At 61.3% G+C, this 115,343-nt stretch carries 99 protein-coding genes, 3 tRNA genes and 1 pseudogene (2 of these 103 running past the window's edge); 51 read left to right on the plus strand and 52 right to left on the minus strand.

What is annotated here, in order from left to right:
* On the plus strand, window positions 1-272 hold the 3' end of the coding sequence (locus HU749_RS16055; RefSeq protein ID WP_095962627.1) for an NAD(P)H-dependent oxidoreductase. The gene continues 355 nt to the left of window position 1, outside the view; 272 of the gene's 627 nt are visible here — the last part of the coding sequence; the start codon falls outside the window, past its left edge; it ends in the stop codon at window positions 270-272.
* A gap of 2 nt (window positions 273-274) precedes the next feature.
* Here HU749_RS16055 and HU749_RS16060 read toward each other — a convergent pair whose 3' ends face one another.
* A complete protein-coding gene (locus HU749_RS16060) occupies window positions 275-1,837 on the minus strand; it encodes a L,D-transpeptidase family protein (protein ID WP_095974355.1) in 1,563 nt (520 codons plus the stop codon).
* A 162-nt stretch (window positions 1,838-1,999) separates the two neighbouring features.
* On the opposite strand from HU749_RS16060, the gene HU749_RS16065 reads away from it, so the two are divergent.
* Both HU749_RS16065 and HU749_RS16070 read left to right on the plus strand, forming a co-directional pair.
* Complete coding sequence (locus tag HU749_RS16065) at window positions 2,000-2,683, plus strand: murein L,D-transpeptidase catalytic domain family protein (RefSeq protein ID WP_046064343.1); 684 nt, start codon at window positions 2,000-2,002, stop codon at window positions 2,681-2,683.
* Window positions 2,684-2,846: 163 nt separating this feature from the next.
* Window positions 2,847-3,794, plus strand: coding sequence for a class I SAM-dependent methyltransferase (locus HU749_RS16070; RefSeq protein ID WP_046064332.1), 948 nt, complete (start codon window positions 2,847-2,849; stop codon window positions 3,792-3,794).
* A gap of 68 nt (window positions 3,795-3,862) precedes the next feature.
* Here the strand turns inward: HU749_RS16070 and HU749_RS16075 are convergent, their stop codons facing one another.
* The 6 genes and pseudogenes from HU749_RS16075 to HU749_RS16090 all read right to left on the minus strand — a co-directional run bounded on the left by HU749_RS16075 (window position 3,863) and on the right by HU749_RS16090 (window position 11,673).
* Complete coding sequence (locus tag HU749_RS16075; protein ID WP_186650176.1) at window positions 3,863-8,965, minus strand: dermonecrotic toxin domain-containing protein; 5,103 nt, start codon at window positions 8,963-8,965, stop codon at window positions 3,863-3,865.
* A 132-nt stretch (window positions 8,966-9,097) separates the two neighbouring features.
* A pseudogene (locus tag HU749_RS29255) lies at window positions 9,098-9,208 on the minus strand (LysR family transcriptional regulator); the annotation flags it as partial.
* Between the two features lie 113 nt (window positions 9,209-9,321).
* Window positions 9,322-9,459: a four-helix bundle copper-binding protein gene (locus HU749_RS29755; protein WP_496196833.1), complete on the minus strand. Its 138-nt coding sequence runs from the start codon at window positions 9,457-9,459 to the stop codon at window positions 9,322-9,324.
* 40 nt (window positions 9,460-9,499) lie between these two features.
* Window positions 9,500-10,102 (minus strand): LysE family translocator, encoded by a 603-nt coding sequence (locus tag HU749_RS16080; protein ID WP_003202101.1) that lies wholly within the window; start codon window positions 10,100-10,102, stop codon window positions 9,500-9,502.
* Between the two features lie 54 nt (window positions 10,103-10,156).
* Window positions 10,157-10,993, minus strand: coding sequence for an AraC family transcriptional regulator (locus HU749_RS16085; protein WP_095974350.1), 837 nt, complete (start codon window positions 10,991-10,993; stop codon window positions 10,157-10,159).
* 254 nt (window positions 10,994-11,247) lie between these two features.
* Entirely contained in the window at window positions 11,248-11,673 is a 426-nt protein-coding gene (locus tag HU749_RS16090; protein ID WP_095974349.1) for a GlcG/HbpS family heme-binding protein, read from the minus strand.
* Between the two features lie 281 nt (window positions 11,674-11,954).
* Between HU749_RS16090 and HU749_RS16095 the strand changes: the two genes are divergently transcribed.
* A complete protein-coding gene (locus HU749_RS16095; RefSeq protein WP_186650179.1) occupies window positions 11,955-13,040 on the plus strand; it encodes a Rieske 2Fe-2S domain-containing protein in 1,086 nt (361 codons plus the stop codon).
* Window positions 13,037-13,987: a PDR/VanB family oxidoreductase gene (locus HU749_RS16100; RefSeq protein ID WP_079303309.1), complete on the plus strand. Its 951-nt coding sequence runs from the start codon at window positions 13,037-13,039 to the stop codon at window positions 13,985-13,987. The genes HU749_RS16095 and HU749_RS16100 overlap by 4 nt, the downstream gene beginning before the upstream one ends.
* A 285-nt stretch (window positions 13,988-14,272) precedes the next feature.
* Here the strand turns inward: HU749_RS16100 and HU749_RS16105 are convergent, their stop codons facing one another.
* Both HU749_RS16105 and HU749_RS16110 read right to left on the minus strand, forming a co-directional pair.
* Window positions 14,273-14,986, minus strand: coding sequence for a GntR family transcriptional regulator (locus HU749_RS16105; RefSeq protein ID WP_046064319.1), 714 nt, complete (start codon window positions 14,984-14,986; stop codon window positions 14,273-14,275).
* Window positions 14,987-15,086: 100 nt separating this feature from the next.
* The gene (locus HU749_RS16110; RefSeq protein ID WP_079303308.1) at window positions 15,087-16,118 is read right to left on the minus strand and encodes an Ldh family oxidoreductase; all 1,032 of its coding nucleotides are present in this window, start codon (window positions 16,116-16,118) and stop codon (window positions 15,087-15,089) included.
* A 233-nt stretch (window positions 16,119-16,351) separates the two neighbouring features.
* Between HU749_RS16110 and HU749_RS16115 the strand changes: the two genes are divergently transcribed.
* Together HU749_RS16115 and HU749_RS16120 are read left to right on the plus strand one after the other, a co-directional pair.
* Window positions 16,352-21,184 carry a dermonecrotic toxin domain-containing protein gene (locus HU749_RS16115; protein ID WP_095962622.1) on the plus strand — a complete coding sequence of 1,611 codons (4,833 nt, stop codon included), beginning with the start codon at window positions 16,352-16,354 and terminating at the stop codon, window positions 21,182-21,184.
* Between the two features lie 158 nt (window positions 21,185-21,342).
* Entirely contained in the window at window positions 21,343-22,344 is a 1,002-nt protein-coding gene (locus HU749_RS16120) for a FecR family protein (protein WP_079303306.1), read from the plus strand.
* A 136-nt stretch (window positions 22,345-22,480) separates the two neighbouring features.
* On the opposite strand, the gene pvdQ is transcribed toward HU749_RS16120, so the two are convergent.
* Window positions 22,481-24,829, minus strand: a complete 2,349-nt coding sequence (gene pvdQ / locus HU749_RS16125; RefSeq protein WP_186650182.1) for a bifunctional acylase PvdQ — start codon at window positions 24,827-24,829, stop codon at window positions 22,481-22,483.
* 17 nt (window positions 24,830-24,846) lie between these two features.
* On the opposite strand from pvdQ, the gene HU749_RS16130 reads away from it, so the two are divergent.
* Both HU749_RS16130 and HU749_RS16135 read left to right on the plus strand, forming a co-directional pair.
* Window positions 24,847-25,011, plus strand: a complete 165-nt coding sequence (locus HU749_RS16130; RefSeq protein ID WP_186650185.1) for a hypothetical protein — start codon at window positions 24,847-24,849, stop codon at window positions 25,009-25,011.
* 114 nt (window positions 25,012-25,125) lie between these two features.
* Window positions 25,126-25,506 carry a fe2+ zn2+ uptake regulation protein gene (locus HU749_RS16135; RefSeq protein ID WP_046064314.1) on the plus strand — a complete coding sequence of 127 codons (381 nt, stop codon included), beginning with the start codon at window positions 25,126-25,128 and terminating at the stop codon, window positions 25,504-25,506.
* 9 nt (window positions 25,507-25,515) lie between these two features.
* On the opposite strand, the gene HU749_RS16140 is transcribed toward HU749_RS16135, so the two are convergent.
* Both HU749_RS16140 and HU749_RS16145 read right to left on the minus strand, forming a co-directional pair.
* Window positions 25,516-25,704 carry a hypothetical protein gene (locus tag HU749_RS16140; protein ID WP_003202135.1) on the minus strand — a complete coding sequence of 63 codons (189 nt, stop codon included), beginning with the start codon at window positions 25,702-25,704 and terminating at the stop codon, window positions 25,516-25,518.
* Window positions 25,705-25,848: 144 nt separating this feature from the next.
* A complete protein-coding gene (locus HU749_RS16145; RefSeq protein ID WP_186650187.1) occupies window positions 25,849-26,148 on the minus strand; it encodes a hypothetical protein in 300 nt (99 codons plus the stop codon).
* Window positions 26,149-26,524: 376 nt separating this feature from the next.
* Here HU749_RS16145 and HU749_RS16150 point away from each other — a divergent pair, with 376 nt between their 5' ends.
* The 15 genes from HU749_RS16150 to HU749_RS16220 all read left to right on the plus strand — a co-directional run bounded on the left by HU749_RS16150 (window position 26,525) and on the right by HU749_RS16220 (window position 48,871).
* A complete protein-coding gene (locus HU749_RS16150) occupies window positions 26,525-26,971 on the plus strand; it encodes a DUF411 domain-containing protein (protein WP_046064312.1) in 447 nt (148 codons plus the stop codon).
* The gene (locus HU749_RS16155) at window positions 26,971-27,405 is read left to right on the plus strand and encodes a YqaA family protein (protein WP_186650190.1); all 435 of its coding nucleotides are present in this window, start codon (window positions 26,971-26,973) and stop codon (window positions 27,403-27,405) included. Before HU749_RS16150 ends, HU749_RS16155 begins: the two co-directional genes overlap by 1 nt.
* A gap of 85 nt (window positions 27,406-27,490) precedes the next feature.
* On the plus strand, window positions 27,491-28,522 hold the full coding sequence (locus HU749_RS16160; RefSeq protein WP_186650193.1) for an alpha/beta fold hydrolase: 1,032 nt from the start codon (window positions 27,491-27,493) through the stop codon (window positions 28,520-28,522).
* 11 nt (window positions 28,523-28,533) lie between these two features.
* Entirely contained in the window at window positions 28,534-29,496 is a 963-nt protein-coding gene (locus HU749_RS16165) for a D-2-hydroxyacid dehydrogenase family protein (RefSeq protein ID WP_079303303.1), read from the plus strand.
* A 649-nt stretch (window positions 29,497-30,145) separates the two neighbouring features.
* A complete protein-coding gene (glgA, locus tag HU749_RS16170; protein WP_018601354.1) occupies window positions 30,146-31,717 on the plus strand; it encodes a glycogen synthase GlgA in 1,572 nt (523 codons plus the stop codon).
* A gap of 7 nt (window positions 31,718-31,724) precedes the next feature.
* Entirely contained in the window at window positions 31,725-33,527 is a 1,803-nt protein-coding gene (gene treZ, locus HU749_RS16175) for a malto-oligosyltrehalose trehalohydrolase (protein ID WP_079303302.1), read from the plus strand.
* Window positions 33,524-35,602 carry a 4-alpha-glucanotransferase gene (gene malQ, locus HU749_RS16180; protein WP_079303301.1) on the plus strand — a complete coding sequence of 693 codons (2,079 nt, stop codon included), beginning with the start codon at window positions 33,524-33,526 and terminating at the stop codon, window positions 35,600-35,602. The genes treZ and malQ overlap by 4 nt, the downstream gene beginning before the upstream one ends.
* Window positions 35,599-38,385, plus strand: a complete 2,787-nt coding sequence (locus tag HU749_RS16185; protein ID WP_079303300.1) for a malto-oligosyltrehalose synthase — start codon at window positions 35,599-35,601, stop codon at window positions 38,383-38,385. The genes malQ and HU749_RS16185 overlap by 4 nt, the downstream gene beginning before the upstream one ends.
* A 20-nt stretch (window positions 38,386-38,405) precedes the next feature.
* Window positions 38,406-38,729: a DUF2934 domain-containing protein gene (locus tag HU749_RS16190; RefSeq protein WP_046064305.1), complete on the plus strand. Its 324-nt coding sequence runs from the start codon at window positions 38,406-38,408 to the stop codon at window positions 38,727-38,729.
* A 244-nt stretch (window positions 38,730-38,973) separates the two neighbouring features.
* Complete coding sequence (glgX, locus tag HU749_RS16195; protein ID WP_046064304.1) at window positions 38,974-41,133, plus strand: glycogen debranching protein GlgX; 2,160 nt, start codon at window positions 38,974-38,976, stop codon at window positions 41,131-41,133.
* Between the two features lie 251 nt (window positions 41,134-41,384).
* Window positions 41,385-42,149 (plus strand): PIG-L deacetylase family protein, encoded by a 765-nt coding sequence (locus HU749_RS16200; RefSeq protein WP_046064303.1) that lies wholly within the window; start codon window positions 41,385-41,387, stop codon window positions 42,147-42,149.
* 253 nt (window positions 42,150-42,402) lie between these two features.
* Window positions 42,403-43,167, plus strand: a complete 765-nt coding sequence (locus HU749_RS16205; protein ID WP_046064302.1) for an endonuclease/exonuclease/phosphatase family protein — start codon at window positions 42,403-42,405, stop codon at window positions 43,165-43,167.
* 179 nt (window positions 43,168-43,346) lie between these two features.
* A complete protein-coding gene (locus HU749_RS16210; protein ID WP_095962616.1) occupies window positions 43,347-45,770 on the plus strand; it encodes an autotransporter family protein in 2,424 nt (807 codons plus the stop codon).
* Window positions 45,771-46,064: 294 nt separating this feature from the next.
* Complete coding sequence (locus HU749_RS16215) at window positions 46,065-46,982, plus strand: autotransporter domain-containing protein (RefSeq protein ID WP_186650196.1); 918 nt, start codon at window positions 46,065-46,067, stop codon at window positions 46,980-46,982.
* A 263-nt stretch (window positions 46,983-47,245) separates the two neighbouring features.
* Window positions 47,246-48,871: an NADP-dependent glyceraldehyde-3-phosphate dehydrogenase gene (locus HU749_RS16220; RefSeq protein ID WP_046064299.1), complete on the plus strand. Its 1,626-nt coding sequence runs from the start codon at window positions 47,246-47,248 to the stop codon at window positions 48,869-48,871.
* Between the two features lie 18 nt (window positions 48,872-48,889).
* Here HU749_RS16220 and HU749_RS16225 read toward each other — a convergent pair whose 3' ends face one another.
* Window positions 48,890-49,783: a DMT family transporter gene (locus HU749_RS16225; protein WP_079303296.1), complete on the minus strand. Its 894-nt coding sequence runs from the start codon at window positions 49,781-49,783 to the stop codon at window positions 48,890-48,892.
* Window positions 49,784-49,916: 133 nt separating this feature from the next.
* Here HU749_RS16225 and HU749_RS16230 point away from each other — a divergent pair, with 133 nt between their 5' ends.
* Entirely contained in the window at window positions 49,917-50,354 is a 438-nt protein-coding gene (locus HU749_RS16230) for an Lrp/AsnC family transcriptional regulator (RefSeq protein WP_003202176.1), read from the plus strand.
* Between the two features lie 290 nt (window positions 50,355-50,644).
* On the opposite strand, the gene HU749_RS16235 is transcribed toward HU749_RS16230, so the two are convergent.
* A complete protein-coding gene (locus HU749_RS16235; RefSeq protein WP_079303295.1) occupies window positions 50,645-51,316 on the minus strand; it encodes a Bax inhibitor-1/YccA family protein in 672 nt (223 codons plus the stop codon).
* Window positions 51,317-51,440: 124 nt separating this feature from the next.
* Between HU749_RS16235 and HU749_RS16240 the strand changes: the two genes are divergently transcribed.
* The 3 genes from HU749_RS16240 (at window position 51,441) to HU749_RS16250 (ending at window position 54,568) form a co-directional block, all read left to right on the plus strand.
* Window positions 51,441-51,528, plus strand: a tRNA-Ser gene (locus HU749_RS16240).
* 124 nt (window positions 51,529-51,652) lie between these two features.
* Window positions 51,653-52,507, plus strand: coding sequence for an SPFH domain-containing protein (locus tag HU749_RS16245; RefSeq protein WP_018601987.1), 855 nt, complete (start codon window positions 51,653-51,655; stop codon window positions 52,505-52,507).
* A gap of 264 nt (window positions 52,508-52,771) precedes the next feature.
* The gene (locus HU749_RS16250; RefSeq protein WP_095962614.1) at window positions 52,772-54,568 is read left to right on the plus strand and encodes a DAHL domain-containing sensor histidine kinase; all 1,797 of its coding nucleotides are present in this window, start codon (window positions 52,772-52,774) and stop codon (window positions 54,566-54,568) included.
* A gap of 141 nt (window positions 54,569-54,709) precedes the next feature.
* Here the strand turns inward: HU749_RS16250 and HU749_RS16255 are convergent, their stop codons facing one another.
* Window positions 54,710-54,901: a DUF2188 domain-containing protein gene (locus tag HU749_RS16255; protein WP_095962613.1), complete on the minus strand. Its 192-nt coding sequence runs from the start codon at window positions 54,899-54,901 to the stop codon at window positions 54,710-54,712.
* A gap of 103 nt (window positions 54,902-55,004) precedes the next feature.
* Complete coding sequence (locus tag HU749_RS16260) at window positions 55,005-55,904, minus strand: polysaccharide deacetylase family protein (RefSeq protein ID WP_095962612.1); 900 nt, start codon at window positions 55,902-55,904, stop codon at window positions 55,005-55,007.
* Between the two features lie 222 nt (window positions 55,905-56,126).
* Between HU749_RS16260 and HU749_RS16265 the strand changes: the two genes are divergently transcribed.
* The 3 genes from HU749_RS16265 to HU749_RS16275 all read left to right on the plus strand — a co-directional run bounded on the left by HU749_RS16265 (window position 56,127) and on the right by HU749_RS16275 (window position 57,312).
* On the plus strand, window positions 56,127-56,381 hold the full coding sequence (locus HU749_RS16265) for a DUF6555 family protein (RefSeq protein ID WP_014338120.1): 255 nt from the start codon (window positions 56,127-56,129) through the stop codon (window positions 56,379-56,381).
* A 152-nt stretch (window positions 56,382-56,533) separates the two neighbouring features.
* Entirely contained in the window at window positions 56,534-56,764 is a 231-nt protein-coding gene (locus tag HU749_RS16270; protein WP_079303112.1) for a hypothetical protein, read from the plus strand.
* A gap of 122 nt (window positions 56,765-56,886) precedes the next feature.
* Entirely contained in the window at window positions 56,887-57,312 is a 426-nt protein-coding gene (locus HU749_RS16275) for a hypothetical protein (protein ID WP_079303111.1), read from the plus strand.
* Window positions 57,313-57,340: 28 nt separating this feature from the next.
* On the opposite strand, the gene HU749_RS16280 is transcribed toward HU749_RS16275, so the two are convergent.
* Together HU749_RS16280 and HU749_RS16285 are read right to left on the minus strand one after the other, a co-directional pair.
* Window positions 57,341-57,568, minus strand: a complete 228-nt coding sequence (locus HU749_RS16280) for a PLD nuclease N-terminal domain-containing protein (RefSeq protein WP_014338117.1) — start codon at window positions 57,566-57,568, stop codon at window positions 57,341-57,343.
* Between the two features lie 87 nt (window positions 57,569-57,655).
* Window positions 57,656-57,841 carry a hypothetical protein gene (locus HU749_RS16285; RefSeq protein ID WP_079303110.1) on the minus strand — a complete coding sequence of 62 codons (186 nt, stop codon included), beginning with the start codon at window positions 57,839-57,841 and terminating at the stop codon, window positions 57,656-57,658.
* Window positions 57,842-58,126: 285 nt separating this feature from the next.
* Between HU749_RS16285 and HU749_RS16290 the strand changes: the two genes are divergently transcribed.
* Window positions 58,127-58,489 (plus strand): NUDIX hydrolase, encoded by a 363-nt coding sequence (locus tag HU749_RS16290; protein ID WP_095974343.1) that lies wholly within the window; start codon window positions 58,127-58,129, stop codon window positions 58,487-58,489.
* Between the two features lie 99 nt (window positions 58,490-58,588).
* Here HU749_RS16290 and HU749_RS16295 read toward each other — a convergent pair whose 3' ends face one another.
* From HU749_RS16295 to HU749_RS16305, 3 genes are all read right to left on the minus strand, one after another.
* A complete protein-coding gene (locus tag HU749_RS16295; protein WP_225919186.1) occupies window positions 58,589-59,056 on the minus strand; it encodes a hypothetical protein in 468 nt (155 codons plus the stop codon).
* A gap of 230 nt (window positions 59,057-59,286) precedes the next feature.
* Window positions 59,287-59,373, minus strand: a tRNA-Leu gene (locus HU749_RS16300).
* A gap of 193 nt (window positions 59,374-59,566) precedes the next feature.
* Window positions 59,567-59,640, minus strand: a tRNA-Cys gene (locus HU749_RS16305).
* 391 nt (window positions 59,641-60,031) lie between these two features.
* Here HU749_RS16305 and HU749_RS16310 point away from each other — a divergent pair.
* Window positions 60,032-60,811, plus strand: coding sequence for a TSUP family transporter (locus HU749_RS16310; protein ID WP_046065399.1), 780 nt, complete (start codon window positions 60,032-60,034; stop codon window positions 60,809-60,811).
* Here HU749_RS16310 and nudC read toward each other — a convergent pair.
* The 23 genes from nudC to HU749_RS16425 form a co-directional block, all read right to left on the minus strand.
* Window positions 60,779-61,609 carry an NAD(+) diphosphatase gene (nudC, locus tag HU749_RS16315; protein ID WP_079303108.1) on the minus strand — a complete coding sequence of 277 codons (831 nt, stop codon included), beginning with the start codon at window positions 61,607-61,609 and terminating at the stop codon, window positions 60,779-60,781. The two genes, HU749_RS16310 and nudC, sit on opposite strands and share 33 nt — an antisense overlap.
* 6 nt (window positions 61,610-61,615) lie before the next feature.
* Complete coding sequence (locus tag HU749_RS16320) at window positions 61,616-62,428, minus strand: crotonase/enoyl-CoA hydratase family protein (RefSeq protein WP_003201737.1); 813 nt, start codon at window positions 62,426-62,428, stop codon at window positions 61,616-61,618.
* 168 nt (window positions 62,429-62,596) lie between these two features.
* Window positions 62,597-64,078, minus strand: a complete 1,482-nt coding sequence (locus HU749_RS16325; RefSeq protein WP_095962611.1) for an efflux transporter outer membrane subunit — start codon at window positions 64,076-64,078, stop codon at window positions 62,597-62,599.
* Window positions 64,075-67,179, minus strand: a complete 3,105-nt coding sequence (locus tag HU749_RS16330) for an efflux RND transporter permease subunit (protein WP_079303106.1) — start codon at window positions 67,177-67,179, stop codon at window positions 64,075-64,077. Before HU749_RS16330 ends, HU749_RS16325 begins: the two co-directional genes overlap by 4 nt.
* A 151-nt stretch (window positions 67,180-67,330) precedes the next feature.
* Window positions 67,331-70,426, minus strand: a complete 3,096-nt coding sequence (locus tag HU749_RS16335; protein ID WP_046065786.1) for an MdtB/MuxB family multidrug efflux RND transporter permease subunit — start codon at window positions 70,424-70,426, stop codon at window positions 67,331-67,333.
* Window positions 70,423-71,739: an MdtA/MuxA family multidrug efflux RND transporter periplasmic adaptor subunit gene (locus HU749_RS16340; RefSeq protein ID WP_046065785.1), complete on the minus strand. Its 1,317-nt coding sequence runs from the start codon at window positions 71,737-71,739 to the stop codon at window positions 70,423-70,425. Before HU749_RS16340 ends, HU749_RS16335 begins: the two co-directional genes overlap by 4 nt.
* Before the next feature lie 190 nt (window positions 71,740-71,929).
* The gene (tpx, locus tag HU749_RS16345) at window positions 71,930-72,430 is read right to left on the minus strand and encodes a thiol peroxidase (RefSeq protein WP_079301264.1); all 501 of its coding nucleotides are present in this window, start codon (window positions 72,428-72,430) and stop codon (window positions 71,930-71,932) included.
* Window positions 72,431-72,555: 125 nt separating this feature from the next.
* Entirely contained in the window at window positions 72,556-73,227 is a 672-nt protein-coding gene (locus HU749_RS16350; RefSeq protein ID WP_079301266.1) for a DUF3313 domain-containing protein, read from the minus strand.
* A 92-nt stretch (window positions 73,228-73,319) separates the two neighbouring features.
* Complete coding sequence (locus tag HU749_RS16355) at window positions 73,320-73,814, minus strand: hypothetical protein (protein WP_046065782.1); 495 nt, start codon at window positions 73,812-73,814, stop codon at window positions 73,320-73,322.
* A 96-nt stretch (window positions 73,815-73,910) separates the two neighbouring features.
* A complete protein-coding gene (locus HU749_RS16360; protein ID WP_079301268.1) occupies window positions 73,911-74,408 on the minus strand; it encodes a GNAT family N-acetyltransferase in 498 nt (165 codons plus the stop codon).
* A gap of 178 nt (window positions 74,409-74,586) precedes the next feature.
* Window positions 74,587-75,567 (minus strand): LysR substrate-binding domain-containing protein, encoded by a 981-nt coding sequence (locus HU749_RS16365; RefSeq protein WP_095963379.1) that lies wholly within the window; start codon window positions 75,565-75,567, stop codon window positions 74,587-74,589.
* 39 nt (window positions 75,568-75,606) lie between these two features.
* Window positions 75,607-76,551 (minus strand): peptidylprolyl isomerase, encoded by a 945-nt coding sequence (locus HU749_RS16370; protein WP_186650199.1) that lies wholly within the window; start codon window positions 76,549-76,551, stop codon window positions 75,607-75,609.
* Window positions 76,548-77,027: a YbjN domain-containing protein gene (locus tag HU749_RS16375; protein WP_186650202.1), complete on the minus strand. Its 480-nt coding sequence runs from the start codon at window positions 77,025-77,027 to the stop codon at window positions 76,548-76,550. Before HU749_RS16375 ends, HU749_RS16370 begins: the two co-directional genes overlap by 4 nt.
* Window positions 77,028-77,049: 22 nt before the next feature.
* A complete protein-coding gene (locus HU749_RS16380; protein ID WP_046065777.1) occupies window positions 77,050-77,697 on the minus strand; it encodes a hypothetical protein in 648 nt (215 codons plus the stop codon).
* Between the two features lie 15 nt (window positions 77,698-77,712).
* Entirely contained in the window at window positions 77,713-79,404 is a 1,692-nt protein-coding gene (locus HU749_RS16385; RefSeq protein WP_186650204.1) for a putative porin, read from the minus strand.
* A gap of 40 nt (window positions 79,405-79,444) precedes the next feature.
* Window positions 79,445-80,152 carry an energy transducer TonB gene (locus HU749_RS16390; protein WP_095974337.1) on the minus strand — a complete coding sequence of 236 codons (708 nt, stop codon included), beginning with the start codon at window positions 80,150-80,152 and terminating at the stop codon, window positions 79,445-79,447.
* Window positions 80,153-80,154: 2 nt separating this feature from the next.
* On the minus strand, window positions 80,155-80,580 hold the full coding sequence (locus HU749_RS16395) for an ExbD/TolR family protein (protein WP_003201710.1): 426 nt from the start codon (window positions 80,578-80,580) through the stop codon (window positions 80,155-80,157).
* Window positions 80,581-80,590: 10 nt separating this feature from the next.
* On the minus strand, window positions 80,591-82,390 hold the full coding sequence (locus HU749_RS16400; RefSeq protein WP_095974336.1) for a DUF2341 domain-containing protein: 1,800 nt from the start codon (window positions 82,388-82,390) through the stop codon (window positions 80,591-80,593).
* A gap of 17 nt (window positions 82,391-82,407) precedes the next feature.
* The gene (locus HU749_RS16405; RefSeq protein WP_413037922.1) at window positions 82,408-83,970 is read right to left on the minus strand and encodes a ShlB/FhaC/HecB family hemolysin secretion/activation protein; all 1,563 of its coding nucleotides are present in this window, start codon (window positions 83,968-83,970) and stop codon (window positions 82,408-82,410) included.
* A gap of 68 nt (window positions 83,971-84,038) precedes the next feature.
* The gene (locus HU749_RS29670) at window positions 84,039-84,641 is read right to left on the minus strand and encodes a transposase (protein WP_079301286.1); all 603 of its coding nucleotides are present in this window, start codon (window positions 84,639-84,641) and stop codon (window positions 84,039-84,041) included.
* Window positions 84,642-85,053: 412 nt separating this feature from the next.
* Complete coding sequence (locus HU749_RS16415; RefSeq protein WP_014338095.1) at window positions 85,054-85,851, minus strand: transglutaminase family protein; 798 nt, start codon at window positions 85,849-85,851, stop codon at window positions 85,054-85,056.
* The gene (locus HU749_RS16420) at window positions 85,848-86,798 is read right to left on the minus strand and encodes an alpha-E domain-containing protein (protein ID WP_003201699.1); all 951 of its coding nucleotides are present in this window, start codon (window positions 86,796-86,798) and stop codon (window positions 85,848-85,850) included. The genes HU749_RS16415 and HU749_RS16420 overlap by 4 nt, the downstream gene beginning before the upstream one ends.
* Window positions 86,799-86,801: 3 nt before the next feature.
* Entirely contained in the window at window positions 86,802-88,211 is a 1,410-nt protein-coding gene (locus HU749_RS16425; RefSeq protein ID WP_014338094.1) for a circularly permuted type 2 ATP-grasp protein, read from the minus strand.
* Window positions 88,212-88,992: 781 nt separating this feature from the next.
* Here HU749_RS16425 and HU749_RS16430 point away from each other — a divergent pair.
* The 7 genes from HU749_RS16430 to HU749_RS16460 are packed head-to-tail and all read left to right on the plus strand — an operon-like array spanning window position 88,993 to window position 94,268.
* Window positions 88,993-89,583 carry an amino acid synthesis family protein gene (locus HU749_RS16430; RefSeq protein WP_046065772.1) on the plus strand — a complete coding sequence of 197 codons (591 nt, stop codon included), beginning with the start codon at window positions 88,993-88,995 and terminating at the stop codon, window positions 89,581-89,583.
* 45 nt (window positions 89,584-89,628) lie between these two features.
* Entirely contained in the window at window positions 89,629-90,462 is an 834-nt protein-coding gene (locus tag HU749_RS16435; protein ID WP_003201690.1) for an alpha/beta fold hydrolase, read from the plus strand.
* Window positions 90,459-91,940 carry an aldehyde dehydrogenase gene (locus tag HU749_RS16440; RefSeq protein ID WP_046065771.1) on the plus strand — a complete coding sequence of 494 codons (1,482 nt, stop codon included), beginning with the start codon at window positions 90,459-90,461 and terminating at the stop codon, window positions 91,938-91,940. Before HU749_RS16435 ends, HU749_RS16440 begins: the two co-directional genes overlap by 4 nt.
* A gap of 12 nt (window positions 91,941-91,952) precedes the next feature.
* Complete coding sequence (locus HU749_RS16445) at window positions 91,953-92,438, plus strand: flavin reductase family protein (RefSeq protein WP_014338078.1); 486 nt, start codon at window positions 91,953-91,955, stop codon at window positions 92,436-92,438.
* Window positions 92,439-92,484: 46 nt separating this feature from the next.
* Window positions 92,485-92,889, plus strand: a complete 405-nt coding sequence (locus tag HU749_RS16450; RefSeq protein ID WP_014338077.1) for a carboxymuconolactone decarboxylase family protein — start codon at window positions 92,485-92,487, stop codon at window positions 92,887-92,889.
* A gap of 60 nt (window positions 92,890-92,949) precedes the next feature.
* Complete coding sequence (locus HU749_RS16455; protein ID WP_014338076.1) at window positions 92,950-93,702, plus strand: GntR family transcriptional regulator; 753 nt, start codon at window positions 92,950-92,952, stop codon at window positions 93,700-93,702.
* A gap of 2 nt (window positions 93,703-93,704) precedes the next feature.
* Window positions 93,705-94,268 (plus strand): NUDIX hydrolase, encoded by a 564-nt coding sequence (locus HU749_RS16460; RefSeq protein ID WP_046065770.1) that lies wholly within the window; start codon window positions 93,705-93,707, stop codon window positions 94,266-94,268.
* A gap of 6 nt (window positions 94,269-94,274) precedes the next feature.
* Here HU749_RS16460 and HU749_RS16465 read toward each other — a convergent pair whose 3' ends face one another.
* Entirely contained in the window at window positions 94,275-94,568 is a 294-nt protein-coding gene (locus tag HU749_RS16465; protein ID WP_003201678.1) for a DUF1330 domain-containing protein, read from the minus strand.
* An 81-nt stretch (window positions 94,569-94,649) separates the two neighbouring features.
* Here HU749_RS16465 and ribBA point away from each other — a divergent pair, with 81 nt between their 5' ends.
* The 7 genes from ribBA (at window position 94,650) to HU749_RS16500 (ending at window position 101,601) form a co-directional block, all read left to right on the plus strand.
* Complete coding sequence (ribBA, locus tag HU749_RS16470; RefSeq protein ID WP_186650207.1) at window positions 94,650-95,759, plus strand: bifunctional 3,4-dihydroxy-2-butanone-4-phosphate synthase/GTP cyclohydrolase II; 1,110 nt, start codon at window positions 94,650-94,652, stop codon at window positions 95,757-95,759.
* A 302-nt stretch (window positions 95,760-96,061) separates the two neighbouring features.
* Entirely contained in the window at window positions 96,062-97,087 is a 1,026-nt protein-coding gene (locus HU749_RS16475; RefSeq protein ID WP_013693317.1) for an ABC transporter substrate-binding protein, read from the plus strand.
* On the plus strand, window positions 97,072-98,013 hold the full coding sequence (locus tag HU749_RS16480; protein ID WP_172436123.1) for an ABC transporter permease: 942 nt from the start codon (window positions 97,072-97,074) through the stop codon (window positions 98,011-98,013). The genes HU749_RS16475 and HU749_RS16480 overlap by 16 nt, the downstream gene beginning before the upstream one ends.
* Window positions 98,014-98,019: 6 nt before the next feature.
* Window positions 98,020-98,829, plus strand: coding sequence for an ABC transporter permease (locus HU749_RS16485; RefSeq protein ID WP_003201669.1), 810 nt, complete (start codon window positions 98,020-98,022; stop codon window positions 98,827-98,829).
* 17 nt (window positions 98,830-98,846) lie between these two features.
* Window positions 98,847-99,998 (plus strand): ABC transporter ATP-binding protein, encoded by a 1,152-nt coding sequence (locus tag HU749_RS16490; RefSeq protein WP_003201667.1) that lies wholly within the window; start codon window positions 98,847-98,849, stop codon window positions 99,996-99,998.
* Window positions 99,999-100,042: 44 nt separating this feature from the next.
* Entirely contained in the window at window positions 100,043-100,528 is a 486-nt protein-coding gene (locus tag HU749_RS16495) for a flavin reductase family protein (RefSeq protein WP_095963567.1), read from the plus strand.
* A 29-nt stretch (window positions 100,529-100,557) separates the two neighbouring features.
* Window positions 100,558-101,601 carry an LLM class flavin-dependent oxidoreductase gene (locus tag HU749_RS16500; RefSeq protein WP_079301294.1) on the plus strand — a complete coding sequence of 348 codons (1,044 nt, stop codon included), beginning with the start codon at window positions 100,558-100,560 and terminating at the stop codon, window positions 101,599-101,601.
* A 205-nt stretch (window positions 101,602-101,806) separates the two neighbouring features.
* Here HU749_RS16500 and HU749_RS16505 read toward each other — a convergent pair whose 3' ends face one another.
* The 3 genes from HU749_RS16505 to HU749_RS16515 all read right to left on the minus strand — a co-directional run bounded on the left by HU749_RS16505 (window position 101,807) and on the right by HU749_RS16515 (window position 106,135).
* Entirely contained in the window at window positions 101,807-103,918 is a 2,112-nt protein-coding gene (locus HU749_RS16505; protein WP_095974334.1) for a TonB-dependent siderophore receptor, read from the minus strand.
* A 169-nt stretch (window positions 103,919-104,087) separates the two neighbouring features.
* A complete protein-coding gene (locus HU749_RS16510; RefSeq protein WP_095963565.1) occupies window positions 104,088-105,857 on the minus strand; it encodes a sodium:solute symporter family protein in 1,770 nt (589 codons plus the stop codon).
* 11 nt (window positions 105,858-105,868) lie between these two features.
* The gene (locus tag HU749_RS16515) at window positions 105,869-106,135 is read right to left on the minus strand and encodes a DUF4212 domain-containing protein (RefSeq protein WP_014338067.1); all 267 of its coding nucleotides are present in this window, start codon (window positions 106,133-106,135) and stop codon (window positions 105,869-105,871) included.
* 249 nt (window positions 106,136-106,384) lie between these two features.
* Here HU749_RS16515 and HU749_RS16520 point away from each other — a divergent pair, with 249 nt between their 5' ends.
* Window positions 106,385-108,181, plus strand: coding sequence for a methyl-accepting chemotaxis protein (locus HU749_RS16520; RefSeq protein ID WP_095974333.1), 1,797 nt, complete (start codon window positions 106,385-106,387; stop codon window positions 108,179-108,181).
* A gap of 304 nt (window positions 108,182-108,485) precedes the next feature.
* Here HU749_RS16520 and HU749_RS16525 read toward each other — a convergent pair whose 3' ends face one another.
* Together HU749_RS16525 and HU749_RS16530 are read right to left on the minus strand one after the other, a co-directional pair.
* Entirely contained in the window at window positions 108,486-108,683 is a 198-nt protein-coding gene (locus tag HU749_RS16525; RefSeq protein WP_003182142.1) for a YbdD/YjiX family protein, read from the minus strand.
* A gap of 15 nt (window positions 108,684-108,698) precedes the next feature.
* The gene (locus HU749_RS16530) at window positions 108,699-110,759 is read right to left on the minus strand and encodes a carbon starvation CstA family protein (RefSeq protein ID WP_217870541.1); all 2,061 of its coding nucleotides are present in this window, start codon (window positions 110,757-110,759) and stop codon (window positions 108,699-108,701) included.
* A gap of 314 nt (window positions 110,760-111,073) precedes the next feature.
* Between HU749_RS16530 and HU749_RS16535 the strand changes: the two genes are divergently transcribed.
* The 3 genes from HU749_RS16535 to HU749_RS16545 are packed head-to-tail and all read left to right on the plus strand — an operon-like array spanning window position 111,074 to window position 113,946.
* A complete protein-coding gene (locus tag HU749_RS16535; protein ID WP_186651916.1) occupies window positions 111,074-112,435 on the plus strand; it encodes a cache domain-containing protein in 1,362 nt (453 codons plus the stop codon).
* Between the two features lie 31 nt (window positions 112,436-112,466).
* Window positions 112,467-113,099 carry a response regulator gene (locus HU749_RS16540; RefSeq protein WP_024619432.1) on the plus strand — a complete coding sequence of 211 codons (633 nt, stop codon included), beginning with the start codon at window positions 112,467-112,469 and terminating at the stop codon, window positions 113,097-113,099.
* 55 nt (window positions 113,100-113,154) lie between these two features.
* The gene (locus HU749_RS16545) at window positions 113,155-113,946 is read left to right on the plus strand and encodes a transporter substrate-binding domain-containing protein (protein ID WP_186651915.1); all 792 of its coding nucleotides are present in this window, start codon (window positions 113,155-113,157) and stop codon (window positions 113,944-113,946) included.
* 150 nt (window positions 113,947-114,096) lie between these two features.
* Here the strand turns inward: HU749_RS16545 and HU749_RS16550 are convergent, their stop codons facing one another.
* Together HU749_RS16550 and HU749_RS16555 are read right to left on the minus strand one after the other, a co-directional pair.
* A complete protein-coding gene (locus tag HU749_RS16550; RefSeq protein ID WP_079304102.1) occupies window positions 114,097-115,116 on the minus strand; it encodes a TRAP transporter substrate-binding protein in 1,020 nt (339 codons plus the stop codon).
* A 55-nt stretch (window positions 115,117-115,171) separates the two neighbouring features.
* Window positions 115,172-115,343: the 3' portion of a TRAP transporter large permease subunit gene (locus HU749_RS16555; protein WP_079304100.1), read on the minus strand. It continues 1,109 nt past the right edge of the window; the window shows 172 of its 1,281 coding nt (coding positions 1,110-1,281); the start codon falls outside the window, past its right edge; its stop codon occupies window positions 115,172-115,174.

Below are 115,343 nucleotides of genomic sequence, written 5' to 3' on the forward strand. Positions count from 1 at the left end.
TCCAACAACTGCAGCACTTGCGGGTGCACCTGGTGGCGATCGGTGGCGCCGATGCCGATAGCTTCCAGCGCCACGGCTACGGCGAGGCGATGACCACGCAGATCGACCATGGCATTTTCGATTACTGCGGCGCCCGCGTGGTGAGCTCCCAACGTTTGCTCGAATCGGAAACCGTCGATCCGCACCAGCATTTGCAGGCCGCCAGCGTTATCGGCCAGCGGCTGTTCACGACGCTCGACGAGACCACACACGCCGCAACCGCCTGCGCTTGACCTCAGAGTGCTCGACCCTGGGCAGCAGACAGTGTCGCGTCACGAGCATAGATATCCGGGATGTACAACGGCTGGCCCTGGCTGTCCGCTTGTGCTGTCCAGTACCCCAGCAGGATCGGCATGGGCCGGGCCAGCCTGAACTCATGAGTCGTCTCAGTGGCCAGCAGCGTATCGGTGCGAGCGCGTTCGGCCGGACTGACCAGCAAGTCGCGCAGGTGCATCACTTGCTCGATCCGCACGCAGCCTGAACTGAAGGCCCGCGGGCCTTTGCTGAACAGCGCCTGGCTCGGTGTGTCATGCAGGTACACCGAGAACGGATTGGGAAAGCGGATCGCCATTTTGCCCAACGGGTTCTTCGGACCAGGGTCCTGGCGCAGCATGAGGTTGCCCGGGTGTTCCCAGTCGATATCCTCTGCCAGCAACGGCAGGCCTTCACTGTCGAGGATCCGCAGGTTGTGGCGGGCGAGAAACTCCGGATCGCGGCGAATCTCGGGCAGTTTGTCTTCGCGCATGATGGTCGGCGGAATGGTCCAGGTCGGGTTGAGCGTCAGCCGGGTGACATGGGATTTGAGCAACGGTGTCTGCCGTTGCGCTCGGCCCACCTGGGTGCGGGTTTGCCAGACTGGCGCGCCGCCTCGATAAACCGTCAACTGAGCCGCCGCCACGTTGACCAGGACGCTATCGTTCTCCACGTCCTGGGCCAGCCAGCGCATGCGTTCCAGATTGATGCGCAACTGCTCGCGACGCATGGCCGGGCTGATGTTCAGCTCGGTCACGGTCCACGGCCCCACCACGCCATCGGCCTGCAGCGAATGCTGGGCCTGGAAGCTTTTCATCGCGTCCACCAGTGTGGGGCTGTAGTGCTCATCGGTCAGCAGCGGCGGTGTACTCAGGTAACCCTCGCTGAACAGTCGCTGGGCCAGGGCGGGTACTCGGGCGTCCTGCTTGTCCGGTTGCAGCAGCGGTCCGCCCGGCACGGGTTGCCAGTCGGATAGAGGCTGTTGCCGCAGCCGGGCATAGAGGCCGCGCAGGTTGCGATAAAGGTCCAGGTTCGGCCGGGCCTGTTCAAAAGCAGCGGCGACGTCCCGCAGACCGAGCCCGGCGATGGCGAGCACCACGGCCTGATGATCCTGTGGTGACGGATTGGCCTTCCACACCGGCTCCAGCCGGGCCTGGGGCAGGTAGCCAAAACGCAGGTCATGCAAGGCTTGCAGGTAGCGCTGGCTGATGGCGATGTCGACGCAGTGAGCGCCTTGGACTGCCCCCTCGACCGGCAGGCCATAGCGTGTTGGATCCAGGCCGTCATCGGCCAATTGTTGCAACTGGACCTGCAACGCCCCCCGTCGTTCGTCGTCCGACCAGATTTCCTGGCCTGCGTTTTGCTGATAGAACGCCTGCAAGTCGAGCAGCGTCGGAAAGTCGACGCCCGTCGCAACGCCCGGGCACGCGACCGCCAGTTGCGCCAGTGTGGTCTGCACGAATGCAGGATCGCTGTCTTCGGCTGTCGCGACCAATGGCGCAGTGAGCAATAAAAGGCTCAGGTAACATGCGGACTTTTTGAACAACTGCTTTACTCCAATCCATGGCCGTCTCGTTGACGGTGAATTTTGCGACAGGTACGACCCGCCATCATGCATACAAACAAAATCGGACGGGATGCCGCGAACGAACACCACGTTGGAAACGCTTCGCCTGTACAGGGCTTTTTGCGCCGATTCTGTCTGGTCATGCTGGGCCTGGGCGTCATTTGCAGCCCAGCGCTGGCGGAAAAAAAGACGAATTCGCAAACGCTCTACCACAGCCTCGCCCACGCAGCGCCGGAACTCAATCCCCTGGCGCTCAAAAGTGCCTTGAGCGCCATGCAATGCGCGGTCGCCAATGGTGCCAGCCAAGCCCGCCACCTGGCGGTCATCGACTACTCGCAACCCTCCACCGCCCGTCGCCTGTGGATCTTCGACCTGCGCCAGAAGAAGCTGGTATTGCGCGATCTGGTGGCCCATGGGCAAAAGTCCGGGGAAAACTTCGCGACGCAATTTTCCAATCGCCTGGGCAGCTACCAGTCCAGCCTGGGTCTGTTTCGCACCCAGGAAAGCTACCAGGGTGCCCACGGCTATTCGCTACGCATGGACGGCCTTGAGCCAGGCTTCAATGACCTGGCCCGTGATCGGGCGATCGTGATCCATGCCGCCGACTACGTGAACCCGTTGTGGAGCGTGCGCCAGGGACGCATCGGGCGCAGCCAGGGCTGCCCTGCCGTACGCCCCCAGGTGGCGCGCCAGGTGATCGACAAGCTCAAGGGCGGTCAATTCATGTTTTCCTGGTACCCGGACCCCAGTTGGCTCAAGCGTTCGGCGTACCTCAACTGCCAGCCGCAACAGGTTGCCAGCATTTTGGCTACAAGCGGCAGTTAGGTAGCACCTGTGTGGCGAGGGAGCTTGCTCCCGCTTGAGTGCGAAGCGCTCACAAAAGGGACTGCTGCGCAGCCCAGCGGGAGCAAGCTCCCTCGCCACAGGGATTGCGCCGCAGTGGCCTGCGGTTAAAATGCCGGCCTTTCGAATCCCTGGCGTTGCCTGAATGAATTGCGTAGCCCTTCAAACCCTTCACGCCCATTTGCTGACAGCCCTGGAGTCGGTGCCAGAAGAAACCCGGCGCCTGTTCCATGGCCGCGGGCGCTGCTGGCCGGGCCTGGAGCAAATCACTGTCGACTGGTTGCAAGGGGTGGTGCTGGTCTCGCTGTTCAAGGAACCGGACCCCACGCACCTGGACGATTTGATCGCGACACTGCTGGCGCTCACTACGTCGCCGGCCTGGCAACACAGCAAGGCCCATACGCTGGCGGTGCAGCACCGCTACCTGCCGCAAAGCCTCACCCAATGGCTGGTGGGCGAGCCCATTGACGAATGGACCCTGACCGAAGGTGGCCTGCGTTACCGGATCGACCTGGGCAAGAAGCAGAACAACGGCCTGTTCCTCGACATGCGTTATGGCCGCGACTGGGTCCGGGCCAACGCCGAGGGCAAACGGGTACTGAACCTGTTCGCCTATACCTGCGGCTTCTCGGTGGCGGCCATCGCTGGCGGCGCGCAGCATGTGGTCAATCTGGACATGTCCCGCGCGGCCCTGAGCCGAGGCCGCGACAACCATCGACTCAATGGCCACGACCTGAGCCAGGTGAGTTTCCTCGGCCACGACTTGTTCAAGTCCTGGGGCAAGGTGATCAACAGTGGTCCGTACGACCTGGTGATCATCGATCCGCCGACCTTCCAGAAAGGCAGCTTCCTGCTGACCAAGGACTATCAGCGGGTATTGCGCCGCCTGCCGGAGCTGCTGACTGCCCACGGCACCGTCCTGGCCTGCAGCAACGACCCGGCCACCGGTGCAGATTTCCTCATCGACGGTGTCACCCAGCAAGCACCGGGACTGGTCTTCGAGAAACGCCTGGAAAATCCGCCGGAATTTCCTGACGTCGATCTGGAGTGTGGCCTCAAGGCCCTGGTCTTCAAGACGACGCCTGGCCACTAGCTCATCAGAAGCAAACCGCAACACGGCTCATTTGAGAACATCGCCACCGGTTCAGTGGCAACCAACGGCTATTGCGCTCCCGTCGTCCACCAGGCGCTGACCAGCTCAGTCGTTATCCGGCGCACCAGCGCCTCAACCTCCCGGCTCTTGAGCGAGCGATAGATCGCCATGGTGCGTCGCAACTGATCTTCGGTGAGCGTCACCGACTGGCCCGCAGCCCAATCCACATCCGCCACGGCCTCAAGCCCTGCGCGGCGCCAGACGGTGCGGTCGCCCTGCATGACGGATTCCAGCGGGCTGGGCAGGTCGGCATCCGGTCGCGCCAGGTTATCCAGCAGCACCCGGGGCCAACGGGATGGATTCACCGGCCCACTGAACGCATCCACCAAATCGTCATCGACCGTTTCCCAGACCGCCAGCCCTTCGGACCAGTCCCGGGACATCAGCCCCAGGTACGGCCGCCAGGTCATTTCTCCGGTGCGGGGGGATTGATCATTGTTGTTGAAGGAGTCCTGGGCATCGCAGAGCCAGTCGATGAAGACCTCCCGGGTCATATGCGCCTGACGCTGCTCAATGTTTGGATAACGCTCCGTCAGCATGTGGTTCCAAAAGGCGTACTGCTCAATCAGGAAGCCTTCAAAAGGCACGCCTTGCCGTTCGAGGCGAGCACGCTGGAGTGCTTCGAACATCGTGAAATGCAGTTCCAGCTCAGCAAGGTCTGGCTGTTGCCGGTCCAGACTGCGAGCTTGCAGGCGCACGCGCAGTTGTCCCAGTTGCTGATCGAAATCCGCGACCAAATCCGGCAAGGGCGCATGAGCGTTCTGGTAGCCGATATAGTGCTGCAAGACAGCCGCCGCCCTCTGGCGATCCCCAAAGGGCAGCCCGAGAGACGAACGGGCATCGGCTTCCTGAATAGCGCCGGAGAACCAATCGATGAACCGTCGGTTTCCGGCGTTATCGCGGGCAACTTCCAAGGCCCGCTGAAGGCTGGGGGAGATATACAGCCAATCGTCGATGGTGTAGCGAAAAGCCTCGGGCACCATTGCGCGAAGGGCCTGGATTTGTGCGCTTGGCAACGGATTATCCTCCAGCCACAGCCCAACCGGATCTTCCCTCGGCCACTGAACCAAGGCAGGCAACAGGTCATCCTGAATGTTGGCGATACGGTTGTCCCTGAGGTCGATAATGAGCATGTCGGATGAGGGTCTGGATAACACCGTCAGAACCAGCGCCGGCACTCGATCAAGCCCGGTGCTGGAAAGCTCCAGTTCCTGCAGGTTCACAAGTTCCGACAAGTCCGGCAGGTCCCGGCAATTGTTGCCGCTCAGGCGCAAGTCCTCCAGGCCGATGGCGGTACGCAGGAACGCACTGCCCTGCTGATCCAGGCGCAGACCACAGCGCGCCAGGTCCAATGTACGCAACCCGGGTAACGCGGTGATGGCCTGTAACTCCTGGCGGGTGAAATGCAAGTTGTCAGCCCATACCAGATCACGCAGGGAGATCAATCCGCCCAGGCGGTCGATGGCGGCGACCATGGCCGCACTGGCCGCCGCCTCCCCGCCGCTGCTGATTCCAGACAGGTGCAGCGTCCGTAAATGCAGCGCAGAACCGACACCTAGCAGGGGCGCAAAGACCTCCGCGCCCATCATGAGCGGATTGTTACTCAGTGACAGCTCTATCAGCCCGGGCAGCTCACCCGCGGCCATGGGCACCGCGGTGAGGTTATTGCCTTGCAGGTGCAGCGTGTCCATGTTGGGGAACAGCCGCAGGAACGTCGAAGGGTCCTCGCTCAGGCCCATGTTCACCAGAAACAACTCTTCTATATGTTCAAAACTCGTGCTGATCGGCGGCAGACGACCGATGTTGTACCCCACCAGCCGCAATGCCAGCTCACTGCCCTCTTGACCTGGATCCGGTGCGCGTCGCCAGGCGCGGCGAATTTCCGCGGCTACGGCCCGGCGCAGCGAGAGCCGTGTCTCGCTGTCGAGGCTGTTCTCGGCCGGATGATGAACGCCCTCATGGACCTCCCACTGACGCAGCTCCTGATCCAATGCGGTCCATTGGTTTTCCAGCTGGGCGACCAGGTTCTCCAGGCTCAAGCGCTGGCGACTGGCTTGCCTGGCCAGGGTCTCTTGAAGCCGTGCCAGTTCACTCCCGGCATAGCTCGGATAGAGTCGCTCAAGACGCGCTTCCAGGCTTGCACTCCAAACCTGCAAGGGAAGCCGTCCACGTCCGCTGAACGGATAACCCAAGCGCCCGTTCAACCATTGCGGGCGGGCACCACGGGTGCCCAGGGGTTTTATCAGCAAATAGGGGCGCAGGCCTGGCCGATCATCAAGGGCTTGTGCGAGCAACCAGGTCCGCAGGGTGTCGCCCTGCCAGATGTTCAAGCCCAGCGCCCGGCGAGCGTCGTCCGGCAGCGCTCTGAGCAACGCCGCTTCCAGGTCCAGGGCATCCGCCAGTTCATGTCCCTCCTCGTCAAAGGAGCGGTACTGTTCACCTTCCTGGCGGATGATCTTCAACGGCCCGGTTTCCCCCACCTCCAGCGGATTCGCAAGCTCGCGCAGAAACAGGCGCAGGCGCATCCGGCCTTGCAATTGGGGAGTGCTGCCCAGCAGGCCCATGATGATGCGATCCCGATCGACACTGCTTTCACCGCGTTCCAGGGCTCGCAAGGCATGGCTCAGGCGCAACTCGCGCAAGGTTTCGGCGCATTGACTGCCCAAGCCTTCTCCTACCCGGCCTTCAGTCAGGCGCACGCGGTCCTGGCCGATGGCCTGGCTGGCAAGCTCGTTGGCCATGGATTGCGGCAAGCCCGGAAAAGCCCGGACCAGTGGGACGGCCAGGGGATCAGCCCCGGAGGTACGGACCATGGCGTCGATCACCCGTCGTGTATTGCGCTGCAGATGCCTGGCCCAGTGCCCGGCCAACAGCCGACTGCGTTCCACGGGCGGTAAGCCAAGACTGCCTTGGCCCAGCAGCGAAGTCTGTTCAGCCGTGCTCAGGCCGGCCAGAACACGCTCGGCCCACGCGTCGTGCTCCAGGTCTGCTTTGCGCAGATAGAGCGAGCGCGTGTCGGCCAGGTCACCAATGGGATGAAGGGTCACACCGTCGTGGTAGCGCAAGGTCAGATCGCTTGGCCAACCCGGCAACTCCACAATGGTCTGGACGATGCGAAAGTGCCCGTTTTGCGGCGTTTCATTGCGCAGCAACCGTTCCATGGTGTGCCGCACCTGCTGCCAACACCTGGCCTCATCCAGGGCATTGGCGAGTATCGCCGGCATCGGCTGCCCCTCTACTTGCAAGTAGCGCAGATGCGCGTCGCTGATGCCGACCTGTCGTTGCATAACGAGGATCGTCCTGTCGTCCAACTCGGCCGGCGTCTCGGCGAAGCTGCGCAGCAGTTCCAGGCGGCCCCGTTGCAAGGGGTTGCGATGCGCCCACTGCCAACCACGGGCACGACTCCACTCCAGGGGCGGGCGCACGCCTTTATGTCCCGCAGGCAGGCGCAAGTCCAAGGCATCGCCCGTGCCTTTGACTTCGAAGTAACGGTCCTCGATTCGCACCCACGCCTCGTTTGGCGTGCGCCAGACACCCCAGGCGTCCTGCTCCGCCTCCACAGGCGGCGAGTGTCTCGCTTCAAAAGGCCGGACATCGCCATTCCACAGGCGCGTGGTGCCGTCACCCACGGGCATGGGTTCCACCGTCCCTCCGACGAACCCCAGGTAGGCACCTTGAGCAACGCCGAACAACACGTTGAAGATGTGTTCGATGCCTTCCTGGGCGTGACCTTCGTTGAAGGCCTGGATGCCTTCGAAGATTTCATACACCAGCCGCACGCCCCCGACCGCTGCCGCCGTCATGCCGATGGGCGCGCAGAACGGGAAGAAGGTCGCCGCGAGCATGAGCGTGCGCTCGACAAGGCTTTCCCAGTACGCGAAGCGAGCCAACAGCGCCTGCCAGTCCTGGTCCCGGGTCGGGACCATCAGCGCCGCGGCGTTGGCCAAGGCATGGCCACGCCATTCGTGATAGCCGGATGGCCAAGGCGCCTCACGTAGATCATTCAAGCCCCAGGCCACCTTGGGCGTGGGTATCCGAATGTGGCTGCCGTCCTCGCCCCGTTCGCCCTCGCGCCACCCCGTGATACGGGCATGGATTTCCTGTAGCACATTCGGGTGAGTCTCCAGCCTCCACTCCACTTGATCATGCAGGGCCGTCCCCAGCCAGGCCTGCAACCGCAGCGGCAAGTAGCGCATCAGGCTTTCTCGGTAGCTGCGTCTACGTACCCGCTCGGTCAACTCCGCGGACATGGCCTGCAAACTGGTGAATTGCTTGAGCGGTGCCACCGCATCATGGGGCATGTGCAGGACGATCGGGCGCACACCTCTGGCGTCCCCTTGCACGCCCCAATACACCCGGGCGCCGAACAGCGGCACGGACAGCAGCTCCAGCGACTTGACCTCACAGGCCTGCGGCGCAATGGACCGGGCTTCAAGTTGAATGCCGGCGTAGGCCAGCAGGCGCTCACCGGTTTCATCAAGGCGCCCGTCCAACTTCGCCTCGTAGGCATCATGGGTCAGCAGGCTGCGTGCATACGCCATGTAGGCGCTGGCAACGGCAGGCACCTCGGCGCCGATGCGCGGCAACCGCCGTTCAAGCACCTTGCGGTAAGCACCGCCGGCATCCACGCGCCGACACAGGCGGGCGAATTCAGCCGGGGTCGTGGGTAATAAGACAGTATCCGACGGGACGTCCCATGGGTGGAACTCTTGCGGTTTTCCCTGAATGAACAGCTGGCCCTGGCTGTCGAAGTCGCTGCCGGTGACCGCCTCGGCGGGCGCGTAATTGCGCATGGCCGCCTCCACCACCGACAGCGAGGGCTCATAGCGGTAGGGGCCGCGCCGGACTCTTGCACGGCGTATGGCATCGCCAGTGCTGCCGGTGCCATTGACCGCTGGCCAGGTTTGTATTTCCGGCTGGGCTTGCAGCAAGTTGCGCGTGAAGGTCTCCGGTGCCGGCAGGTCGACAAGCAGTGCATTGAGCGCGTCACTGTCACGCTGCAGTTGCTGGACAAGGACCTTGAAACGCTCCTGGTCGGCCCGTGACGCGCGTTTCAGCCAGGTGGGCAACCTAGCCTGGATAAAATCGACATGGGTATCTTGAGTGGACATGATGGACCTCCTTCCTTGGGGTCGATTGAGCATTGGAGCTGCTGAGGCACACTGAATTGATGTGCCTGCGATGCTCGCGAAAACAGGCGCTTTTTGAAACCGCTCAACCGTTGCAAGGGGTTGCGGTCCCAATCAGTCCTTCACTCGCCCGCTCGCCTTGTTGCGCAGCAAATCGATGAACAGTCCCAACTCCCGGCTCACCGGTTCACCCTTGCGGCGCAGCTATCCGAACGGCGCCAGTTGGGGTCGATGGCAAGCATGGCTTACATGTACTTGCAAAACTGATCTGCGATAAACCGAGGACTGGCGAGAAGCGCTTGCCCTTCAGGACAAGCGTCCTGGCCAGGCCGTACCCGTCAGGCTGCCATTCGCTCACACGCGTCGGCGCAAGACCGGCAAGCTTTTGCATAAGCCAGGCAGTGTTCCGAAGGTCGAACAGGGTGGTTGTATCGCGCCGGAACAGGGGCAATATAAGGTCCGACTCGGCCGTCAATCCGGAGGTTTCGAAAGAAAAACTACAATTTTTTCAGCCCCTCAGACCACCAAGGTCAACCACGCCGATACCAGCAGCATCACCGCCATGACCCGATTGAACCGTCCCATCGCCACGGCGGAGCGGCAGAACCGTGCGGCGCCGCGGCCCAGGTAGGCCCAGGCGGTCATGCACGGGATCGAAATGGCGAAAAACGCCAGGGATAGCCAGAGGACCCGCACGGTGCGGTCGGCCTCCGCTCCCGCGAAGACGCTGACCACCGCCAACGCCATCATCCAGGTTTTCGGGTTCACCAACTGCAACCCGGCAGCCCCCGCCAAGCCCAGCCGCGGGCCTTCGACGGGACGGTCCGGGTCGATGGCCTGGGCCGGTGCGCTGAAAATCTGCCAGGCCATCCAACTCAACCAGGCGATGCCCGCCCATGAGAGCAGCGTTTGAATCGTGGCATGGCGCGCCAGCACGTCCCCCAACCCGGTACCGACCAAAAGCACCAGCAAGGCCGCCGCCGCGCAGGCACCGAGGATGATCGGCACAGTGGTTGCCAGGCCGAAGCGCGAGCTATGGCTCAGCACCAGGATATTGGTCGGGCCCGGGGTGATGGAGGCGACAAACGCGAACAAGGCAAACGGCAGTAACTGGTCCATGGAGCAAGATCTCGGTGAATGATCGATCGCTTGATCATCCCCATGAAGCCGTGGTCAGTCTGGAATAATTGAGCAGCGCTTGCGGTAGTCCGCCGGGCTCAGGCGATAGGCGCGCTGGAACCAGCGGCCCAAGTGGCTTTGGTCGGCAAAACCGAGCATGGCCGCCACTGCCACGGCACTCTCGCCACGCGCCAGCAGGCGCCGGGCGCGGGCCAGGCGCAACTGGATCAGATAGGCATGGGGCGCCAGGCCAAAAGCCGCCTTGAACGCACGGGTCAGGCGGAAACGATCCACGCCGGTGACCTGCGCCAGGTCATCCAGGCCGATGTCTTCGCTCAGGTGACTGTGCAGATAATCCCGGGCCTGCTGCGCCACCAATGGCAGCCGCGGATCCGGGTTGATCCGCGCCCGCCAGTGCAGGTGTTGGGTCAGGTTGGCCAACAGCGTATCGAGGGCCGTCTGGCGCACGATGCGGATCTCCTGCTCGTGCAGGCTCTGGAAGGCCATGGCCGTGGCACTCGCCAGCCGCGCATCGTCGGTCAGGGTGGCGGCGAACCCCAACTGGGCGTTGTCCGGCGCCACGTCGAACAAGGAACGCAACTCGCGCTCCAGCCACTGAGGCTCCAGGTACAACGTGCGGTAGGTAAACCCATGGTCGTGGGGGGCGTTGCCGTCATGCAGCTCGCCGGGCTCGAGCAGGAACACTTTGCCCGGCGTGCTGTTGTGCTGCTGGCGCCGGCAATGAAACTGCTGCACGCCCTGCTCGGTCACGCCCACCAGGTAGGCGTCATGCCAATGGGGATCATAGGCATGCCCCTCGAAATGCGCGCGCACGGTCTCGATCCCGGACGTGGCGTCCTGCTTGAGATCGATCCAGTTGCGCGTGGTCATGCCCTGTCCCGCTTGGTGAATGTGCTCTTGGCAGATTAACTGCTGATGAGGTGAGTGTCTGGAAGATTTGTGCAGGCCTTTTGGAATTTGGGTCTGCTCGCGATGGTGTTCGGTATGTAGATGCATCTGTGACTGACCCACCGCATCGCGAGCAAGCTTTGCTCCCACAGATCTGAAGGGTGTAGGACCAGGAGAGCCAGGTCGGCTATAAGGCCGCCATCGCGAGCAAGCTCGCACACAGGTTTATAGCCGCCTCAGGCATCCGGAGTGATCGCCGGCAACACCGTCTCCACCGCCAAACGAGCCAATTCAGCATCCTGCTCCGCCTTGACCCCAGACACCCCGATAGCCCCAATGCACTGCCCGTCATGACGAATGCTCACCCCACCTTCAAGCATCCCCTGCAGGTGCGGAGCGCTGAGAAACGCGTAACGACCACCATTGATCATGTCTTCGAAAACCTTGCTATCACGCCGCCCCATGGCGGCCGTGCGGGCCTTTTCGGTGGCGATGTAGGCCGACAACGGCGAGGCATCGTCCAGGCGCAGCAGCCCCAGGGGATGACCACCGTCGTCCACCACACAAACCGATACCGCCCATTGACGCTGGTGAGCCAGCTCCTTGGCCGCCACCAGCAATTGCGCAACGTCCTGCTCAGTCAATACCGCTTTGGTTTTCATGGATCACTCCGTGCTATGCCACAGGAGGCCCGCGAGACAATCAGGCGCCCGCCCAGCAAGCCGAAGAATATTTCCTTCTGCGAACCATAGCGCACATTCAGCAGTTCATTGAAGCCCGGGGGCCGGCGATCTACCGCGGGTGACACGCATATCCACTTCGCATCAATGGATCCACCAATACAGCCAATTGTCCGCAAACACAGCAAAATCGTTGACAACCAAATTAGTTAAGAGAGTTAATGGATCCACAGACAAGAACAACATCCGCCTGGAGATCCCTCATGTACCCCAAAAATGCCTGGTACGTTGCCTGCACCCCCGATGAAATCGCCGACAAGCCCCTGGGGCGCCAGATCTGTGGTGAGAAGATGGTTTTTTACCGGGGGCATGAAGGCAAGGTCGCGGCGGTGGAAGACTTCTGCCCCCATCGCGGCGCCCCGCTCTCCTTGGGTTATGTCGAAAACGGCAACCTGGTGTGCGGCTATCACGGCTTGGTGATGGGCTGCGACGGCAAGACCGTCGAGATGCCGGGGCAACGGGTACGAGGCTTCCCTTGCAACAAGACCTTTGCGGTACAGGAACGGCATGGGTTCATCTGGGTCTGGCCCGGTGACCAGGCGCTGGCCGACCCGGCGCTGATCCATCATCTGGAATGGGCCGAAAGCGATGAGTGGGCCTACGGTGGCGGCCTGTTCCATATCCAGTGCGACTATCGCCTGATGATCGACAACCTGATGGACCTGACCCACGAAACCTACGTCCACGCCTCGAGCATCGGCCAGAAGGAAATCGACGAGGCGCCGCCGGTGACTACGGTCGAGGGCGATGAAGTGGTCACCGCCCGGCACATGGAAAACATCATGGCCCCGCCGTTCTGGCGCATGGCCTTGCGCGGCAACAACCTGGCCGATGACGTGCCGGTGGACCGCTGGCAGATCTGCCGTTTCACCCCGCCCAGCCATGTGCTGATCGAAGTCGGCGTGGCCCATGCCGGCAACGGCGGCTATCACGCCGCGCCGCAATTCAAGGCGTCGAGTATCGTGGTGGATTTCATCACACCGGAAACCGAGACGTCGATCTGGTACTTCTGGGGCATGGCCCGGCACTTCCAACCCCAGGATGACGCCCTCACCGCATCCATTCGCGAAGGCCAAGGCAAGATTTTCAGTGAAGACCTGGAAATGCTCGAACGCCAGCAGCGCAACCTGCTGGACCATCCGCAACGCAATTTGCTCAAACTCAACATCGACGCTGGCGGCGTACAGTCCCGCCGGGTGCTGGAGCGCTGGATCGCACGGGAACGGGAAGAACAGGCCGGGTTGATCGCCAGCAGCCATCAACCGCAACAGGTGGAGCAACGGTCATGATCGAAGTCCAGGTCGCGGCGCGACACAACGAAGCGCTCGATATCTGCAGCTACGAATTGACCCGTGTCGATGGCCAGCTGTTGCCGGCCTTCACCGCCGGCGCCCATATCGATGTGCACTTGCCTGGCGGGCTGATTCGTCAGTACTCGCTGTGCAATCATCCCGAGGAGCGGCATCGCTACCTCATCGGCGTGCTCAAGGATCCGGCGTCCCGCGGTGGTTCGCGCAGCCTGCATGAGTTGATCCTGCCAGGCATGCGCTTGCACATCAGCGAACCGCGCAACCTGTTCGCGCTCGCCCCGCAAGCCCGGCGCAGCCTGCTGTTTGCCGGAGGCATCGGCATTACGCCGATCCTGTGCATGGCCGAGCACCTGGCCCAGAGCGGTGCGGCGTTCGAACTGCATTACTGCGCCCGCGCCCGGGACCGTGCGGCCTTTGTCGAACGGCTGCGCCAGTCTCCTTATGCCGACCGGGTCTTCCTGCATTTCGATGAAGAACCTGAAACCCTGCTGGACGCCGCCAGGGTGCTGGCCGTGCCCAGTGACGACTTGCACCTCTACGTCTGCGGCCCCGGCGGATTTATGCAACACATCCTCGACACCGCCAAGGGCCAGGGCTGGGAAGAAGCCTGCCTGCACCGCGAATACTTCGCCGCCGCCCCTACCGACACCCGCGCCGATGGCAGCTTTTCGGTCAAGCTGGCCCGCAGCGGCCAAGTGTTCGACGTGCCGGCGGACTGCAGTGTGGTGCAGGCGCTGGAGCGCCATGGCATCGAGATTCCGATCTCGTGCGAACAAGGTGTCTGTGGCACCTGCCTGACCCGTGTGCTGGAAGGTGTGCCGGAGCATCGGGACATGTTCCTGACCGAGGCTGAACAGGCCTGCAACGACCAGTTCACGCCGTGTTGCTCCAGGTCCAAGACACCGATGCTGGTACTGGACCTCTAACACAGGACATTGTGGGAGCGAGCCTGCTCGCGATGGCGTCGGCTCAGTTGCATTGATGTTGACTGACCCACCGCTATCGCGAGCAAGCTCGCTCCCACAAGGGATTTGTGCTGAATACAAATTCTGCATTCACCGGAAAACACTGTGGGAGCGGGCTTGTTCGCGAAGAGGTCGGAACATCCAACATTGATGCAAGCTGACCCACAGCTTTCGCGAGCAAGCCCGCTCCCACAAAGTGATTTGTGGTGGGTCACAAATCCAGCAGTCATTCAAAACTGGGGCTGTTCACTCCGAACGAAGAATCACCGTCATCCGCTCGTCAGCCAGCGTCGAGCCGAAGACTTCGGCGTAACGCAGGGTCGCGTTGGCATGCTCGCGCATGATTGCCTCGGCACGGCCGCTCTGGCGGTTGATCAGGGCGTCGAACACCGAATGGTGTTGCATATGGGCATAGTTGAAGCGGCGAAATTCGCCGGACATGTTCTGGCGATCCACCGCCAGGGCGGTGACTGAGGCGAATGGCAGATGATCGTTGCGGGCCAGGGCATCGGCAATCGCCGGGTTGTGGCTGCCTTCGACGATCACCTGGTGAAAACGCATGTTGAGGTCGTGATAGACCTCCAGGTCGTCCTCGGTCACATAGCCCTTGGCGAACAGTTCATCGCCCTGCACCAGGCATTGCTCGAGTATCGCGCGGGCCTCTTCAGACAAGCCATGCTCAGCCGTCTGCCGTGCCGCCAGGCCTTCCAGCACGCCACGCACCTCCACGGCCCCGGCGATCTGCTCGGCACTGACCGAACGCACCTGGAAACCTCGCCCGCCGAAGCGCACCAGCAACCCTTCCTGCTCCAGGGTGCGGAACGCCATGCGTACCGGCATGCGCGAAACGCCGAACAACTCGGCCGTGGGGATTTCCATCAGGCGCTCGCCAGCGGCCAACTCGCCCGAGGCGATCATCTTGCGCAGCGCAACCAGCACCGTTTGGCCGGGCTTACTCATCCAGGCGATTCCACAGAAAAGAAGCCGTCATAGTAGAAGGCTTGACGCAGCGTGTCACGGCAAGGCAGTGACAACCAGATTGGCTGCCACTGCGGGTCGTTCAAATCCCTGCCAACTCGCGCAACTGCGCCAGGGTCTGCTCGTCCAAGCTAATTCCATGCTCATTGGATTTGCTGCGTTCGCGATGGCGACGGTCTCCCGGCAAGCGCCGCAACCCGACGCCATGCATCTGCCTGACCAGCTCCTGGCTGCGCTCGGCGAAGTTTTGCCCGGCGGTCTTGCTCGGGTCGATCACGATCAGCAACTGACCGGTCCACGGGGTCTTGGCGCCCGGATGGTTGTGCCAATCGAATTCGAAGGAAAAATTGCCGCCAGTCAGGGCTGCCGCCAGCAACTCGACCATCATCGACAGCGCCGAGCCCTTGTGCCCGCCAAAGGGCAAGAGCGCTCCACCTTCGAGAATCGCCTTGGGGTCGCGGGTCGGCTGGCCAAGGCTGTCCACACCCATTCCTGGCGGCAACAACTCGCCCTTGCGTGCAGCAATCTGTACGTCGCCGTGGGCAATGGCGCTGGTGGCGAGGTCGAAGACAATCGGCTCACCGTCAGCCCGTGGTGCGGCGAAGGCAATGGGATTGGTGCCGAACAATGGACGGTCCGCGCCATGGGGCACCACACACGTCATGCTGTTGACCACACTCAACGCAACCAGGCCTTCATAGGCAAACGGCTCGACATCCGGCCAGAGGGCGGCAAAGTGATGGGAGTTGCGAATGGCCAGGACGGCAATGCCGGCGCTGCGGGCCTTCGCCACCAGCAATGGACGCGCTGCGGCCAGGGCGGGCTGGGCAAACCCGTTGCCGGCGTCCACGGCGACAAACCCTGACGCCACGTCCTCGACCATCGGCACGGCCTTGCCGTTGACCCAACCGCTGTCGAGTGTCGAGACATAACCGGGAATGCGAAACACCCCATGGCTGTGGGCGCCGTCGCGCTCGGCCCCGGCGCAGTTTTCAGCCAGGCACCGAGCGACTTCGGTCGACGTGCCATGACGCAGGAAAATTTTCTCCAGCAAGCTCACCAGAGCATCGAAAGACAAGGTGCAAGAAGCGGCAAGATCGGATGGCGCAGACATCTGAAGCTCCAGAATGATTGTTGGAGGTAGCAACAGCGTAAAGGACTCGCCGGGTGATTAAACACCGTTTCAGGCGCGCACTGTCAATCCTTGTCCACGGCATCTGCCCGGCCTGGCAGGTCGAAAACCAGCATGCGGTAACTATGTACCACCTTTGCTCATTCATCGTTGCCTAGTCTGGCGGCTTCCTCCACGTTCGCGCCGCTTTGAGGCGCCCTGATCGAGAAGCCACGATGCTCACTGAAACCACGCCACTTTTATTTCCCGAGGTATTGCACGCCCATCGCCTGGACGAATTGACCGCCACCCATGGCCTGACGCAGGCAGACCTCGACTGGTTGCAGCATATCGCCCTGCCCGACCACACCCAGCGCGCAGCGCAGACACCCCCGATGTTCGCCGAAACCATTCTGTTGCAAGCCGATGAAAAACCGCCCATTGCACTGGCCGGCTGCTTTGTCCTCAGCACCTCGTCGAACAGCAGCGAAACCAGCACCCACCCGGTGTTCCTCTACACGCCAGGTGATGGAATCAAAAAATTCGACAACCTGGTATCCCTCGAAGAAAAGATTGACCTGATGCGCCGGGACACTGCGCAACGCGACGACCTGTTCCGTCTCTTGTCGATTTCCCAGCGCAGCGAACTGAACAGCACCACCGACATCAGGCAGACCCGGCAACTCATCGAAGAAGATGTTTTCAAGACCCAGCTCGAATCCATCGAGCATGCCCAGAGCCTCAATGCCCTGGCCATGGTGAATGAACTGATCAAGTTGCCCTCGTTAAGATCGATGCTTGACCAGATATTGAACGAGGCACTGCCGGACCTGGATCATCGACAGATCCGGGTGGCCTTCAGTAAGGGGGTTCACCCGGGAAATCCAAGGGCAATCCAGGTGACCGAAAGCATCCCTCTGAGCGATGCCATCTTGGGCTATTTCCATCATCAGGGTTGGCCTGTAGGGCATGACATCGATCTGACTCATCCGGGTACGCCCGCATCGCCCTATACCCCGCAGCAATGGGAAAACATCATAAAAGACATTGCCAGGAAACTGATTCCGACGCTTATCAGCTGCCTCGATGCCTTTTGGGAGAACACGACGACCCACTTTTATATGTCTCGGCGCAAACTGCTTTCACAAGTCATCCACGATGGACTCTGGGCAACCATCCTGGTCGAACGGGAGAAAAGGCATCTGACGGATGAGCAAAGTCGTGAACTGCTCCGATTGTTCAGGCCCTCCCGCCGGGACGAGACACTGTTGTTCATCGAAACGATTCGCCTCTGGGAACATGAGCCGCACTTTGTAGAACTTGCAGGTTCCTTGATGATCAGCGCCAAAGGAAACTATCTCTATACCCCCAGGCAGGGTCTTCAGAAGATAGACAACCACCTCGGTTTCAAGGCTGCGCTGTTCGGTAACCCCGCAAGCACCGCACAAAAGGAAGCGCTCTATAGCCTCCTGAGTCTGGAGGAGCGCAATCGTTTCCTGCGCTTTGACGAGCCACAGATATCGGGCAAGCCACTGGACTTGCCAGTGTCCGAATCCCTGGCGAACGCCATCATCGGGAAACAGAAGAACAATCTCCATTACGCATTGGAGATGTCTCGCCAGGGTGATGTCGACATCCACCCGCTCATCGACAAGGCATTGGATATACGCAGCCTCATCAACAAAAGCCTGTTGGACCAGCCTACTGCCGGACACTGGGGGACGCATCCCGCTTTTCATGGAAGTCTGCGCCCGTCCAACTTCATGGCTGATCAGATGCAAAGAAAGGTCAAGAGCTACACCGATGTCGAAGCGGCTTTCGACAGTCTCTTTACCCGGTTGCCGATGTCCCACAACGTTTCGCTGCACAATGGGCTCAGGCAATTACTGGCGGAACTGACCAATGTTTTTTCCTTGGGAATACGTGCCGAGGCCGAACTCAGGGAACTTAACGCGAGCCTGCCGTCGATTGCGAATGACCTGATCAGAACGGTTTTCGCCTACGACTCAGAATACCCGGACCGCGCACAACGTATCGGCGTCAGGGGCTTTCGGCCGGATGTCTATTCATTGACGCTGGCCTGTAGCGAAGAAGGCCGAACGGTTTATCTGCCCCTTGCCAACTGTTTTTTATTAACCGAGCGCGGAGGCCTCGATACACCCTATTCGGGCATGGCAATCCTCTGGACGCCCGCCGATGGCTTGCAGGCTTTTTCCTCCGTCGAAGTTGCCACCCGGCAATTGAATCGGCACCTGCTCGACCCCCGGAAACGCTTTGGCTTGCTCGCCAACCTCACGCCGGCCCAACGCCAACCTCATGGCCACTATCAACTCCAGGCGTATGAACTGATCGAGGACAACGTGCTGGTAAATCGGATGAATTCGTTCATCAAACACTTTGAGGCCGAGCATGCTTATCTGAGCACCTTGAAGGCCGGGAGCTGGCAATTGACCGGCAAGGCACTGTCGAGAAGCCTTCAGGCATTGCTGAACAAAGGCGCGCCCACCAACCTCAAGCGCGCCACCCACATTGCCCAGGCCAATAAGCAGCAACAGAAACTTCCCGCCTGGCTCGGTACAGCGGCACTTGACGATCAACGCCTGCACGTCGAGTTGCTTGAGCAATATAAAAACAGCGTGGTCGATGGCAAGGACTATCTGGACGGCATCGAGCCGCTGCGCACCTATGTGCGTAATAAATTGAAAGCGCTGCTGAGCGCACGCTTCGCAACAAACAACCTTGACCCCGACACCATCCAGATCACACCCAACCTCGCCATCGTCGGGCCGGCAAGCTCGCTGACCGACTTTGCCTTGCATCACATCGAAGTGACCCGGGAAGGGTTCAAGGTCTCTTCGACGTCCACGCAGAAACTGCCGGACGGCCTGAACGAGGCCGCTGTCAGGCAAATGTTGTCCTCATTGGATATCTCGACTGACTATAAAACACAGGTAACGCAAAAACTGTCCGGTACCACCGCGCACGCCCAGCAAAGAAAAACAGCCTTCCGCCAACAAATGCCCTGGCAGTTGCTGCAATACGCTCACGCACGCTATCTGCAACAACACCTTTCCCCCCTGGCCTTTGATCTGATCCGTCAGGTGGTGGACATGCCCGATGCCATCGCTCGCAAAGCAGTTGATGGTGCCAACGCGTTTATTCGCCCGCTGGAGCTGATCAAGACCGGCGGTGCAGTGCCGGTTAAAGCGCAGGGGCTCTACTTGATCGGTTCGAGCGTCGATGCGACAAGTCCTCAAGTCCTGTATTCGCCCTACCATGAGGGTCATCACTTCACCGAATTCCAGGATGAACAAAGTGTCATTGCCGCATTCAATACGCCAGGGATGCTTCAGGATCTTCTCATTCGCCGACTTCCCGAGCACCAGCAGGCCACATTCAGGCACCTGTTCGCCGCCACGCTCGGGCAGCGATCGGAAATCACCCTGGCCTCGAACCCTATCCAGACCAACCTGCTCGACACATTGTTCGACGACAATGCGGCATTGTTATCGGACATGCTGACCACACAAACCAATGAAAACCGTCAGTTTGACTGGGGAACGGTCCTGCACCTGTTCAGCTCCGGCATCAAGTTGGTGAAGGGGCAGTTGTCGGGCAAACTGACGTTTATCGAAACACTTTGGGACAGCTACCAGGACTTCAAGGCCTCAGCCGAAGCCTTGCAGCAGCATGACTGGAAAACAGGACTGCACGACTTTATCGCCGGCGCCGCGGAGATGGTGTCGCTGGGACTGATGAATCGCGAGGATACATTCGGTCTTCTCGATCCCATTGAGCCGCTTTCGCAAGGCCCTACGCTGACCAATCGCTGGAAGGACATCGCTTCCACCGCCCAGACCCGAACCGACTTGAGCGTTTTCGAGGCCATGGGCATCAGCCTGTCAGAGCTGCAACTGGACCTGATCGACGGAACCTACAAGGCACTGGAAAACGGCAGGCTGTATATCCCCCTTGCCGGTAAAGTCTTCCAAGTAGCGCAAGCCGGCCAAACCTGGCGAATCGTGCATGAGCACGCAGAGGGGCCGCTCTTGAAAAAGTCGCCTGACGGCCGGACATGGGAACTTGATCCGCAACGCCAGACCATACGCTTTGGCAAGGCCGGATCGAAAATGGCCGTCACCTACAGCGACTTCAAGGCCAAGGGTTCACTGAATATCGAAGCAAAGGGCATGGCTGAGATACGCAGAAAATATCCGTACCGTGCAAACGTGATCATGCAGGCACTGGAGACCGCGAGGTTCTACTCCTTCAATGCCCTTCACAACTTTGATCAATTCAAACGACAACCACTTGCGGGCTCTCGGCTGGATAATTTCCTGAGAATGTTTTTTGGGGTCAACAGCATCGACGCTCGTCTTATCAGCAAGATAGAGACGGCGATCTTGCCCATATGCCGGGCCTTGGCCGATCCATCCTGGGCACTACAGAATGCCGACCGCATCGTGATCGGCAACCTCAAGCACCTGGAAGATAGAGCAACCGCCTTCGTACTCGAGCCTGCAGCCGTGGGACGAATCTATATCACGCAGTTTTTTTTCGACATGGGCCTGGATTGGTACAAGGCCGTCGTACCCGACTTCTTCAATGTCGATGCGCATGCCCAGGGAGCAACGTTCATCCATGAAATTTCCCATCAGTTGTTCAATACGTTCGATATCATCTACCTGGACGCCGCACTGCCATTTCTCGACTTGATTTCAACAGTGACTTACGCCGGAAAGTTGCAATACAACAAGCAAAAGGACCTGCAACTCAACGGGCTTTCATTGACCACACCCAAGTCAAAACTGTTCACGCAATGGGACAGCACGGACAACACCTACAAGAAGCTGGAGCTGTTGCCTGGATACCGGCAAACCACTCGAGAGATCCTGAAGATAACCGGCGCCAGAACCATGGATAACGCACGCGATGATTTTCTCGATCCGATTTTGCCGGACAAGCGCATCGACGTCATACTTCGCAACGCCGACTCGCTCACGCTCTTGATTTGTGAATTGGGACGCCAACTCGACGCCACTCCATCACGGCAAATTGCCGTGCCGTGAAGGGTTTGAGTGGTTGATCTTTTTTTCACGCACTGTATGCGACGGTAGGCCACGACGAATGTTTGCGTAAAAAAATGGCTCATTGATGCGTAAACGCCATGACGGCTGTTCTCGGCAACGCATGCCGAAGGTTAGAATGCGGCAAACAGGAAGAGTCAATGACCGAACATACCCTCTCGGAAGCCGAATACGACGCCATTACCGATGCCGCTGCCCATTGGTGCATGCGCTTGCATGCCGTCGATTGCACCGATGCCGAACGACAGGCGTTCAAGCAGTGGCACGATGCCGATCCCCTGCATGCGTTCGAATACGAAGCCATGCTGGAGATCTGGGCTGTTGCCGATCATCTGCCGCGCGTCGAGTCGGCGCCGGCTGTTCCAGCGCGCCGCCCCCGGTCGCGTTGGAGCCGTTTGGCGGTCGCCGCGGCTGTGTTCGTAGTCGGCATGCCCCTGGCCGCCTACACCGGTTGGAACCTGGGCTGGATTGCCAATTCCTACCAGCGCTTCGAAGCCGGTACCAGCGTACGCCATGTCACCCTGGGCGATGGCAGCGAGGTCGAACTCAACCTGGGCAGTGAGCTGGTATTTGCCAACTACAAAAACGAGCGCCGGGTGACGCTGGAAAAGGGCGAGGCGTTTTTTGACGTCAGCCATGACCAACAGCACCCGTTTGTCGTTCGGGCCGGCCAAGGTCAGGTGCGCGTGACCGGTACTCGCTTTAACGTATGGATGTACCAGGACCAGGTGCGGGTCACGCTGCTGGAGGGTTCGGTGAGGGTGACCAGCAACCAGGCACTCACCAGTAACGGCCTGTCGCTTTCCCCGGGCATGCAGGCCAGCTACAAGGCGGGCGACCATCAGCCGCAAGTCCGTGAGACAGCCCCCAATGACAGCTCACTGGCGTGGCGCAACGGCAAACTGGTGCTGGACAACCTCGCCCTGAGCGACGCACTGCCGCTGATCAACCGCTACCTCGACCGTCCCGTCATGCTGGCCGACAACAACACCGGCGACCTGCGTATCGGTGGCGTCTACAACATCAGCGAAGTGCAGAACCTGGTGCCTTCGCTGCCAAAAGTCCTGCCGGTCTACCTGACCCAGAACAAGGACGGCAACCCGGTCCTCAACTCCATCGGACAACGACCGGCCACTCACTGAAAGCTTTGCTCCCACAGCTTGGATCGGTGTCAGCCTGCGATTTCCCGGCCAACAAAAATCCCCTGTGGGAGCGAGCTTGCTCGCGAAAGCGGTGGATCAGCCTGCATCCAGTTTGAATGTGACCGCACGCCAGCAGCTATTGCGTCGCCACCCTGCCCGTCTCATCACGCTCGCGAATAATCAGCGCCTGATAGTGCGGATCGGCCTTGATCTGCTGTTCGGTGAATGGCAGCACACTCCACTGCTTCTGCGAAAAGGCCAGGGTCTGGTCCGTCGAATATGGCGATGCGGGGTCGCTGGAGAGGGAGAATGCCAGCAATCCCTGAGCCTGCGGACCTTTGCCGTCAAACGTCACCACTTGCAGATAGCTGGTCCCGCTGACCACCTCCCGCTTGCCGTTCGCCCCGGGCACACTCTGGATCGCGTTGTAGATGCCCAACTCCCCGGGGCCGCCGTGGATCGGTGTCTGTCGGCTGCCGCTGCTGGCCACCTGGACGTCCTGCCATTGGCTGTCCTTCGACAATCCGGCGACCTTCACTGCCTCCACCGAAGCCAGCATGGCATCGCGCACGGCCTTGAGCACGGCTGGCCGCTCAATCGCCAGGCCACGCGGTGTGTGTTGCGGATCTTTGGGATCGAACGCGACGCGCCATGAATCAGGCACCGCCTGCAGCCGGTCCATGATGTGCTGGAAATGCACGAACCCCAGGCCGCTATTCAGGCCGGCCTTGCGATCCCAGGCCTTGAGGCTGGCACACGCCTCGACCAATGCCGACGCATCGCCCCCCAGGTCGCCGGCGCACACGCCGAGCAGGTCCGGCATCACCTGGTCAGCCAGGTAAACCTGATCGTCCATGACCATGCGCTGCAAATCCTCCACCTTCACCGGCCCATCCTTGGCCAGCTTACCCATCCGGTCCAGCGCAAAACGCGCCCGCAGTCCCAGGGGTTGGCCTTGCTGGCTGATCAACGGGGAGTAACCGGACAGCGGCTGCGAAGGGTTGACCATCCAGGCCGAATCGTTGGAGTTCTGCACATAATCGCGGCGCAGCAACTGCGGAAGCTTGTCGGCGGCATAAGTGCCTTTTTGTACGGCGTTGGAATCGATGTCCCAGGCACATTCGCTACGAGCACCATCCAGCACGATCAGTTTCAGTCCGACCCGGGGATCGCTGCACCGAGCCAGTTTATCGGCGTCGACGTTCGGCACCACCGACACGTTCATGTAGAGGCTTTGCCCCTGGTCGTCCACCGCCAGGGTATTGACCCAGGGAATGCCCTGGATCTTATGGACGGCGTCCTGCAGATCCTTGAGCGTGACCGCCTGGTTCATGGCGTACCACTGGGCCAGCACGCGATCGTTGTCCAGGTTCGCATCCCGCAGGCTGTAGGCGAACCGGTTATCCCAGTCCAGCCGGCCAGGCCATTGCACGATCGGGCCGAACTGCGAGCCATAGACCACTCGGGAAATCGTCTGCACCTGGCCGTCAGGTTGCTTGACGTCCACCGCGACCGTCTGCTGGCTCATCGGCACAGACTTGCCGTCGAGCAGATAGCGGGTCGGGTCCTTAGGGTCGAGTTGCAGGCGGTACAGGGTGAAATGTTTCGAGCTGTCGACGGTGTGGGTCCAGGCCAGGTGCTGGCTGAAACCGATGTTGATCATCGGCAGGCCTGGCAGCGCCGCGCCCATGACGTCCAGCTTGCCGGGAATGGTCAGGTGCATCTGGTAGAAACGCATGCCGCCCACCCACGGAAAATGTGGGTTTGCCAGCAACATCCCGCGGCCGTTGAACGAGCGCTCGCTGCCGATGGCCAGCGCATTGCTGCCGCGCTCCAGGGCAAAACGCTGCTGCCGGGTTGCGGCGGCCGCGAAACCGGTGACCGGGGTGCCCGTCAGCGCCGTCGCCTGGGGCGGTTGCGCACCGGCCAGAGCCTCGGCGAATTGGCCGACGCCGCCTTCCACCAACAGCCGACGGGTCAACTTGACCAGGTCCAGCGCCGTGATCGGCCGCACCCACTCGCTGGCACATTGTTCGGGCAGGCCTTTGGCCTTGCGCTCGACCAGGGCACGGTTGTAGCCCGCCACGTAGCCTTCGACCAGTTGCTGCACTTGAGGTGTCTGGGCCTGCCAGAAAGCGGAAACCGCTTGCGGCGTGTTGAGCCAGCTGAAGAACAGATCGCTGACGCGGTTCTCCCGCTCCTCGACCGTGACCTGCTCCGGCCCGAAATAGCGCGAGCGCTGGGCGTTCACCGTGACAATCTCATTGGCCAACAGGCACAGGTTGTCCTGGGCATAGGCATAGCCGATGCCATAACCCAGCCCGCGTTCATCCTGGGCCCGGATATGCGGTACGCCAAAACGGGTGCGACGGATCTCGGCACTGGCCTGCTGCCCATCGTCTTGCGCATTGACCACGGGGCTGAGCCCGAGGGCGATCCCCAGAAAAGCGCCTGCGAGGCCAATCCTCGATAACTGCCCGGACATTCTCACGTTCACTCCTGATGAAAACTTCAGAAACCAGCACGGCTACCGGTGCGCCAGTAGACAAACACTCGGCCCGCCTGGGAAATCACATGCCGCGTGCTGAACCGGAATGTGCCTACCTTGAAAACGAACCGGATGAAAAAAAATTAATGGCTGGCGACCGTTTGAACACAGGGGTTTGACGAAGCAGGGGCAATTTTTTCACATCATCGCCCTCATGATTGCGCGTCCTCGTTCGTCCTATTACAGGAGAGTATCCGTGACCTTTTCTGATCAGGCTGGTAAGGAGTTTTTGCATGCGTAACGCGCAACTGCCCATGGAGGGCAAGCCAAGGGCAACCGGCGTCTCGCTGAGCGCCCCCCACCGTGTATTCGACAGGCCGACGGAGCGAGGCGGCAATGACCACATCAGGCGTTTGCTCAAGAGCTTCGGGCTCAGGACCAGCCTGATTCGCCTCAAAGTCATCGACGCGCTGCTCAAGGCCGCTCACGAAAACCGCAGCCTGGGCGTGCGCGGGGTGCACAGCCAGTTGTTGGGGCTGGACATTCCATTGTCCTTTCTCAGCGTGCGTGAAGTGTTGAAGCGCCTGTGCAGCGAGGGCGTTGTCACCCTCAACCCGGATAAAAGCTACTGCCTGCACCCCAGTGCGATGGCCGTACTCCAGGCCGAGGATTGAAGCCGGCGCTCAGGACTTGACCTTGCGCCGCATCACGCCGTTGATCACCACCACGATGACCGCTACGGCGATGGCGATGTATTGAAACAGCTGCTCGCTGATCATGCCCTTGCCCTGCATCCAGGACAGTCCCAGCATGATTGCCAGGACGACGAGGACGATCAGAATCGAGTATTTCAAACGTTGTGAATGAGTCATTGCCAATTTCCTGAATGTATCCGTTCTGTATCCGAAGACTTGCCAAGCCCATACCGTATTGCGGGAATGACGGGCTGCCAACGGGGTCCCATGGTACAGCCGAAGGAGCGTATTCGCGCAACCGCGGCGGTTAATCATGAGGAATTATGTATGTTTCGTCGTATCAGCCTGTTGCTTGCCTTGTTGTCCACCCTGACCCTGAGTGGCTGCCTGTTTTTCCCCCATGACCGCGGTCATGGGGATCGACCTGATCACCGTGGCGGCCCGGGCTTCGACATGCCCCGCTAACTGCCCCCTGGCGCCGACCTGGCCCGACGTATCACCATCCGGACCGAGGAAAATGGCCGGCTCCGTCAGCCAGATCAACAGCCTGAGCACCCAAATCGCCACCGCCACCGCCGCCGAGCAACAGAGCGCGGTGACGGAGAAAATCAATCGCAGCATGGTGCAAATCCGTCACATGGTGGAGGAGCTGGTGGACGGCGGCCTGACAGCCGACCTGGCTCTTGCGGTCGTACACCCGTCAGATCTGTTTGAGCAGGACCTGTGGGAGCAAAGCTTGCTCGCGAGGCGGCCTGACAGCCGGCCTGGTTCTCCCGGTCGTACTCAGATCCCATTGTGGGAGCGAGCTTGCTCGCGATGGCGGGGTCAGCCTCGATGGATGTCGAATGGGCTGATGCCTTCGCGAGCAAGCTCGCCCACAGGACTTTATTCGCCCTTGCAACCTGACAATTCTGTAATCCCCGCCTCAGCCCCCCGTCAGCTCGCGCTCGCTACTCTGTTATCCTCTCTCCAAACCGTTCGACACGAGACCACCTCCATGGCCAACCCCCTGCACCTGCTCGCCTTGAGCGCCCTGTTCATGACCACCCTGGCCCAGGCCGCCGAGCCGATCACCATTGATGTGCACCGCGACGCCAACTGCGGCTGCTGCAAAAAATGGATTTCACATCTGCAAGAAAATGGCTTCAAGGTCAACGACCATGTCGAGGCCGACATGAGTTCGGTCAAGCAGCGCCTGGGGGTCGCGCCGAACCTGCGTTCCTGCCACACCGCCGAGATCAACGGCAAATTCGTCGAAGGCCATGTCCCGGCCGATCAGGTGCTGGCCTTGAGCAAGCGCGATGACTTGCTCGGCGTGGCCGCACCGGGCATGCCCATGGGCTCGCCCGGCATGGAAATGGACGGCATGAGCGATGCTTATCAAGTGATTGGCCTGAAAAAAGACGGGACCCAAACCGTAGTGGCGGATTACCCGGCCCACTGATGGGCGAAGCCTATATCGGCTTGTTCCTGGCGGCTTTCGGCGCGGCAACCTTGTTGCCGCTGCAATCCGAAGCATTGTTGGTCGGCCTGTTGCTCAGCGAACGCCATGAGGCCTGGTTGCTTCTGGGGGTCGCCACGACTGGCAATGTCCTGGGTTCGCTGGTGAACTGGTGGCTGGGCACGCGCCTGGAACACTTCAAGGATCGGCGCTGGTTTCCGGTCAGCCCGGCCCACCTGGACAAGGCTCGCGTGCACTACCAACGCTTCGGCCGCTGGTCGCTGCTGCTCAGCTGGCTGCCCATCATCGGTGACCCGTTGACCCTGCTGGCCGGGGTGATGGGCGAACCGTGGCGGCGCTTCCTGCTGATCGTGACCCTTGCCAAGGGCCTGCGCTACGGCGTTCTCGCTTTGGCGACACTGGGCTGGATGGACTGAACGTTCGGGCCGTTCGGTTGCCTGTGGTTAATGTCGCCATAATCGGGTCGCGCCAGGATCGGCGGCGGCCACAAGGAGATTGACCATGTCCCGCACCACCGCGCGCTGGTTGCCCAGCCTGTTCCTCACCGCCGCCCTGCCCCTGTTTGCCCAGGCCGCCAATCCGCCGGAAGGCCCGGCCTACGGTGCACAGTTGGAGGGCTTCGAACATCCCTATACCCTCAAGCACTTCGCCTTCCAGTCCCAGGGCCAGTCGTTGCAGATGGGCTATATGGATGTGCCGGCCCAAGGCAGGGTCAATGGCCGCACGGTGGTGCTGATGCACGGCAAGAATTTCTGTGCCGCCACTTGGGGCGATTCGATCAAGGCCCTCAGCGAGGCCGGATACCGGGTCATCGCAGCCGACCAGGTCGGCTTCTGCACATCGAGCAAACCCGGGTATTACCAGTACAGCTTCCAGCAACTGGCGAGCAATACCCAGGCCTTGCTCAAAACCCTCGGCGTACAGAAAGCCGTCGTCCTCGGCCATTCCACCGGCGGCATGCTCGCCACCCGCTACGCCTTGCAGTTTCCCGACCAGGTCGAACGCCTGGCGATGGTCAACCCCATCGGCCTGGAAGACTGGAAAGCCCTGGGCGTGCCCTATCGCACCGTGGACCAATGGTACGCGCGGGAGCTGAAAGTCACCGCCGAGGGCATTCGCAATTACGAGCGTACGACCTACTACGGCGGCCGCTGGAAACCTGAGTTCGACCGTTGGGTGGATATGCTCGCTGGCTTGAACAAAGGCCCGGGACACACGCAAGTGGCGTGGAACTCGGCGCTGATCTACGACATGATCTTCACCCAGCCGGTCTATTACGAATTCAAGGACCTGACCGTGCCCACCCTGCTGCTGATCGGCACCTCCGACACCACCGCCATCGGCAGCGACATCGCGCCGCCAGCGGTCAAGGCCAAATTGGGCCACTACGAGGTACTGGGCAAGCAGGTCGCCGGGCTGATTCCGCGCTCGACCCTGGTGGAGTTCCCCAATCTGGGGCATGCCCCACAGATGGAAGAGCCGGACCGGTTCCACAAGGCCCTGTTGGGCTGGCTGGACAAACCCATTCCCTGACGAGGTGTTCCATGGCGGTGCAAATAGCAGTCATAGACGATTGGCAAGATGTGGCACGTGGCGTGGTCGATTGGTCAGTACTGGACGGTGTCGGCCAGGTGACGTTTCTCCACGACTATCCCGCTGACCGCGACACCCTTGCCGAGCGCTTGCAGCGCTTCGAAGTGATCTGCGTGATGCGTGAACGCACGGTGTTCGACGAGGGCCTGCTGCGCCGCCTGCCCAATCTCAAGCTGCTGCTCACCGGCGGCATGCGCAATGCCGCCCTGGACCTGAAGGCCGCCGCCGAGCTGGGTATCCAGGTGTGTGGCACCGACAGCTACAAACACGCCGCGCCCGAACTGACCTGGGCGCTGATCATGGCCCTGACCCGCAACCTGGTGCAGGAAGCCAATGCCCTGCGCGCCGGCTTGTGGCAGCAAGGCCTGGGCGGCGACTTGCACGGCAAGACATTGGCAATCCTCGGCCTGGGCAGCATCGGTACCCGGGTGGCGCAGTTCGGCCAGGTGTTCGGCATGCGGGTCATCGCCTGGAGCCAGAACCTCAGCGCCGAGCGCGCCGCCGAAGTGGGCGTGACCTACGTCAGCAAACAAGCGCTGTTCGAGCAGGCCGACATTCTCTCGATCCACCTGGTGCTCGGCGAACGCACCCGCGGCCTGGTGGATGCCCAGGCACTGGCCTGGATGAAACCCGAGGCGTTGCTGGTCAACACCTCCCGCGGGCCGATCGTCGATGAACCCGCCCTGATCGACGCTCTGCAGCACCAGCGTCTGGCCGGCGCCGCCCTGGACGTATTCGCCCAGGAGCCCTTACCCGCCGCCCATCCATTCCGAACCCTGGAAAACGTACTGGCCACACCTCACCTGGGTTACGTCAGCCGACAGAATTACCAGCAGTTCTATTCCCTGATGATCGAAGACCTGCTGGCCTGGGCGGCGGGCCAGCCGATCCGGTTGCTGACGCCGGCAGGCTGAATCTAAGCCCCACATACCCAGGACAACTCCTTCTGTGGGAGCGGGCTTGCTCGCGAATATGGTCTGTCAGTCACACATTTTCCGACTGATACACCGCATTCGCGAGCAAGCCCGCTCCCACAGATATAGCGTCTTTTCAGCGCCGACAATGGCCATCAAAACGCCTCTACCGCGCCCGCTCCTCAATGGTGCATCACGCCATTCCATCGCGCACGCCAATGAAACAACCCCGTCCCGATACACATTTTTCTTTTCAGAAAACTGCACTTCGTCGGTGCGTATCCCCCTTTGTCGTGTAAGAGATTGCCGACAAAAACCGTGATTGTCGGACAATGCGACGAACCGAGCCGCACCGCTCTACGTTCTGACCTAGACTGCCTAACCGGGGGGAAAACCAACCGGTCATCCAGACGAAAAAAAGTCGAAACTTTTCGCAACGGCGACAGGTCAGGTTAGAGGTAGGGCAACCGCGACTGGTGCAGTCCTTGCACTGGTCATTGCAACAGCTCCTTCAGCTGATTCGCTTCGCCGCATTGGGTAGCCGTTCGCTTTCCTTGCGTTGCGCTTGTGCGCCTGGCCGCAGGATTTGGCCAATGAAACAACAGCTCTGGCGCTTGCCGGAAACAGATCGAGAAAATGGGAGATATTTATGATCAGTGCTGCCTTGGAACCACAACAAGTTCGTTCTCAACTACCGCCCGCGGCCGAATCGCCAACGGCACCGGTGCTGGCCACCGGCGGCAAGGCACTGCTCCCCGTCGTTCGACAGAATCCCAACCGCAAGAAAGTATTGTTCGTCACCTCGGAAATCGCCGACCTGGTCAAGACCGGCGGCCTGGGCGATGTCTCCTCCGCACTGCCCCGGGCCATGGCTGGGCTGCATGATGTCCGGGTGCTGATCCCCGGTTATCCGCAAGTGATGAACAGCGGCAATCCGATCCACATCATCGGCGAACTGGGCGGCCACGCAGCACTGCCACCCTGCAAGATCGGGCGTATGGACATGGCTGACGGCCTGGTGATCTACGTCCTGATCTGCCCGGAACTGTTTGCCCGCGAAGGCTCCCCCTACGGTGCCAATAACGGTCGCGACTGGCCCGACAACCATATTCGCTTCGCCCGCCTGGGCCTGGCCGCCGCCGACATCGCCGCCAACCTCGCGCAGATCCACTGGTGCCCGGACCTGGTCCACGCCCACGATTGGCCAGCCGGGCTGGCGCCGGCCTATATGCACTGGCGCGGGCAGCGCACCCCGACCCTGTTTACCATTCACAACCTGGCCTACCAAGGCGTCGTCAGCCTGGCGTCCTGCCCGGAGCTGGGCATCCCCGAACACGCCCTGCAACAGGAAGGCATGGAGTTCTACGGCAAGCTGTCGTTCCTCAAGGCCGGCATGGCCTACTCCAGCCACATCACCACCGTCAGTGCCACCTACGCCCAGGAGATCACCACCCCGGCGTTTGGTTGCGGGCTCGATGGTTTCCTCGCTGCCAAGACCCAACAAGGGTTGCTCAGCGGCATCCCCAACGGTATCGATGAAAGCTGGGATTCGGCCACCGACACCCACCTGTTCCGTCAGTTCGCCATGGGCGACTGGGAAGGCAAGGCGGTCAACGCGTCCCATGTGCGTGAGCTGTTTGGCCTCGACGACTCCACTGGCCCGCTGTTCGCCGTGGTTTCGCGCCTGGTCTACCAGAAAGGCCTGGACCTGACCGAAGCGGTCGCCGAGTTCATCGTCGAGTCCGGCGGCCAGATCGCCATCATCGGCCGTGGCGAACCGGAGGAAGAACAGGCCATGCGTGAACTGGCACTGCGCTTCCCCGGACGCATCGGCGTGCGCATCGGCTTTAACGAAACCGATGCGCGGCGGATGTTCGCCGGCAGCGACTTCCTGCTGATGCCTTCGCGCTACGAGCCCTGCGGCTTGAGCCAGATGTACGCCCAGCGCTTCGGCTCGCTGCCGGTGGCGCGCAATACCGGAGGGTTGGCGGACACCATCGAAGATGGCATCACCGGTTTCCTGTTCGATGAGTCCACCGTGGAAAGCTACAAACAGGCCCTGAGCCGGGCCTTCAAGGTCTTCGAGTTCCCCGACCTGCTCAACGCCATGCGCTGCCGGGCCATGTCGGCGCCGTTCAACTGGTGCCAGGCCGTGGAACCCTACGCCGAACTCTACGAACAGCTGGTGGCTAAGTCACTGGGAAAATCGGCCAGACAATGAGGTAACAATGACGTCAAGGACGCCTGAGACATGGACCCACGGGGCGGTCATGCTGGATGACGAGCACACCCGCTTCGCCCTCTGGGCCCCGGATGCATTTTTTGTCAGTGTCGAGCTCGACACTGGAGATTCAATACCGCTACTGCCCCAAGCCGACGGCTGGTTCATGATCCAGACCCGTTGCCCCGCCGGCACCCGCTACCGCTACAACATCGATGGCGAGATGGAGGTGCCGGACCCGGCCTCGCGCGCCCAGGCCGGCGACATCGACCGCTACAGCGTGGTGGTCGACCCACATGCCTACTCATGGCGACACACCCAATGGTCCGGTCGCCCCTGGCACGAAGCGGTGATCTACGAGTTGCACGTGGGCGCCCTGGGTGGTTTCGAAGGCGTCGAACAGCATCTGGCACATCTGACCGGGCTGGGCATCACCGCCATCGAGCTGATGCCATTGGCGCAGTTTCCCGGTGATCGCAACTGGGGCTATGATGGCGTCCTGCCCTACGCACCCCAGGCCTCCTACGGCACGCCCGAACAGCTCAAGCATCTGATCGACAGCGCCCACGGCCATGGGCTGTCCGTCATCCTCGATGTGGTCTACAACCACTTCGGCCCCGATGGCAACTACCTGCACCGTTATGCCAAGGGCTTCTTCCGTGAAGACAAGCACACGCCCTGGGGCGCGGCGATTGATTTCCGCCGCCGCGAAGTGCGGGACTTCTTCATCGACAATGCGCTCATGTGGCTGCTGGAGTACCGTTTCGACGGCCTGCGCCTGGACGCGGTACACGCCATTGAAGACCCGGACTTTCTCCAGGAGCTGGCGACCCGGGTGCGCGAGCAGGTGGACCCGATCCGGCATGTCTGGTTGACCGTGGAAAACGAACACAACCAGGCCCACCTGCTGGAGCACCGCTACGACGCCCAGTGGAACGACGACGGGCACAATGCCCTGCACGTGCTGCTGACCGGTGAGACCGACGCCTACTACGCCGACTATGCCCAGCAGCCGACCGAACAACTGGCCCGTTGCCTGAGCCAGGGTTTCGTCTTCCAGGGTCATCTCAATCGCCATGGGGAAGCCCGGGGCGAGCCCAGCGGTCACCTGCCGCCGAGCGCGTTCGTGCTGTTCCTGCAGAACCATGACCAGATCGGCAACCGTGCCCTGGGCGAACGCCTGCATCAGCTCGCCGCGCCTCAGGCCCTGCAGGCAGCGACAGTCTTGTTGCTGCTGTCACCGATGATCCCGCTGCTGTTCATGGGCGATGAGGTGGCAGCCGAACAACCGTTCCTGTTCTTTACCAGCCACCACGGCGAGCTGGCAGAGCTGGTGCGCGAAGGCCGACGCAACGAGTTCAAGGCCTTCACTGCCTTTGCCGATCCGCAGAAGCGCGAACGAATTCCCGACCCCAACGCCGCCAGCACCTTCGAGGCTTCACGCCCAAGCCTGGAATCGCAAGGCCCGGAGCAACAGGCCAACGAGGCGTTGTATCGGCAACTGCTGAAAATCCGCCGTGAAGAGATCGTCCCGCGCCTGCCCGGTGCCCAGGCCCTGGGCGCCGATGTGCTGGGTCATGGCGCCATCAGCGCACGCTGGCGACTGGGCGATGGCAGTGTGTTGCGCATCGATTTCAACCTCGGCGATCAGCCCGTCGAACACAATGCCCCGGAAGAGGCACGCATTCTTTTCGAACATCCGCAGCAGGTCATGGGTCTGTTGCAACAGGGCGTCCTTGCGCCCTACAGCGCGCTGGTCAGTCTGACGCAGGCGACAACCTTGCCCAACATCACTGGAGAGCGCCTATGAGCGATGCGCAACTGGAAATCCTCGCCAGCCGAGCGGGCCTGGCGGTGGATTGGATCGATGCCAATGGCCGGGCCCAAAAAGTCTCGCCGGCCGTCTTGCGTTCGGTCCTCACCGGCCTGGGCCATCCAGCCGGCAGCGCCCAGGAAATCGACGCCAGCCTGCTGCAGTTGCAGGAAGCTCAACAGAACCATCAATTGCCACCGCTGATCACCGCCGACGTCGGGGTCAGCCTGGACTTGAGCCGCTACTTCGATGCGGGGACACCCTGCGAAATCAAACTCGAAGACGGTGCGACACTGAACCTGAACCTCGATGCCGATGCCAAGCTGCCGGGGATGGTCCCGGTGGGTTATCAGCACGTCAGCATCCAGGACCAGCATTTCACCCTGGCCGTTGCGCCGGCCCGCTGCTACAGCGTGGCCGATGCGGTGGACGATCCGACGCCACGGGCCTGGGGCCTGAGCGCGCAACTGTATGCCCTCAGGCGTCCCGGTGACGGTGGCTTTGGCGACACCCAGGCTTTGGAGGAACTGGCACGGGTGGCCGGCGAGCGCGGCGCCGAGGCCATTGCCATCAGCCCGATGCACGCGATGTTCAGCAGTGACACCGGGCGCTACAGCCCCTACTCACCGTCGAGCCGCCTGTTTCTCAATAGCCTGTACGCCGCGCCGGGCACCATCCTCGGTGAACGCGCGCTGCGCACCGCCATCGACGCCACCGGCTTGACCAATCAACTGCGCACCCTGGAAGAGCAGCCGCTGATCGACTGGCCGGTCGCCGCCCAGGCCAAGCAGAAGATCCTGCGCGCCCTGTACGACGGCTTCAGCCAGGGCGAGCATCCGCTGCATGAAGACTTCAGCAGCTTCCGCCACACCAGCGGCGAGGCCCTGGAAAATCATTGCCGCTTCGAGGCCTTGCAGGCCGAACGCGCCGCCCGTGGCGAAAGCCTCGACTGGCGCCACTGGCCGGAAGAATGGCGCGATCCGCGCAGCGCGGCCCTGGCCCATTTCGCCGAAGAAAATGCCGATGAGATCGGCTTCTACGCTTTTTGCCAATGGTTGATCGCCCGCTGCCTGGAGCGCGCCCAGAGCGCAGCCCGATCCAGCGGCATGGGCATCGGCCTGATCGCCGACCTGGCAGTGGGTGCCGATGGCGGTGGCAGCCAGGCCTGGAGCCGGCAGGACGAACTGCTCGCCTCGCTGACCGTGGGCGCCCCGCCGGACATTCTCAACCGCTCCGGCCAAGGCTGGGGGATCTCGGCGTTTTCCCCGGAAGGCCTGGTGCGCAACGGCTTTCGCGCCTTCATTGAAATGCTGCGGGCCAACTTCGCCCACGCCGGCGGCTTGCGCATCGATCATGTCATGGGCTTGCAACGGCTCTGGGTGATCCCCAACGACGCCCCACCTCGCGATGGCGCCTACCTGTATTACCCGGTGGACGACCTGCTGCGCCTATTGGCGCTCGAATCCCATCGTCATCAGGCCATCGTGCTCGGCGAAGACCTCGGCACCGTGCCCGACGGCTTGCGGGAAAAACTCATTACCCGCTCGATCCTGGGCATGCGCGTGCTGTTGTTCGAACAGGACAACACCCACTTCAAGCCAATTCTCGACTGGCCGGACAATGCCCTGGCCACCACCAGCACCCACGACTTGCCGACGCTCAATGGCTGGTGGCACGGTCACGACATCGACTGGAACGCCCGGCTGGACCTGATCGATTCCCACACCGAAATGGACTGGCGCAAACACCGCGAGCGCGAACGCGAAGGCCTGCGCCAGGTGCTTAACCAGGACCCACAGAACTTTCGCGAAGAACACCGCGAGACCGACCAGGTGCTCGATGCCAGCGTGCGCTTCCTCGGCCACACCCGCGCGCCGCTGGTGCTGTTGCCGCTCGAAGACGCCCTGGGCATCGAGGAGCAAGCCAACCTGCCAGGCACCACCGACACCCACCCCAATTGGCGCCGCCGCCTGGCCGGGCCAAGCCAGGCGTTGCTGGATCACCCGGACGCTGCCCGGCGTCTGGAAATACTCGCCTGCGCGAGGCTTCAGGCGAACGAGCGTGACCGATGAAACAGCCGTTGATCCAACCCCTGCGAGCAACATTGCGCCTGCAGTTTCATAAAGGCTTCACCCTGGACGATGCCATCCCCCAGGTGCCGTACCTCGCCTCGCTAGGCATCAGCCACATTTATGCCTCGCCGCTGCTCAAGGCCCGGGCCGGGTCCATGCACGGCTACGATGTCGTCGACCCCACCCTGGTCAACCCCGAACTGGGAGGGGAAGCCGCGCTCAAGCGCCTGGTCGCGACCTTGCGCGAGCACCAGATGGGCCTGATCCTCGACATCGTGTCCAATCACATGGCCGTCGGCGGCAACGACAACCCCTGGTGGCTGGACTTGCTGGAATGGGGGCGCCTGAGCCCCTACGGTGAATTCTTCGACATCCAGTGGCACTCCCCCGACCCACTGATGGAAGGCCAATTGCTGCTGCCGTTCCTCGGCAGCGACTACGGCGTAGCGTTGCAGGAAGGCACCTTGCAACTGCACTTCGATGCCGCCCACGGCAGCTTCTACGTCGAGCACTACGAACACCGCTTCCCGATTTGCCCGATGCACTACGGCGAACTGCTCAAACCCACCGAAACCCTGCCCGCCGAGCAGGCCGAAGCGCTCAAGGCCCTGGCCGAGCGCTTCACCACGCTGAATTACCAGACCGACGCCCACACCCTCGCCCGCCCGCTGCAAACCGAGTTGCAGGACCTGGCGGCACAAGCGGACATCTTCGCCGCCATCGAGGACAACCTGGCTGGCTACGACTCTACACAGCCCGAGGGGTTCGAACGCCTGCATCAGTTGCTGGAGCGCCAGAGCTACCGACTCGCCAGCTGGCGCACGGCAGCGGACGACATCAACTGGCGGCGCTTTTTCGATGTCAACGAACTGGGTGGGCTGCGGGTCGAGCGTCCAGCGGTATTCGAGGCGACCCACGCAAAGATTTTCCAATTGATCGGCGAAGGACTGGTGGACGGCCTGCGGATCGATCACATCGACGGCCTTGCCGACCCTCGTGGTTACTGCCGCAAATTGCGCAGACGGGTCGATTCACTGTCACCGACCCGACACCTGCCGATTTTCGTCGAGAAGATCCTTGGCGATGGCGAGACGTTGCGGCGGGACTGGAACATCGACGGCAGCACCGGTTACGAATTCATGAACCAGGTCTCGCTGCTCCAGCATGACCCAGCCGGTGCCGCCCCCCTCGCCGAATTCTGGAGCCGGCACAGTGAGCGGCCAGCGCACTTCATCGAAGAAGCCCGCCTGGCCCGCCAGCAGATCCTCAATGGGTCGCTGGCCGGAGACTTCGAAAGCGTCGCCCAGGCCCTGCTGCAAGTGGCCCGGGACGATGTGATGACCCGCGACCTGACCCTGGGCGCGATTCGGCGGGCCTTGCAGGAACTGATCGTGCACTTTCCGGTGTATCGCACCTACATCACGCCCCTGGGCCGCTCCGCCGAAGACGAGGTGTTCTTCAACCAGGCCCTGGAAGGCGCCCGGCAGACCCTCAGCGAAGCCGACTGGCCAGTGCTCGATTGCCTGGCCGGCTGGCTTGGTGGGATGCCCTGGCGGCAACGCCCGCGCGGTAGCCAGCGTAAACGCCTGCGCCATGCCTGCGTGCGTTTCCAGCAACTGACCTCGCCGGCCGCCGCCAAAGCCGTGGAGGACACCGCGCTCTATCGCTCGGCGGTGCTGTTGTCGCGCAATGACGTGGGCTATAACACCGAGCGCTTCAGCTCCCCGGCCCAGGAGTTCCACCACGCCTGCCTTGAGCGGCTCGAGCATTTTCCCGACAACCTGATCACCACCGCTACCCACGACCACAAGCGCGGTGAAGACACCCGCGCCAGGCTGGCCGTGCTCAGCGAACGCGCCGATTGGTACACCGCCTGCGTGGAGCAATGGCGCATCCTTTCGCCTTCGCTGCACAGCGACCCGGCGGCGCCCTCGGCCGGTGATGAACTGATTCTGTACCAGGCGCTGCTCGGCAGTTGGCCACTGGACCTTGACCTCCAGGACCACAAGGCCCTGGCCGCATACAACGAGCGCCTGTGGCAATGGCAGCGCAAGGCCCTGCGCGAAGCCAAGCTGCAAAGCAGCTGGGCGGCGGTCAACGACGCTTATGAGCAAGCCACCCAGATGTTCCTCGAACGGTTGCTGCTGGGCGATGAGGGGTTGCCCTTGCGCAGCGTCATCGCCGAGGCGGTCCAGGCCATCGCCCCGGCGGGCGCCCTCAACAGTCTGGCGCAAACCTTGCTGCACATGACCGTACCCGGCGTACCGGACCTGTACCAAGGCAACGAGTTCTGGGATTTCAGCCTGGTGGACCCGGATAACCGTCGTCCGGTGGACTTCCAGGCACGCCGCGAGGCGTTACGGGCCGACAGCACACCAGCCGCGTTGATACGCGATTGGCGGGACGGCCGAGTCAAACAGGCATTGATCGCCAGGACGCTGGCCGTGCGAGCCGAGTATCCGCAGCTATGGCGCCAGGGTCGCTACCAACCCCTGGAAGTGCTCGGCGAGCAGGCCCAACGGGTACTGGCCTTCATGCGTGAAGACTCGCAACAACGGGCGATCATTGTTGTACCTGTCCATGCGGCGTCGTTGCTGGAAAACAGTGCCGTGCCGCTGGTGGCTGCGTCGGATTGGGGCGATACCCGTGTGTCGTTACCGTTCGCCGCCGAGGATGAAAAACTGAAGGGACTTTTTTCAAGCGCAACAGTCACACCCCAAAGGGAGCTGCTGATCAGCACCGCGCTGGGGACTTTCCCGGTCAATGTCTTTATCCAACCTTGAGTTGAATCAGGAGCACTGCGATGAGTACCGACGATAAACGCATTCGCGAATTCGCCTATCAGATCTGGGAGTCCGAGGGTAAGCCCGCCGGGCAGGAGAAACGCCATTGGGAGATGGCGCGCAAACTGGCCGAAGCCGAAGCCCTGGCGCCGAGCAAGCCGCCCAAGGCGGCGAGCAAATCAGCGGCCAGCAAAACCGATGGCGCCAAGCCTGCTGCCGCCAAGAGCACCCCGACCAAGACAGCGGCAAAAACTACCACGCCCAAGGCCAAGCCCGCGGCCAAAGCTGCTGCGACCACCGCAGACAAGAAGCCGCGGGCCACACGCAAGCCGCCGGCGGTTTGATTCATCCCTCTATCGGTCTCCTTGCCAGGTGGGAGCAAAGCTTGCTCGCGAAACAGGCGCCTCGATTTCTGAAGGAGTGCATCGCTTCATCGCGGGCGCCTTGCTCCCACAGAGAAGCAACGTTGTCCCACATAGCGGGGCGGTGCGACGTTTCGCTAAATCCCCTCGCCACAGGTGAAGGGTGGAGCCATCCACCCCAAGTGAACCGCATCGCTGTATCTGTCTGTCTTTTGCAGGAGCAACTATGACCCGTCCAAACAAAACCACGCCGCCGCCCGTGATCGAGGCTTCGCGGATTCGTGAGGGGCTGCCTTTTCCACTGGGTGCAACCTGGGATGGCCTCGGGGTCAATTTCGCGCTGTTTTCAGCCAATGCCACCAAGGTGGAACTGTGCATTTTCGATGATGCCGGCGAAGTCGAACTCGAACGCATCGAATTGCCGGAGTACACCGACGAGATTTACCACGGCTATCTGCCGGACGCCCATCCAGGGTTGATCTATGGCTATCGTGTCTACGGCGCATACGACCCGGCGAACGGCCACCGTTTCAACCCGAACAAGCTGCTGATCGACCCGTATGCCAAGCAACTGGTCGGCCAATTGAAGTGGTCCGAAGCCCTGTTCGGCTACACCATCGGCCATCCCGATGGCGACCTCAGTTTCGATGAGCGCGACAGTGCTCCGTTCGTCCCCAAGTGCAAGGTCATTGACCCCGCACACACCTGGGGCCACGACCATCGCGTCAGCGTGCCCTGGGACAAGACCATCCTGTACGAGACCCACGTGCGCGGCCTCACCATGCGTCACCCTTCGGTACCCGAGAACCTGCGCGGTACGTTCGCCGGGCTGATGGTCGACGATGTACTGGAGCATATCCGCAAGCTGGGTGTCTCGTCGGTGGAACTGCTGCCCATCCATGCCTTCGTCAATGACCAGCACCTGCTGCACAAAGGCATGACCAACTACTGGGGCTACAACAGCATCGCCTTCTTTGCCCCGGACCCACGCTACCTGGCCAGTGGCAAGATCGCCGAGTTCAAGGAGATGGTCGCACACCTGCACGAGGCCAATCTGGAAGTCATCCTCGACGTGGTCTACAACCACACCGCCGAAGGCAACGAACAGGGCCCCACCCTGTCCATGCGCGGCATCGATAACGCTTCGTACTACCGGCTGATGCCCGACGACAAACGCTACTACATCAACGATTCCGGCACCGGCAATACCCTGGACCTGAGCCATCCTTGCGTTCTGCAAATGGTCACCGACTCCCTGCGCTATTGGGCCACGGAGATGCACGTCGATGGCTTCCGCTTCGACCTGGCGACCATCCTGGGCCGTTACCATGACGGCTTCGACGAGCGCCACAGCTTCCTCGTGGCCTGTCGCCAGGACCCGGTGCTGCGCCAGGTGAAAATGATCGCCGAGCCTTGGGATTGTGGTCCCGGGGGCTACCAGGTGGGACGCTTCCCGCCGGGCTGGGTCGAGTGGAACGACAAGTTCCGCGACACAGTGCGCGCCTTCTGGAAGGGCGACGACGGCCAGCTTGCCGATTTCGCCAGCCGAATGACGGCTTCGGGGGAAATGTTCAACCAGCGTGGCCGGCGTCCGTACGCCTCGGTGAACTTCGTCACCGCCCATGACGGTTTCACCTTGCATGACCTGGTGTCGTACAACGACAAGCACAACGAAGCCAACGACGAGAACAACCAGGACGGCAGCAACAACAACCTGTCCTGGAACCATGGCGTCGAAGGCCCGACGGACGATCCAGAGATCAACGCGCTGCGCCATCGACAGATGCGTAACTTCTTCGCCACCCTGCTGCTGGCCCAAGGCACGCCGATGATCGTCGCCGGCGACGAATTTGCCCGTACCCAGCATGGCAATAACAATGCCTACTGCCAGGACAGTGAGATCGGCTGGGTCAACTGGGACCTGAGCGAGGATGGCGCGACGCTGCTCAAGTTCGTCAAGCGCCTGATCAAGTTGCGCCTGACCTACCCGATCCTGCGGCGCGGACGGTTCCTGGTGGGTAACTACAACGAGGATATCGGCGTCAAGGACGTGACCTGGCTATCCCCCGACGGCAGCGAAATGACCATAGAGCAATGGCAGGACAGCCATGGTCGCTGCCTCGGCATGTTGATGGACGGCCGTGCCCAGGAAACCGGCATTCGGCGCAAGGGCGGCGATGCAACGCTGCTGCTGGTGGTCAACGCACACCATGACATCGTCAACTTCAGCCTGCCGGAAGTCCCCGAGGGCAGTTTCTGGACCTGCATGGTCGACACCAACCAGCCGACTGTTCGTGGCCAGGAGCGCTTCGATTTCGATTCCGAATACTCCGTCACCGGGCGCTCGCTGCTGCTGTTCGAACTGCAACGCGAAGAAGAGGAATGAAGTACCGGTTGTAAGCCGCCAGAGAGACCGCAAGGACGCGGTTTTTTCGATGCACACAGCCCAGTTTGAAGAAAAAAATGCAGTTCAGACACACATCTCGCAAGACGAATTGACCGACATGGTCAATACTTCACATGCGGTAGTCTCCAGGATTCGGAGCGCTGTGAATCGCAGCCATACCCACGCGGGCGTCATCGGACAGTAGGCCCGGTACATGGCTGAAAGATTGAATACAAACAAGGACGTCTCTTATGAAACCTGCCTCTCGCTTGCCTGGCCGGCAGCATCCGCAAATATGGAACAGTGCTGCGCAACTGGCCGATATTCCGATCATCAGTACTCAGACGCTCATTCCCGCTGGCGCCCGTGCGGTCATCCTCGCCCCGCACCCGGGCGATGAGGTCGGGGCCTGCGGCGGGTTGCTGCAGTTGCTGAGCAACCTGGACCAGCCCATGTTGCTGATCTCGGTCACCGATGGAGCCCTGACCCACCCCGGCTCACCGTTGTGGACCGACGAACGCCTGCGTACACACCGTCCTCACCCCCAGGAAAGCGTGGATGCCCTGCATCGCCTGGGCATCGCAACCCATGGCCTGCAATGGGTGCGCGGCGGTTTCCCGGAAAAGGCCCTGGCCGAACACGAAGCCGAGCTCGCCGACTTTATTGCACGTCACCTGCGCCCCGGTGACGTGGTGTTCAGCACCTGGCGCCAGGATGGCGACAGCGACCACGACAGCGTCGGGCGCGCCGGGGCCCTGGCCGCCGACAGGATCGGGGTGGCGTTCAACGAACTGCCGGTGTGGGCCTGGCACTGGCCGGTCCGCGAGCAAAATAAAATCCCCTGGCACCGGGCCCGCAAACTGCGCCTCGACGTCTGGACCACCGCCCGCAAGCGTCACGCCATGTACGCCTACGTCAGTCAACTCAACGGCGAACCGGCGAGTGGCATCGCCCCGCTGGTGCCCCGGGTCATCCTGGATCGGATGGGGCTGCCGTATGAGATTGTCTTCATCTGAACACCTGCCTGTGATGGCCGTGGTTCAGATACACCGCTATCGCGAGCAAGCTCGCTCCCACAGTAGGCCTGCGCAGGGATGCAATGTCTGTGTGCGCCACCGAACTCTGTGGGAGCGAGCTTGCTCGCGATGGCGACCGGCAAGGACATGAAAAACCCGGAACTGTCGGCGCCTTGGGTCAGTCGCATGAACAGGTACGTCTGATTCAGGAGGGAACGTGACTCAAGATCCCGATTGGCGGACCGTCGCACCCATGCCATCGGACCTGCCTGCGGCGGTTCATCGACTGCGGGTCCTGACGGTCAACACCCATAAGGGTTTCACCGCCCTCAACCGTCGCTTCATCCTGCCCGAGCTGCGCGAAGCGGTGCGCAGTACCGGTGCCGATCTGGTGTTCCTGCAAGAGGTGCTGGGCGAACATGACCGACACGCGTCACGCTACGACAACTGGCCCCAGACCTCCCAGTACGAATTCCTCGCCGACAGCATGTGGAGCGATTTCGCCTATGGCCGCAATGCGGTCTACCCCGATGGCCACCATGGCAACGCCCTGCTCTCCAAATACCCGATCCGCCAGTTCCGCAATCTCGATGTGTCCATCACCGGCCCGGAGCGGCGCGGGTTGTTGCACTGTGTGCTGGATGTGCCCGGCCACGCTGCTGTCCACGGGATCTGCGTGCACCTGAGCCTTCTGGAAAGCCATCGTCAACTACAGCTCAAACTGCTCTGCCAACTGCTCGATTCGTTGCCCGAGGACGCCCCGGTGATCATCGCCGGCGACTTCAACGACTGGCAACTGCGTGGCAATCTCACCCTCGCCCGCCGTGGCTATCTGCATGAAGCCTTCGAGCACCACCACGGCCGCCCCGCCAGGACCTATCCGGCCCGCTTCCCGCTGTTGCGCCTGGACCGCATTTACCTGCGCAACGCCAGCAGCCACGCCCCGCAAATCCTGGGCAACAAACCCTGGACGCACCTGAGCGACCACCTGCCACTTTCGGTGGAAGTGCATTTGTAGGGTGGGCCTTTGCGACTCTTTCTGCGCGCTGACCTGTAAGTTCTGACAGTAGCGACGCTGGTTTTTCATTGCTAGGGTGCCATCCCATACAGCGAGCGTTGCCAGGCCCTGTGTGCCATCTGTTGTGCAACCGATGCTGAAACCGGCATTGACGAGATGCCGACGCAGAGGGATAGCACATGATTCGGCACGATAGAGGATTCAATCGGCTGCTCAACGCTGTGTGGGTATCAGCCCCCTTCCTGTTACCCGTTCCAGCCGCCATGGCGGCTTGCACGCTGACACCAACCGCAAGCGATGACACCTATGTCTGCGACAGCGGCACCAGTCCCGGGCTGACAGACCTTTCGGGTAACAACATCCTGACCATGCCCGCCAACGGCAGTGGTGTCATTAGCGGCGACGTCACGTTCGGCACCGGCGTCGACCGCATCGTGATCAATGCCAACGGCGTGATTGACGGTGATGTCCAGCAAGGCTCCGGCGTGGACGACTTCATCATGAACGGCGGCAGGATCCTGTCCCTGGCCCAAGGTGACGGCCTCGATACGTTCTTGATGACTGGCGGGACCATCGTCGACGCGTTCGAAGACGGCGACGTCGCGAAGATGACCGGCGGCACCATTGGCCGAGTCGACATGAAACTCGATGACAACGTTTTCGATATGTCGGGCGGACAGATCATCGGCAACCTGGTGACCGGTTTCGGCCAGGACACCATCATTCTCTCCGCAGGTCGCATCGGCGGCAATGTCAGCGTCAGCGGCGGCAATGACAGCATTACCGTCAGCGGTGGCAAAATCATCGGCGAGGTCCGGGCCAGTGCCGGCGATGACCAGCTACAGTGGAGCGGCGGCCTTATCCACTCGGCCGTCCTGATGGGCGACGGTAGCGACACCGCATTGTTGAGCAACCTCGATGAAACCCTCCTCGCCACTACACCCAGCGTGGACGGTGGATTGGGCCAGGACGCGTTGACGTTCAGTGGCAGCACCTCCAGCACCGGCGCTCGCTACCTCAATTGGGAGACAGTCAACCTCACCCAAGGCTCGCAACTGGACCTTGACGACACCCTGAGCTTGGGTGACAGCGCCACCGCCACCGGGACGCTCAACATAGAATCCGGCAGTACGCTAACGTCGACCCAAGGCGTCCTTGTCCCTTTTACTGCCGGTCAGTTGGCGACGCTCAACAACGCCGGCACCGTAGACCTTACCCAGGGCAACACCCGCACCAACGACACCCTCACTGTCCAGGGCAACTACGTCGGTAACAACGGCCAGTTGCACCTGCAAACGGTACTCGGCGCCGACGACTCCCCCAGTGACAAGCTGGTGGTCAATGGCGGGACACTCACCGGCAGTACCGCCATCACGGTCACAAGCCTGGGCGGCACGGGCGCACGAACGACCCAGGACGGCATCGAAGTGGTCCAGGCCCAGGGCGGCGCAGTCAGTGATACCGGCGCCTTTTCGCTGGCGCAAGCGGTCTCGGCCGGCGCGTTCGATTACCGCCTGTTCAGAGGCGGCGCGACCGGCAATGAAAACAACTGGTACCTGCGCTCCACCTTGGTTGCCGGACCGGTAGCGGCGCCCAGCCCGACGTTGCCCGTACTGCCGGCCGCAGTACCCGGTGCAGCACCCATTCCTCTGTACCGGCCGGAAGTGCCAACCTGGTCGGTATTGCCCCCGGCAGCAGCACAACTGACCCTCATGGCCCTGGGCACGTTCCATGACCGCCAGGGCGACCAGCGCCTGCTCACGGAAAACGGCGCGTTCGGCGCGGGCTGGGGCCGGGTCTATGGCAAGGACCTGGATCAAACCTGGGCCGGCACGGTGACGCCGCGGTTCGATGGGTCGATCAAGGGCTTCCAGGTGGGCAATGACCTGTACAGCTCGCCGCTGTCCAGTGGACAGACCCAGCGCATTGGTTTTTTCGTCGGCCATACCGAATTGAACGGTAACGTCGATGGGTTCAACCTGGGTTTCGAAGGCCGACGCGCCGGCAAGATAGAACTCGACGGCGACAGCTACGGGCTCTACTGGACGCTCACCAATCCCACTGGCGGTTACGTCGACGCCGTGGTGATGGGCACGCGACTGGACGGCGACAACCGCTCCGAACGCGGCCTGAAAATCGATAATCGCGGGCACGCCCTGACCCTCTCGGCCGAAGCCGGTTACCCCTTCGCGGTGGCCGCCGACTGGGTCCTCGAGCCCCAGGTGCAGATCATCCACCAGAAGGTCTCCCTGGATACCCAGGACGATGGGGTCTCAAGGGTCGAGTTCGATTCCGACAGTGCCTGGACCGGCCGACTCGGCGCTCGCCTCAAGGGCCGTTATCAGGTCAGCGGCATACCCGTGGAACCGTATCTGCGCGCCAACCTCTGGCACACGTTTTCCGGCACCGATACGGTGACATTCGACGACACTGAGCGGGTCGAGACCCAGCAGCGCGCGTCCACCGGCGACCTGGGTGTCGGCGTCATCGTGAGCCTGGCGCCCGCGGTCAGCGTCTACGCCGGTGCGGACTACAGCAACAACCTCGACAGCCGTCAGCAACGCAGTGTGTCGGGCAATCTCGGTGTACGGATCAGCTGGTAGGCAGGTTCTGCGACGATGATTTGACGCCCAAATGCTCGCCTTAATAACCAATTGAAATCAGCGTCTTATTGACGCTGATTTCATCTTGCCATTCATCGTTCATTTTCTTGACGCACCGCCATCGGTCTTCTTGACTACACCGTACTACCCCCGGAAATACAGTCAGGGGCAGGCCTCTGGAACCCGCCAAGACGGGCCGCCAAAGGCTTGCCTCAATCCATTCGGTCGCCCCTCATTCGGGGTAGGAGAGACGCCAAAAAGCGAGAAACGCATGCGATTGCAAGGCAGGCCCCCATGAAAACTTCCCTCCGCCCGCAAGATATCTCCACCACCACCCTCCACACCCTCTCCACTTCGTTGTTGCTGCTTTCCTCCATGGAGGTACAGGCCTGGCCTGCCGAGGAGACAGTGCAGCCCTGGTATGGCCGAGCACAGTCCGACAACCTCAATACCGCATTGATCGGCAGTGACCCCGCCTCCGGCAAGAGCCCCGCCCTGTTCACATTGCGCAACGACAGCGGCCATACCCAGCGCGTGGGCCTGATCAGCGGGCAAAACCAGATCATTTCAACGGGAAGTGGCCTGCTGGTAACGCCTGCGATGGCCGAACCGGGCAAAGATGCCCTGAACCTGACAGGCTCGAGCCTCGGCGCGTATTGGAGCCTGACCGGCCCCGCCGGCTGGCACGTGGACCTGAGCGCCAGCGGCGGCCGGGTCAATGGCTACAGCCGCACCGAACAAGGCCAGCGCCAGGCCAGCGAAGGCAATGCCGTGACGCTGTCGGTCGAGGGCGGCTTTCCGATTGGCATCGGGACCCACTGGGTCGTCGAACCCCAGGCGCAGTTGATCAACCAACGTATCACCCTCGACACACCGACTGCCGAGAGCGGTACCAGCAATGAACTGAGCAGCTGGAGCGGCCGCGTCGGCGCACGACTCAAAGGCAATTACCAAGTCAACGGTCTCGGCATGGAGCCCTATGTGCGAACCAACCTGTGGCATACGGTCCAGAGCGCCGATACCTTGTCCCTGGATAAGGTCGACAAGATCAGCAGCAGCCGAAAGTCCTCCACCGTCGAAGTCGGCCTGGGCCTGGTGGCCCGTGTCACGCCGGCGGTAAGCCTGTATGTCAGTGCCGATTACAGCAGTGACGTCGACGACAACGACCTCAACGGCATCATTACCAGCATGGGGGTGCGGATGCGCTGGTAATGCCGACTCTGTAGTCGATAGTCCCCGCGTGTGTAGGAGCTGCCGAAGGCTGCGATCTTTTGATCTTTCGCTTGGGACTCAAGTGTCTGGGGAAAGATCGCAGCCTCGTTGCACTCGTCAGCTCCTACACAGCGCCTACATAAGCCCGGCGCAAGCAATCTGCCGCCACTTAAAAAACACCTCCATTAAGGCGTATAACGCTAAAAGCGATTTATACCTGCAAGCCGTCTGCCCCTGGCTCATTTCATTGATGGAGTAACGACATGACCACAGCCCCCTTCCTCGCCAACCTGTTTCCCGGCGCCGCCGACATCCCGCAGGCCTACCGCCTCGAAGGCCGGATCGAACAGCGCGAATACCTCGTCGACGGCGTCCTGGAAACCTGGCAAGGGCCACTGGCCGTCGTCCGCAGCCCCGTTTACCTGACGGGTGAGCTGGGCGATGAGCAAGTGATTCTCGGCAGCACACCGCTGCTGGACGCCGAAACCGCCCTCACCGCCCTGGACGCTGCCGTGCGGGCTTACGATCGCGGCCAGGGTCAGTGGCCGACGATGCGCGTCGCCGAGCGCATCCGCCACGTGGAAACCTTCCTGGCGCGCATGCGCGAGCAACGCGAGGCCGTGGTCAAGTTGCTGATGTGGGAGATTGGCAAGAACCTCAAGGATTCCCAGAAGGAATTCGACCGCACCTGCGACTACATCGTCGACACCATCAACGCCCTCAAGGAGCTGGACCGCCGCTCCAGCCGTTTCGAGCTGGAACAGGACACCCTCGGGCAGATCCGCCGCGTGCCGCTGGGCGTGGCCTTGTGCATGGGCCCCTACAACTACCCGCTGAACGAAACCTTCACCACGCTGATCCCGGCCTTGATCATGGGCAACACCGTGGTGTTCAAACCGGCCAAGCTCGGCGTCCTGCTGGTGCGGCCGTTGCTTGAAGCCTTCCGCGACAGCTTCCCGGCAGGCGTGATCAACGTGATCTACGGCAGCGGCCGCGAGACTGTCAGCGCGCTGATGGCCAGCGGCAAGATCGACATCTTCGCCTTTATCGGCACCAATAAAGCGGCCAGTGACCTGAAGAAGCTTCACCCGCGGCCACACCGTTTGCGTGCCGCCCTGGGGCTGGATGCGAAGAACCCCGGGCTGGTGCTGCCGGACGTCGACCTGGACAACGCGGTCAACGAGGCGCTGACCGGCTCGCTGTCATTCAACGGCCAGCGCTGCACGGCGCTGAAAATCCTGTTTGTCCATGAAGATGTGGCGCCGGCGTTCATCGAGAAGTTCAACGCCAGGCTCGCCAGCCTGAAACCCGGCATGCCCTGGGAGGACGGTGTGGCGCTGACGCCATTGCCCGAAGCGAGCAAGGTCGATTACTTGCATTCGCTGGTCGCCGATGCGCTCGCCAAGGGTGCAGAAGTGAAGAATGCCCATGGCGGCGAATCACGCAGCTCGTTCTTCTACCCGGCGGTGCTGTACCCGGTGAACACCGCGATGCGGGTCTACCATGAGGAACAGTTCGGCCCGGTCGTGCCCATCGTGCCGTACCGCGACCTCAATACCGTAATCGATTACGTACTGGAGTCCGACTTCGGCCAGCAGCTCAGCATTTTCGGCACCAACCCGGCACAAGTCGGCAAGCTGGTGGACATCTTCGCCAACCAGGTCGGCCGCATCAACATCAACGCCCAGTGCCAGCGTGGCCCGGACACGTTCCCGTTCAATGGCCGGAAGAATTCGGCCGAGGGCACCTTGTCGGTCCACGATGCGCTGCGCACCTTTTCCATCCGCACGCTGGTGGCGACCAAGTTCCAGGAGAGCAACAAGGCGTTGATCAGCGACATTATCCGTGAGCGGGATTCCAACTTCCTGACCACTGACTACATCTTCTGATCCACGCCCGAACGTGGGCTACGACAGGGCTGGGCGCCGCGACTTGATGCCCCAGCCCTGTTGCATGCCGGCAGCCGCCAGCAGGATCGCCGCCACGCCCAGCCATTGCAGCGGCTCAAGGCGATGGCCGAAGGCGAACCAGTCGACGAAAATCGCCGCGATCGGATAGATGAACGACAGCGCCCCGGTCAACGCGGTCGGCAACCGTTGTATAGCGCTGTACAGCAACACGTACATCACGCCGGTGTGCATCACACCCAGGGTCAACAGGCTGGCCCAGGCCTGGGCGTGTTGCGGCAACGCCGAGAAGTTCGCCCAGGGCGCCAACAGCAACACGCCGGTGCTGACCTGGATCAGCGCGATCAGATGAGGCGGCGTGCCGGTCAGGCGCTTGATGATCAAGGCCGCGATGGCGTACAGCAACGCGGCGCCCAGCGCCAGGGCGATGCCCAACAGATAGTCGCCACCACCCTGCCCTTGCTCACCATGGGCACTGACGATGGCCAGCATTCCGAGAAACGACACCGCCAGCCAGAACAGCTTCTGCGCGGTGATTTTTTCCCCCAGGAACAACGCCGCCAGCCCCACCAACATGAACGGCTGGACGTTGTACACCGCCGTGCCGATGGCAATCGAGGCGCGGGAATAAGAGGCAAACAACAGTACCCAGTTACCGACGATCGCTACACCGCTGAGGACCGCCAGGAGGAAGGTGGTACGGGTGAGGATGCCAGGGCGCAAAAAGCCGAAACCGGCGCAGATCAGCAGCAAGGTCGCGGCACCGAACACACAGCGCCAGAACACCACATCCAGCACCGGCAGGCCGGAAACCAGCACGAACCAACCAATGGTTCCGGAGATCAGCATGGCGGCGGTCATTTCCAGCGAACCGCGGCGTAAGGTCTTGTCCATCTTAAGGCTCCTTCAGCAAGTGGGCACAGTATGCCGAGCCGACCAGGGCCTTCTCCATGGTTTGAAAAAGGCTAAACTGCAATTCGACCTTTTTTATCAAGGCAACTTCACGCATTCACCTAATGGAGCTGAAATGACTGACGATATTGACCAGATCCTCATCAGTGCCCTGATGGAAGACTCCCGACGCTCCCTCAAGGCCCTGGCAAACCTCAGTGGCCTATCCTCCCCCAGTGTCGCCGAACGTCTTCGCCGGCTCGAAGAACGTGGTGTGCTCAGGGGCTATACCGTCGAAGTGGACCCCAAGTGTTTCGGCTATCAACTCCAGGCCATCGTGCGTATCCGCCCGCTGCCGGGGCAATTGCAGGAGGTGGAACGGCAGATCCAGGCCATCGCTGAATTCACCGAATGCGACAAGGTGACCGGCGACGACTGCTTCATCGCCCGCCTGCACGTGCGCTCGATGGAACAGCTGGATACCTTGCTGGACAAGCTCAATGTCCATGCCGAGACCAATACGGCCATCGTCAAGAAGACGCCCGTCAAGCGGCGCTTGCCACCGATGGCGTAGGAATCTGCCTGCGTCTGCCCTGTGGAAGCGAGCTTGCTCGCGAAGGCGATGTCACGGTCAACGAAGATGTTGACTGTGCTCGCGATAGCGGTGGTTCAGGCTAAATAGATGCTGGGATGTGTCCTGTTTTTGCTTTGGCTTTGATCTGGGCGCCCAGTAACACGGATACACACCTACCCATCTGAAAAAAAACCAAAAAAAACGGCGCTTCCCATTTCTGAAAGAAGCGCCGTTTTTCCTATCTGAACAGCATCAAGCCGAAGCGGGCTTGTCACTCATCACAAATGCTATCAGTCGTCACGACTCATCAGGCCGAACAGTTGCAGCAGGCTGACGAACAAGTTGTAGATCGATACATACAGGCTGACAGTGGCCATGATGTAGTTACGCTCGCCGCCGTGGATGATGGCGCTGGTCTGGTACAGGATGCAGACCGACGAGAACAGCACGAAGCCGGCGCTGATCGCCAGTTGCAGGCCGCTGATCTGGAAGAAGAAGCTGGCCAGCGTCGCCCCCAGCAAGACGAAGAAACCTGCGGTGATGAAACCACCCAGGAAACTCATGTCCTTGCGGGAAATCAGCACGTAGGCCGACAGGCCACCAAATACCAGCGCAGTCATTGCGAAGGCCGAACTGACCACTTCGGCACCGCCCTGCATCTGCAGGTAGCGATTGAGGATCGGGCCGAGCAAAAAGCCCATGAAACCAGTCAGGGCGAAAGCCGACACCAGGCCCCAGGCCGAATCACGGAGTTTGTTGGTGAGGAAGAAAAGGCCGTAGAAACCGATCAGCACGACGAAGATGTTCGGGTAACCCACCCGCATCTGTTGTGCGACGTAGGCCATCACACCGCTGAAAGCGAGTGTGAGTGCCAGCAAGCCATAAGTGTTGCGCAGGACGCGGCTAACCTCTAGCTGCTCAGCCTGCACGCTGTTGTTCACTGCGTAATCCTGTTCGCGCATGGCGACACTCCTCCGGTTTTGAAACATTCAGTGGCAAGGATCATAACAGACGCTCTGTAACAAGCTACGTAGAGAGTTTGACAGTGTGTTTCATTCGGGTATTATGGCGCCCGCAACGCAATACGGAGGTGTGGCCGAGTGGTTTAAGGCAACGGTCTTGAAAACCGTCGACTGTAACAGGTCCATGAGTTCGAATCCCATCGCCTCCGCCATCTTCTAACGTTAAAGCCCTGATTATTCAGGGCTTTTTCGTGTCTGTCATTCAGAATGCCGATTGCAGCTTCAACATTGGACACCGCTATGGCAAACCCTCCCCAGCCACTCAAGGAAAGAAAAGTGACCAGTAAAACCATCGGTTCCATCGTTGCTGCAATCGCGGGCATCCTCTTGTTATGCGTATTCTTTGGCAGTTGGTACACCGTCGACGAAACCGAGCGCGGCGTGCTGCTGCGCAACGGGGCGCTGGTCGGGGTGGTTGAACCGGGACTGTCCTTCAAGATGCCGTTCATCGAGTCGGTACGCCTGATCAGCGTCCAGAGCCAAGTGACGGCTTATGAAGACCTCCAGGCCTACAGCAAGGACCAACAGTCCGCCGAGCTCAAGGTGTCCGTGTCCTGGCACATCGCGCCTTCCGATGTCGCGAAGGTCTATACCCAGTTCAAGGACCTTGAAGGCATCCGCGACCGGATGATCAGCCGCCAGGTGCCTACCCAGGTGGAAAACGTCTTTGGCAAGTTCAACGCCGTGGCTGCCGTGCAGAACCGCGTCCAACTGGTCAACGATATTTCCACGGCCATCAAGGCCACCATTACCGGGCCGGTGATCATCGACAGCGTCCAGGTCGAGAACATCGACTTCAGTGACGCCTACGAGAAGGCCATCGAAGCGCGCATGGCCGCGGAAGTCCAGGTCAAGACCCGTGAACAGCAGCTCGCCACCGAACAGGTGCAAGCGCAGATTCGCGTAACCCAGGCCCAGGCGGAAGCCGATTCGCAAGTGGCACAGGCCAAGGCAGACGCGTTGGCTACAGAGTTGCGCGGCAAAGCCGAAGCCGAAGCCATCAAGGCGCGGGCCCAGGCCCTGGCCAGCAACCAGAACCTGGTGGAGCTGACCAAGGCCGAGCGCTGGAATGGTGTATTGCCAACCACCGTACTGCCGAACGGCGCCCTGCCCTTCATCGACATCAAGTAACACTACAGGCGCGGCCTGCCCGGCCGCGCCTGCTCCGTCCCGGAGCGCCTCCGCAGCAAGCCCCCTCTCGTTAGCGCTACACTCAACTATGAACCCGACGTTCATCGTTAGCAGGGAGCTCAACGTGCACCCAGGCAAAAGCAAACCGACACGACCATCCGTACGACGATTACCTTTTTCCTCCTTCGGCTCACGCCTTGAGCGCCTCTCCCCCCTCGGGAACTCACCGACTCCTTCGATAAGCGCCCTGAACAGGAGAATAGCGTGACCACGATTATCAAAAAATATAAATGGCCCGCCCTGTTGGCCATCGCGCTTGTTGTCTTTTCCGCACTGATATTCTTTTTAATCAAGTCCTACACGTACGACTCATCGACCTACTTCGAATCTCGCGACTTCATCCGCCAACTCAAGCAGGCCGACGCGAACTGGAACGGCAAGATCCTGAGGAAAAAGATCGGCGTCAACCACAACCTGTCACTGACGCCGCCAGCGGAGGCGGACAGCCGCTGGCAGCAGTTGGAGCGACTCAACAACTCCGGCCCCTTGGCGGCGCTTTGGGCCTCCAGGCGCAAGGGCTATGTGGACGCCGTCAAGAACAAGACCTCGCTGGTAGAGCAATTCGAACAGCACAACGCCAATCTGCGCACGTCCCTGGACGCGCTGCCGCAGGTCGAAGACCAGATTCAGACACTGCTCAAGGAGATGAGCATCGAAAGCCCCATGGAGCGCCTGACCGCGGCGTCCAATGTGCTTGAATTGACCCTGACAACACTGGAGTTCGCACTTGATGTCACCTCGGACAAAGCCCGGGAAGCGCAAGGCAAGTTAACTGAGCTGGAACCCTACATCGACCAATTGCCCGCGGCCTATCAGGCCCCTTTCATGACCCTGACCCAGCACGTCAAGACCATTGTCCAGGAACAACCTGTCGTCAATGACCTGCTTGATCGCATCAGCGTCATTCCGGTTGCCCAGGAGCTGGACAGCATCAATGAGCTGTTGAACGAGACACAACGCAGGACCGCCGCAACCGACCGTCAATACCATATCTACCTGGCCGTGTGTGCCAGCTTGATGGCGCTGTTGATGATCTACCTGGCGGTGCGCCTGGTTCGCAGTTACGCCATGATCAATCAGATCAACCAGGCACTGCAAACGTCCAATGAACGCCTCGAAGAGCGCGTGCAGGAACGCACCCGTGAGTTGATGGAGGCCGAACGCGAACTGGTGGATGCGGCCCGAATGGCAGGCATGGCAGAGATCGCCACGAATGTGTTGCACAACGTCGGGAATGTGCTCAACAGCGTGAACATTTCAGCCGAGCTTGTGACCCGCAAGTTAAGGACCAGCAAGACGCTCGGGCTCACCAAGGCGGTCAATATGATGAATGAACATGCCGAGGATCTTGGTCAGTTCATCACCCATGATGAAAAAGGCCGGTTGCTGCCGCGTTATTTCAACGAGCTGGTCGACTCCATCGCCGCCGAACAGAAACTGCTTATCGATGAATTGGCGCAGTTGACCAAGAGCATCGATCACATCAAGGAAATCGTCACCACCCAACAAACCTATGCGGGGGCCGCCAGGCTGATCGAGCCGCTCAATGTCAGCGATCTGTTCGAAGATGCGCTACGCATGAACTCGGGCGCGCTCAGTCGGCATCACGTCACCGTCATCAAGGAATATCAGGACGTTCCGGCGATCATGGGGGACAAGCACAGGTTGCTGTTGATCCTGATCAACCTGATCAGCAACGCCAAGTTCGCGATGTCGCACATCAGTGAGCACCCACGGGAAATGACCCTGGGGATTCGCATCCTCGACGAAACGACGCTATGCGTCAGCGTCAAGGACCGAGGCGAAGGTATTTCCCCGGAGAACCTGGCCCGCATCTTCAATCACGGTTTCACGACCCGCAAGGACGGCCATGGGTTTGGCTTGCACAGCTGCGCCCTGGCGGCAGTTGAAATGAATGGCCGCCTCCATGTCCATAGCGACGGACCAGGGCAAGGCGCCCTGTTTACCCTGGAGATACCGCTGGAGTTGGCGCGCGCCTGACTCTGTCGGAGGCCCTGTGGCGAGGGAGCTTGCTCCCGCTGGGCTGCGCAGCAGCCCTTTTTTGTGAGCGCTTCGCACTCAAGCGGGAGCAAGCTCCCTCGCCACGGGTTTGTCGACTAAACAGTATCGGTGAACATCCACCTATTTCGTGTTCACAGGCCGGCCGCTACGGCTTCTACGGGTCGGCAATGCGGCGGCATAGGCCAGCGCTTCCTCACGGGAAGCAAAGGAGCCCAGCCGGTCAGCCTGGGTACAGACCCTCCATGGGCCGCTGTTTACGCTGAGCACGTCATAACCGTTGATCTGCATTTTCGTCAGCATCGCAGTACTCATCAGTCACCTCCGACTTTAACCAAGGGTGCACGGCTTACCATACACGCTGATTGCCCAGGGTGGCCAACCGAACGTCGCGACACCCACTGCACGCGTAGCGCCTTCAGTGGGAATCCGAATCCCACAACCAGTCCCACAGCCCCGGCAAATGCACGGGCTCAGTGCTGCGATCGACCGTCCGAGCCAAGGCCGCTCGCGCCAGCGCCTGGTGGTCATCATAGAACGGCTTGGCGTCGGTCCTCACGCCAGTCGCCTTGGCACTGTCGAGCAGGATTTGCAGGTATTCGCGAGCATGCCGGGCGGTATAACGATTGATGTCGTGAAACGTCACCACCACCGGAATGACCCCATCCACCACTGGCAATTGCCCGGCGGCGATGCGCTCGCGCACTTCGGAGAGTTGCCGGGTCAGGTTGATCCGCCGCCGCGGACTCATCGTGATGCCCCAGACTTTGCCGTCATTTGCGCTCAGGTCGGTCAACAAAATGTGCAGGCCATGTTGTCGGTACCCGGCAGCGGTGCGCCTGTCGAAGCTCCAGAAGGGTGGCCTGACCAAGGTGGGTGCGGCACCGCTCAGGGCGGCAATATCACTACTGCCGTGGATGAGCGATTGTTCCAGCTCGTCAGGATTCAGGGACCGGTGATTGGTGTGCCAGTGGGTCGCCGTATGAAAGCCCAGCACATGGCCTTCCTGCTGCTGACGGCGCATCACCGAGCGGCCAATATCACTGCCCCCGGCACGCGGCGCACGGGTCTGCAGGAAAAACACCGCCTTGATGCCGGGCTGTACCGGGTTGTCTGCGAGTGCGTCCAGCACCTCCAGGCTAGGGTTCCAGATAGACGAGGCGCTGGGCCCGTCATCGAACGTCAGCAGGAAGCGGATCGGAGGTTGTTCGCGCAAGCGTTGTTCGGTTTGCGGCGTCAGTTCGATGGGGGCGCCAATGCAGCCCGACAAACCAATAGCAAGGGCTGCGATGAACAGCACCCTGGCGATGTTTTTCATGCTTTGCCTTTTGTTGATGCCGCGCTGTCTCGCCTTGGATCCCTGGCCTATGGTGTTGAAGCTCACCTTGGAGAAGGGTAACCGGGTTTGGTTCCTTGTTTGCAAAATTTGCTGCTGCTCCGCGCTCTACGCTGGACGGTATTAATTTGACCGTCTGGAAATTCGATGGAATTTTCCGCATGCCTTTGCATCCATCCGTATAGGACTAATTAGGGAGGATTTATGGGCGGGCCATCGCTTTACATCATCGACTACATGCTCCATGGCGAACCCAAGTCATTCATTATTCGCGCAGAAGCGATGAATAACTCCGAGGCTTGGCATTGGGCCAGTTGCGATGCGGGGGTCGGGCGCATACCGAAATTCGGCAGAGAAAAGGTCAAGCGGGTCTCCAAGCCCCTTGCTGAAAAATACGGTATTACCGACGTGCGCTGGCGGGCGAGCGTCGCGCCGTCTTGGGTCAAGGAGTCCGGCTAACGCCACTTACATTGTTTCCGGTGCACCGGCTGTCTAGCCGGACGCCGGATTCTTCGACAGACCTCAAATAACTCAACTACGCTTAAACCACGGCACAGCCCGCCCCTGGCGGGTTTTGTGCTGCCTCATCAACCCCTGAATGGAGGTGTGACATGTCCGAAAAAGAGTCCATCACCACCCTGCTCACCTTGCTGGAATCGCGTCAGGCCAGGCTCACGGCAGCCTGCAAGGAAATCGCCGACTGGGTCGACCACCAAGGCGGGCATCCCACCGCGGTGCGCATCCGGGACCGGCTCAACGACATCGATAAAGACGCCCCGTCGATCCAAAGCGCGCTAACGTCGCTCAAGCCGATTGAACCACCTCTGCCCAAGTTCCGCTGACGTATTGCGCCAGACCCGTTTCCCCCTGAGTTCTACCGGTTGGAAAACTGATGGAACGCGGGCTTTTTTTGCACCTCGAAATTGATAGGCACCGGTGCAGAAACCGCAAAGGGAGAAACCTCATGAATGCCCGAATCCTGCTATTGATTGCTTGTGCGAGCCCCGCCACCGTCATGGCTCAAGGTTGCGACGTCATCACTCGATCCCAGAGCCAGGCCGTTCCAGTGATCGAAAGCCACAGTTGCTATGAATACAAAGGCATGCCTGCCGAAACCCTCGACTGGTCTTGCAGCAATGAAAGCAAGGGAACGCTCACGACCCAAAAGCGTAAAGTCGAGCGTTGTGCCCGGGGATACGTGGCGACATGCCAGGCGAGGCTGACCCAGGAAGCGTTGGCCAACCCGCACTCAACCAGCAAGGACAAGCACGGTGGATCGGCCAACCTTCCCGACAATGCAAAGGTGACCTGGTACTACTACGGTATCGAGCAGTTGCAGCAAGCTCAGGAAGACTGCGAAACCACCGGCGGCGATTGGACTAACCAGTGACGGGGCGGCCTGGTCAGCCACTTTCTGGCTAGCCTTTGCTGTGCTCCGGCGATGACGGCCCTTCCTTGACCCCGCGAGGCCCGGCGACGCCCCAGATGACCAGGCCCAAAACCGGCAGAATGATCAGCAGCAGGGCCCAGCCAGCCTTGGTGCCGGCCGACTTGTCGCTTCGAAAGACACTGACGATCGCCCACAAATCAACGAGCAGCAAAAGCACTGCAACAGCGATCCAGAAATAGCTGGCTAATTCAGACATGGCCTAATCCTCTTGTCGGTCTAAGGGTTAGGCACAGCCGTTAAGGCGCCGTTCAAAGAATTTGCGCGCCCTGGCGCACGCATGGATCTATCCACGCTCGTTCAGATAAGCAACCCACTGCTCATAGGCTGCATGTTGACGCTGGACCGCCTCATCCCAAATCGATCCGCTCATTTGATGAACACATATGAGCTTCATCATTTCCGATGTTGCCGTATCCAGCTCCACCAGGAGCTCATGGGATTTGATCTTGAAGTCTTCAACAGTGGTCATTTCTCGCTTCCTTCCCCTATCGGGGCCGGCCAATGCACCCAACATGGATTCATTTTTTTGAAGCTGATTCATTTGAGGCGATAACCGGTCGAAAACCTAGTGCTGGCGGTCGGACAGAGGGGCTGGAGCGATGACCGCCTCAAATAAGCTCAGTCTTTCCCGCTCCGTCGCGGTCGTATTGGATAAGACCTTGAAGAAGTCGACATTTGAACGAAGCAGATAATGCCAGGCCCAAATATTGCAGTTATATTTCAGTTTAATGACAGTCACTGATTGAGCACGACCATGAAAATTCGAGCGACCGTCATCTGTGAGGAAAATCGCCACATCCTCCTGGTTCGCAAAGCCAATAGCCGCTGGGCGCTGCCGGGCGGTACCGTCGAGCGCGGCGAAACCCATGCCAGGGCAGCCATCCGGGAATTGGCAGAGGAAACCGGGCTGGACGTCGAGAACCTGCTCTACTTGATGCGAATCAATGACGGGCAGACCGAACATCATGTGTTCGAAGCATCGGTCAGCGACTCGACGGCGGCCAAACCACAGAATGAGATCAGCGATTGCCTCTGGCACCCGCTGGATGCCATTGCCCAATTGCAAATGAAAAAGGGGACGCGGGACATTCTCGAGGCGTTTCGGCGGAGGTTGTGACGAGCCGGCACGAGACTCTAAACAAAATTGGTTGCATGAGAAATGTTATGCAACCAATTGTTTTTCAAGGAAATCACTAAACCATTTTGGCGCGACTACTCACTTTTTGTTCCAGGCGGTACTGATCGGATTGACCACGGTATTCTTTTCCTGAGTATAGGTCCCGTTCTGCTGGGCAATGGCCTCGCCGGTGTCGACAATTGCATTCTGGATAAACACGTTTTGTGCATCACCTCGAATAAAGGTGAGCTGGTGATACGCGGTCTTGTTTCCCCAGTCCGGGGAAGGCAGGGAGATGAACTTCACGGTGTATGTCTCGTCGGTGTGTTGACCCTGCAAGACATAGACACCGTAATGGTTTTCTCCCTGAGAGATGATCTTGTACAAGCCGTTGCTGTAGTAATAAATTTCCGCATCGGGAAAGGGCTTCTTGTCGTACATTTTCCGATAGTGCAGAACTTGCTTGACCGTCGGCTCGCCAAAATTTACGGCCAGGGTTTTCCCATCAGCGGAGGTTGTCTCCCCCGCGTATGCGGCACCGCTGCTCATCAAGGCCAACAGACTCATCGTTGCAATTGTTTTCACTAGATACCTCTCCATGGTTAAGGATTAGCGTGCTCGACAGGGCCTGGACGGGAGATATCCGCCTGACCACTTCACCCTAATCTCAGCGCCGAGTGTAGAGGTTCGCGCCTGAAAATGCCCAGAGGCTTGGGTTCCGCGCCATGACAGTTTTTCAGAAGCGGAAACAAACAAGGGTTTGCATTAGCTTTCGCTCGCAAACCCTTGATTTTAGATGGTGCCCGAAGCCGGAATCGAACCGGCACGCCCTTACGAGCGGGGGATTTTAAGTCCCATGCGTCTACCAGTTTCGCCATTCGGGCGGTAGCGCGGTTAGCCATGGGAACGTCGGCAAAATCCAGTGGCCGATGTTCTGGCTGGTGCAGCAAGAGGGGGAATATATACATCCCGCCCCTGTGAAGCAAGGTAGCTCATGTCCTTTTCAAGACAAAAGCTTTCAATGCTTCGAAAATAAAAAAGCTCCGTAAATCATAGATCTACAGAGCTTTTTAAAAGTGGAGGCCGAAGTCGGAATCGAACCGGCGTAGGTGGATTTGCAATCCACTGCATAACCATTTTGCTATTCGGCCTCAGAACGCTTGATGCAATGCAACCACATCAACCGCGTACAAACCTGATCAGGATACAGGACACCTATGCGTCGCTATCTCCTTGAAAACATTGAGATTTTTTACGTCCCAGTGCGTTCGATGGGCGCAATTATGTACTCATTTGCCTAGGCTGGCAACCCCTTGATTTCAAAAAAAATTCGTCCAACGGCCAGCTTCCTCCACACAAACACCTTCGGGTGTCAGGTGGAGGGTGGAAGACTTTTGGGCTGCTGCGCAGCCCAGCAGGAGCAAGCTCTCTCGCCACGGGGAATGCCGCAGATCTTGGAGGCTGTCGCAGCCGTGCACCATTATGGGTAACATACCGGCCTTCCCCGCAGCCCTTCTGCGACCTGCCGAATAAGCCCATTCCATGCCTTTTGAACTCAGTGTTGACCTCACTACACTCGCTATCCTTGCTGTTGTCGCCTTCATTGCCGGTTTCATCGATGCCATTGCCGGTGGCGGTGGGTTGCTGACCACGCCAGCCCTGCTGACGGCAGGTTTGCCGCCTCACCTGGTCCTGGGGACCAACAAACTCAGTTCGACCTTCGGCTCGGCGACGGCCAGCTTCACCTTCTACAAGCGCAAGCTATTCCATCCAAGACAGTGGACCCATGCCCTCGTCGGCACTCTGATCGGGGCCCTGACCGGTGCCATCGTCGCCCATTACCTGCCCGCCGAATGGCTGAACAAGATGCTGCCGGTGATCGTCTTCGCCTGTGGCCTGTACCTGTTGTTCGGCGGCACGCCCAAGGCGCCGCTGGACAGCGACGCACCGATCAAGAAGACATGGCAGTCGCCCCAAGGCTTCAGCCTGGGTTTCTATGACGGCGTGGCCGGGCCGGGTACAGGGGCGTTCTGGACGGTGAGCAGCCTGCTGCTCTACCCCATCGACCTGGTCAAGGCCAGTGGCGTGGCCCGCAGCATGAACTTCGTCAGCAACATCGCGGCGCTGTCGGTGTTCATCTTTTCCGGGCAAGTGGACTGGGTCATCGGCCTGAGCATGGGCGTGTCGGTGATGATCGGCGCGTTCTTCGGCGCTCGCACCGCCATCAGCGGCGGCGCGAAGTTCATCCGACCGGTGTTCATTACCGTGGTGCTGGGCCTGACCGTGCGCCTAGCCTGGCAGCACTGGTTCAGCGTGGCCTAAGCGCCGCGCCACATAAAGGTCGATCAGGTAGCGGGCGATGGAGCGCGAGGCCGGCAACGGTGGCAGGTCGTGGACGTTGAACCATTGGGCGTCCTCGATTTCATCTTCCTGGGGCACGATGTCGCCGCCGGCATATTCAGCGTGGAAACCGAGCATCATCGAATGAGGGAACGGCCAGCACTGGCTGCCCATGTACTGGATGTTCTTCACCTCGATACTGACTTCTTCGCGCACCTCGCGAACCAGGCAATCCTCGGCCGACTCTCCAGGCTCGGCAAACCCCGCCAGGGTGCTGTAGACGCCCGTGACGAAGCGCGGTGAACGGGCCAGCAGGACTTCATCGCCGCGGGTAATCAACACGATCATGCTCGGTGAAATCCGCGGATAGTGCCGCAGCTCACAGGCATCGCAATACATGGCCCGCTCCAACGGAATCTGACCCATACGCTTGCCGCAACTGCCACAGAAACGATGCTCCCGGGCCCAGGTGCCGATCTGTGCCGCATAGCCCAACACTTTGTACAGTGTGTGGTCATCCTCGAGCATGAACGCCCGCAGGCCTTTCCAGTTACAGCCAGGAATGTCCAGCGGGCTGTGCAGTTCCAACAGGTAGACCGGCTCGCCATCCAGGTGACCGATGCCGTGCTCGGCGAGGATCGACAAGTCTTGGCGCTTGAGCCATTCGCGGGGGAACAGTGCGCCGTTGTCATCGAACAGAAAGCCTTCGGGGCTGCGAGCCACGGCCCAGCCGCCTGAAAGAGCGGTATCGAGTACTGCGGTGGTCCAGCGTGAAATCATGGTCAATCAATCCTGAAATTCAGGTTTCTGTTTGCTCATATGGGCGGCCATGGCCACGCGCAGGTCGGTCGATTGCAACATGGCGGCGTTCCAGGTGGCGACGTACTCCAGTCCGTCGTCAATGCGGTGGTCGCGCATGTAGCTGATCATTTCCTTGGTGCCGGTCACGGCAATCGGCGACTTGGCGGCGATTTCCCGGGCGATGCCCATCACGCCGTCGAGCAGACTGGCAGTGTCGCTGTAGACACGATTGACCAGGCCGATGCTGCGCGCTTCGTCGGCACCAAAAGTGCGCCCCGTATAAGCGAGTTCACGCAGCATGCCGTCCCCGATGATCCGGGGCAAGCGTTGCAATGTGCCAACATCGGCGGCCATGCCGATATCGATCTCCTTGATGGAGAATTGCGCGTCCTCGGCCGCGTAACGCATGTCGCAGGCGGCAATCAGGTCGATGGCCCCGCCCAGGCAGTAGCCTTGGATCGCGGCGAGCACGGGTTTGCGGCAATTGTCCACGGCGTTGAACGAGGCTTGCAGTTGCAGGATCTTGCGCCGCAGCAGGCGTGCATTGCGCCCTACGTCCTTGCCCAACTCGTTGGCCACACCTGCCAGCATCATCAGGTCGATGCCGGAGGAAAAATGCTTGCCGGCACCGCTGAGCACCACCACCCGTGCGGCATCGGTGTCGTCGATCCACTGGAAGATCTCGATGATCTCGCTCCAGAACGCGGCGTTCATCGAATTGATCTTTTCCGGGCGATTGATCTGCACATGGGCAATGTTGTCTGCAAGTTCGACGTTGAACGCTTGGTATTGCGACATGGCAGTGATCCTTTACCGACTGAAAAGAGGCTTGAACTATAACAAGCCATCGCGACAGGACGTAGGCAGTGCATCGGCCAAAAGCGGGACTGACTGCCGACGTGACCAAGGAAATTCTTATGGAAAAGGGGGAACTCCGTGGGAGCAAGGCTTGCCCATCAACAGTGATCAGGGTTTCTCGTCCGCCTCCAACTGCCCATCCCAACCACCACCCAATGCGGCAATCAACTGCACGCTGGCGATCAAGCGGCTCTGTTGCAGGCTCAGCACACTGCGCTCATTGCTCAAGGCCGTGGCCTGGACGGTGACCACGTCGAGGTAGGCAATCAAGCCGGCCTTGTACTGGTTCTGCGTCAGACGCAAGGATTCCCGGGCGGCGTCCAGGGCTTCCTGGCGCACGCGGGCTTCGTCTTCCAGCACCTTGAGCTGGATCATGTAGTTTTCCACCTCGCGCAAGCCGTCGAGCACCGTCTGGCGATAGGTGGCGACGGTCTGGTCATACGCCGCGACGGTACGGTCGACTTCCGCCGAACGCTGGCCGCCATCGAACAGCGTCATCGCCAATTGCGGCCCTACCGACCAGAAGCGGTTCGGGACGCTCACCCAGTTGTCGTAGGTACTGCTGCTGTAGCCGCCACTGAGGCTCAGGGTCAGGTCCGGGTAGTACGCGGCCTTGGCGACGCCGATGTTGGCGTTGGCGGCCATTACCGAACGCTCTGCCGAGGCGATGTCCGGCCGGCGTTCGAGCAGTTGCGACGGCAATGCCACCGGGATCTGCGGCAGCGACGGGATGTCCTGGGTCTCGGCCAGGTTGAACTCGGCCGGCGGCAGGCCAATCAGCACGGCGATGGCGTTTTCAAACTGGGCCCGCTGCCAGATCAGGTCGATCAGGTCGCCCTGGGTAGTCTTGAGCTGGTTTTGCGCCTGGGCCACCGCGTCCCTGCCGGACACTCCGGCACGGTACTGGTTTTCGGTCATTTTCAGGGAGCGCTGATAATTGTCGACGGTGGTCTGCAACAGGCGCTTCTGTTCATCGATCACCCGCAACTGCAAGTAGTTCTGCACCAGTTCCGATTGCTGGCTCAGGCGCATCGCCGCCAGGTCGGCAAAACTGGCTTGGGCGCTCGCCTCGTCGGCTTCCAGGGTGCGACGCAGCTTGCCCCACACGTCCGCCTCCCAACTGACGCCGGCCTGGGCGCTGTAGGTGTCGCGAATGCCGCTGGACGAACTGCTCAGGCTCGAACTGCTGCTGCCGGTGCCCTGGCTGGAGCGGGTCTTGCCAACGGTCAGGTCCACGGTGGGGAAAAATGCGCCACGGGCATTGCGCACCAGCGCCCGGGCCTGCCGGTACTGGGCGTCGGCCTGGGCCACGGTCTGGTTGGACGCATTGAGCTGGTCCACCAGGCCATTGAGTTGCGCATCGCCGTATAGCTCCCACCAGGCGCCCCTGGCCATCGCATCGCTAGGGTTGGCCTGACGCCAGCCCTGGGCCTCCTTGTATTGCACCGGGGCGGCAGCCTGGGGACGTTGATAATCCGGGCCGACGGCACAGGCACTGAGCATCGCCACGCACAGCACCAGGCTCAGCACCCGCGAGCCACGGGCGGTCGCCAGCGTTGCGGCAAGATTGAAAGGCGAACGGTCGGTCATAGCGGAGTTTCCAGGGCAGCATCAGTGCGCACACCGCGCCAGCGATTGAAGCGATGGCGCAGCTTGTCGAGATAAAGGTAAACCACCGGGGTGGTGTAGAGCGTCAGTACCTGGCTGAACACCAACCCACCGATGATGGTCAGGCCCAGCGGCTGGCGCATTTCCGAGCCTTCGGCGGCGCCGAGCAGCAGCGGCAAGGCGCCGAGGATCGCCGCCAGCGTGGTCATCAGGATCGGCCGCAACCGCAGCAGGCAAGCGCTGCGGATCGACTCCAGTGGCGTCTGTCCGGCACGTTCCAGTTGCAGCGCCAGATCGATCATCAGGATGGCGTTTTTCTTCACCACGCCGATCAGCAGGAACAGTCCCAACAGCGAGATCAGGCTGAACTCGCCACCCAGCGCGTAGATCGACAGCAACGCGCCGACCCCGGCCGATGGCAACGTAGACAGGATGGTCAGCGGATGAATGTAGCTTTCATAGAGCACACCCAACACCAGGTACACCGCCAGCAACGCCCCGAGGATCATGAACGGTTGGCTTTTCTGGGTGGCGGCGAACGCATCGGCGGTGCCGGCCATTTTCGCGATGACGTCCTCAGGCATCCCAAGCTTGGCAAGTGCCCGCTCGATGGCCGCGGAGCCCTGCTCCACCGTGACACCTTCGGCCATGTCGAAGGAAATGCCCTCGGACGCGAACTGGCCTTCATGGCTGACCCGGTCGTCCTCCAGGCTGTTCTCGTAGTGGGCAATGGCCGACAGCGGCACGCGCGCGCCATCGGCGGTGATCACCTGGACCTGCTCGAGAGTACTCGGGTCCTGGGCATACTTGGGATTGACCTCCATCACCACCTGGTACTGGTTGAGGCTGTCGTAGATGGTGGATATCTGCCGCTGGCTGTAGGCGTTGTTGAGCACCGCGGTGACCATGTCCATGTCGATGCCCAGGCGCTTGGCCTGGTCGCGATCCACCACCAGCGTCACCTGCTGCGCCCCACCACCGTCGCGGGCGTCGATGGCGGTGAGTTCCGGCAAGGCCCGGAAGGCCGCCACGACCTTGGGGTACCACGCGCGCAGCGACGCCAGGTCGGCGCTTTGCAGGATGTAGGAATACTGCGAAGTGGTCTGCTCGCGACCGCCGCCGAACTGCAGGTCCTGGTCGGCCATCAGCATCAATTGCCCGCCGGGGACCTTGGGCATTTCCTTGCGCAGGCGCTCGATGACTTTCTGCGCGGAAATCCCACGCTCCTTGATCGGCTTGAGGCGCACCAGCATGAAGGCGTTGTTGGTGCCGTTGTTACCACCGATAAAACCAGCGACGCTTTGCACCGCCTCGTCCTTGAGCACCGCACGGCGGAAGATTTCCATCTTCGGCTGCATCACGTTGAACGACAGCCCGTCGTCGCCACGCACGAAACCGATCAACTGGCCGGTGTCCTGCTGCGGCATGAAGGTTTTCGGCACCACCACATACAACGCGACGTTCACGCCGATGGTCACCAGCAGGCTCAACAAAGTCAGGCGTCGATGGCGCAGCACCCAGTCCAGGCTGATCGCGTAACCACAGACCATGCGCTCATTGAGCCGCTGGCTCCAGCGCTGCAGGCGGTTCTCCTGCCCCGGCACGTGAGGCTTGAGCCAACGGGCGCAGAGCATCGGCGTGAGGGTCAGCGAGACCACCAGCGAGACCACGATGGACGCCGCCAGGGTGATGGAAAATTCGCGGAACAGGCTCTCGATGATCCCGCCCATGAACAGGATCGACAGGAACACCGCCACCAGCGAGACGTTCATCGACAACAGGGTAAAGCCCACCTCCTCGGCTCCCCGGTACGCGGCCTTCATCGGTGGCACGCCTTCGTCGATATGCCGGGAGATGTTCTCCAGCACCACGATGGCATCGTCCACCACCAACCCGGTCGCGAGGATCAACGCCATCAACGACAGGTTGTTCAGGGAGAAACCGTACAGGTACATCACCGCAAACGTGCCCACCAGCGACACCGGCACCGCCAGGGTCGGGATCAGCGAGGCGCGGAAATTGCCCAGGAACAGGAACACCACCAGCACCACCAGGGCCACGGCGATCAGCAAGGTCATTTCCGCTTCATGCAGGGTGGCCTTGATCACCGGCGAGCGGTCCATCGCCAGGTTCAGCTTGACGCTGGCCGGTAGCACGGCCTGCAGCGCTGGCAGTTGCGCCTTGATCTCGTTGACCGTCTCGATGATGTTGGCCCCGGCCTGGCGGTTGATCACCAGCAACACGGCGGCATCGTTGTTGAAGAAACCGCTGTTGTAGCGATCCTCGACGCTGTCAGTGACTTTCGCCACGTCCTTGAGCCGCAATACCGAGCCGTCCTGGTAGCGGATGATCAGCGTTTCGTAGTCCTTGGCCTTTTCCAACTGGTCGTTGGCCTGGACCTGCCACATGCGCCGGTCGTCCTCCACCGAGCCCTTGGGCCGGCGTACGTTGCTGTCGGCGATAGCGGTGCGCACATCGTCCAGGGCCACGCCGTACTGATTGAGCAACTGTGGCTCCAGTTCGATGCGCACCGCCGGCAACGAGCTGCCGCCGATCTGCACCTCGCCGACGCCCGACACCTGGGACAGGCTCTGGGACAGGATGGTGGACGCCAGGTCATAGAGCTGGCCCTTTTCCAACACATCCGAGGTCAGCGAGAGCACCATGATCGGCGCCTGGGACGGGTTGACCTTCTTGTAGGTGGGCATGCTGCGCATGCCGCTGGGCAACAGGTTGCGCGACGCATTGATGGCCGCCTGCACTTCCCGGGCGGCGCCGTTGATGTCACGGTCCAGGTCGAATTGCAGAATGACGCGGGTAGAACCCTGGCTGGAACGGCTGCTCATGGTGTTGACCCCGGCGATGGCGCCGAAGGAACGCTCCAGGGGCGTAGCCACCGTTGAAGCCATCACCTCGGGGCTGGCCCCTGGCAGGTTGGCCTGGACCACGATCACCGGGAAATCCATTTGCGGCAGCGGCGCAACCGGCAGCAGGCCGAAGCTCACGCCACCGAGCAGCATGATGGCGAAGCTCAGGAGCATGGTTGCGACCGGGCGGCGGATGAAGGGGCCGGAGAGGTTCATCGACCACAGCCCCTTGCTTCAATGGACAGGCTTTCGTGGCGAGGGAGCTTGCTCCCGCTTGAGTGCGCAGCGCTCACAGAAAGGGCCGCTGCGCAGCCCAGCGGGAGCAAGCTCCCTCGCCACGAAAAGCCCTTGCACGCCAAGAATGCCGTCATACCTCCACCTCATCCGCTTCAGGCCGGGCAAACCGACGCCCCAGTCGATCGAAATACAGGTAGATCACCGGTGTCGTGAACAGCGTCAATACCTGGCTCACCAACAACCCACCGACCATCACCAAGCCCAGGGGCTGGCGCAGTTCGGCGCCGGAGCCGGTGGCGAACATCAGCGGTATTGCGCCGAACAAGGCCGCCAGGGTGGTCATCAGGATCGGGCGGAAGCGCAGCAATGCAGCCTGGTAGATCGCTGTCTGCGGGTCCATGCCCTGGTTGCGCTCGGCGTCGAGGGCGAAGTCGATCATCATGATCGCGTTCTTCTTGACGATGCCGATCAGCAGAATGATGCCGATGATCGCGATCATGCCCAGGTCATTGCCGCTGAGGATCAAGGCCAGCAAGGCACCGATGGCCGCCGAGGGCAAGGTGGAAAGAATGGTGATCGGGTGGATGTAGCTTTCGTACAGCACGCCCAGCACGATGTACATGGTCACCACCGCTGCCAGGATCAGCAGCAAGGTACTCGACAGCGACGCCTGGAATGCCTGGGCCGCGCCCTGGAACTCGGTCTGCACACCCACCGGCATGCCAATGTCCTGCTGGACCTTTTCGATCACGTCCACCGCATGCCCCAGGGCCACGCCCGGCGCGAGGTTGAACGACATCATCACCGCCGGAAACTGGCCAATGTGGGCAATCGCCAGTTGCGCCTGGCGTTCTTCGACCCGGGCCAGGCTCGACAGCCGCACCTGCCCACCGTCGGTGGTCTTGACGTGAATCTGGTCCAGCGCCTGGGGCCCGATCCGTTCCCCGGCCTGGGCCTGCAACACCACGCGGTACTGGCTGGCCTGGGTGTAGATGGTGGAAATCTGCCGCTGGCCGAAGGCGTCATAGAGTGCATCGGTGATGTTCGACACCGAGACGCCCAGGCGTGAGGCCGCGTCGCGGTCGATCACCAGGTAGACCTGCAGGCCCTTGTCCTGCAGGTCGCTGGCCACATCGGTCAGCTCCGCCTGTTGGGCCAGGGCCTCGACCAGGCGCCCGCTCCACAGGCTGAGCAACTCGGCATCCGGCGATGACAGGCTGAACTGGTATTGGGTGCGGCTGACCCGGTCTTCAATGGTCAGGTCCTGCACCGGCTGCATGAACAGGCGAATACCCACCAGCCGATCCAATTGCGGCTGCAAGCGGGCAATGATCTCGGTGGCGCTGTCATCCCGTTCACTGTGGGGCTTGAGGTTGATCAGCAGGCGCCCGCTGTTGAGCGTGGCGTTATCGCCGTCCACGCCGATGTAGGACGACAGGCTCTGCACCGCCGGGTCGGCGAGAATCACTTTCGCCAGTTGCTGCTGGCGCTCGCTCATGGCGGCAAAGGAGATCGATTGCGGCGCCTCGGAAATGCCCTGGATCACGCCGGTGTCCTGCACCGGAAAGAACCCCTTGGGCACGGCCAGGTACAGCACCACCGTCAGTACCAGGCTGCCCACCGCCACCAACAGGGTCAGTGGCTGATGCTTGAGCACCCACTGCAACTTGCGTCCGTAGGCGGCGATCAACCAGTCGATCCAGGCGCCGCTGGCGCGATAGAAACGGCCCTGCTCTGCTTCCTTGGGCTCGCGCTTGAGCAAGCGGGCGCACATCATCGGCGTCAGGGTCAGGGACACCACCAGGGAAATCAGGATCGCCACCGCCAGGGTGATGGCGAACTCGCGAAACAACCGCCCCACGACGTCGGCCATGAACAGCAGCGGAATCAGCACGGCAATCAGCGACAGCGTCAGGGAAATCAGCGTAAAGCCGATCTGCTTCGCGCCCTTGAGCGCGGCCTGCAACGGGCTGTCGCCCTCCTCGATGTAACGGGCGATGTTCTCCAGCATGACAATGGCATCGTCCACCACAAAACCGGTGGCAATCGTCAAGGCCATCAGGGTCAGGTTATTGATGGAAAAACCGGCCAGGTACATCACGCCGAAGGTGCCGATCAGCGACAGCGGCACGGCCACCGACGGGATGATCGTGGCGCTGACCCGACGCAGGAACAGGAAGGTCACCATGACCACCAGCGCAATGGCGATCAGCAATTCATGCTGCACATCGGTAACCGAAGCGCGGATGGTCTGGGTGCGGTCGGTCAGCACGGTGACATCCAGGCCGGCCGGCAGGTTGTCGGTGATGCTCGGCAGCAGGGCCTTGATCCGGTCCACCACCTCGATGACATTGGCCCCCGGCTGGCGCTGGATGTTCAGCAGCACGGCCTGGTTTTCGTTGGCCCATGCAGCCAGGCGTTCGTTTTCGGCGCCGTCGACGATCTGTGCCACGTCCTTGAGCCGCAACGGCGCGCCATTGGCGTAGGCCAGGATCAGCTCGCCGTAGTCCTTGGGCGAGGTCAGTTGGTCGTTGGCGTCGAGCATCGAGACCCGGGTCGGGCCGTCGAAGTTGCCCTTGGGCTGGTTGACGTTGGAAGCGCCGATCAGCGTGCGTACATCGGCCAGGTTCAGGCCGTTGGCCGCCAGGGCCTCGGGATTGACCTTGATTCGCACGGCCTGGCGTTGGCCACCGGCGATGGTGACCATGCCCACACCGCTGATCTGGGCGATCTTCTGCGCCATGCGCGTGTCCACCAAGTCATTGAGCTTGGGCAGCAGCATGGTCTTGGAGGTGATTGCCAGGGTCAGCACCGGGGTGTCGGCCGGGTTGACCTTGTTGTACACCGGCGGCGCCGGCAGGTCGTCGGGCAGCAGGTTGGTGGCGGCGTTGATCGCAGCCTGCACCTGCTGCTCGGCGACATCCATGTTGATGTCGAGGTTGAAGCGCAGGGTAATCACCGACGCACCGCCGGAACTGGTGGAGGCCATTTGCGTCAGGCCCGGCATCTGTCCGAACTGCCGCTCCAGGGGCGCGGTCACCGCACTGGTCATCACATCGGGACTGGCGCCCGGGTACAGGGTCATCACGCGGATGGTCGGGTAATCGACTTGGGGTAGTGCTGACACCGGCAGCAGCCGATAGGCGATCAGGCCGGCCAGGATGATCGCCAGCATGCTCAGTGTCGTGGCGACCGGGCGAAGGATGAACAGTCGCGAGAAATTCATGCGCCGCCCTTTTTCGCCTGGTCGGCCGCGGCCGGCTCAGTGGGCGCCGCTGCGGACTTGCCCTGCAGGTGCTCGGTCGGCGTGGTGGGCACTTCCTGGCTGTCGCTGACCACTTCCACTTCGCTGCCTTCCTTCAAGCGATCGGTGCCTTCGAGCACCACCCGGTCACCGGCGGCCAAGCCTTCGGTGACCACCGTGTTCGCACCGTCGCTGGCGCCAATCTTCAGCTTTTTGATGGTGACCTTCTTGTCGCCCTCCAGGGCATAGACGAAGGTGCCATTGGTGCCGAACTGGATGGCCGCCGTCGGCGCCAGGGTCACGCCTTTGAGGGTGTCGGCCAGCAGGTGGACATTGACGAACTGGTTGGGGAACAGCGACTGGTCACGGTTCTCGTAGCGGGCCTTGAACTTCAGGGTGCCGGTGGTGATATCGATCTGGTTGTCCAGGCTTTGCAACACACCGCTGGCCTGGAGCTTCACGTCGCCCCGGTCCCAGGCTTCGACCGGCAGTTTCGCCCCGCTGCGGTAACGGGCGAGCACCGTGTCGAGGTTGTTCTCCGGCAAGGTGAACACGACGCTGATGGGTTGGGTCTGGGTGATGACCGCCAGGGCGGTGGTGTCGTTGGCCGCCACCAGGTTGCCGGTGTCCAGCTGCCGCAGGCCGACCCGCCCGGAGATGGGCGCGCGGATCCTGGTGAATTCGAGGTTGAGCTTGGCGTCGTTGACTGCCGCCTGGTTGGTCTTGACCGTGCCCTGGTATTGGCCTACCAGCGCCGCGGCGGTGTCGAGGGTCTGCTTGGCAATACTGTCTTCGGCGTACAGGCCGCGATACCGCTCGAAGTCTACCTGGGCATTTTTCAACTGGGCCTGGTTCTGCAACAGCGTGCCTTCGGCCTGGAGCAAGGCGTTCTGGTACGGACGCGGGTCGATCTCGGCCAGCAAGTCTCCAGCCTTGACCATTTGCCCTTCTTCGAAGGCGATCTTGACCAGTTCGCCGCCCACGCGGCTGCGCACGTTGATGGTATTGAGGGCCGTGACCGTGCCCAGCGCCTTGAAGTACAGCGGAAAATCCCCGGTCACCACCGGCGCCACCCGAACCGGGATCGGCCCCGTCGCCCCACCGAACCCTGGCCGCATACCACCCGAACGCCCCATGTGCCCCGCCGCGGCTTTATCCCCTTCCCCAGGCTTCTGGGCCGAGCCACTGGGCCAGAACTTCCAGGCCAGCACCGCGACAACCAATACGATGAACAGGCCGAACAGCCAGCGACGGGAATTGCGGGAAACAGAGGATTGCATGGAGTGATCAACCATTGGGCGCGTGGACTTCTTTTACGGGAGGCTGAACGATAAGCACTGGCGGGTGTTTAGCAAAGCGCCTTTACCGGCAATTTACGTTGGGCTTACCTGGCACATAGTCGGCTAAAGCCTTGAAGTACAAAAGAAAACGGCCTGGATAAGCCAGGCCGTTAACAATTGTAATAAATACCTTATTTCATTCCACTTATTTCAGAACGGCCAGGGCAGCGTCATAGTTCGGCTCTTCACCGATTTCCTTGACCAGTTCGCTGTGCAGCACAGTGTCGTTTTCGTCCAGCACCACCACGGCACGGGCGGTGAGGCCTTTCAGCGGGCCATCAGCAATTGCCACGCCGTAGTCCTGGATGAATTCGGCACCGCGCAGTGTGGACAGGTTCTGGACGTTTTCCAGGCCTTCGGCACCGCAGAAACGCGCCTGGGCAAACGGCAGGTCGGCGGAAATGCACAGCACCACGGTGTTGCTCAGGTCGTTGGCCTGGGCATTGAACTTGCGCACGGAGGTGGCGCAGGTCGGCGTGTCGACACTTGGGAAAATGTTCAGCACTTTGCGCTTGCCGGCGAAGTCCTTCAGGGAAACGTCCGACAGATTGCCGGCAACCAGGGAAAAGGCTGGCGCCTTGGAACCGGCTTGTGGCAACTGGCCGTTGACTTGGACCGGGTTGCCTTTGAGGGTGACTTGAGCCATGAACGGATTCCTTCTGACAGGTTTGAAAATGGTGAGGCCGGAGTTAACCACGAAATGCTTGCGCGACCTATGGCCGGACATAAAAAGACATGGCGTCGACCTCACCTCCTAAGCGACGGCGGTGGCTATTGGGCCTTGAATTTCAGAAACGACTGATGCAGATCCGACGCCCAGCCATCGATGACCCCTTTGACATCATCGGGTTTCATGACCTGGGACTCGTTGGACAACGGCTTGCCCGTGCCTTTGCGCACCACTTGGGCGACCACTGCGTTGTTGCCCCCGTCGAGAAAAACCGCTTCGGTGCCCAGGGTGGTTTCCTGGTCGCGAATGCCGCTGGCCGTGCTGACAGCGGCCGCCACCAGCGCAATCGGGATCACCTCATAAGGTTTCAAGCCTTCGGTCTTGCTGCTGACCGCCGTGATGGCCGCCCGCATCACCAAGACACCCGGCCCTGGACTGGTCGCCAGGGGCAAGGATTTGCCCGCTTCCCGCTTGAGGGCCTGATCGTAATAAGCGGTGATGCCAGACAGTGTGCCCTGGGGGATCTTCACGGTCGGCTGTGGCTTGGGATAAAGCTGCGTCGGCTCGATATAAATACTGGTGTACTTGCCCGGGTCGATCTTCGGATCGACCCAACGCATGACCTCGGCCCCCGACGGCGACTTCTCTTCCTTGAGCCGGCTGTAATCACCCAGGAACCCGGAGTACTCATCCGGCTGGGTGACTTTGCTGGAGCAACCCGCCAAGGCGAGCGAGGCAATGCAAACAGTGCCGATCATCGACGAAAACTTCATGCTGTCACTCCTGTAAGCCACACGAGGCGGGGCCGGAACTACAGGTATAGCCAATGGACAGGTTTTTGCCTGCTTTGAAAAGAGTGCGCGAGTCAGCCGCGCTCGCGCGGTATCAGGCTCTGCAACTGTTGCGCGAGGAAGTTGGCATCGAAAACAAACGTGTCGGGGTCCTTCAACCCGTTGGTCCGGCGCCATTGCCATTGCGCCGATGGCGGTTGGCAAACCAGGGAAATGCTGCCGTGACGGGTCGCGGCAAGGCCCATGATCGACAAAGAAATCAGCCCGCCCGCGCCCATCACCTCCGGCACGAACTCCACCGGTTTCCCGGTAATGGACAAGGTCAGTTTTTCCGTGTTGAAACTGGATGTCTCTACCGGAACGCTCGGCCCGTGAGCCACATACGCCTCACGGCTCAACGTCAAAAGACCGGGCGCCACGACTGGCGCCAGCCATTGCTCGATTTGTCCGTACAACGCCTTGATCTGTTCTGACCAGACCAACGACTGGGCCTGGTGCTGTTGTTTTTTGTGCGCTTCACTGTCTGCGTAGTGACGAAGCATCTCGCCCAATTGCCGTATATCGTCCATGGGCTGTTCCTCTATTAAGGCGTGCTGCAAAGCTGGATGATGACAGGTTCAAGCCATCAACGTACGCAAAAGCCACTTTGCCCGATAGCTGATCGCTCAGCGCAACCGCGCCATCGCCAGCGTATCCACCCAGCGCCCATCACGCACGGCATAGTCGCGCATGAGGCCTTCGGTTTCGAAGCCGAACTTGCGGTACAGGCCGATGGCCGCTTCGTTGTCGGCGTACACCGTCAACTCGACCCGCCGCAGGTTCATCCAGTTGTCCGCGACGTCCAGCGCGGCGGCCAGCAGCATCGAACCCACGCCTTTGCCATGCCAGGCGACAGCCACACCCATGCCGAGACTGCCGCAATGGGCGCGGCGTACGCGCGAAAACTGCTCCAGTCCCAGGTTGCCAATGACTTCACCCTCGTGCAGCGCCACCAGCTTCAATGAACGCTCGTCATCCATCGCTAGGCGCTTGCGCCAGATTTCGGTGGACTGGAAAGGCATTTGCAACACCTGGCGGGTCACCGCCGGGTCGTTGTAGAGCGCGGTGACACCGGCGATGTGGGCTTCAGTAAAACGTACGAGGGTGATCGAAGACTCGGACATGTGGCTCCTCCCTGGAGCGTGGCAAGGCCGATCACTATAAGCCGCGCCAGGCTATATGGGGAACCTGTGGGAGCGAGCTTGCTCGCGATGAGGCCCTTTCAACCGGCATCGATGTTGAATGGACGACCGCTATCGCGAGCAAGCTCGCTCCCACAGAGGGCCTACTTCCTATTTTGGGTTATGCCTGGAACCAATCCCGGCGCTCATCCAGCGTGTGGTGGATCAGCTCACGAAGCATCTGCACCTCTGGCGAGCCTTCGGCCTGGGCATTGATGGCCATCCACAAGTGCCGCTGCATCGACAGGCCGAACATTTGCGGCAATGCCACCAAGCCTCGGTCAAAGCGGCTCATGTACTGCGGCAACAAACCGATGCAGGCGCTGCAGCGAATCATTTCCAGCATCAATTCATAGGATTGCACCTGCACCACGCCGGCCCGGCGTTGTTCTATCAGGGCGTTCCACGGCGCGAAACCGTCCACGTGTCGGTCCGCCTGCCATTGCACCAGCATGTAGTCGTTCAAGTCTTCCAGGCAGTCCGGGCGTGTGACCGGTCGTGAATAGCGTTTGGCAATGTGCGGAACATAGTCCAACCGCGCCAGCCGATCCGCGGGCAACGTGGCGAAGCTCGGCCCTGGCACTGACGCGTGGGCATCACTCAACCACAGCACCAGGTCGGCGCTGACAGCTTGCAGCGCCAGTTCACTGTCCAGGGTGATGATCTGCAGCCGCACGCTGGCGTTGCGCCGCAGCAACGCGATCAGGTCACGTCCCAGGATGTCATGCAGAATCGACTCGGCCACGGCGAGGCGAATCAAGGGTTGATCGTTCAGCGGCGGCGCGATTTCGTGGGTCAGGGCGATCAATCGCGACTGCAGTTGCCGGCCTTCACGACTGAGGGTCAAGGCGCTGCCCTGGAAGCTGAACAGCGAGCGTTGCAGCCGCGTCTCCAACTGCGCCAACTGCTTGCGCAACCAGGTTGCCTTGACGTTGAGACTACGGGCCGCTTGCATGAAGCAGCCGCAACGGGCACTGACCAGGAAACACTGCGCCACCTGCGGTTCAATACCGCCGGCCAATGCCAGCCAAGGATCGGGGACACGCAACGGCGTGCGGTATGCGGTGACAGCCTGGCGTCCTGCGGGCTCGGTGAAGGTCATGGGTGACTCCCTGTCGGTTGTACGAATATGTGGGCCGGCCTAAAGCCCCTCCTCCAGCACCTTGCTCAACTGCGCGCCATCGATGCTCAACGTGGCCGTGTCGAGCATGCCGTCCAGGTAGGCCTTGGCGATCTGTTCCTGGCGCTGGGCGCGCAGGGCCTGGGTCAGGCGTTCGCGCACGTCGTCCAGGGTCGCTTCCCGGGCCGGCTGTTGTTCGGTGAGCTTGATGACATGGAATCCCGCCGGGCTCTGCACCGGATCCGACACCGCGCCGACCTTCAAGCGCGCCACAGCCTCTCGCACCGGCGCAACCAGTTGCTGCAACGGCTGGAAACCACTGTCGCCACCGCGTTCGGCGCTGACACGGTCCTGGGAAAAGCGGCTGGCCAGGGCGGCAAATTCGGCGGGCGACGCCTGGGCCCTTTTACTCAGTTCCAACGCTTGCCGGCGCACCGCTTCCACCGTTTGCGGTTCGGTGGCGGCCAGGAAAATCTGGCTGACGCGGTACAACGCTGGCGCGGTCCAGTTGGCTTTCCCGGCGTCGTAAGCCTGCTTCAACTCGTCTTCACTGGGATACCCCGCCGGCACCTGGCTGACCGACTGCAAGTAGTCGCGAAACACAATCTGCTCAGCCGCCGCCCGCGTCTGCCGTTCCACCTCGGGCCGCTCGCGCCAGCCCTGGGCGTCGGCCTGCTCCAACACGGCTTTTTCCGCCAGGCGGGCCCGGATCCAGCCTTCCAGCGCAGCTCGATTGCCACGCATCTGCTGGCGAACCTCGGGGGCCAGTGCGGCCAGCAACGCCTTGAGTTCATCGGGGCTGACGTGCTGGTTGCCCAAGCGCGCCAGGCTCGGCGAGTCGGCGTTAGCAACACTGACGGTCTGTACCGCGGCGACCGGATCGCTTCCCGGCCGCAGCCCCAGCACCAGCGCCACGGCGAGCAGGCCCAGCGCTGCGGCGCTGATGACGAAGGTCGGCCTTTTCACGATGCGACGGCCTCCTCCGATGGCGCCTCGACGGGCTCGGCCGGGGTTTGCAGGCGCGCCGCGTTCTGGCTGTACTCACGCAGGTAGACAATGAACTCCTGCAACAGGCGATCCCACAGTTCCAGGTGGCTGCGCAAATGATTGGCGCTCACGCCTGCCGCGACCACCACGTCCATTTCCATCACCAGGAATTCGCCCTGCAACGACAACCGGGCAAAGCGCCGCGAGGCGTTCCACAACTCCACCAACCCAACTGGCAACTCGCCCTGCACCCGCAAGGCACAGCTGAAGGTGAAGTCCAGGTATTGGCCCGCTGTCGGCGCAGGATTGCCGAAACGCACGGCAAAGCCGATGCCCTGGCTGGCGCTGAGCAGTTGCACGATGCCGTTCTGCTCGGTTTCGTTGACCCGGTAACCAGCGGTTTGCAACAACTCGGTCAGGGATTTTGCACCGACGTATTCAATCATTGAGGTCATGCTCGCTTCTTCCTTGTTCTGTTCAGTGAGCGATCGAGGCCTGGGGGGCATCGAAACGGTTCTTGTAGAGATCATCGCCAAACCCCTGGGCCAGCTCTTCGAAACGCACCCGGGCCTTGGCCGCGAACGGCTGGCGGATCTTCATGATGTCGGTCACATCAATGGTTTCGTAGGCATGCAGCAACGTCTTGGCGACTTCGTACATTTGCTGATTCTTGACCGAACATTGCTGCACTTGTGTGTCACGCTCGGTCAATTGCGCCTCCAGGCGGGCGCGCTCGGTCTCTTTACCACGGGCCAGGGCCAACAGTTCTTCATAGGCTTTCTTGAATTTGCCGACCTGCTCGTTGCTGGCCGCCACCTGGGCCTGGGCCTGGCTTTGCAGGTTTTGCTGATGTCCAGCCAGTTGCTCGTTCAGGGTCTGGGCCTTGCTCAGTTGCGCGGTCAATTGCTTGATCTGCGCCTGGGCTTCCTTGACCTGGCTCTCGGCGGCCTGACGAGCGGCACTGGCCTGGGCCTGCTCACTTTGCAGGGCTTGCAACTGAGCGGTGGTGCTGCGCAGTTGTGCCCGCAGGCGCTCTTCCAGGCCTTCGCCGTGCGCCACGCCACTGAGCAGCAGGCCCAGCATCAGCAATGCAGCCGGGCATGGGTATTTCGCTCGCCTTTTCATGAAGCCTCCCTGCGCTTAGAAGCGCGTGTTGATTTCAAGCTGCAAGACATCGATGTCGTACGGCGCGCCGTACACCGCTTCGGAACTCAACCAGCGACCGGTGGCGTAGACGTTGCTCGCCAGGCCATAGTTGCCGCCCAGGAAATAGCCCTTGGCGTTGGTGCCACCCAGATGGAATGACGAATCGTTGAAGCCGTCCGGCAAGGCATCGGGCTGGATGTACTTGTAGCCGGCGAACAGATTCCAGTCGCCCCCGCGCTTGAGCTCCAGCGAGTTGCCGAGGGTGAACTGGAGCATCCAGGCGTTGGCACCGCTTTCCACCTCGCCGTTTTCGTCCAGGTTGTTGGCGAACTGCCCCGCGGAGCGCTTGCGCATCTCGCCCTCGTCGTAGCCCAGGTTGTGGACGTAGTGGGCCTGGCTGCGCAATTTCAGGTCTTCGGGCAGATCGGTGTCCCACGCAAAATTCAGGTCCAGCAGGTTGAATTCCGAGGCCAGGCCGACGTATTGCGGCTGTGGCGTGGTCGACGGGTTGATGGGGTTGGGCGTGATGTCGCGCAGCAGGAACACGGTGTTGCCCTTCTGCATGAACGCCACGCGTGAACCGTCGCTGTCGCAGCCTGGATCACCGGCCCAAGGCTGGCACGGCGAAGAGCGCTGGCCTTCGATGTCGTCGAAGCGGTAATAGGCCATGGCCCCCTTGATCCGGTTGCTGTCGTTGATGGCCCAGTTGGCCCCCAGTTGCGCACCGTACAGCCACTTGTTGTCGCTCTCCTCCTTGTCGCTGCCATTGCTGGTGCTGGTGTCGTTGGTGTACTCCACCGGGAACGCGCCAACAGTACCGAACAGGCCCCAATCCTGATTGAGCTTGTGGTTGAAGTTCGCCGCCACGCCATCGAAGTTCAGGTCACCGGAATACAACAGGTCGGTGGAGAAAAACGGGTTGGCAAAACGCCCGCCAGTCAGGGTCAACTCGTCCGAGGGCTTCCAGGTCAGGTAGCCCTGGTCGAGCCAGATGTCTTTCTTGCCAAAGCCACCACCGAGGGTCTGGGTGGTGGACACCGGGTTGTTGTCCGAGCCGGTGCCGATGCGGATGCCTGCGGTCCATTGCGGGGCAATCACGGCCTTCATGCCCAGGCGTGCGCGCAGGCGGAACAGGTTCTCGCGGTCTTCACGGGTGTTGAGCAGCGGCGGCAGGCTGGAGCTGCTGTTGGGGTTGACGTCGTAGGGCCCCTTGTCATTGAGCCGGGCGAAGTCGACGATTTCGTTGCTGTTGGTGCCCGAGTAATAGCGCGACTCATCCCGCAGGCGAATGTCGCCATCGAAACTGATACGCGAGACCCAGTCCGGGAAGGTGTTGGGCTGGGCCCAGTTTTCCTGTTTTGCGGTGGCCATGACTTCAGCCTTGACCTGGTCGCGGATCTGCTCACGCACGATGTTCGGCACGTATTGCACCCGCACGTCCCCCGGCGCACCGGCCGGCGCTGCGGCAACTGCCGTGGCCGCCTGGCGGGCCTGCACGGCTTCCCGTTCAGCCTGGGCGATCAAGCCATCGGCCTGGTCCTGTTTCAACACGCCCTGCTGCACCAGCAGGCGGATCAGATTGATCGTGGCGTTTTCCGAAGGCGCCGAGGCGGCGGCCGCGTGCCCGGCCAGGCTCAGGACCACCAGGCCGATCGCCCACGATAATCGATTCACATTGGAAATCATCTGCACACAACTCCTGTTGGCAAACTTTCTAAAAATTCGATTAACCCGGTCGCTTTCCTTTAAATGTCATGCGCACAGGTATCTTCAGGGAGGCCGGTGGCCGTTCATTCAAGTGCCGCGAACCGCGCAGCGAAGCGATGACTTTCTCGTCGGTCTGCGGGTTGCCGCTGGACTTCGCCAGTTCCACCCGGGTGATTTCCCCCGAGGCACTGATCCAGACATCGGCCTGCAGCGTGAACTCCAGCTTGCGAAGCTCTGGGTCATCGCGCAGCAGGCGCTGAAAGGAAACCGCCATCATCTGACCGTAAGTGGCATTTCCCAGCCCACCGCCACCGCCGACTCCAGACATACCGCCGCCCTTGCCGGCGCCGATGTTGAAAGCGTCATTACCCGCCTGGGCGTCCCCGTCCATTTGCATTGGGTTGGCCAAGTCATCCGCGGGCGACGGCGGCGCCTCTTCCTCGGGTTTGACCTCTTCGGGCTCCGGGGTCGGTTCTGGCTCGACCACCTTCTCCTCGACCTGGGGCTCCGGCTCCTTGGGTTTTTCCGGCGGTGGTGGGGGCGGAGGCGGCAGCGGGATGATGGTCGGCACCTTCGGTGCTTCGCGCCGCACGCCACTCATGTCGTTGGCCCACTGCCACAGCAGCCAGGCCGCCACGGCGCCCAGCGCCAGGCCGGCGGCCCACTTGAGCAGGCGCAGCGGCGAGGTCTTCACCGGGGGCGGATCGATGGGGAGTCTGGCAGTCATGATCAGCCCTGGCTCGGTTTGCCGGTCACCAGACCGACCTGGGACAGTTCCAGGCGCCGCAACAGATCCAGCACTTCAATGACTTTCTGGTACTGCACCGTCGCGTCGCCGCGCACGATCACCGGGAAGTCCGGGCTCTGGGCCTTTTCGATACGCAGGCGCTCTTCCAGCTCGGCCAGGGTCACCGGGTAGGCGTCGAGGAACACCTGCCCGCCGTCATTCACCGAAATCGCCTTGGTCTTGGCTTCGGACAACGACACCGAGGCACTGGCCTTGGGCAGGTTGATCTGGATCCCCGACACCTGGGCCGTGGCGGTGAGGATGAACATCACCAGCACCACCATGAGCACGTCCACCAGCGGCGTGATGTTGATGCTGTCGACCGCCGCGTCATCGTCGTCATCGTGTGAAGCGTTTACGCTAGCCATGGCGATTTCCTCAGGCCGGTACGGACGATTGGGCGTGATGATTGCGCCGATGCGCCGCTTCACCGGAATGGCCTTCGCCGTGCATCTCCGCCAGGCGCGTGATGAACTCGTCGACGAAGACCCGCATGTCGGCGCTGACTTCCTTGTTGCGGGTGATCAGGCGGTTGTAGCCAAACAGCGCAGGGATCGCGACGAACAGGCCCATGGCAGTGGCGAGCAATGCCGCGGCCATGCCCGGGGCAATGGCGTTGATGTTCACGTCACCGGCCATGGCCGTGCCGAGGAACACCACCATGATCCCCAGCACGGTGCCGAGCAGGCCGATGTAAGGGCCGCCGGCGATGGCGTTGGACAGGGTCGAGAGCTTCGAGCTGAGCTGCTGGTTTTCCCGGGTACGTACGCCGTCCATGGAACAGCGGATCGCTTCGATGGTTGCCGCCGACACCGACGAAGTGTCGGCGCCCTGCTCGCGACGGGTGCGGATTTCCTTGACGGCCACCAGGTACAGGCGCCACAGCGACGAATGTTGCAGGCGCTGGGCGAGGCTCTGGTCGTCGGCGAACATTTCCAGGCGTGTGCCGATCTGGGCGAACTGTTCGCGGAAGGCCTCGTTGGCCGCGCTGAGACGGCTGACCATGCGGTTCTTGCGGATCATGATGACCCACGACTGGAACATCATCAGCACCAGCACCCCGATGATCACCCAGGCGTCCATCGGCACGGCGTTGAGCAAGAAGCCCAGGCTGCCGAAACCAAAGCCGGACTGCTCTTCGTCGACGCCGTAGGCCACCAGTTTCGACTCGGCGCCCTGGGCATTGGCGTCGGCCAACAGCTGCGGCGCCGGACGGGCGACCTTGGACAGCCGCGCTTCGTCCATGGCCCCGCTGAATGGCGCAAAGGCCCCCGCAGAAACGTCAGCCCCCAAGGCCATCGGCGAATTGAACGCCGGCATCGCCACGGCGAGACTCGCGGTTTCACGCCCGTTGACGTACAGCACGACCCGATCGCCCGAGGCGGTCAAGGCCAGGTGTTGCCACTGGCCAGGGTTCAGCGGCTGGGTCGAGACCGCACGCTGCTCATTGATCGCTACGAACGGCACACCCTGGTTGACGCCAACCAACAGGCTGGTGGCGGCTTCGCGACGGGCCAGGATGACTTGCTCGCCACTGGCCTGGTCCTGGCGCAGCCAGGTACTGAAGGTGAACGCCGCACCGGCACTGTGTTGCAACGAAGGGCTGGCCGGCAACAACAGCGGCTGGCCGTTGAACTGCAAGGCCCGCCCGATCACGCCGTCGATGCTGACACCGGTCGCGCCCTGGGCATTGTTGCCGTAGGCCGTGGTGTCCCGGGGCGGTACGCCGGTGGCGCCGTCGAAGTGGTACAGCGCGGTGTAGTCCGGGTCGAAGGTCAACTGGCCGCTGCCCGTGGCCGGCGCCTTCTGGTTGCCGTAATACATCCACACGTCCTGACGCTGGCCGCCCTCCACGCTCGGCACGTCGACCCAGATCAGCGCCATGCCCATCAGCGGGTCGAAGCTTTCGATCTGGTGATTGAGCACGGTCTTGTCGTCGGCACTGACGAAACGCAGGTCCGAGCCGTCGTCCTTGACGCCGTCGAAGGTGAAGTTGCCGGTGTGCAGGCGCACCAGCAGCGCGGTGCGGCCCAAGGCCTGGGCGATGGCGGCGCCCTGGGGCGTGGTGTCCACCGAAATCTGTTTGCGGTAGTGCCAGTCGTCCTGCCACCAGGCGTTGGCGGTCGCCGGAAGCACCAGCCCCAGGCAGATAAACAGGGATAACAATAAGCGTTGCATGGACATGACTCCTGGGTTCAAAACGTCGCTTGCAGGTTGAAGTGCAGGCGCGATTCCTGTTTCGAGGTGTTCGGCCCTTCGAGCAGCGGATAGCCCCAGTCGAGGCTGCCGGATAACCATTTGCTCAGGCTGGCGCGGGTGCCGAGGCCGACGCTGGCGAGGCTGTAGTCGGCCTCCTGGTCGGGCAGTTCGTCGCGCAGGTACAACTGCGCACCTTCGGCGAAGGCATAGAAGCGCCACTCCTGGACATAACTGCCGAGAAACTTGGCCAGGGACGGGGTGCGCAGCTCCTCGGACAGCAGGTAGCCGTCATCACCGGTGCGCTCGGCGGCCAGGTAGCCACGCACCGAGGTGGCGCCACCGGCAGAGAATTGTTCGTTGGAAACCAGCGGCCCAGAGGCGAGTTGGAAGGCGGCCTTGGAGGCGGTCTGCCAATCATTGGCGAAGGTGAAGGTGTAATTGCCGTCGCCCTTGAGCACAGCGAAACTGGGGCTGGCGCGATAGCGCTTGTAGTCGAATTCTTCGTCGGAGCTGCCATAGCCCAGCAGGCTGCGGGTACCCGCTACCAGGCTCAGGCCGAGGCCCAACTGGCTGGTTTCGGTGTAGCGAAAGCCGTTGTAGGCGAAGGTGAACGGCGCGTACTTGAGCGGTGCCTTGTCGCTGGCGCCGCCGAGGTTGAGCTCCTCCTCGAAATCCTTGAAATCCACCCCGACCGAAAAACTGTTGGCCCATGCCCCACTGGACGGCAGGCTGTAGATCGCCGACACCCCGTAGGAATGACCTTTACCCAACACGTTGCTGCCGCCGACGGTGGCCACGTTGCTGTCGGATTGATAACCCGAGAACTGCACACTCCAGCGTTCGCTCAGCGGCGCGGTATAGGAGCCCGACCAGACCTTGGCGTTTTCGGTGTCCTGGGGCGCGGTGAAGAAGGTCAACGAAACGCTGTGGCCCAGTTGCCAGAGGTTGTTGTAGCCCAGGCTGGCGACCGTGCGCAGCTTTTCGGTGTCGGCACTGTAGTCGTTGTTCAACCCCAGGCTGGCTTGCCAGGGGTCCTGGTCTTCGACTTGCAAATCCACGTCCATCGTCCCGGGGCGCTGGCCTTCGCGCACCAGCGGCATGACCTGGCGCCCCGGGGTTTTGTTCAGCAGCGCCAGTTCTGCCTGGACCTGGGCGAAATCGGGCACCTCGCCTTCCTTCAGCGCCGGCACGTCATCACGGATTTCGACGGGGGAATAATGCTTGGCCCCCACCACCCGAACCCGGCCGATCTTGGTCTCGCTGACTTGCAGGTAGACGATACCGTCTTCGACTTTCTGCTCTGGCAACTCGACGAACACCGATTGATAACCGCGCGCTTGATAGGCCTTTTGCAAGGCCTCCCGGGCGCCTTCGATGTCGCTCAAGGCCTTTTGCGGGCCGAGAAACGGGTACACCGCTTCCTCGATGGCCCGGGCATCGAGCACGGTGTTGCCACGCACGAAATACTCGTTCACGTCCACCAGGCGCGCCGGCGCTGCTTCGGTCTCCTGCCCTCCTTCTGCGGCGAATGCCGACGGCCCCCCGACCGCCAGCAGCAACCAGCCCCACAGCGCCGGCCGCGATTTGAAGAAATGCTCCACACCACCCCCTGAATTCAAAGTACGGCTCAATTGCTTGCGGTCGATGTCGTGGCGTGCCGGGCCAGCCAGGTGTGCAGCAGCGCGAAGTTCAAGGAGAACTCCGGCATTTGCAGCAAGGCGCCACAGAACACTTCACCGATGATTTTCTGGATGAGCCGCACTGCCCGCGCGTCGCCCAGCAGTGTGGCGAGGTCTTTGCTCAGGACGTTGAAGCTCCAGACCTTCTGGTTCAGGTCCAGGCCGACGAACCAGCGGAACAGCAGGTTGTAATTGAGTTGTTCGTAGAGTTGCTGCTCGCTGGGCACCGAATAGAGCAGTTGCAGCAAGAGGATATGCATGGCGGTTTGCGGTGCGATCAGCATCTGAGCGCGGGCGTTGAGGCCTAGTAGCACATCGCGATGGTCATCCAGCAGGTCGTCGATCTGCGGACGCAGCAAGACCAGTGAATGGCCTTGCGGAATGTAGCTGGACACTTCCTTGAGCGCGCCCTGCCAGTCATCCTGGGAAACGATCCAGACCCACGGCGCGCCGTAGCGATACACCGAGACCGGCTGCTTGCGCGCCGCCTCGACAATCTTCGACAGCCGCTGGTCAAGCTCCTGCATGCCCACTTTCGAATAACGTTCCATAGTCCCCATCGCCTCACTCCCGGCTTCGCGCCCCGGTTCCAAAACGACCTTGCAGGCCCCCTCGAACACGTCACACAGGCATGACGGGAATGGCGATGTGCTACCGAACTTTTGTCATGAAAGCTTCATTTGGAGGGTATGGAGGGAGTGAGGTTTTGTGAGAGCGAGCTTGCTCGCGAAAGCGGTGGATCTGTTTGCATCGATGTCGGATGGAATGCCGCCATCGCGGGCAAGCCTTGCTCCCACAGAGGTTCTCAGGTGGATACAAGGTTTGTGTCCACCACCAATTCCATGTGGGAGCGGGCTTGCTCGCGAAAGCGGTGGGTCAGCTTGCCAAGATGCTGGATGTGCTGCCGTCTTCGCGAGCAGGCTCGCTCCCACAGGGATCGGGGGTTGGCGATAGAGCCTGCCTTTATTGGTGTTGTACCTGCACCATCGAGCTCACCTGCACCCTCGCCTGCATCTGTTCCGCCCCGCCACCGCGGCGCATGCCGCGTACCGGGCAGGCGTCGAGGTAGTCCAGGCCAACCGCCAGTTTCAGGTGGCGGTCTGGAAGGGTCAGGCGGTTGGTCACGTCGAAGCTGTACCAGCCATCATCCAGCCAGGCTTCCGCCCAGGCGTGGCTCGCCAGGTGGCTTTCATCTTCGGTGCACAAATAGCCGGAAACATAGCGCGCAGGAATGCCCAGGCTACGGGCGCAGGCCAGGAATGCGTGAGTATGGTCCTGGCACACCCCCGTCCCACCGGCAAACGCCTCGGCAGCGGTGCTGTTGACCGCCGTCGTGCCGGGGCTGTAGGGCATCCGCGCCGCCAAACCATTCATCAGGTCGGTCAACGCCGAACGGTCGCGCCGGCCAGCACATTGCTCGACGGCGAAGGCGCTGAGGGTTTCATCCGCCTGGGTCAGGCGACTGGTGCGCAAAAAAGGCAGCGGCGACTGGTTGTCCGGTTCCATCGCGATGGACTGATGGATCTCCACCTCGCCATAAGCCGTCAGTACCAAGGCACCGTGGGGCTCGTCCATGGTCATCACATGCAGGATGTTGCCATAGGGATCAAGCTGGCTGCGCACCAGTCGCGGCAATTCCAGATGCCACTCCAGGATGCGCTGGCGCTGAGTGTCCCGGGGCGTCAGGCGCAGGAACTGGATACTGGTGCAGACTTCATCGGCGTAGCTGTAGGTGGTGTCGTGGCGTATGGACAGTTTCATACGACCTCCAGGTAAGACTCATGGACGGTCTGGCCCAAGTGGCGGATCTGCCCAATCAAGTCGGTCAACCATTGATGCAGGCCCGACGCCAGGATCTCATCGATCCCCGAATAACGCAGGCGCGCATTCAGCTCGGCGGCCAGGCGCTGCGCTGGCCGGCCATTGTTGCCCGGCAAGCTGGCGAGAATGTGGTCCAACTCCTCGATGCAGGCATGCAGCGAGCGCGGGACGTCGGCCCGCAGCAGCAACATCTCGGAAACCTGCTCGGCATTGGGCGCATTGCGGTAGATCTCGTTGAACGCCTCGAACGAAGACAACGCGCGCAACAAGGCACTCCACTGGTAATAACCACGGGCCGAGTTGTCGCTGACCTCCTCCGATTCCTCGCCGAACATTTCATAGCGGGCGTCCAGCAGGCGCAGCGTGTTGTCGGCCCGTTCGATAAAGGTGCCCAGGCGAATGAAGCAGTAGGCATCGTTGCGCATGATGGTGCCCGACGTCGCGCCACGGAACAGGTGCGAGCGCTCCTTGACCCATTCGCAGAAATGGCTGATGCCGTAGCGTCCCAGGCCGTTGCTGGCGATGTTGCGCATTTCCAGCCAGGTGGCGTTGATGTTCTCCCACATGTCGGCGGTAATACGCCCGCGCACGGCATGGGCATTGGTCCGCGCGGCCCGCAGGCAGCTGTAGATACTGCCGGGGTTGGTTTCATCCAGCGCGAAGAAATGCAGCATGCGCTCGGTGTTGAGCGCGTCATAACGGGCGTTGTAGTCGTCCAGCGTACCGGCCGCCAGCAACGACATCGCCAGCTCGGCATGGCCATCGCTGCGCCCGGCCTGGGGCATCAGCGACAGCGAATAGCTGACTTCGAGCATGCGCGCCAGGTTCTCGGCGCGCTCCAGGTAGCGGGACATCCAATAGAGGTCCGAAGCAGTTCTTGAAAGCATGTCTTAGTCCTCCACTACCCAAGTGTCTTTGGTGCCACCGCCCTGGGACGAGTTCACCACCAGCGAGCCTTCGCGCAGCGCCACGCGGGTCAGCCCGCCGGGCACCAGGCGCGTTTCCTTGCCCGACAGCACGAACGGACGCAGGTCGATGTGGCGCGGCGCGATGCCGCTCTCGACAAAGGTCGGGCACGTGGACAGGCTCAAGGTCGGCTGGGCGATATAGGCTTCGGGACGGGCCTTGAGACGTGCGCGGAAATCCTCGATTTCCGCGGCAGTGGCCGCTGGCCCGACCAGCATGCCGTAGCCGCCGGAGCCCTGGGTTTCCTTGACCACCAGATCCGGCAGGTTGGCCAGCACATGGGACAGGTCCTGAGGCTTGCGACACTGCCAGGTGGGTACGTTCTTCAGGATCGGTTCTTCGGTGAGGTAGAAGCGGATCATCTCGTCGACGTAGGGGTAGATCGACTTGTCATCGGCCACGCCCGTGCCGACCGCGTTCGCCAGCACCACATTGCCCGCGCGGTACACGGCGATCAGCCCGGGCACGCCCAACATCGAATCGGGGTTGAACGACAGCGGGTCGAGGTAGGCATCGTCAAGGCGACGATAAATCACGTCCACCTGCCGTGGGCCGGCGGTGGTGCGCATGTACACGTGGTCGTCACGCACGAACAGGTCAGCGCCCTCCACCAGCTCCACGCCCATTTCACGGGCCAGGAACGCGTGCTCGAAATAGGCACTGTTGAAGCGCCCCGGGGTCAGCACCACGGCGGTGGGGTTCTCGAGGGGGCTTGAGCTCTTGAGGGTGTCGAGCAGCAGGTTCGGGTAATGATCGATGGGGGCCACGCGCTGGGCGGCGAAGAGCTCGGGGAACAGGCGCATCATCATCTTGCGGTCTTCGAGCATGTAGCTCACGCCGCTGGGCGTGCGCAGGTTGTCCTCCAGCACGTAGTAGCTGCCGTCACCGTCGCGAACCAGGTCGACACCGGCGATATGGGCGTAAATGCCCCGGTGCAGGTCCAGGCCCTGCATCGCAATCTGATAACCCTCGTTGGCAAGCACCTGCTCGGCAGGAATGATCCCTTCCTTGAGGATGTGTTGCCCATGGTAGATGTCGGCCAGGAACATGTTCAGGGCCTGGACCCGCTGAATGCAGCCACGCTCGACCATCTGCCATTCGCTGGCCTTGATGCTGCGCGGGATGATGTCGAACGGAATCAACCGCTCGGTGCCCTGCTCGTCCCCGTAGAGGGTGAAGGTGATACCGGCTCGATGGAACAGCAGGTCGGCTTCGCGGCGGCGTTGCTCAAGCAGCTCAAGCGGTGTGTCCGCCAGCCAGCGCGAGAAAGCTTGGTAATGCGGGCGGCAGTCACCCTTGGCGTCATACATTTCATTAAAAAAAGCGTGGGGCATAGCCAACTCCCAGCCGTGTCGCACACGGCATTTCTTATTACGTCGTCATTCCACTCAGTACGGCCTTGCCTTTTTTATGAGCCCTGGTTCTCTGAGTACCTCGTTAGGCAATGGGTCTCTGATCAGGCCTTTGCGTCCGGATGACGTGCGCCCCCCTGTTTATCTACGTATCGAATACCCCTCGCTGGTTCTTTCGTCCTGGAGTCGTAGCAAGGGCTGTGCCTAAGTGCGGTGCATCGAGACAATGCTGGAAAAACTGTCGCATAACGACAAAAAAGCGAAATTTATTTTCGATTTTGCGACGAAAACCTGTTTGGAGGCTGAAACGTTTATTGCCATTTCCGGCGTCGATGCCACAAACGGGTCGAATCGGTGCAGCCAGGCAGGAAGCCAGCGTCGAATGCCCTGAAAAGGGGAAATTTATACCCACCGCTAAAACGCAGGCCTTGACCCAACGATAGCTGACGCGCCGAACTTCGAAGGAATGAATACTCCGTGGCGAGGGAGCTTGCTCCCGCTGGGCTGCGAAGCGGCCCCTTTCAACACGCGCCACCTCACCCGAAAAGCCGCGTAAACCCATTGCGGCGACTGCGTCGCCGAGCGGGAGCAAGCTCCCTCGCCACAAAGTCCTGTTCAGCTTCAAGCCCTCTATCTACCTGACATGGGTGGCCCAGCCTTCCGTCGCCTCCCTTCGAACAAATCCAACAGCAGCACTTGCACCGACAGTATTATGGTATACCATCATACGCAAAGACCTATTCACCCACCCAGGGAGCAGCTCATGAGTTTCGAAATTCGCAAGATCGTCAGCTATGTCGAAGAAACCTTTATCGAAGGCGGCAAGGCCACCGACAAACCGGTGACCATGGTCGGGTTGGCGGTGGTGATGAAAAACCCTTGGCTGGGTCACGGTTTCGTCGAAGACTTGAAGCCGGAAATTCGTGCCAACTGCTCCGACCTCGGCGCGCTGATGGTCGAGCGTCTGGTGGGCATCATCGGCGGTGCCGAGAAGATTGAAGCCTACGGCAAGGCCGCGGTAGTCGGTGCCGACGGTGAAATCGAGCATGCCTCCGCCGTGATCCACACCCTGCGCTTCGGCAACCATTACCGCGAAGCGGTCAAGGCCAAGAGCTACCTGAGCTTCACCAACAAGCGCGGCGGCCCTGGCACCTCGATTCAGATCCCGATGATGCACAAGGACGACGAAGGCCTGCGTTCGCACTACATCACCTTGGAAATGCAAATTGAAGACGCCCCGCGCGCCGACGAAATCGTCGTGGTGCTGGGCTGCGCCGATGGCGGCCGCCTGCACCCGCGCATCGGCAACCGCTACATCGACCTGGAAGAACTGGCCGCCGAGAATGCACAGTAATCCAGCCTCGGTAACCACAATAAAAAAGGCATGCAGGAGCGCTCCATGATTCGGCTCACCGCTGAACTCACCCCGGCCGGCACCAGCTACCTGGCAACCGGCCAAGGCCAACCCGTGGTCTTGATCCATGGCGTGGGCCTGAACAAAGAAATGTGGGGCGGCCAGGTCGTTGGCCTGGCCACGCAATACCGTGTGATTGCCTACGACATGCTCGGCCATGGCGCCAGCCCGCGCCCGCAAAGCGGTACCGCGCTGCTGGGCTACGCCGACCAGTTGCTGGAGTTGCTCGACCATTTGCAACTGCCCCAGGCGACGGTGATCGGCTTTTCCATGGGCGGGCTGGTAGCCCGTGCGTTTGCCTTGCATTACCCGCAACGCCTGCAAGGCCTGGTGGTGCTCAACAGTGTGTTCAACCGCAGCGCCGAACAGCGCGCCGGGGTCATCGCCCGCACAGCCCAGGCCGCCGAGCATGGGCCGGACGCCAATGCCGAGGCCGCGTTGTCGCGCTGGTTCAGCCGTGAATACCAGGCAGCCAACCCGGCGCAGATTGCCGCACTGCGCCAGACCCTGGCGCAGAATGATCCCCAGGGTTACCTGACCACCTATGAACTGTTCGCCACCCAGGACATGTACCGCGCCGATGACCTGGGCAACATCCAGGTGCCGACACTGATCGCCACTGGCGAACTGGACCCCGGCTCGACACCGGAAATGGCCCGGCAACTGGCTGAGCGAATTCCCGGCGCCACGGTTGCCGTACTCGCCGAGCAGCGGCATATGATGCCGGTAGAGTCGCCGCGCCTGGTCAACCAGTTGTTGCTGGAGTTTCTCGACACAGCAAACGCCCGACAAAACCAAATAAAGGGGATCGTTGCATGACACTCGCACGTTTTTCGATGTGCATCGGCGGTGAATGGGTCGATGCCCTCTCCGGCAAGACCTTCGAAAGCCTGAACCCGGCCCTCGCCCAACCCTGGGCCGAGTTGCCCGATGCCGACGAGGCCGACGTCGAGCGTGCCGTCCAGGCGGCACAGAGCGCTTTCGACAGCCCGGCCTGGCGCGGCCTGACCGCCACCGCACGCGGCAAGTTGCTGCGTCGCCTCGGTGACCTGATCGCCGAGAACAAAGAACAACTGGCCCAGTTGGAAAGCCGCGACAACGGCAAGTTGATCCGTGAAACCCGTGGCCAGGTCGGCTACCTGCCGGAGTTCTTCCACTACACCGCAGGCCTGGCCGACAAGCTCGAAGGCGGCACCCTGCCGCTGGACAAGCCCGACCTGTTTGCCTACACCGTGCATGAAGCCATGGGCGTGGTCGCGGCGATCATTCCCTGGAACAGCCCGCTGTACCTGACCGCGATCAAGCTCGCCCCAGCACTGGCGGCCGGCAACACCATCGTGATCAAACCGTCCGAGCACGCTTCGGCCACCATTCTTGAGCTGGCTCGCCTCGCCCTGGAAGCCGGCATTCCGCCGGGCGTGGTCAACGTCGTCACCGGTTACGGCCCCAGCACTGGCGCCGCCCTCACCCGCCATCCGCTGGTGCGCAAGATCGCCTTTACCGGCGGCGCGGCCACGGCCCGCCATGTGGTGCGCAGCAGCGCCGAGAACTTCGCCAAGCTGTCGCTGGAACTGGGCGGCAAGTCGCCAAACATTATCTTTGCCGACGCCGACCTGGACAGTGCGATCAACGGGGCAATTGCCGGGATTTATGCGGCATCCGGCCAGAGCTGCGTGTCCGGCTCACGCCTGCTGGTGCAGGACGAAATCTACGATGAGTTCGTCTCGCGCCTGGTCGAACGGGCCCAGCGCATCCGCATCGGCAACCCGCAGGAAGACGCCAGCGAAATGGGCCCCATGGCCACCGCGCAGCAACTGGCCGTGGTCGAAGGCCTGGTGGCCGACGCCATCGCCGAAGGCGCGCGCCTGCGCACTGGCGGCAAGCGTCCAGAGAATCTGGGGGATGGCTGGTTCTATGAGCCGACCCTGTTCGAATGCGACCGCAACTCGATGAAGATCATGCAGGAAGAAGTTTTCGGCCCGGTGGCCTCGGTGATTCGGTTCAAAGACGAAGCCGAAGCCCTGGCGATCGCCAACGACTCGCAATTCGGCCTTGCCGCCGGCATCTGGACCCGCGACCTGGGTCGCGCCCATCGCCTGGCCCGGGATGTGCGCTCGGGCATCATCTGGGTCAACACCTACCGTGCAGTGTCGGCCATGGCGCCCATCGGTGGTTTCAAGAACAGTGGCTATGGACGCGAAAGCGGCATCGATTCGGTGCTGGCCTATACCGAACTGAAAACGGTGTGGATCAACCTGTCCCAGGCGCCTATGCCTGATCCGTTCGTGATGCGCTAGGAGTCCTGAGAAATGATCGAACCCGGCATCTACAAAGAAGTCATGAGCTCCTTCCCGTCCGGCGTCACGGTGGTCACCACCCTGGACCCGGACGGCAATATCGTCGGCATCACCGCCAGCGCCTTCAGCGCGCTGTCGATCGACCCGGCACTGGTGCTGTTCTGCCCCAACTACGCCTCTGACACCTACCCGATCCTGCGCGACAGCAAGCAGTTCGCAATCCACTTGCTGTCCGCCGACCAGACCGCCGAAGCCTATGCCTTTGCCGGCAAAGGCAAGGACAAGGCCAAGGGCATCGACTGGCACCTGAGCGACCTGGGCAATCCATTGCTAAGCAAGGCCACGGCGATCATCGAATGCGAACTGTGGCGCGAATACGACGGTGGCGATCACGCGATCATCGTCGGCGCGGTGAAAAACCTGATCCTGCCTGAACAGCCGGTAACACCGATGATCTACCACAAAGGCAAGCTGGGCCCGCTGCCCGCGCTGGCCTGATGACCATACACATCCCACAGGTTCATCACTTTTCCAGGAAGTCCGCATGAGCAACGAAAAGTACGAACAAGGCCTGAAGATCCGCACCCAGGTGCTGGGCCAGGACTACGTCAACCGCTCCATCGAGAACGCCGACGATTTCACTCGGCCACTGCAGGAGATGGTCACCGAATATTGCTGGGGCCATGTCTGGGGTCGCGAGGGCTTGTCGCTCAAGGAGCGCAGCATGATCAACCTGGCAATGATCTCGGCGCTCAATCGCCCGCACGAACTCAAGCTGCATGTGCGCGGCGCCTTGCGTAACGGCCTGAGTCGTGAGCAAATACGCGAAATTCTGCTTCAAGTCGGTATCTATTGCGGTGTTCCCGCTGCCGTGGACAGTTTCCGGCTTGCCCGTGAAGCCTTCGCCGAAGCCGATGCCGAGGCCTCCAGTCAACCCTCGGCTGTTTGATCTGAACGTGCACGGATGTTGCCCGTTTGGCATGGACAGCCATATTACAGAGCGGACCCCATGAAACGCCTGCCACTCGACGACAGCTTCAAGGTCAATCGCAACCCCGTTACCCTGCGCGAGATCGTGCTGGATAAACTGCGAAGCGCCATCATGAACTTCCAGCTTCTGCCGGGCGATCGCCTGGTCGAACGCGATCTGTGCGATCGCCTGGGCGTGAGCCGCACGTCGGTACGCGAAGCGCTGCGCCACCTGGAATCCGAAGGCCTTGTGGAATTCGCCGATGCCAAAGGACCACGGGTGGCGATCATCACCCTGGCCGATGCCGGCGACATCTATGAATTGCGTTGCGTGCTCGAAGGCTTGATCGTCCAGCTCTTCACCCTGCGGGCCAAGGCCAAGGACATCAAGGCGCTGGAGAAAGCCCTTGAGGAGAACCGCAAGGCCCTCAAGGATGGCGAGCTGCAACAGGTCATCGATTCGGTGCAGGGCTTCTATGACGTCCTGCTCGAAGGCTCCGGCAACCATGTCGCCGCCACCCAGCTGCGCCAGTTGCAGGCGCGTATCAGCTATTTGCGAGCGACCTCGGTGTCCCAGGAAAACCGTCGCGGCAACAGCAACCAGGAAATGGAACGCATGGTCGAGGCGATCAAGAGCGGCGATCCCCTGGCCGCCCATCAGGCCTGCGTCGACCACGTGCGCGCCGCCGCCAAGGTCGCCCTGGAATACCTCAAGCGCAAGCAGGAAGAGACCGGTGAAATCCCCGAGATCATCCCGCCCATCGCCCTCAAAGAACCGCGCATAGGTCGCTAGTCATGTTCAGCCCGAGCTTTTGTCCAAAGTGCGGTGGCAGTGACCTGAATCACCGCCTGCCAGCGGGCGATACCCATGAGCGACTGATGTGTGGCGGCTGCGGCTACATCCACTACGTCAACCCGAAGATCATTGCCGGCTGCATCATCGAGCAGGACGGCAAATACCTGCTGTGCCAGCGCGCCATCCCGCCGCGCCCGGGCACCTGGACACTGCCGGCCGGTTTCATGGAAGGCGGTGAAACCACCGAACAGGCCGCGCTGCGCGAAGTCTGGGAAGAAACCGGCGTACGCGCTGAAATCGTTTCGCCCTACTCGATCTTCAGCGTGCCGAAGATCAGCGAGGTGTACATCATCTTCCGCGCCATCGCGCTGGAGATCACCGGCCAGTTCGGCCCGGAAACCCTCGCCTGCCAGTTCTTCGCCCCCGAAGACATTCCCTGGGACAGCATCTACTACCCGGCCATCCGGCAGATCCTCGAACGTTATATCGAGGAGCGCCAGGCCGGGGTCTATGGCATCTACATGGGCAACGACGACAGCGGCAAGATTCACTTCATCCGCTGACGGATCTCAGGGCGCCACACCCTCGACAATGATCACCTCGGCCCGGGCCACGCCTTCGCGATGGCGCTTGGCTTCCTGATACTGCGCCGAGTGATAGCAGGCCAGCGCCTGTTCGTAGGAGTCGAATTCGATCACCACGCTGCGCTGCGGCGTGGCCCTGCCCTCCATCGCTTCGCTACGCCCGCCCCGGGCCAACATCCGACCGCCGTACAAGGCAAACGCCGCCGGCGCCCGTTGGGTGTATTGGCTGTATTGATCGGGGTCGGTGACATCCACATGAGCAATCCAGTACGCCTTCATAGTGACCTCTTGGTTTGTTTTGTATTATGGTATACCACAACATCATTCCAGCAAGCCCCATCAGAACAAAGAGAGCCCGACATGGCCTTTAACAGCATTCAAGAAATCATCGAAGACTACCGCCTGGGCAAGATGGTGTTGCTGGTGGATGACGAAGATCGGGAGAACGAAGGCGACTTGCTACTGGCCGCCGACTGTTGCAACGCCCAGGCCATCAGCTTCATGGCCCGCGAAGCGCGCGGGTTGATTTGCCTGACCCTGACCGACGAACACTGCCAGCGCCTGGGTCTTGAGCAGATGGTGCCGAGCAACGGCAGTGTCTTCAGCACTGCGTTTACCGTGTCCATCGAGGCCGCCACAGGCGTGACCACCGGGATTTCCGCCGCCGACCGGGCACGCACTGTCGCCGCCGCCGTGGCCGTCGATGCGGGGCCCAGCGACATCGTGCAGCCGGGGCATATCTTCCCGCTGCGGGCCAAGGAAGGCGGTGTATTGACCCGCGCCGGGCACACCGAAGCCGGTTGCGACCTGGCGCGCCTGTCGGGTTTCACGCCGGCGTCGGTGATCGTCGAAGTGATGAACGATGACGGCACCATGGCCCGCCGGCCGGACCTGGAGATTTTCGCCCGCAAGCACGGGATCAAGATTGGCACCATCGCCGACCTGATCCACTACCGCTTGAGTACCGAGCACACCGTGGTGCGCATTGGTGAGCGGGAACTGCCTACAGTGCATGGCACCTTCCGCTTGTTCACCTTCGAAGACCGCATCGAAGGCGGCGTGCACATGGCGATGGTGATGGGCGACATTCGCCGGGATGAACCGACGCTGGTGCGGGTGCATGTGATCGACCCGCTGCGGGACCTGGTTGGCGCCGAATACAACGGCCCTTCCAATTGGACGCTGTGGGCGGCCCTGCAACGGGTGGCCGAAGAAGGTCGCGGCGTGGTGGTCGTGCTGGCCAACCACGAATCTTCCCAGGCGCTGCTCGAGCGTGTGCCGCAACTGACCCAGCCGCCACGACAATTCAGCCGGTCGCAATCGCGCATCTATTCTGAAGTAGGTACCGGGGCACAGATTCTGCAGGACCTGGGCGTCGGCAAATTGCGCCACCTGGGACCACCGCTCAAGTACGCGGGGTTGACGGGGTATGACTTGGAGGTAGTGGAGAGTATTCCCTTCACCGGATAAACCCTAGGCAACACCCAAATACCCTGCGGGAGCGAGCTTGCTCGCTCCCGCAGGGTTCGCCCCAGGAATAACAGGGAAAAGTTCGCCCCAGACAGATAGCCGGTACGGCAAAATGCTTGCAGAAAGTTTGGAATACCATAATATGATATTCCATAGACCGAACACTTCAGCCAAGTGCCCCCGAAAGGGAAAGTACAAACAAGAGCCCTTGGCACGGTCGCCTTTAAGGCCAGATGGACCTACTGCTCCCGATAGGCGGGCGACAAAAGCCCGCTCAAAAACACAACAATGAGGGCGTGAAAATGGTGTTGAAGAAAAGTGCAGCCGCAATTCTTTTTGCCGGCCTGCTGAGTGTCACCAGCCAGGCGACGATGGCCGCTGAAAGCGTCAACTTCGTCAGTTGGGGCGGCAGCACCCAGGACGCGCAGAAACAGGCCTGGGCCGACCCGTTCAGCAAGGCCAGCGGCATCACCGTGGTCCAGGATGGCCCCACCGACTACGGCAAGCTCAAGGCCATGGTCGAAAGCGGTAACGTGCAGTGGGACGTGGTCGACGTCGAGGCAGACTTCGCCCTGCGCGCCGCCGCTGAAGGCCTGCTCGAACCCCTCGACTTCTCGGTCATCCAGCGCGACAAGATCGACCCGCGCTTCGTCTCCGATCACGGTGTTGGTTCGTTCTACTTCTCGTTCGTCCTCGGCTACAACGAAGGCAAGCTCGGTTCCGGCAAGCCCCAGGACTGGACCGCCCTGTTCGACACCAAAACTTATCCCGGCAAACGGGCCCTGTACAAATGGCCAAGCCCCGGCGTGCTTGAGCTGGCCCTGCTGGCCGACGGCGTAGCAGCGGACAAGCTCTACCCGCTGGACCTGGACCGCGCCTTCAAGAAACTCGACACCATCAAGAAAGACATCGTCTGGTGGGGCGGCGGCGCCCAGTCCCAGCAATTGCTCGCGTCCGGCGAAGCCAGCATCGGACAATTCTGGAACGGTCGTATCTATGCCTTGCAACAGGACGGCGCGCCCGTCGGCGTAAGCTGGAAGCAGAACCTGGTCATGGCCGACATCCTGGTCATTCCAAAGGGTTCGAAAAACAAGGCCGCGGCCATGAAGTTCCTGGCCAACGCCAGCAGCGCCAAGGGCCAGGCCGATTTTTCCAACCTGACCGCCTATGCGCCGGTCAATGTCGACAGCGTTGCACGCCTGGATTCGGTGCTCGCCCCCAACCTGCCGACCGCCTACGCCAAGGATCAGATCACGCTTGATTTCGCGTACTGGGCCAAGAACGGTCAGGACATCGCGACACGGTGGAACGAATGGCTGGTCAAATAAAAATGTCGGCAACGACAACCCCTCGCACTGGGAGCGCCATTGGCGCTGCCGGTGCGGTACCGGCCAAGGCGGCGACGCAAACCCCGTCGCTGGCACAGCGCTGGCGCGGGGCCGGCAACCTGCTCCCCGCCCTGCTGTTCCTCGGCCTATTCTTCCTGGCGCCGCTGATCGGTCTGTTGCTGCGCGGTGTGCTGGAGCCCGTACCCGGCTTGGGCAACTACGAGCAACTGTTCGCCAACTCTGCCTACGCCCGGGTGTTGTTCAACACCTTTTCGGTGGCCGGGCTGGTGACGCTGTTCAGCCTGCTGTTGGGCTTCCCCCTGGCCTGGGCCATCACCCTGGTGCCCCGTGGCTGGGGGCGCTGGATGCTGAACATCGTACTGCTGTCGATGTGGACCAGCCTGCTGGCCCGCACCTACTCCTGGCTGGTGCTGCTGCAGGCCTCCGGGGTGGTGAACAAGGCGTTGATGGCGCTGGGCATCATCGATCAGCCGCTGGAGATGGTGCACAACCTCACCGGCGTGGTGATCGGCATGAGCTACATCATGATCCCGTTCATCGTCCTGCCGTTGCAGGCGACCATGCAGGCCATCGACCCGATGATCCTGCAGGCCGGTTCGATTTGCGGCGCCAGCCCCTGGACCAACTTCTTCCGGGTGTTCCTGCCGCTGTGCCGGCCGGGACTGTTCTCCGGTGGGCTGATGGTGTTCGTGATGTCCCTCGGTTACTACGTGACCCCGGCACTGCTGGGCGGCGCGCAGAACATGATGTTGCCTGAATTCATCATCCAGCAGGTGCAGTCGTTCCTCAATTGGGGCCTGGCCAGCGCCGGCGCCGCCTTGTTGGTGGCGATCACCCTGGTGTTGTTCTACTTCTACCTGAAGCTCCAGCCGGAATCCCCGGTGGGTGCCAGCAACGCGAGGTAAGCCGTCATGCTCCTGACTCCCAATGCCATGAGCCGGCGCATGCGGTTCGGCCTGTATTTCACCACCGGCCTGATCGCGCTGTTCCTGCTGCTGCCGATCGTGTTCATCGTACTGTTGTCGTTCGGTTCGTCCCAATGGCTGGTCTTCCCGCCACCGGGCTGGACGCTCAAATGGTACGGCCAGTTCTTTTCCAACCCCGACTGGATGAACGCGGCACTGACCAGCCTCAAGGTCGCGGTGCTGACCACCGTCTGCGCCGTGGCGCTGGGCCTGCCAACCGCGTTTGCCTTGGTACGTGGACGCTTCCCGGGCCGGGAAATGCTCTACGGCCTGTTCACCCTGCCGATGATCGTGCCACTGGTGATCATCGCCGTGGCGGTGTATGCGCTGTTCCTCAAGCTGGGCTACACCGGGACGATGTTCGCGTTCGTGGTCAGCCACGTCATCGTCGCGCTGCCGTTCACCATCATCTCGATCATCAACTCGCTCAAGCTGTTCGACCAGTCCATCGAGGACGCAGCGGTCATCTGCGGCGCCTCACGCCTGCAAGCGGTGTTCAAGGTGACCTTTCCAGCCATTCGCCCAGGCATGGTCGCCGGCGCCCTGTTCGCGTTTCTGGTGTCGTGGGACGAGGTGGTGCTGAGCGTGATGATGGCCAGCCCGACCCTGCAAACCTTGCCCGTCAAGATGTGGACCACCCTGCGCCAGGACCTGACGCCTGTGATCGCCGTCGCTTCGACGCTGCTGATCGGCCTTTCGGTCTTGGTGATGGTGATCGCCGCCGCCCTGCGCCGGCGCAATGAAATCAGCGCCTGAGCGCCTAGGAGAATACGATGAGTGCCGTCAAAGACCCCGCACAACAGAACAACAAGACCCTGGTCAGCCTGCGCAACCTGAACAAGCACTACGGCGACTTCGCCGCCGTGGACGACATTTCCCTGGAGATCCAGGACGGCGAATTCCTGACCTTCCTCGGCTCCAGCGGCTCGGGCAAGAGCACCACGCTGTCGATGCTGGCCGGGTTTGAAACCCCCAGCAGCGGCGAGATCCTGGTAGGCGGAAAATCCCTGGTCAATGTACCGCCGCACAAACGCGACATCGGCATGGTGTTCCAGCGCTACTCGTTGTTCCCCCATCTGTCGGTGCGCGACAACATTGCCTTTCCCCTGGCGATTCGCAAACTGGCCAGTGCCGAGCGCGAACGTCGGGTCGACGCCATGCTCAAACTGGTGCAACTGGGAGAGTTCGCCCATCGCCGCCCTTCGCAACTGTCCGGCGGCCAGCAGCAGCGCGTGGCGATTGCCCGGGCGCTGGTCTATGAGCCGCGCATTCTGCTGATGGATGAACCGCTCGGAGCTCTGGACAAAAAGCTCCGGGAAGACTTGCAGGATGAACTGCGCCAATTGCATCGACGCCTGGGCATCACCATCGTCTACGTCACCCATGACCAGGAAGAAGCCATGCGCCTGTCCCAGCGCATCGCCATTTTCAGCCACGGCAAGATCGTCGGCCTGGGCAGCGGCTATGACCTCTACCAGAACCCGCCGAACGCGTTCGTGGCCTCGTTCCTGGGCAACTCCAACTTCCTCAAGCTCAAGGCCCAGGGCAACGCGGTGGCGACCTTCGAAGGCCAGTCGCTGTCGATTCGCCTGACCGCCGGCCTGCAAACGGACCAGGACGTGCTGCTGATGGTGCGCCCGGAAAAAGCCCTCGCCTTGAGCGTCGAACAAGCCGCTCAGGAACCCTTGGCAGCCGGTTGGAATGAGGTCTCGGCCAAGGTCGTCGAAGTGCTGTTCCTGGGAGAAAGCCAGACCTGCAGCGTAGTGACGTCCGGCGGCACGGCCATGACGGTCAAGGCGCTGTCCGCCGCCGGCATGCCACTCAAGGCCGGCGACCCGGTGCGTGTGCGCTGGGCCACCGCCGACGCCTGCGTCTATACGCAATGGGCCGAGAGCGACCTGAACAAGGCCGCAGGTGCCCACTGATGAACATTGCGCGCCCACAACCGACAAAACCCGAGGATCGTCCGATGATCGATGCCAGCGTCTACAAACAAGTCATGGGCTCGTTCCCGTCCGGCGTGACCGTGATCACCACCCTCGATGACGACGGCCAGGTCGTCGGCCTTACCGCCAGTGCCTTCAGCTCATTGTCGATGGAACCTGCCCTGGTGCTGTTCTGCCCCAACTACAGCTCCGACTCCTATCCGGTGCTGATCAAGAACAAGCGCTTCGCCATCCACCTGCTCTCCGGCGGCCAGCAGAATGAAGCCTATGCCTTCGCCCGCAAAGGCAAGGACAAGGCCCAGGGCATCGAATGGACCTTGAGCGAACTGGGTAACCCGCTGCTGAGCAACGCCACGGCCATCATCGAATGCGAACTGTGGCGCGAATACGAAGGCGGCGACCACGCCATCATGGTCGGCGCCGTGAAGAACCTGATCGTCCCGCAGCACACACCGGGGCCGCTGGTTTATTGCCACGGCAAGATGGGCGCCCTGCCCGTCCTCGCCTGAACCGATCGTCAACTACAAGAGATAGCGCCATGAAATTTTCCCTGTTCGTACACATGGAGCGCTGGGACGAAAGCGTCAGCCATCGCCAGTTGTTCGAAGACCTGAGCGAGCTGACCCTGCTGGCCGAGGCCGGCGGGTTCAGTACCGTGTGGATCGGCGAGCACCACGCCATGGAATACACCATCTCGCCAAGCCCGATGCCGCTGCTGGCGTACCTGGCCGCAAAGACCACCACCATCCACCTGGGTGCCGGTACCATCATCGCGCCGTTCTGGCACCCGCTGCGGGTGGCCGGCGAATGCGCGCTGCTGGACGTGATCAGCAATGGCCGCATGGAAGTCGGCCTGGCCCGGGGTGCCTACCAGGTGGAGTTCGACCGCATGGCCGGCGGCATGCCGGCTTCCTCCGGCGGCCAGGCCCTGCGGGAAATGGTCCCGGTGGTCCGCGCCCTGTGGCAAGGCGACTACGCCCATGATGGCGAGATATGGAAATTCCCCACTTCCACCTGCGTGCCCAAGCCAATCCGCAAGCCTCACCCGCCGATGTGGATCGCCGCCCGCGACCCGGACTCCCACAACTTCGCCGTCGCCAACGGCTGCAACGTGATGGTCACGCCGTTGATGAAGGGCGATGAGGAAGTCCTGGACCTGAAGAACAAGTTCCAAGCCGCCCTGGACAACAACCCCGACGTGCCGCGCCCGCAATTGATGGTGCTGCGCCACACCCACGTGCATGCGGTGGATGATCCCGAAGGCTGGAAGGTCGGCGCCCAGGCGATCTCGAAGTTCTATCGCACCTTCGATGCCTGGTTCGGCAACAAGCAAGTGCCGGTCAACGGTTTCCTGGCGCCAAGCCCGGAAGAAAAGTTCGCCGAGCGCCCGGAGTTCCAGCTGGAAAACATCCGCAAGAACACCATGATCGGCACCCCGCAGGAAATCATCGAGCGGATCAAGTACTACCAGGAACTGGGGGTGGATGAGTTCAGCTTCTGGTGCGACAACAGCCTGCCCCATGCCGAAAAGAAAAAATCCCTGGAGCTGTTCATCCAGCAGGTGGTGCCGGCGTTTCGGTGAGCCGCAGCCCTGGAATCTCCGGCGTCAGTTCTATCGTCATCGCGAGCAGGCTCGCTCCCACAGGGTTTTGTGGTGAACATGGAATAAGTGAACATCATCGGACATTGTGGGAGCGAGCTTGCTCGCGATGGCGGCCGAGATGTGAAGGTGATGCCCAAAAAAATGCCCGGACTTCAAGGCCCGGGCATTTTGTTTTCTGGATGGATCAGAACGTTACGCTGGCGCTCAGGCGAGCGGTACGCGGCTCACCGACGCTTACCTGCAACTCGCTGCCCGTGGAGGACGGGTAGTACTGCTTGTCGAACAGGTTGTCGACGTTCAGTTGCAGCGAAGTCTTGTGCCCCAGTACCGGCGACTCCCAACGCAGGAAGGCGTCGGCGACGGTGTAGCTGCTCAGCCAGAATTCGTTGGCGTTGTTGGCGGCGCGTTCGCCGACGTAGCGGGCGCCGGCACCGGCGTGCCAGGCCCCGAATTCGGCAGGCACGTTCAGGTGATGACTCAGGTACAGGCTGGCGGTGTGTTTGGGAGCGTTGGCCAGGCGATGGCCTTCGTCAGCCGGATCGTCGAGGATTTCCGTGTGGGTGTAGGCGTAGGTGCCGATCAGGTCCCAGCGGTCGGCGAGTCGGCCGGTGATGTCGAGTTCCAGGCCTTGGGAGCCGACTTTGCCGGCGGCTTGTGCGATGTCGTCAGTGACAGTCACTACATTCTTTTTAACGATGTCGAACAAGGCGAGATTGATGTTCAATCCCGGCAGCGGATCGTACTTGGCGCCGACTTCGTAACTGCGCCCCTCCTCCGGTTTAAAGGTGCGACTGTCCTTGTCGACCACATCATTAGGCTTGAACGACCGGCTGTAGTTGCCATACAACGACAGGGTCTCGGTGGCTTTATAGACCAGTCCCAGGAACGGAACGAAGGCGTCGCCATTGTCGTCGCGAACATTGACCCGCGTGATCATGCCTTGGTTGGCATATTGATCGTAATGCTGGTAGCGCCCCCCGAAGACCAGGATCCAGCGATCATCCAGATGCCAGTTGTCCTTCAGGTACACCGAGCTGGAGGTCAGCTTGTTACTCAAGTTGCTTTGTTTTGCATTCAGCTTACTGGGTTCAGCCAGGCCGCCATAAACCGGTGCGGTGATGTCGAACCCTCCTTCTGCGTCCCCACGGTAAGTCTTGCCACGAAACTGATCTGACACCTGATTATCGATACCAACCAGCAGATCATGGCGCTGACCGAACAGCTCCTGCTTGCCCATGAAATCCCAACTGGCATAACGAGTTTCGTCATCGTATCGAGCACCGTTGGATTTTCTGCTCAACTCATTTCCCGTCAAACCATCGGGCTGCGCAATCGAAAGGCTGTACCGGTCATTATTCCAGCCATAGGTCACGCGAGTTTTCCAATCCTCGCTCAGCTCATACTCGAAACGCGCCGTGGCCGTCTCGCGAATCCCCACGCTTTTGGCCCACGGTTCATCGAGACGCTTGTCGTAGTCGATGTCAGCTGGATGCCCATTTCTGAACACCGTCCCACGATCAAACGGATTGGAATATTCGTTGTATTCATAACTCAGGTTCAACGAAGCCCGTTCCCCCGTCCAAGCCAACGACGGCGCCACCAGCGTGCTCTCATTGACCCCATAGTTGCGCCAGTAGTCTTCATGCCCGCGCTCGGCGATCAGGCGATAAGCCAGGCCGGTATCGCCCAGCGGCCCGGTGGTGTCCAGGGCCATGGTGCCGCCGCCTTCGCTGTAGGCCGAGCCGCTCAGCGTGGTGCTCTGGGTGTACTCGGGCTTCTTGCTGATGACGTTGACCAGGCCGCCGGGCTCCAGCGCGCCGTACAGCATCGAGGCCGGGCCCTTGAGCACTTCGACGCGCTCGGTAGTAGCGCTGAAGTTGCGCCCCAGGTTCGAACGCACGCCATCGCGCAGGATCGAGCCGTCATCGTTGGTGCCGAACCCGCGCTTGACCAACGAGTCTCGCGAGCCGCCCAGGGTGTTGCCCTGGCTGACGCCGCTGACGAACTTCATCGCGTCGTTCAGCGAGCGTACCTGATAGTCCGCCAGGGTCTGCTGGGTTACCACGTTGATCGATTGCGCCTCTTCCTTGATCGGTACATCGCTCTTGCTCGCCGTGCTGGCTTGCGACGTCGTGTAGCCCTCCTCCTGAGTGACACGACTGCCCTGGATATCCGTGGCCGGCAGTTCGACAGCTGCCTGCGCCCACACCGGGCTTGCGATGAAGCAGTAAGACAACGTCGGCAATACACACTTGATGAAGACGTTGCGATTAGCGAGAGGGGTGGAACGATTCAAGACGCGCACTCACAGAGGGTTGGGAATGAGAGAGAATATACTTTGAGAATGATTCCCAGTAAATCTTTCTAACATCTCCCCGCTTGACTCTGCGCACAAACAAGGGCGCCGGATGATGAGTCCGGCGCCCTCGTTTGTTTTCCTCTCCCAGTCTTGGGCTGATCAGTGGTCAGTGATCGATGGCAGCACCGGCTCCTCTCGGTACGCGAATGTCTTCGACCAGGTGCTGGATGTGCTCCGGTGGCGGCGCGGTAAAGCGTGACACCACCACCGCGGCCAGGAAGTTGAAGAGCATCCCCAACGTGCCGATGCCTTCAGGGGAAACACCCAGCCACCAATGTTCAGCCGTGTTCATCGTCGGGTTGATGAACTTGAAGTAGACGATGTAGGTGAACGTGAAGGTCAGCCCGACAATCATCCCGGCGATCGCGCCTTCGCGGTTCATGCGTTTGGAGAAGATCCCCATGACAATGACCGGAAAGAAGGAAGACGCCGCCAACCCGAAGGCGAACGCAACCACCTGGGCGACGAATGCGGGTGGATAGATGCCGAACAACCCGGCAATCAATACCGCCACGCCGGCGGCGATACGTGCAGCGAGCAATTCCTGCTTCTCGTTGATCCTGGGCATGATGTTGCTCTTGAGCAAATCATGGGAGATCGAGGTAGAGATCACCAGCAACAGCCCCGCCGCCGTCGAAAGCGCCGCCGCCAGGCCACCGGCAGCGATCAATGCGATCACCCAGCCCGGCAGGCCGGCAATTTCGGGGTTGGCCAACACCATGATGTCGTTATCGACGTAGAGTTCGTTGGCCACTGGCGAGAGCTGGTTCTTGAGCAATCGCTGCTCATGCGCCCCGCGCTCACCCGTAAAACTCGGCGCCCCGACCAGGGCCGCACCCGGGCTGTATTGGATAATGCCGTCGTTGTTCTTGTCCGCCCACGCAATCAGTCCGGAATTTTCCCAGGCTTTGAACCAGGCTGGCGCGGTGGCATAACTGACGTTGGGAATGGAGGTCAGCAGATTGGTACGTGCGAAGGCCGCCACGGCCGGCGCGGTGGTGTAGAGAATGGCGATGAACAGCAATGCGTAGCCTGCTGACTTGCGTGCATCCCGAACGGTCGGCGTGGTAAAGAAACGCACGATCACATGGGGCAGGCCTGCAGTACCGACCATCAGCGCCATGGTGATGAAGAACACGTCCATGGTCGACTTGGTGCCATCGGTATAGGCGCTGAAGCCCAACTCGGCACCCAGGCCGTTGAGCCGCTCGATCACGCTCTGCCCCGAACCGCCCACTTCGCTGATAAAGCCCAGTTGCGGTATTGGGTTGCCGGTGATCATTATCGAGATGAAAATCGCCGGCACCATGTAGGCGAAAATCATCACGCAATACTGCGCCACCTGGGTGTAGGTGATGCCCTTCATGCCGCCCAACACCGAATAAAAGAATACGATGGCCATGCCGATCATGACACCGACGTTGATATCCACTTCCAGGTAACGGGAAAAGACGATCCCGACGCCGCGCATCTGTCCCGCCACATAGGTGAAGGAAATGAAAATCACGCAGATCACTGCCACCACCCGCGCCGTCTGCGAGTAATAACGAGCCCCGACGAACTCGGGTACGGTGAACTTGCCAAATTTTCGCAGGTACGGCGCCAGGCACATCGCCAACAGCACGTAGCCCCCGGTCCAGCCCATCAGGTAGACCGAACCGTCGTAACCGGCGAAGGCAATGATCCCGGCCATGGAGATGAACGAAGCCGCCGACATCCAGTCAGCACCGGTGGCCATGCCGTTGAGTACCGGATGCACGCCCTTGCTGGCGACATAGTATTCGCTGGTGGAACCGGCACGCGTCCAGATTGCAATCGCGATGTACAACGCGAAGGAGGCGCCTACGACCAGATAAATCAGGGTTTTTGTGTCCATGTGCGCCGCCCTCAGTCTTCGTGGACGTCATATTTGCGATCGAGCTGATTCATCTTCCAGACATAGAAGAAAATCTCGAGCACAAAGACGTAGATGGAACCCTGCTGGGCAAACCAGAACCCCAAGGGTGTACCGAAGAAACTGATGGTGTTGAGTGCATCAACCAGCAAAATGCCGAAGCCGAACGACACCAGGAACCAGATAGCCAGCAAGACCAGCATCCAGCGTAGGTTTTCCGTCCAGTAGGCACGCGCAGCCTGTTGCTTTTCAGTGGACATGGAGGTGTCCTCCCGTGTTGTTTTTATTGTTTTGCACTTCAAACCGTAGCAGTCGTCAGGCAAGGCGCTAGTACGACTTTCGTCTAATTCGCTCCAACAGGTATTGACATCTCTATCTCATCGCCAAGGCAGGCTGAAGAGCAGCAGAGTCTCCAGGGTGATATCAAATAGCCCTATCCGCCCCTAAAGCTTTGGCGCTCGCGGTCGAATGTATTCCATTGAGAGATTTTTTTGCCCAGGAGCAGCGGCATGCAGACGTTAAAGGCCTTGTACGAGTCTATCGAGATGCAGTTTTTCGATACCCTCACCAAAAAGCTGTCGAGCCTTTTCCTGTTGGTGCTGGTCAGTGGCTTGTTGTATTGGGTGGCCCTCAGTGCCCGCGCCGAGATCCTGCTGCAGTTGCGCAACGCGCAGTTGGACGGCGCATTGCTGGGGCAGATCGAAGGCCGGCTCGACAGCCTTACCCATGCCCTGCTCTTTGGCGCGGTCCTGACGTTGGCCATGATCAGCTTCATGGTCTGGTATTTCCGCCACCTCATCGTGCGCCCCGTCACCGTCATGACCAAGGCCCTGGAAGAGATCGCCAACGGCGAAGGCGACCTGTCCAAGGACCTGCCGCTGGTGACTCACGACGAGATTCGCGTACTGGCCGGCACCTGCAACCGTTTCCTGGCCAAGCAACGGGAGATCATCAGCAACGTCCAAGCGCTGACCGTGCACATCGCTGTCGAGTCGGCCCGTTCGCTGAAGAACATCAGCGACTCCAGCGACAGCGCCACCCACCAGGCGCGCTTCGCCAAGGAAGTGATGGACCAGAGCAACACCGCCGTGGGCCGCATCGAAGAAGTCTCGCGCCAGACCCAGGGCATCTCCAGCACCACCGCCCAGAACCTGAGCATGGCCCGCGACTCCTACGCCGAGCTGCTGGAAGTGACCGGCAACATCAGCGAAATCTCCAGCAGCCTAAGTGAGTTTGCCACCCTGGTGAGCGCCTTGAACCAGCGTTCCTCAAGCATCAAGTCAATCGTCGGGTTGATCCAGCAGATCTCTGCCCAGACCAACCTGCTGGCCCTCAATGCCGCCATCGAAGCCGCCCGGGCTGGCGAAAGCGGCCGTGGCTTCGCGGTGGTGGCCGATGAAGTGCGAACCCTGGCACAAAACGTCAGCCGGGCCACCGATGACATCTCACGCAACATCGACGCCATGCTCGATGAAGTCAGCTCCACCCACGAGCAGACCACGCAAATCAGCCACAGCGCCCGGGAAACCCAGAAAGTGGTGGAACGCGCCTCCGGCCATTTTGAAAGCATGATCGGCGATTTCGAATCCACCAACGGCAAGCTGGCGGACATCGCGACCCATATCCAGCAGTTCGCCGACAGCAACACGGGGATCAACGACCGGGTCACCCAGATCCACGCCGACAGCCAATTGATCGACCAGCGCATGCAGCATTCGGCGACGGCCACCCGCGACCTGTCCGGCGTGGCCGAGAAGGTTCAGGCGCTGTTGGGCCGGTTCGTGCTCGGCCACGGCAAGCTGGATGCCGCCATCACCCGCGCCAGTGAATGCCGCGACACGCTCCAGGTTCGCCTGGAGGCGCTGCAAGGCGAAGGCCTGAACCTGTTCGACCAGAATTACCAGTTGATTTCCGGTACCGACCCCAAGCAGTACATGGCCAGCTATACCGAACGTTTTGCCCAGGTCTGCCAGGAGGAATGCGACAAACTCACCCGCAGCACACCGGGTGGCAAGGTTTCGTTCATTGTCGACAGCAAGGGCTATTGCCCGGTGAACAACAGCTGGGTCTCGAAGCCGCCGACTGGCGACCGGGCGGTGGATTTGCCGGTGTGCCGCAACAAGCGAATCTTCAACGACCCGATTGGCTTGCGTGCGGCAGGCAACGTCCAGCGCTTCCTGCTCCAGACCTACCTGCGCGATACCGGGGAAATCATGACCGAGATCGACGTACCGTTCTTCTTTGGCGGCCGTCATTGGGGCAACTTGCGGGTGGGCTTCGATGCGGCGGTGTTGTTGGCGGAGTGATCAACAGCGGAATCAAGCCAGACAACTACCCTGTGGCGAGGGAGCTTGCTCCCGCTCGGCTGCGCAGCAGTCGCAAAAACGGCTGATACGGTCAGCCTGAAGAACCGCCGAGGCCTGCTTCGCACGCCAGCGGGAGCAAGCTCCCTCGCCACAAGGGATTTGTGCCGTATGCAAATCTTGAGAACACCCAAAACAACTGTGGGAGCGAGCCTGCTCGCGATGGCGTTGGGTCAGTCGACATCATCGTTAACTGACACTCCGCTATCGCGAGCAAGCTCGCTCCCACAAGGGGATCGACCTCAGTTCAACAGCACTTGGGCCCACCCTTGCCGCCGTAACGGGCCTCCTGGCGTTCACGAAAGAACGCCTCGTAGTCCATCATCGGCTTGTCCGGGTGCTTGGTTTGCATGTGCTCGACGTAGTTGTCGTAGTCGGGCATGCCGACCATCAGGCGGGCGGCCTGACCGAGGTATTTACCCAGGCGACTCAAGTCATTGAACATCGTTGCAATCCTCTATCAAGCGTCTGGCAGGGCCTGGAATGGCGCTTCTTTGTCCGTGCGTTCCTTGGTGCCCCAGGCGGCGATGCCGACCTTGAGCGCGTAGAACAGGATGCTGAAGACCACGAACAGGAACAACACCGTCAGCGTCGCGTTGGTGTAGGCGTTGAACACCACGTGCTGCATCTGCTCGATGCTCTTGGCCGGGGCCAGGATCTGGCCGGCGGCCAGGGCATCGTTGTATTTGCGTGCCAGGGCCAAAAAGCCGATCGCCGGGTTGGCGTCGAACAGCTTGATCAGGCCCGCCGTGGTGGTGCAGATCAGCAGCCAGCTCGCCGGCAGCAGCGTGACCCAGACGTAGCGCTGGCGCTTCATCTTGATCAGGACCACGGTGGCGAGCATCAGGGCGATACCGGCCAGCATCTGGTTGGAGATGCCGAACAGCGGCCACAAGGTGTTGATGCCGCCCAGCGGATCGATCACGCCCTGGTACAGCAAGTAACCCCACAGCGCGACGCAGCCGGCGGTGGCGATCAGGTTGGCTGGCCAGGATTCGGTGCGCTTGAGCGAAGGCACGAACGAGCCGAGCAAGTCCTGCAGCATGAACCGCCCGGCACGGGTGCCGGCGTCCACCGCGGTGAGGATGAACAGCGCTTCGAACAGGATCGCGAAGTGGTACCAGAACGCCATGGTGTTCTCACCCGGCAGCACCGAGTGCAGGATCTGCGCGATGCCGACCGCCAGGGTCGGCGCACCGCCGGCACGGGCCAGGATGGTGGTTTCGCCGATGTCCTTGGCCACCGCTTGCAGCGCCTCGGGGGTGATTGCAAAGCCCCAGCTGCTGACGGTCTGCGCCACGGACACCACGTCACTGCCGACGATCGCCGCCGGGCTGTTCATGGCGAAGTACACGCCTGGCTCGATCACCGAGGCGGCGACCATGGCCATGATCGCCACGAAGGACTCCATCAGCATGCCGCCGTAACCGATGTAGCGGGCGTTGGTTTCGTTATCCAAGAGCTTGGGCGTGGTGCCCGAGGAGATCAGTGCGTGGAAACCCGAGACCGCGCCGCAGGCGATGGTGATGAACAGGAACGGGAACAGACCGCCCTTCCACACCGGTCCCGTGCCGTCGGTGAACTGGGTCAGCGCCGGCATTTTCAGCTCGGGCATGGTGACCAGGATGCCGATCGCCAGGGCGACGATGGTGCCGATCTTGAGGAAGGTCGACAGGTAGTCCCGTGGCGCCAGGATCAGCCACACCGGCAGTACCGCCGCGACAAAGCCGTAGCCGATCAGCATCCAGGTGATCTGGATCCCGGTGAAGGTGAAGGCCTTGGCCCAGACCGGATCGGCAGCAATTTGCCCGCCCAGCCAGATCGAACCCAGCAGCAACAGCACGCCGATGATCGAGATTTCACCGATGCGGCCCGGGCGGATATAGCGCATGTAGATACCCATGAACATCGCGATCGGGATGGTCGCCATCACCGTGAAGATCCCCCACGGGCTCTCGGCCAGGGCCTTGACCACGATCAGCGCCAGCACCGCGAGGATGATGATCATGATCAGGAAGCAGCCGAACAGCGCGATGGTGCCAGGGATGCGGCCCATTTCCTCGCGCACCATGTCACCCAGGGAACGCCCGTTGCGGCGGGTGGACAGGAACAGGACCATGAAGTCCTGCACCGCACCGGCCAGCACCACGCCGGCGATCAGCCAGAGCGTGCCGGGCAGGTAGCCCATCTGCGCCGCCAGCACCGGCCCGACCAGCGGCCCCGCGCCGGCAATGGCCGCGAAGTGGTGGCCGAACAGAATGTGTTTGTTGGTCGGGACATAGTCCAGGCCATCGTTGTTGAGCACGGCGGGGGTGGCCCGGCGCGCATCGAGTTGCATCACGTTGTTGGCGATGAAGAGGCTGTAGTAGCGGTAGGCGACCAGGTAGATGGCCACCGCTGCGACGACGATCCAGAGGGCGTTGATGGGTTCGCCGCGGCGCAAGGCCACGACACTCAACGCACAGGCCCCCAGAACGGCGACGGCAAACCAGGCGAGGTGTTTAACCAGACGGGTTGTCATTGCGTGTCTCCTGCCGATATCCAGTGGATTGCGGCGATTGTTTTTATAGTGTGCCCCGGCTATTCGGAGCCGACCCAATATCCCTGCAATGGGTCAATAAATAAATCCGTAGTACTACGTAGAACCCCAATTCCCCCTGTGGGAGCAAGGCTTGCCCGCGATAGAGTCAATACGGTCTTTCATACACCGCGGCGCCTGCATCGCGAGCAAGCTTTGCTCCCACATGTCTTGCGCCACAGGTTTTATGCCTCATCCATGGGTTTGGCATATGATGCCGCCATTCGCCTCCCCGCCGAGTCCGGACAGGAGTACAGATGCTGCTCAAACACAAAATCGTCGCCCTCGGGATTTTGCCGCTGGTCTTGGCCATCGCGGTCATCTGTGCCCTGGTGATCTCGCTCAATCGCCAGTTGGGCGATCAACAGGCGCAACTGATCGAAGACAGCATCCTGGCGAGCAAGCGCGCCGAGCTGAAGAACTATGTCGAGATGGCGCAGAGCCTGATCGCCCCGCTGTATGACAACGGCCGGGGAGATGACCGCGCGCAACAGCAGGTCCTGGAAGAACTGCGCAAGCTCAGCTTCGGCATCAACGGTTACTTTTTCGTGTACGACCGCCAGGGTCGCAGCCTCATGCATGCCCGCCAGTCGGAATTGGTGGGGCAGTACCTCTGGGACATGAAGGACCCCCACGGCCTACCGGTCATCCAGGCGCTGATCAAAAGCGCCGAATCAGGCGAAGGGTTCCAGCGCTACGCCTGGAACAAGCCCTCCTCCGGTCAGGTGACCGACAAACTGGCCTATGTCGTGATGCTGGACAAATGGGGTTGGATGCTCGGCACCGGGATTTACCTGGAGGACGTTGAGCGCGCCACCCAGCAAGCCCGTGACGAAGTCGCCCATGGCATCCATACCACCATGCAAGCCATCGCCGCTATCGCGTTGGTGGCGGTCCTGCTGGTGTTCGCTGGCGGCATGACCCTCAACGTCAGCGAACATCGCCTGGCCGACAAAAAGCTGCAGCGCCTGAACCAGCGCATCGTCAGTTTGCAGGAAGAAGAACGCTCGCGAGTGTCTCGCGAACTGCACGACGGCATCAGCCAACTGCTGGTGTCGATAAAGTTCCAGTTCGAACTGGCCAGCCACGTGTTGGAGAATGGCCAGGAAAACGGCCTGGGCATCCTCAAGAATGCAACCGACCGGCTGGGCGAAGCCATCGGCGAGATCCGTAGCATCTCCCACGATTTGCGCTCGTCCCTGCTCGACACCTTGGGCCTGCCCGCTGCTATCGGCCAGCTCGCGACCGAGTTCCAACAGCGCAGCGGGCTTGAAGTGTCCTACCGAAGCAACGAATTCGATTGCCGCCTGGAAAATGGTGCCCCTGTCTCGCTGTTCCGCATTGCCCAGGAAGCCCTGACCAATATCGAGCGCCATGCCGGGGCCAAAAGCGTCGGCATCACCCTGTTCGGCTCCAGCCAGTCCTTGCGCCTGACGGTGGTCGATGATGGGATGGGCTTCAACGTCCCGCAAGTGGAACGCGGCCATGCCGGCATCGGCCTGCGTAATATCCGCGAACGGGTCGAGCATTTCGGTGGACGCCTGGAAGTGACCTCGGTACCGGGACGAAGCGAACTGGACATCCTGCTGCCCATGAACCTCTCGGTCACGCAAAGCTGATGCGCGCCCACTCCAACAAGAGCACTTTCCGATGAACCTGCCTCCCGTGATTCGCGTCGCGCTGGTCGATGACCACTCCCTGGTCCGCGACGGCATCAGGGCCTTGCTGTCGGTGATGCCGCAACTGGATGTGGTCGGCGAAGCCGAGAACGGCGCGCAAGCAATCGAAATGGTCGGTCGCTGCCAACCGGACTTGCTGCTGATGGACATCGGTCTCAAGGACAAGAACGGGCTCGAGCTGACCCGGCTGCTGGGCAAACAATACCCCAGCCTCAAGATCCTCATCCTCAGCATGTACGACAATTATGAGTACGTGAGCGAGTCCGTGCGTTCCGGTGCCAGCGGCTATGTGCTCAAGAACGCGCCGTCGCGGGAAATCATCGCGGCCATCGAAGCCATCATCAGCGGCGGCACCTTCTACAGTGCCGAGATCGCCCAGCGACTCGCCACTGACCCGCACACCGACAACGAGCTGACGCCACGGGAGAGCCAGGTGCTGTACAAAATGGTCCAGGGCCTGAACAACAAGGAAATGGCCCGTGAACTGGACATCAGCGTACGCACCGTCGAAACCCATCGCCTGAGCATCCGCCGCAAGCTGAACATCGACAAGCCGGCGGCCCTGGTGAAATACGCGATCGACCACGGGATCATTTCGCGCTAGGCCCTTGCTACACTCCCCGGTCTTGTCCCCTTCCCTTGCGAGACGTCCAATCACTATGAAAACCATAACAAGCTCGATGACGCTCTGTGGCCTGTTGGCGCTCTCCGGCAGCGCCCTGGCCGAGCCGCCCCCCTCGCTGCTGGACCAGGTCCTGCAACGCGGCGAACTGAAGGTGTGTACCACCGGCGACTACAAGCCCTATACCTTTAAAACCCAAACCGGCGAATACGAAGGCATCGACATCGACATGGCGCGCTCGCTGGCCGCCAGCCTGGGCGTCAAGGTGCAATGGGTGCAGACCACCTGGAAAACCCTGATGCCGGATATGGTTGCCGGTCAATGCGACATCGGCATGGGTGGGATTTCGGTGACGCTGGAGCGCCAGAAGAAAGCCTATTTCAGTACCACCCTGGACGTGGATGGCAAGATCCCGCTGGTGCGTTGCGAAGACCAGGAGCGCTACCAGACCATCGAGCAGATGAACCAGCCTTCGGTGCGTCTTGTCGAGCCCGCCGGCGGCACCAACGAAGCTTTCGTCCGGGCGTTCCTGCCCAACGGCCAGCTCAGCTTCCACGACAACGTGACCATCTTCCAGCAACTGCTGGACAAGAAAGCCGATGTAATGATTACCGACGCGTCTGAAGCGCTCTACCAGCAAAAACTCAAGCCTGGCCTGTGCGCGGTCAACCCGACCCGCTACCTGCAATATGGCGAGAAGGCCTACCTGCTGCCTCGCGATGACAACACCTGGAAGATGTACGTCGATCAGTGGCTGCACCTGAGCAAGGCCAATGGCAGCTACCAGAAAGTGATTGGGCAGTGGCTGGCGGTGCCGGCCGCCCAATAACCGTTCGCTGACGAAACAAAAAAAACTGTGGGAGCGAGCTTGCTCGCGATGGCGTCAGGTCAGCCACGTTGATCTTGGCTGACATACCGCTATCGCGAGCAAGCTCGCTCCCACACAGAGTCGGGCCTGTTCAGGACTGACCTATCCGCCTCACTGCGCGGCCCGCACCTTGGCGATCTCCTCGTACATCGTCTTCACCAGGTCGCCATCCAGGGATTTGGCGAACTTGTCGATCACCGGCTTCACACGCTCGCGGAAGCGATCTTTCTCCTCTGGGGTGATTTCATTCACGGTCATCGCACCGGCCAAAGTCACCTTGGCCTTGTCCATGCCCGCCGCCGTGACTTCACGCTGGAATATTTGCGCCTCGGCCGCGGCCGCGCGAATCATTGCCTTTTCATCGTCGTTGAGGCGGTTCCAGGTTTTCTGGCTGATGATCAACGACTGCGGGTTGAAGATATGGCCCGTGACGGAGAGATACTTCTGCACCTCGTAGAACTTGTTGCCCTCGATCACCGTGAAGGGGTTTTCCTGGCCGTCGATGGTGTGCTGCTCAAGGCCGGTGTAGACCTCCGGGAACGCCATCGGCACAGGGTTGGCACCCAGTGCGGAGAAGGTTTCCAGGTAGATCGGTGACTGGATGACGCGGATCTTCAAGCCCTGCATGTCTTCAAGTTTGGTCACCGGGTGCTTGCTGTTGGTCAGGTTGCGGAAACCCAGGTCCCAATAACCCAGCCCTACCAGCCCCTTGCTGTCCAATTGCGCCGCCAGTTTCTGCCCGACCGGCCCATCGATGACCGCATGGGCTTCCTCGACATTGTTGAACAGGAACGGGAAATCGAGCATGGCATAATCCGGTGCCTGGGCGGCCAGGATGCCGGAGTTGAGCACGGTGATGTCCAGCGTGCCGCCCTGCAACGCCGACACCGTTTGCACGTCGCCGCCTAGGGTACCGCCGGGGAACAGACGGACCTTGATCTTGCCACCGCTCTTTTCGCTGAGCAGGTCGGCGAACTTCTGCGCGCCCTGCCCTTGTGGATGCTCCTTGACGTTCTGGAACGCGAATCGCAGGGTGCGATCGCGAATTTCATCTGCGTGACTGACCACGCTACCCAGCAGCAGTCCCGTTGCGCACGCCCCGGCCAACAGGGTTTTCATCAGTTGTCCCATGTCACTCTCCGATCATTATTGTTTTTAAGTCGAGCTACTACGGCTTGCACCGGCATTAACCGGTGAAGAATTTCAGGGGTCCCAGGACCAGTTGCGGGAACAGGACCAGCAGGAACAGCACCGCCAGTTGCGCTAGCAGGAACGGCCACACGCCACGAACGATTTCTTCGATATTGAGCTTGGAAACCCCGCTCACCACGTTGAGCACAGTGCCCACGGGCGGGGTA

This window comes from Pseudomonas ogarae, assembly GCF_014268695.2.
Taxonomy (GTDB): Bacteria; Pseudomonadota; Gammaproteobacteria; order Pseudomonadales; family Pseudomonadaceae; genus Aquipseudomonas; species Aquipseudomonas kilonensis.

Bases quoted from the DNA above. Each gene is read 5' to 3' on its own strand.
- HU749_RS16135 (WP_046064314.1), top strand. From the start codon at position 25,126: ATGCGTAACGCGCAACTGCCCATGGAGGGCAAGCCAAGGGCAACCGGC.
- HU749_RS16365 (WP_095963379.1), bottom strand. From the start codon at position 75,567: ATGACCTTCACCGAGCCCGCAGGACGCCAGGCTGTCACCGCATACCGC.
- HU749_RS16380 (WP_046065777.1), bottom strand. From the start codon at position 77,697: ATGAAAAGGCGAGCGAAATACCCATGCCCGGCTGCATTGCTGATGCTG.
- HU749_RS16465 (WP_003201678.1), bottom strand. From the start codon at position 94,568: ATGAAGGCGTACTGGATTGCTCATGTGGATGTCACCGACCCCGATCAA.
- HU749_RS16120 (WP_079303306.1), top strand. From the start codon at position 21,343: ATGACCGAACATACCCTCTCGGAAGCCGAATACGACGCCATTACCGAT.
- HU749_RS16230 (WP_003202176.1), top strand. From the start codon at position 49,917: ATGACTGACGATATTGACCAGATCCTCATCAGTGCCCTGATGGAAGAC.
- HU749_RS16390 (WP_095974337.1), bottom strand. From the start codon at position 80,152: ATGACTGCCAGACTCCCCATCGATCCGCCCCCGGTGAAGACCTCGCCG.
- HU749_RS16490 (WP_003201667.1), top strand. From the start codon at position 98,847: ATGAGTGCCGTCAAAGACCCCGCACAACAGAACAACAAGACCCTGGTC.
- HU749_RS16525 (WP_003182142.1), bottom strand. From the start codon at position 108,683: ATGTTCAATGACTTGAGTCGCCTGGGTAAATACCTCGGTCAGGCCGCC.
- HU749_RS16515 (WP_014338067.1), bottom strand. From the start codon at position 106,135: ATGTCCACTGAAAAGCAACAGGCTGCGCGTGCCTACTGGACGGAAAAC.
- HU749_RS16200 (WP_046064303.1), top strand. From the start codon at position 41,385: ATGAAACCTGCCTCTCGCTTGCCTGGCCGGCAGCATCCGCAAATATGG.
- HU749_RS16520 (WP_095974333.1), top strand. From the start codon at position 106,385: ATGCAGACGTTAAAGGCCTTGTACGAGTCTATCGAGATGCAGTTTTTC.
- HU749_RS16420 (WP_003201699.1), bottom strand. From the start codon at position 86,798: ATGCTTTCAAGAACTGCTTCGGACCTCTATTGGATGTCCCGCTACCTG.
- HU749_RS16100 (WP_079303309.1), top strand. From the start codon at position 13,037: ATGATCGAAGTCCAGGTCGCGGCGCGACACAACGAAGCGCTCGATATC.
- HU749_RS16150 (WP_046064312.1), top strand. From the start codon at position 26,525: ATGGCCAACCCCCTGCACCTGCTCGCCTTGAGCGCCCTGTTCATGACC.
- HU749_RS16280 (WP_014338117.1), bottom strand. From the start codon at position 57,568: ATGTCTGAATTAGCCAGCTATTTCTGGATCGCTGTTGCAGTGCTTTTG.
- HU749_RS16545 (WP_186651915.1), top strand. From the start codon at position 113,155: ATGAAAACCATAACAAGCTCGATGACGCTCTGTGGCCTGTTGGCGCTC.
- HU749_RS16145 (WP_186650187.1), bottom strand. From the start codon at position 26,148: ATGCTGCGATTGATTTTCTCCGTCACCGCGCTCTGTTGCTCGGCGGCG.
- HU749_RS16160 (WP_186650193.1), top strand. From the start codon at position 27,491: ATGTCCCGCACCACCGCGCGCTGGTTGCCCAGCCTGTTCCTCACCGCC.
- HU749_RS16265 (WP_014338120.1), top strand. From the start codon at position 56,127: ATGGGCGGGCCATCGCTTTACATCATCGACTACATGCTCCATGGCGAA.
- HU749_RS16070 (WP_046064332.1), top strand. From the start codon at position 2,847: ATGAATTGCGTAGCCCTTCAAACCCTTCACGCCCATTTGCTGACAGCC.
- HU749_RS16290 (WP_095974343.1), top strand. From the start codon at position 58,127: ATGAAAATTCGAGCGACCGTCATCTGTGAGGAAAATCGCCACATCCTC.
- HU749_RS16080 (WP_003202101.1), bottom strand. From the start codon at position 10,102: ATGGACCAGTTACTGCCGTTTGCCTTGTTCGCGTTTGTCGCCTCCATC.
- HU749_RS16275 (WP_079303111.1), top strand. From the start codon at position 56,887: ATGAATGCCCGAATCCTGCTATTGATTGCTTGTGCGAGCCCCGCCACC.
- HU749_RS16445 (WP_014338078.1), top strand. From the start codon at position 91,953: ATGATCGAACCCGGCATCTACAAAGAAGTCATGAGCTCCTTCCCGTCC.
- HU749_RS16075 (WP_186650176.1), bottom strand. From the start codon at position 8,965: ATGTCCACTCAAGATACCCATGTCGATTTTATCCAGGCTAGGTTGCCC.
- HU749_RS16155 (WP_186650190.1), top strand. From the start codon at position 26,971: ATGGGCGAAGCCTATATCGGCTTGTTCCTGGCGGCTTTCGGCGCGGCA.
- HU749_RS16295 (WP_225919186.1), bottom strand. From the start codon at position 59,056: ATGAGTCTGTTGGCCTTGATGAGCAGCGGTGCCGCATACGCGGGGGAG.
- pvdQ (WP_186650182.1), bottom strand. From the start codon at position 24,829: ATGTCCGGGCAGTTATCGAGGATTGGCCTCGCAGGCGCTTTTCTGGGG.
- HU749_RS16550 (WP_079304102.1), bottom strand. From the start codon at position 115,116: ATGGGACAACTGATGAAAACCCTGTTGGCCGGGGCGTGCGCAACGGGA.
- HU749_RS16340 (WP_046065785.1), bottom strand. From the start codon at position 71,739: ATGGTTGATCACTCCATGCAATCCTCTGTTTCCCGCAATTCCCGTCGC.
- HU749_RS16460 (WP_046065770.1), top strand. From the start codon at position 93,705: ATGTTCAGCCCGAGCTTTTGTCCAAAGTGCGGTGGCAGTGACCTGAAT.
- HU749_RS16210 (WP_095962616.1), top strand. From the start codon at position 43,347: ATGATTCGGCACGATAGAGGATTCAATCGGCTGCTCAACGCTGTGTGG.
- glgX (WP_046064304.1), top strand. From the start codon at position 38,974: ATGACCCGTCCAAACAAAACCACGCCGCCGCCCGTGATCGAGGCTTCG.
- HU749_RS16540 (WP_024619432.1), top strand. From the start codon at position 112,467: ATGAACCTGCCTCCCGTGATTCGCGTCGCGCTGGTCGATGACCACTCC.
- HU749_RS16500 (WP_079301294.1), top strand. From the start codon at position 100,558: ATGAAATTTTCCCTGTTCGTACACATGGAGCGCTGGGACGAAAGCGTC.
- HU749_RS16355 (WP_046065782.1), bottom strand. From the start codon at position 73,814: ATGGACGATATACGGCAATTGGGCGAGATGCTTCGTCACTACGCAGAC.
- HU749_RS16130 (WP_186650185.1), top strand. From the start codon at position 24,847: ATGAAAACTTCAGAAACCAGCACGGCTACCGGTGCGCCAGTAGACAAA.
- HU749_RS16430 (WP_046065772.1), top strand. From the start codon at position 88,993: ATGAGTTTCGAAATTCGCAAGATCGTCAGCTATGTCGAAGAAACCTTT.
- HU749_RS16385 (WP_186650204.1), bottom strand. From the start codon at position 79,404: ATGATTTCCAATGTGAATCGATTATCGTGGGCGATCGGCCTGGTGGTC.
- HU749_RS16495 (WP_095963567.1), top strand. From the start codon at position 100,043: ATGATCGATGCCAGCGTCTACAAACAAGTCATGGGCTCGTTCCCGTCC.
- HU749_RS16475 (WP_013693317.1), top strand. From the start codon at position 96,062: ATGGTGTTGAAGAAAAGTGCAGCCGCAATTCTTTTTGCCGGCCTGCTG.
- tpx (WP_079301264.1), bottom strand. From the start codon at position 72,430: ATGGCTCAAGTCACCCTCAAAGGCAACCCGGTCCAAGTCAACGGCCAG.
- HU749_RS16400 (WP_095974336.1), bottom strand. From the start codon at position 82,390: ATGCAACGCTTATTGTTATCCCTGTTTATCTGCCTGGGGCTGGTGCTT.
- HU749_RS16235 (WP_079303295.1), bottom strand. From the start codon at position 51,316: ATGCGCGAACAGGATTACGCAGTGAACAACAGCGTGCAGGCTGAGCAG.
- HU749_RS16360 (WP_079301268.1), bottom strand. From the start codon at position 74,408: ATGTCCGAGTCTTCGATCACCCTCGTACGTTTTACTGAAGCCCACATC.
- HU749_RS16205 (WP_046064302.1), top strand. From the start codon at position 42,403: ATGCCATCGGACCTGCCTGCGGCGGTTCATCGACTGCGGGTCCTGACG.
- treZ (WP_079303302.1), top strand. From the start codon at position 31,725: ATGACGTCAAGGACGCCTGAGACATGGACCCACGGGGCGGTCATGCTG.
- HU749_RS16395 (WP_003201710.1), bottom strand. From the start codon at position 80,580: ATGGCTAGCGTAAACGCTTCACACGATGACGACGATGACGCGGCGGTC.
- HU749_RS16215 (WP_186650196.1), top strand. From the start codon at position 46,065: ATGAAAACTTCCCTCCGCCCGCAAGATATCTCCACCACCACCCTCCAC.
- HU749_RS16285 (WP_079303110.1), bottom strand. From the start codon at position 57,841: ATGACCACTGTTGAAGACTTCAAGATCAAATCCCATGAGCTCCTGGTG.
- HU749_RS16415 (WP_014338095.1), bottom strand. From the start codon at position 85,851: ATGAAACTGTCCATACGCCACGACACCACCTACAGCTACGCCGATGAA.
- HU749_RS16190 (WP_046064305.1), top strand. From the start codon at position 38,406: ATGAGTACCGACGATAAACGCATTCGCGAATTCGCCTATCAGATCTGG.
- ribBA (WP_186650207.1), top strand. From the start codon at position 94,650: ATGGCCTTTAACAGCATTCAAGAAATCATCGAAGACTACCGCCTGGGC.
- HU749_RS16105 (WP_046064319.1), bottom strand. From the start codon at position 14,986: ATGAGTAAGCCCGGCCAAACGGTGCTGGTTGCGCTGCGCAAGATGATC.
- HU749_RS16220 (WP_046064299.1), top strand. From the start codon at position 47,246: ATGACCACAGCCCCCTTCCTCGCCAACCTGTTTCCCGGCGCCGCCGAC.
- HU749_RS16225 (WP_079303296.1), bottom strand. From the start codon at position 49,783: ATGGACAAGACCTTACGCCGCGGTTCGCTGGAAATGACCGCCGCCATG.
- HU749_RS16450 (WP_014338077.1), top strand. From the start codon at position 92,485: ATGAGCAACGAAAAGTACGAACAAGGCCTGAAGATCCGCACCCAGGTG.
- HU749_RS29670 (WP_079301286.1), bottom strand. From the start codon at position 84,641: ATGGAACGTTATTCGAAAGTGGGCATGCAGGAGCTTGACCAGCGGCTG.
- HU749_RS16350 (WP_079301266.1), bottom strand. From the start codon at position 73,227: ATGAAGTTTTCGTCGATGATCGGCACTGTTTGCATTGCCTCGCTCGCC.
- glgA (WP_018601354.1), top strand. From the start codon at position 30,146: ATGATCAGTGCTGCCTTGGAACCACAACAAGTTCGTTCTCAACTACCG.
- HU749_RS16065 (WP_046064343.1), top strand. From the start codon at position 2,000: ATGCTGGGCCTGGGCGTCATTTGCAGCCCAGCGCTGGCGGAAAAAAAG.
- HU749_RS16110 (WP_079303308.1), bottom strand. From the start codon at position 16,118: ATGTCTGCGCCATCCGATCTTGCCGCTTCTTGCACCTTGTCTTTCGAT.
- HU749_RS16530 (WP_217870541.1), bottom strand. From the start codon at position 110,759: ATGACAACCCGTCTGGTTAAACACCTCGCCTGGTTTGCCGTCGCCGTT.
- HU749_RS16375 (WP_186650202.1), bottom strand. From the start codon at position 77,027: ATGACCTCAATGATTGAATACGTCGGTGCAAAATCCCTGACCGAGTTG.
- HU749_RS16085 (WP_095974350.1), bottom strand. From the start codon at position 10,993: ATGACCACGCGCAACTGGATCGATCTCAAGCAGGACGCCACGTCCGGG.
- HU749_RS16185 (WP_079303300.1), top strand. From the start codon at position 35,599: ATGAAACAGCCGTTGATCCAACCCCTGCGAGCAACATTGCGCCTGCAG.
- nudC (WP_079303108.1), bottom strand. From the start codon at position 61,609: ATGATTTCACGCTGGACCACCGCAGTACTCGATACCGCTCTTTCAGGC.
- HU749_RS16140 (WP_003202135.1), bottom strand. From the start codon at position 25,704: ATGACTCATTCACAACGTTTGAAATACTCGATTCTGATCGTCCTCGTC.
- HU749_RS16165 (WP_079303303.1), top strand. From the start codon at position 28,534: ATGGCGGTGCAAATAGCAGTCATAGACGATTGGCAAGATGTGGCACGT.
- HU749_RS16310 (WP_046065399.1), top strand. From the start codon at position 60,032: ATGCCTTTTGAACTCAGTGTTGACCTCACTACACTCGCTATCCTTGCT.
- HU749_RS16090 (WP_095974349.1), bottom strand. From the start codon at position 11,673: ATGAAAACCAAAGCGGTATTGACTGAGCAGGACGTTGCGCAATTGCTG.
- HU749_RS16270 (WP_079303112.1), top strand. From the start codon at position 56,534: ATGTCCGAAAAAGAGTCCATCACCACCCTGCTCACCTTGCTGGAATCG.
- HU749_RS16510 (WP_095963565.1), bottom strand. From the start codon at position 105,857: ATGGACACAAAAACCCTGATTTATCTGGTCGTAGGCGCCTCCTTCGCG.
- HU749_RS16335 (WP_046065786.1), bottom strand. From the start codon at position 70,426: ATGAATTTCTCGCGACTGTTCATCCTTCGCCCGGTCGCCACGACACTG.
- HU749_RS16255 (WP_095962613.1), bottom strand. From the start codon at position 54,901: ATGAGTACTGCGATGCTGACGAAAATGCAGATCAACGGTTATGACGTG.
- HU749_RS16485 (WP_003201669.1), top strand. From the start codon at position 98,020: ATGCTCCTGACTCCCAATGCCATGAGCCGGCGCATGCGGTTCGGCCTG.
- HU749_RS16095 (WP_186650179.1), top strand. From the start codon at position 11,955: ATGTACCCCAAAAATGCCTGGTACGTTGCCTGCACCCCCGATGAAATC.
- HU749_RS16260 (WP_095962612.1), bottom strand. From the start codon at position 55,904: ATGAAAAACATCGCCAGGGTGCTGTTCATCGCAGCCCTTGCTATTGGT.
- HU749_RS16330 (WP_079303106.1), bottom strand. From the start codon at position 67,179: ATGAACCTCTCCGGCCCCTTCATCCGCCGCCCGGTCGCAACCATGCTC.
- HU749_RS16480 (WP_172436123.1), top strand. From the start codon at position 97,072: ATGGCTGGTCAAATAAAAATGTCGGCAACGACAACCCCTCGCACTGGG.
- malQ (WP_079303301.1), top strand. From the start codon at position 33,524: ATGAGCGATGCGCAACTGGAAATCCTCGCCAGCCGAGCGGGCCTGGCG.
- HU749_RS16115 (WP_095962622.1), top strand. From the start codon at position 16,352: ATGCTCACTGAAACCACGCCACTTTTATTTCCCGAGGTATTGCACGCC.
- HU749_RS16325 (WP_095962611.1), bottom strand. From the start codon at position 64,078: ATGACCGACCGTTCGCCTTTCAATCTTGCCGCAACGCTGGCGACCGCC.
- HU749_RS16455 (WP_014338076.1), top strand. From the start codon at position 92,950: ATGAAACGCCTGCCACTCGACGACAGCTTCAAGGTCAATCGCAACCCC.
- HU749_RS16440 (WP_046065771.1), top strand. From the start codon at position 90,459: ATGACACTCGCACGTTTTTCGATGTGCATCGGCGGTGAATGGGTCGAT.
- HU749_RS16435 (WP_003201690.1), top strand. From the start codon at position 89,629: ATGATTCGGCTCACCGCTGAACTCACCCCGGCCGGCACCAGCTACCTG.
- HU749_RS16425 (WP_014338094.1), bottom strand. From the start codon at position 88,211: ATGCCCCACGCTTTTTTTAATGAAATGTATGACGCCAAGGGTGACTGC.
- HU749_RS16535 (WP_186651916.1), top strand. From the start codon at position 111,074: ATGCTGCTCAAACACAAAATCGTCGCCCTCGGGATTTTGCCGCTGGTC.
- HU749_RS16320 (WP_003201737.1), bottom strand. From the start codon at position 62,428: ATGTCGCAATACCAAGCGTTCAACGTCGAACTTGCAGACAACATTGCC.